The sequence below is a fragment of the Pseudomonas putida group bacterium ESBL64 genome (assembly GCF_045277175.1).
In the GTDB taxonomy this organism is placed as follows: Bacteria; Pseudomonadota; Gammaproteobacteria; order Pseudomonadales; family Pseudomonadaceae; genus Aquipseudomonas; species Aquipseudomonas alloputida.
In genome coordinates this window covers 5,634,597-5,749,939 of record NZ_CP145799.1, presented here as the reverse complement: position 1 = coordinate 5,749,939, position 115,343 = coordinate 5,634,597, and the positions used below count along the sequence as shown (strand labels likewise).

Annotated in this window: 94 protein-coding genes, 1 tRNA gene and 1 pseudogene (1 of these 96 only partly in view); 53 read left to right on the top strand and 43 right to left on the bottom strand. The window is 63.3% G+C overall.

The window, feature by feature from the left end:
- The 3 genes from fadA to V6093_RS26005 form a co-directional block, all read right to left on the bottom strand.
- Nucleotides 1-772 carry the 5' portion of an acetyl-CoA C-acyltransferase FadA gene (gene fadA / locus V6093_RS26015; RefSeq protein ID WP_003248768.1) on the bottom strand. 404 nt of this gene lie to the left of the window's left edge, so the window shows 772 of its 1,176 coding nt (coding positions 1-772); the start codon lies at nucleotides 770-772; its stop codon lies off the left edge, out of view.
- Between the two features lie 31 nt (nucleotides 773-803).
- The gene (fadB, locus tag V6093_RS26010) at nucleotides 804-2,951 is read right to left on the bottom strand and encodes a fatty acid oxidation complex subunit alpha FadB (RefSeq protein ID WP_014753932.1); all 2,148 of its coding nucleotides are present in this window, start codon (nucleotides 2,949-2,951) and stop codon (nucleotides 804-806) included.
- A 610-nt stretch (nucleotides 2,952-3,561) separates the two neighbouring features.
- Nucleotides 3,562-3,999, bottom strand: coding sequence for a hypothetical protein (locus tag V6093_RS26005; protein WP_003248762.1), 438 nt, complete (start codon nucleotides 3,997-3,999; stop codon nucleotides 3,562-3,564).
- Between the two features lie 110 nt (nucleotides 4,000-4,109).
- Here V6093_RS26005 and V6093_RS26000 point away from each other — a divergent pair, with 110 nt between their 5' ends.
- Nucleotides 4,110-4,550 carry a universal stress protein gene (locus V6093_RS26000; protein WP_047604588.1) on the top strand — a complete coding sequence of 147 codons (441 nt, stop codon included), beginning with the start codon at nucleotides 4,110-4,112 and terminating at the stop codon, nucleotides 4,548-4,550.
- Nucleotides 4,551-4,657: 107 nt separating this feature from the next.
- On the opposite strand, the gene V6093_RS25995 is transcribed toward V6093_RS26000, so the two are convergent.
- Nucleotides 4,658-6,586, bottom strand: coding sequence for an ATP-binding cassette domain-containing protein (locus V6093_RS25995; RefSeq protein ID WP_003248759.1), 1,929 nt, complete (start codon nucleotides 6,584-6,586; stop codon nucleotides 4,658-4,660).
- A 220-nt stretch (nucleotides 6,587-6,806) separates the two neighbouring features.
- On the opposite strand from V6093_RS25995, the gene V6093_RS25990 reads away from it, so the two are divergent.
- Entirely contained in the window at nucleotides 6,807-8,732 is a 1,926-nt protein-coding gene (locus V6093_RS25990) for a transglycosylase SLT domain-containing protein (protein ID WP_047604587.1), read from the top strand.
- 111 nt (nucleotides 8,733-8,843) lie between these two features.
- Here the strand turns inward: V6093_RS25990 and V6093_RS25985 are convergent, their stop codons facing one another.
- Both V6093_RS25985 and V6093_RS25980 read right to left on the bottom strand, forming a co-directional pair.
- Entirely contained in the window at nucleotides 8,844-9,647 is an 804-nt protein-coding gene (locus V6093_RS25985) for an MOSC domain-containing protein (RefSeq protein ID WP_265979718.1), read from the bottom strand.
- 55 nt (nucleotides 9,648-9,702) lie between these two features.
- The gene (locus tag V6093_RS25980) at nucleotides 9,703-10,638 is read right to left on the bottom strand and encodes a chemotaxis protein CheV (RefSeq protein ID WP_003248753.1); all 936 of its coding nucleotides are present in this window, start codon (nucleotides 10,636-10,638) and stop codon (nucleotides 9,703-9,705) included.
- 351 nt (nucleotides 10,639-10,989) lie between these two features.
- Between V6093_RS25980 and V6093_RS25975 the strand changes: the two genes are divergently transcribed.
- From V6093_RS25975 to V6093_RS25965, 3 genes are all read left to right on the top strand, one after another.
- Nucleotides 10,990-11,499 carry a hypothetical protein gene (locus tag V6093_RS25975; RefSeq protein ID WP_003248752.1) on the top strand — a complete coding sequence of 170 codons (510 nt, stop codon included), beginning with the start codon at nucleotides 10,990-10,992 and terminating at the stop codon, nucleotides 11,497-11,499.
- A gap of 366 nt (nucleotides 11,500-11,865) precedes the next feature.
- The gene (locus tag V6093_RS25970) at nucleotides 11,866-12,762 is read left to right on the top strand and encodes a sensor histidine kinase (RefSeq protein ID WP_014859338.1); all 897 of its coding nucleotides are present in this window, start codon (nucleotides 11,866-11,868) and stop codon (nucleotides 12,760-12,762) included.
- Nucleotides 12,752-13,411 (top strand): response regulator transcription factor, encoded by a 660-nt coding sequence (locus V6093_RS25965; protein WP_014859337.1) that lies wholly within the window; start codon nucleotides 12,752-12,754, stop codon nucleotides 13,409-13,411. Before V6093_RS25970 ends, V6093_RS25965 begins: the two co-directional genes overlap by 11 nt.
- On the opposite strand, the gene yegS is transcribed toward V6093_RS25965, so the two are convergent.
- A complete protein-coding gene (gene yegS, locus V6093_RS25960) occupies nucleotides 13,395-14,282 on the bottom strand; it encodes a lipid kinase YegS (protein WP_003248746.1) in 888 nt (295 codons plus the stop codon). The genes V6093_RS25965 and yegS overlap by 17 nt on opposite strands.
- Before the next feature lie 256 nt (nucleotides 14,283-14,538).
- On the opposite strand from yegS, the gene V6093_RS25955 reads away from it, so the two are divergent.
- Entirely contained in the window at nucleotides 14,539-15,786 is a 1,248-nt protein-coding gene (locus V6093_RS25955; protein WP_108079064.1) for a glycosyltransferase family 4 protein, read from the top strand.
- On the opposite strand, the gene glp is transcribed toward V6093_RS25955, so the two are convergent.
- Nucleotides 15,775-17,001, bottom strand: coding sequence for a gephyrin-like molybdotransferase Glp (gene glp, locus V6093_RS25950; RefSeq protein WP_003248742.1), 1,227 nt, complete (start codon nucleotides 16,999-17,001; stop codon nucleotides 15,775-15,777). The two genes, V6093_RS25955 and glp, sit on opposite strands and share 12 nt — an antisense overlap.
- Nucleotides 16,985-17,524, bottom strand: coding sequence for a molybdenum cofactor biosynthesis protein B (gene moaB, locus V6093_RS25945; protein WP_003248741.1), 540 nt, complete (start codon nucleotides 17,522-17,524; stop codon nucleotides 16,985-16,987). The genes glp and moaB overlap by 17 nt, the downstream gene beginning before the upstream one ends.
- A 187-nt stretch (nucleotides 17,525-17,711) precedes the next feature.
- Between moaB and V6093_RS25940 the strand changes: the two genes are divergently transcribed.
- Together V6093_RS25940 and V6093_RS25935 are read left to right on the top strand one after the other, a co-directional pair.
- Entirely contained in the window at nucleotides 17,712-17,933 is a 222-nt protein-coding gene (locus V6093_RS25940; protein ID WP_003248738.1) for a YgdI/YgdR family lipoprotein, read from the top strand.
- An 80-nt stretch (nucleotides 17,934-18,013) separates the two neighbouring features.
- Nucleotides 18,014-18,090 (top strand) — tRNA-Pro (locus tag V6093_RS25935).
- A gap of 107 nt (nucleotides 18,091-18,197) precedes the next feature.
- On the opposite strand, the gene V6093_RS25930 is transcribed toward V6093_RS25935, so the two are convergent.
- The 3 genes and pseudogenes from V6093_RS25930 to V6093_RS25920 all read right to left on the bottom strand — a co-directional run bounded on the left by V6093_RS25930 (nucleotide 18,198) and on the right by V6093_RS25920 (nucleotide 21,749).
- Nucleotides 18,198-18,911: a methyl-accepting chemotaxis protein gene (locus V6093_RS25930; protein ID WP_371044502.1), complete on the bottom strand. Its 714-nt coding sequence runs from the start codon at nucleotides 18,909-18,911 to the stop codon at nucleotides 18,198-18,200.
- 171 nt (nucleotides 18,912-19,082) lie between these two features.
- Nucleotides 19,083-19,241, bottom strand: a pseudogene (locus V6093_RS25925) (HAMP domain-containing protein); the annotation flags it as partial.
- Between the two features lie 744 nt (nucleotides 19,242-19,985).
- Nucleotides 19,986-21,749 (bottom strand): ABC transporter transmembrane domain-containing protein, encoded by a 1,764-nt coding sequence (locus V6093_RS25920; protein ID WP_047604622.1) that lies wholly within the window; start codon nucleotides 21,747-21,749, stop codon nucleotides 19,986-19,988.
- 210 nt (nucleotides 21,750-21,959) lie between these two features.
- On the opposite strand from V6093_RS25920, the gene V6093_RS25915 reads away from it, so the two are divergent.
- The gene (locus tag V6093_RS25915) at nucleotides 21,960-22,133 is read left to right on the top strand and encodes a PA1571 family protein (RefSeq protein ID WP_003248731.1); all 174 of its coding nucleotides are present in this window, start codon (nucleotides 21,960-21,962) and stop codon (nucleotides 22,131-22,133) included.
- A 114-nt stretch (nucleotides 22,134-22,247) separates the two neighbouring features.
- On the opposite strand, the gene pdxB is transcribed toward V6093_RS25915, so the two are convergent.
- The 3 genes from pdxB to rlmM all read right to left on the bottom strand — a co-directional run bounded on the left by pdxB (nucleotide 22,248) and on the right by rlmM (nucleotide 25,252).
- Nucleotides 22,248-23,390 (bottom strand): 4-phosphoerythronate dehydrogenase PdxB, encoded by a 1,143-nt coding sequence (pdxB, locus tag V6093_RS25910; protein ID WP_004577094.1) that lies wholly within the window; start codon nucleotides 23,388-23,390, stop codon nucleotides 22,248-22,250.
- Between the two features lie 60 nt (nucleotides 23,391-23,450).
- Nucleotides 23,451-23,693, bottom strand: a complete 243-nt coding sequence (tusA, locus tag V6093_RS25905) for a sulfurtransferase TusA (RefSeq protein WP_003248727.1) — start codon at nucleotides 23,691-23,693, stop codon at nucleotides 23,451-23,453.
- Between the two features lie 494 nt (nucleotides 23,694-24,187).
- Nucleotides 24,188-25,252: a 23S rRNA (cytidine(2498)-2'-O)-methyltransferase RlmM gene (gene rlmM / locus V6093_RS25900; RefSeq protein WP_047604582.1), complete on the bottom strand. Its 1,065-nt coding sequence runs from the start codon at nucleotides 25,250-25,252 to the stop codon at nucleotides 24,188-24,190.
- Between the two features lie 224 nt (nucleotides 25,253-25,476).
- On the opposite strand from rlmM, the gene acnA reads away from it, so the two are divergent.
- Nucleotides 25,477-28,218 (top strand): aconitate hydratase AcnA, encoded by a 2,742-nt coding sequence (gene acnA / locus V6093_RS25895; RefSeq protein WP_265979721.1) that lies wholly within the window; start codon nucleotides 25,477-25,479, stop codon nucleotides 28,216-28,218.
- A gap of 250 nt (nucleotides 28,219-28,468) precedes the next feature.
- A complete protein-coding gene (locus tag V6093_RS25890; RefSeq protein ID WP_003248720.1) occupies nucleotides 28,469-30,034 on the top strand; it encodes a PAS domain-containing methyl-accepting chemotaxis protein in 1,566 nt (521 codons plus the stop codon).
- 479 nt (nucleotides 30,035-30,513) lie between these two features.
- Here V6093_RS25890 and V6093_RS25885 read toward each other — a convergent pair whose 3' ends face one another.
- The 5 genes from V6093_RS25885 to V6093_RS25865 form a co-directional block, all read right to left on the bottom strand.
- A complete protein-coding gene (locus V6093_RS25885) occupies nucleotides 30,514-31,398 on the bottom strand; it encodes a pseudouridine synthase (RefSeq protein WP_003248719.1) in 885 nt (294 codons plus the stop codon).
- 51 nt (nucleotides 31,399-31,449) lie between these two features.
- Nucleotides 31,450-31,758: a hypothetical protein gene (locus V6093_RS25880; RefSeq protein ID WP_003248718.1), complete on the bottom strand. Its 309-nt coding sequence runs from the start codon at nucleotides 31,756-31,758 to the stop codon at nucleotides 31,450-31,452.
- A 65-nt stretch (nucleotides 31,759-31,823) separates the two neighbouring features.
- The gene (locus tag V6093_RS25875) at nucleotides 31,824-32,255 is read right to left on the bottom strand and encodes a D-Ala-D-Ala carboxypeptidase family metallohydrolase (RefSeq protein ID WP_047604580.1); all 432 of its coding nucleotides are present in this window, start codon (nucleotides 32,253-32,255) and stop codon (nucleotides 31,824-31,826) included.
- 108 nt (nucleotides 32,256-32,363) lie between these two features.
- A complete protein-coding gene (locus V6093_RS25870; RefSeq protein ID WP_003248714.1) occupies nucleotides 32,364-32,603 on the bottom strand; it encodes a glutaredoxin family protein in 240 nt (79 codons plus the stop codon).
- Between the two features lie 73 nt (nucleotides 32,604-32,676).
- Nucleotides 32,677-33,885: an ammonium transporter gene (locus tag V6093_RS25865; protein ID WP_012053177.1), complete on the bottom strand. Its 1,209-nt coding sequence runs from the start codon at nucleotides 33,883-33,885 to the stop codon at nucleotides 32,677-32,679.
- A 312-nt stretch (nucleotides 33,886-34,197) separates the two neighbouring features.
- On the opposite strand from V6093_RS25865, the gene V6093_RS25860 reads away from it, so the two are divergent.
- The 8 genes from V6093_RS25860 (at nucleotide 34,198) to dacB (ending at nucleotide 43,275) form a co-directional block, all read left to right on the top strand.
- Nucleotides 34,198-34,512: a YqjD family protein gene (locus tag V6093_RS25860; protein WP_003248709.1), complete on the top strand. Its 315-nt coding sequence runs from the start codon at nucleotides 34,198-34,200 to the stop codon at nucleotides 34,510-34,512.
- A gap of 9 nt (nucleotides 34,513-34,521) precedes the next feature.
- A complete protein-coding gene (locus V6093_RS25855) occupies nucleotides 34,522-34,896 on the top strand; it encodes a phage holin family protein (protein WP_003248706.1) in 375 nt (124 codons plus the stop codon).
- Nucleotides 34,893-35,222 carry a hypothetical protein gene (locus V6093_RS25850; RefSeq protein WP_003248704.1) on the top strand — a complete coding sequence of 110 codons (330 nt, stop codon included), beginning with the start codon at nucleotides 34,893-34,895 and terminating at the stop codon, nucleotides 35,220-35,222. The genes V6093_RS25855 and V6093_RS25850 overlap by 4 nt, the downstream gene beginning before the upstream one ends.
- Before the next feature lie 144 nt (nucleotides 35,223-35,366).
- Nucleotides 35,367-36,698: a deoxyguanosinetriphosphate triphosphohydrolase gene (locus tag V6093_RS25845; RefSeq protein WP_003248702.1), complete on the top strand. Its 1,332-nt coding sequence runs from the start codon at nucleotides 35,367-35,369 to the stop codon at nucleotides 36,696-36,698.
- Between the two features lie 280 nt (nucleotides 36,699-36,978).
- Nucleotides 36,979-37,596: a response regulator transcription factor gene (locus V6093_RS25840; protein ID WP_003248700.1), complete on the top strand. Its 618-nt coding sequence runs from the start codon at nucleotides 36,979-36,981 to the stop codon at nucleotides 37,594-37,596.
- Nucleotides 37,597-37,604: 8 nt separating this feature from the next.
- On the top strand, nucleotides 37,605-41,234 hold the full coding sequence (locus V6093_RS25835) for an ATP-binding protein (protein ID WP_108078210.1): 3,630 nt from the start codon (nucleotides 37,605-37,607) through the stop codon (nucleotides 41,232-41,234).
- Between the two features lie 41 nt (nucleotides 41,235-41,275).
- Nucleotides 41,276-41,620: a YggL family protein gene (locus V6093_RS25830; RefSeq protein WP_003248695.1), complete on the top strand. Its 345-nt coding sequence runs from the start codon at nucleotides 41,276-41,278 to the stop codon at nucleotides 41,618-41,620.
- Between the two features lie 200 nt (nucleotides 41,621-41,820).
- Nucleotides 41,821-43,275, top strand: a complete 1,455-nt coding sequence (gene dacB, locus V6093_RS25825) for a D-alanyl-D-alanine carboxypeptidase/D-alanyl-D-alanine-endopeptidase (protein WP_102885170.1) — start codon at nucleotides 41,821-41,823, stop codon at nucleotides 43,273-43,275.
- A 130-nt stretch (nucleotides 43,276-43,405) separates the two neighbouring features.
- On the opposite strand, the gene V6093_RS25820 is transcribed toward dacB, so the two are convergent.
- Together V6093_RS25820 and rlmKL are read right to left on the bottom strand one after the other, a co-directional pair.
- Entirely contained in the window at nucleotides 43,406-45,796 is a 2,391-nt protein-coding gene (locus V6093_RS25820; RefSeq protein ID WP_256819428.1) for a GGDEF domain-containing protein, read from the bottom strand.
- A gap of 94 nt (nucleotides 45,797-45,890) precedes the next feature.
- Nucleotides 45,891-48,083: a bifunctional 23S rRNA (guanine(2069)-N(7))-methyltransferase RlmK/23S rRNA (guanine(2445)-N(2))-methyltransferase RlmL gene (gene rlmKL, locus V6093_RS25815; protein WP_004576445.1), complete on the bottom strand. Its 2,193-nt coding sequence runs from the start codon at nucleotides 48,081-48,083 to the stop codon at nucleotides 45,891-45,893.
- 562 nt (nucleotides 48,084-48,645) lie between these two features.
- On the opposite strand from rlmKL, the gene rmf reads away from it, so the two are divergent.
- Nucleotides 48,646-48,861 (top strand): ribosome modulation factor, encoded by a 216-nt coding sequence (gene rmf / locus V6093_RS25810; RefSeq protein WP_003248687.1) that lies wholly within the window; start codon nucleotides 48,646-48,648, stop codon nucleotides 48,859-48,861.
- 163 nt (nucleotides 48,862-49,024) lie between these two features.
- Here the strand turns inward: rmf and V6093_RS25805 are convergent, their stop codons facing one another.
- Nucleotides 49,025-50,047, bottom strand: coding sequence for a quinone-dependent dihydroorotate dehydrogenase (locus V6093_RS25805; protein WP_003248679.1), 1,023 nt, complete (start codon nucleotides 50,045-50,047; stop codon nucleotides 49,025-49,027).
- Between the two features lie 137 nt (nucleotides 50,048-50,184).
- Between V6093_RS25805 and V6093_RS25800 the strand changes: the two genes are divergently transcribed.
- The 5 genes from V6093_RS25800 to cobA all read left to right on the top strand — a co-directional run bounded on the left by V6093_RS25800 (nucleotide 50,185) and on the right by cobA (nucleotide 55,830).
- A complete protein-coding gene (locus V6093_RS25800) occupies nucleotides 50,185-51,399 on the top strand; it encodes a CmpA/NrtA family ABC transporter substrate-binding protein (protein ID WP_265979722.1) in 1,215 nt (404 codons plus the stop codon).
- Nucleotides 51,400-51,410: 11 nt separating this feature from the next.
- Nucleotides 51,411-51,986: an ANTAR domain-containing response regulator gene (locus V6093_RS25795; protein WP_003248677.1), complete on the top strand. Its 576-nt coding sequence runs from the start codon at nucleotides 51,411-51,413 to the stop codon at nucleotides 51,984-51,986.
- A gap of 184 nt (nucleotides 51,987-52,170) precedes the next feature.
- The gene (locus V6093_RS25790; RefSeq protein ID WP_019752136.1) at nucleotides 52,171-53,382 is read left to right on the top strand and encodes a NarK/NasA family nitrate transporter; all 1,212 of its coding nucleotides are present in this window, start codon (nucleotides 52,171-52,173) and stop codon (nucleotides 53,380-53,382) included.
- Between the two features lie 9 nt (nucleotides 53,383-53,391).
- Complete coding sequence (locus tag V6093_RS25785; RefSeq protein WP_003248671.1) at nucleotides 53,392-55,062, top strand: bifunctional protein-serine/threonine kinase/phosphatase; 1,671 nt, start codon at nucleotides 53,392-53,394, stop codon at nucleotides 55,060-55,062.
- A 27-nt stretch (nucleotides 55,063-55,089) separates the two neighbouring features.
- The gene (gene cobA, locus V6093_RS25780) at nucleotides 55,090-55,830 is read left to right on the top strand and encodes a uroporphyrinogen-III C-methyltransferase (RefSeq protein ID WP_108078209.1); all 741 of its coding nucleotides are present in this window, start codon (nucleotides 55,090-55,092) and stop codon (nucleotides 55,828-55,830) included.
- A gap of 86 nt (nucleotides 55,831-55,916) precedes the next feature.
- Here the strand turns inward: cobA and V6093_RS25775 are convergent, their stop codons facing one another.
- From V6093_RS25775 to ppsA, 8 genes are all read right to left on the bottom strand, one after another.
- Entirely contained in the window at nucleotides 55,917-56,951 is a 1,035-nt protein-coding gene (locus V6093_RS25775) for an OmpA family protein (RefSeq protein ID WP_010953090.1), read from the bottom strand.
- 111 nt (nucleotides 56,952-57,062) lie between these two features.
- Complete coding sequence (gene sigX, locus V6093_RS25770) at nucleotides 57,063-57,629, bottom strand: RNA polymerase sigma factor SigX (RefSeq protein ID WP_003248665.1); 567 nt, start codon at nucleotides 57,627-57,629, stop codon at nucleotides 57,063-57,065.
- A 113-nt stretch (nucleotides 57,630-57,742) separates the two neighbouring features.
- Nucleotides 57,743-58,567 carry a mechanosensitive ion channel family protein gene (locus tag V6093_RS25765; protein WP_003248659.1) on the bottom strand — a complete coding sequence of 275 codons (825 nt, stop codon included), beginning with the start codon at nucleotides 58,565-58,567 and terminating at the stop codon, nucleotides 57,743-57,745.
- Between the two features lie 2 nt (nucleotides 58,568-58,569).
- A complete protein-coding gene (locus V6093_RS25760; protein ID WP_003248657.1) occupies nucleotides 58,570-58,842 on the bottom strand; it encodes a hypothetical protein in 273 nt (90 codons plus the stop codon).
- Between the two features lie 87 nt (nucleotides 58,843-58,929).
- Nucleotides 58,930-59,925 carry a zinc transporter ZntB gene (locus V6093_RS25755; RefSeq protein WP_003248655.1) on the bottom strand — a complete coding sequence of 332 codons (996 nt, stop codon included), beginning with the start codon at nucleotides 59,923-59,925 and terminating at the stop codon, nucleotides 58,930-58,932.
- Between the two features lie 27 nt (nucleotides 59,926-59,952).
- Complete coding sequence (rraA, locus tag V6093_RS25750; protein ID WP_003248652.1) at nucleotides 59,953-60,444, bottom strand: ribonuclease E activity regulator RraA; 492 nt, start codon at nucleotides 60,442-60,444, stop codon at nucleotides 59,953-59,955.
- 585 nt (nucleotides 60,445-61,029) lie between these two features.
- Nucleotides 61,030-62,022, bottom strand: a complete 993-nt coding sequence (locus V6093_RS25745; protein WP_223817373.1) for an alpha/beta fold hydrolase — start codon at nucleotides 62,020-62,022, stop codon at nucleotides 61,030-61,032.
- A gap of 102 nt (nucleotides 62,023-62,124) precedes the next feature.
- Nucleotides 62,125-64,500 (bottom strand): phosphoenolpyruvate synthase, encoded by a 2,376-nt coding sequence (gene ppsA, locus V6093_RS25740; RefSeq protein ID WP_064614086.1) that lies wholly within the window; start codon nucleotides 64,498-64,500, stop codon nucleotides 62,125-62,127.
- 191 nt (nucleotides 64,501-64,691) lie between these two features.
- On the opposite strand from ppsA, the gene V6093_RS25735 reads away from it, so the two are divergent.
- Nucleotides 64,692-65,510 carry a pyruvate, water dikinase regulatory protein gene (locus tag V6093_RS25735; RefSeq protein WP_003248634.1) on the top strand — a complete coding sequence of 273 codons (819 nt, stop codon included), beginning with the start codon at nucleotides 64,692-64,694 and terminating at the stop codon, nucleotides 65,508-65,510.
- A gap of 167 nt (nucleotides 65,511-65,677) precedes the next feature.
- Here V6093_RS25735 and V6093_RS25730 read toward each other — a convergent pair whose 3' ends face one another.
- A complete protein-coding gene (locus V6093_RS25730) occupies nucleotides 65,678-70,543 on the bottom strand; it encodes an NAD-glutamate dehydrogenase (RefSeq protein ID WP_004576879.1) in 4,866 nt (1,621 codons plus the stop codon).
- Between the two features lie 274 nt (nucleotides 70,544-70,817).
- Here V6093_RS25730 and V6093_RS25725 point away from each other — a divergent pair, with 274 nt between their 5' ends.
- Nucleotides 70,818-71,171: a hypothetical protein gene (locus V6093_RS25725; protein ID WP_003248629.1), complete on the top strand. Its 354-nt coding sequence runs from the start codon at nucleotides 70,818-70,820 to the stop codon at nucleotides 71,169-71,171.
- A 199-nt stretch (nucleotides 71,172-71,370) separates the two neighbouring features.
- Here the strand turns inward: V6093_RS25725 and V6093_RS25720 are convergent, their stop codons facing one another.
- The gene (locus V6093_RS25720; protein ID WP_003248628.1) at nucleotides 71,371-72,276 is read right to left on the bottom strand and encodes a LysR family transcriptional regulator; all 906 of its coding nucleotides are present in this window, start codon (nucleotides 72,274-72,276) and stop codon (nucleotides 71,371-71,373) included.
- 123 nt (nucleotides 72,277-72,399) lie between these two features.
- Between V6093_RS25720 and lysA the strand changes: the two genes are divergently transcribed.
- From lysA to V6093_RS25700, 4 genes are all read left to right on the top strand, one after another.
- Nucleotides 72,400-73,632, top strand: a complete 1,233-nt coding sequence (gene lysA / locus V6093_RS25715) for a diaminopimelate decarboxylase (RefSeq protein WP_019752142.1) — start codon at nucleotides 72,400-72,402, stop codon at nucleotides 73,630-73,632.
- Nucleotides 73,633-73,859: 227 nt separating this feature from the next.
- The gene (locus V6093_RS25710) at nucleotides 73,860-74,360 is read left to right on the top strand and encodes a sigma-70 family RNA polymerase sigma factor (protein WP_108079054.1); all 501 of its coding nucleotides are present in this window, start codon (nucleotides 73,860-73,862) and stop codon (nucleotides 74,358-74,360) included.
- 5 nt (nucleotides 74,361-74,365) lie between these two features.
- A complete protein-coding gene (locus tag V6093_RS25705; protein WP_019752143.1) occupies nucleotides 74,366-75,301 on the top strand; it encodes a FecR domain-containing protein in 936 nt (311 codons plus the stop codon).
- Nucleotides 75,302-75,411: 110 nt separating this feature from the next.
- Nucleotides 75,412-77,898, top strand: coding sequence for a TonB-dependent receptor (locus tag V6093_RS25700; RefSeq protein WP_014859057.1), 2,487 nt, complete (start codon nucleotides 75,412-75,414; stop codon nucleotides 77,896-77,898).
- Between the two features lie 189 nt (nucleotides 77,899-78,087).
- Here the strand turns inward: V6093_RS25700 and V6093_RS25695 are convergent, their stop codons facing one another.
- Complete coding sequence (locus V6093_RS25695) at nucleotides 78,088-79,011, bottom strand: LysR family transcriptional regulator (RefSeq protein ID WP_064490993.1); 924 nt, start codon at nucleotides 79,009-79,011, stop codon at nucleotides 78,088-78,090.
- Nucleotides 79,012-79,279: 268 nt separating this feature from the next.
- On the opposite strand from V6093_RS25695, the gene V6093_RS25690 reads away from it, so the two are divergent.
- The 8 genes from V6093_RS25690 (at nucleotide 79,280) to V6093_RS25655 (ending at nucleotide 87,151) form a co-directional block, all read left to right on the top strand.
- Complete coding sequence (locus V6093_RS25690) at nucleotides 79,280-79,723, top strand: acetyltransferase (protein ID WP_003247287.1); 444 nt, start codon at nucleotides 79,280-79,282, stop codon at nucleotides 79,721-79,723.
- Nucleotides 79,724-79,742: 19 nt separating this feature from the next.
- Nucleotides 79,743-80,567 carry an AraC family transcriptional regulator gene (locus V6093_RS25685; RefSeq protein WP_108079053.1) on the top strand — a complete coding sequence of 275 codons (825 nt, stop codon included), beginning with the start codon at nucleotides 79,743-79,745 and terminating at the stop codon, nucleotides 80,565-80,567.
- A 108-nt stretch (nucleotides 80,568-80,675) separates the two neighbouring features.
- A complete protein-coding gene (locus V6093_RS25680) occupies nucleotides 80,676-81,062 on the top strand; it encodes a cupin domain-containing protein (RefSeq protein ID WP_003247285.1) in 387 nt (128 codons plus the stop codon).
- 169 nt (nucleotides 81,063-81,231) lie between these two features.
- Nucleotides 81,232-81,942 (top strand): helix-turn-helix transcriptional regulator, encoded by a 711-nt coding sequence (locus tag V6093_RS25675; protein WP_265979723.1) that lies wholly within the window; start codon nucleotides 81,232-81,234, stop codon nucleotides 81,940-81,942.
- Nucleotides 81,943-82,045: 103 nt separating this feature from the next.
- Complete coding sequence (locus tag V6093_RS25670) at nucleotides 82,046-83,464, top strand: efflux transporter outer membrane subunit (RefSeq protein ID WP_265979724.1); 1,419 nt, start codon at nucleotides 82,046-82,048, stop codon at nucleotides 83,462-83,464.
- A gap of 206 nt (nucleotides 83,465-83,670) precedes the next feature.
- Nucleotides 83,671-84,816 (top strand): HlyD family secretion protein, encoded by a 1,146-nt coding sequence (locus tag V6093_RS25665; protein WP_265979725.1) that lies wholly within the window; start codon nucleotides 83,671-83,673, stop codon nucleotides 84,814-84,816.
- The gene (locus V6093_RS25660; RefSeq protein ID WP_265979726.1) at nucleotides 84,806-86,320 is read left to right on the top strand and encodes a DHA2 family efflux MFS transporter permease subunit; all 1,515 of its coding nucleotides are present in this window, start codon (nucleotides 84,806-84,808) and stop codon (nucleotides 86,318-86,320) included. Before V6093_RS25665 ends, V6093_RS25660 begins: the two co-directional genes overlap by 11 nt.
- A gap of 93 nt (nucleotides 86,321-86,413) precedes the next feature.
- Nucleotides 86,414-87,151 (top strand): GntR family transcriptional regulator, encoded by a 738-nt coding sequence (locus V6093_RS25655; RefSeq protein WP_060545402.1) that lies wholly within the window; start codon nucleotides 86,414-86,416, stop codon nucleotides 87,149-87,151.
- A gap of 53 nt (nucleotides 87,152-87,204) precedes the next feature.
- On the opposite strand, the gene V6093_RS25650 is transcribed toward V6093_RS25655, so the two are convergent.
- Nucleotides 87,205-90,288 (bottom strand): MexW/MexI family multidrug efflux RND transporter permease subunit, encoded by a 3,084-nt coding sequence (locus V6093_RS25650; RefSeq protein ID WP_179052276.1) that lies wholly within the window; start codon nucleotides 90,286-90,288, stop codon nucleotides 87,205-87,207.
- A complete protein-coding gene (locus V6093_RS25645) occupies nucleotides 90,285-91,382 on the bottom strand; it encodes an efflux RND transporter periplasmic adaptor subunit (RefSeq protein ID WP_047604554.1) in 1,098 nt (365 codons plus the stop codon). The genes V6093_RS25650 and V6093_RS25645 overlap by 4 nt, the downstream gene beginning before the upstream one ends.
- Nucleotides 91,383-91,466: 84 nt before the next feature.
- Between V6093_RS25645 and soxR the strand changes: the two genes are divergently transcribed.
- Together soxR and V6093_RS25635 are read left to right on the top strand one after the other, a co-directional pair.
- Nucleotides 91,467-91,922, top strand: a complete 456-nt coding sequence (soxR, locus tag V6093_RS25640) for a redox-sensitive transcriptional activator SoxR (protein ID WP_003247276.1) — start codon at nucleotides 91,467-91,469, stop codon at nucleotides 91,920-91,922.
- 146 nt (nucleotides 91,923-92,068) lie between these two features.
- Nucleotides 92,069-92,317 (top strand): CsbD family protein, encoded by a 249-nt coding sequence (locus tag V6093_RS25635; RefSeq protein WP_047604553.1) that lies wholly within the window; start codon nucleotides 92,069-92,071, stop codon nucleotides 92,315-92,317.
- A 52-nt stretch (nucleotides 92,318-92,369) separates the two neighbouring features.
- Here the strand turns inward: V6093_RS25635 and V6093_RS25630 are convergent, their stop codons facing one another.
- The 4 genes from V6093_RS25630 to V6093_RS25615 all read right to left on the bottom strand — a co-directional run bounded on the left by V6093_RS25630 (nucleotide 92,370) and on the right by V6093_RS25615 (nucleotide 97,563).
- Nucleotides 92,370-93,623, bottom strand: a complete 1,254-nt coding sequence (locus tag V6093_RS25630) for an OprD family porin (protein ID WP_047604552.1) — start codon at nucleotides 93,621-93,623, stop codon at nucleotides 92,370-92,372.
- Nucleotides 93,624-93,686: 63 nt separating this feature from the next.
- Entirely contained in the window at nucleotides 93,687-94,991 is a 1,305-nt protein-coding gene (locus V6093_RS25625; RefSeq protein ID WP_064614064.1) for a CitMHS family transporter, read from the bottom strand.
- 113 nt (nucleotides 94,992-95,104) lie between these two features.
- The gene (locus V6093_RS25620) at nucleotides 95,105-96,412 is read right to left on the bottom strand and encodes a dicarboxylate/amino acid:cation symporter (RefSeq protein WP_026031899.1); all 1,308 of its coding nucleotides are present in this window, start codon (nucleotides 96,410-96,412) and stop codon (nucleotides 95,105-95,107) included.
- Between the two features lie 71 nt (nucleotides 96,413-96,483).
- Nucleotides 96,484-97,563 carry a 4-oxalomesaconate tautomerase gene (locus V6093_RS25615; protein WP_080756776.1) on the bottom strand — a complete coding sequence of 360 codons (1,080 nt, stop codon included), beginning with the start codon at nucleotides 97,561-97,563 and terminating at the stop codon, nucleotides 96,484-96,486.
- Between the two features lie 147 nt (nucleotides 97,564-97,710).
- Here V6093_RS25615 and V6093_RS25610 point away from each other — a divergent pair, with 147 nt between their 5' ends.
- Nucleotides 97,711-98,604: a LysR family transcriptional regulator gene (locus V6093_RS25610; RefSeq protein WP_003247268.1), complete on the top strand. Its 894-nt coding sequence runs from the start codon at nucleotides 97,711-97,713 to the stop codon at nucleotides 98,602-98,604.
- Between the two features lie 18 nt (nucleotides 98,605-98,622).
- On the opposite strand, the gene V6093_RS25605 is transcribed toward V6093_RS25610, so the two are convergent.
- The gene (locus V6093_RS25605; protein ID WP_004577437.1) at nucleotides 98,623-98,919 is read right to left on the bottom strand and encodes a DUF3144 domain-containing protein; all 297 of its coding nucleotides are present in this window, start codon (nucleotides 98,917-98,919) and stop codon (nucleotides 98,623-98,625) included.
- 396 nt (nucleotides 98,920-99,315) lie between these two features.
- Here V6093_RS25605 and mtlD point away from each other — a divergent pair, with 396 nt between their 5' ends.
- The 5 genes from mtlD (at nucleotide 99,316) to V6093_RS25580 (ending at nucleotide 106,329) form a co-directional block, all read left to right on the top strand.
- On the top strand, nucleotides 99,316-101,460 hold the full coding sequence (gene mtlD, locus V6093_RS25600) for a bifunctional mannitol-1-phosphate dehydrogenase/phosphatase (RefSeq protein ID WP_265979728.1): 2,145 nt from the start codon (nucleotides 99,316-99,318) through the stop codon (nucleotides 101,458-101,460).
- Between the two features lie 513 nt (nucleotides 101,461-101,973).
- Nucleotides 101,974-102,756 carry an aldolase gene (locus tag V6093_RS25595; protein ID WP_004577435.1) on the top strand — a complete coding sequence of 261 codons (783 nt, stop codon included), beginning with the start codon at nucleotides 101,974-101,976 and terminating at the stop codon, nucleotides 102,754-102,756.
- Nucleotides 102,757-102,800: 44 nt separating this feature from the next.
- Nucleotides 102,801-103,688, top strand: coding sequence for a dihydrodipicolinate synthase family protein (locus V6093_RS25590; RefSeq protein ID WP_014860956.1), 888 nt, complete (start codon nucleotides 102,801-102,803; stop codon nucleotides 103,686-103,688).
- Nucleotides 103,689-103,837: 149 nt separating this feature from the next.
- Nucleotides 103,838-105,052: a benzoate/H(+) symporter BenE family transporter gene (locus V6093_RS25585; protein ID WP_014860955.1), complete on the top strand. Its 1,215-nt coding sequence runs from the start codon at nucleotides 103,838-103,840 to the stop codon at nucleotides 105,050-105,052.
- Between the two features lie 59 nt (nucleotides 105,053-105,111).
- On the top strand, nucleotides 105,112-106,329 hold the full coding sequence (locus V6093_RS25580) for an MFS transporter (protein ID WP_406669659.1): 1,218 nt from the start codon (nucleotides 105,112-105,114) through the stop codon (nucleotides 106,327-106,329).
- Between the two features lie 35 nt (nucleotides 106,330-106,364).
- On the opposite strand, the gene V6093_RS25575 is transcribed toward V6093_RS25580, so the two are convergent.
- Nucleotides 106,365-107,675, bottom strand: a complete 1,311-nt coding sequence (locus tag V6093_RS25575; protein WP_265979730.1) for a DUF2235 domain-containing protein — start codon at nucleotides 107,673-107,675, stop codon at nucleotides 106,365-106,367.
- 227 nt (nucleotides 107,676-107,902) lie between these two features.
- Here V6093_RS25575 and V6093_RS25570 point away from each other — a divergent pair, with 227 nt between their 5' ends.
- The 6 genes from V6093_RS25570 to V6093_RS25545 are packed head-to-tail and all read left to right on the top strand — an operon-like array spanning nucleotide 107,903 to nucleotide 114,711.
- Complete coding sequence (locus V6093_RS25570) at nucleotides 107,903-108,862, top strand: MoxR family ATPase (RefSeq protein WP_003247242.1); 960 nt, start codon at nucleotides 107,903-107,905, stop codon at nucleotides 108,860-108,862.
- Between the two features lie 4 nt (nucleotides 108,863-108,866).
- Nucleotides 108,867-109,811 (top strand): DUF58 domain-containing protein, encoded by a 945-nt coding sequence (locus tag V6093_RS25565; RefSeq protein WP_004577431.1) that lies wholly within the window; start codon nucleotides 108,867-108,869, stop codon nucleotides 109,809-109,811.
- A complete protein-coding gene (locus tag V6093_RS25560) occupies nucleotides 109,808-110,302 on the top strand; it encodes a DUF4381 domain-containing protein (protein ID WP_003247240.1) in 495 nt (164 codons plus the stop codon). Before V6093_RS25565 ends, V6093_RS25560 begins: the two co-directional genes overlap by 4 nt.
- Nucleotides 110,295-111,371, top strand: coding sequence for a VWA domain-containing protein (locus tag V6093_RS25555; RefSeq protein ID WP_014860951.1), 1,077 nt, complete (start codon nucleotides 110,295-110,297; stop codon nucleotides 111,369-111,371). Before V6093_RS25560 ends, V6093_RS25555 begins: the two co-directional genes overlap by 8 nt.
- Nucleotides 111,368-113,083 (top strand): tetratricopeptide repeat protein, encoded by a 1,716-nt coding sequence (locus tag V6093_RS25550; protein ID WP_047604546.1) that lies wholly within the window; start codon nucleotides 111,368-111,370, stop codon nucleotides 113,081-113,083. Before V6093_RS25555 ends, V6093_RS25550 begins: the two co-directional genes overlap by 4 nt.
- Nucleotides 113,080-114,711, top strand: coding sequence for a BatD family protein (locus V6093_RS25545; protein WP_014860949.1), 1,632 nt, complete (start codon nucleotides 113,080-113,082; stop codon nucleotides 114,709-114,711). Before V6093_RS25550 ends, V6093_RS25545 begins: the two co-directional genes overlap by 4 nt.
- Before the next feature lie 72 nt (nucleotides 114,712-114,783).
- On the opposite strand, the gene V6093_RS25540 is transcribed toward V6093_RS25545, so the two are convergent.
- Nucleotides 114,784-115,215 carry a DUF2628 domain-containing protein gene (locus V6093_RS25540; protein WP_003247236.1) on the bottom strand — a complete coding sequence of 144 codons (432 nt, stop codon included), beginning with the start codon at nucleotides 115,213-115,215 and terminating at the stop codon, nucleotides 114,784-114,786.
- Nucleotides 115,216-115,343 lie beyond the last annotated feature (128 nt).

Here is a 115,343-nt window from a genome sequence, read left to right as displayed (position 1 = left end):
GACCGGACATGACGATCATGCACGAGGCGCCGTCGGTGATCTGCGACGAGGTACCGGCCGTGACCGTACCGCCTTTCGGGTTGAACGCAGGCTTCAGCGATGCCAGGCCTTCGAGGGTGGTTTCCGGGCGAATGGTTTCGTCGAAATCGAACACCTTCAGGAAGCCGTTCTCGTCGTAGCCCTGCATCGGGATGATCTCGTCCTTGAACTTGCCTTCGACCGTGGCCTTGTGGGCCAGCTGGTGCGAACGCAAGCCGAACAGGTCCTGCTGCTCACGGGTGATGCCGTGCATCTTGCCGAGCATTTCTGCAGTCAGGCCCATCATCCCGGAAGCCTTGGCGGCATGCAAGGACAGGTGCGGGTTGGGGTCTACGCCATGCATCATGCTGACGTGGCCCATGTGCTCCACGCCACCGACCACGAACACATCACCGTTACCGGTCATGATCGCCTGGGCGGCCGTGTGCAGCGCGCTCATGGACGAGCCGCACAGGCGGCTGACGGTCTGCGCCGCGGAAGTGTGCGGGATCTGGGTCATCAGCGAGGCCATGCGGGCGATGTTCCAGCCCTGCTCCAGGGTCTGGTTGACGCAGCCCCAGATCACGTCCTCGACTTCTTTCGGGTCAACCTTGCCGTTGCGTTCCAGCAGCTTGCTGATCAGGTGCGCCGACATGTCTTCGGCGCGGGTGTTGCGGTGCATGCCACCCTTGGAGCGGCCCATTGGCGTGCGACCGAAGTCGACAATCACCACGTCTCTTGGATTCAGGCTCATATCAAATCTCTCGCTCTAGCTCGTTGACCGCTCAGTTGAAGAAGCGCTGGCCGTTCTTGGCCATTTCACGCAGCTTGGCGGTCGGGTGGTACAGCGGCCCCAGGTCGGCATACTGATCGGCCAGGGCGACGAATTCGGCCACACCGATCGAGTCGATGTAACGCAGCGCACCACCGCGGAAGGGAGGGAAACCAATGCCGTAGACCAGGCCCATGTCGGCTTCGGCAGCGGTTTCGACGATGCCGTCTTCCAGGCAACGCACGGTCTCCAGGCACAGCGGGACCATCATCCAGTTGATGATGTCTTCGTCAGTGACTTCGCGCTGCTCGAACACGATCGGTTTGAGCACGTCGAGCACGGTGGCATCGAAAACCTTCTTCGGCTTGCCGCGCTTGTCGGTTTCGTAGGCGTAGAAGCCCTTACCGTTCTTCTGGCCCAGGCGGTTGGCCTCGTACAACGCGTCGACTGCCGAGCGGCGCTCGTCCTTCATGCGATCCGGGAAGCCTTCGGCCATGACGTCACGGCCGTGGTGGCCGGTGTCGATGCCGACCACGTCCATCAAGTAGGCTGGGCCCATCGGCCAGCCGAACTTCTCCATGACCTTGTCGATGCGCACGAAGTCGACACCGGCGCTGACCAGCTTGGCAAAACCGCCAAAGTACGGGAACAGCACGCGGTTGACCAAAAAGCCCGGGCAGTCGTTGACCACGATCGGGTTCTTGCCCATTTTCTTGGCGTAGGCCACGGTGGTGGCGACCGCCACGTCACTGGACTTCTCACCACGGATCACTTCCACCAGCGGCATCATGTGCACCGGGTTGAAGAAGTGCATGCCGACGAAGTTTTCCGGGCGCTTGAGCGCCTTGGCCAGCAGGTTGATAGAGATGGTAGAGGTGTTGGAAGCGAGGATCGCATCGTCCTTCACCTGGCCTTCCACTTCCGCCAGTACCGCTTGCTTGACCTTCGGGTTCTCGACCACTGCCTCGACGACGATGTCGACATTGGCAAAATCGCCATAGGACAGGGTCGGTCGAATGGCGTTGAGGGCCTCGGCCATCTTGGCTGGGGTCAGGCGGCCCTTCTCGACGCGGTTGCCAAGCAACTTGGAGGCCTCGTTCAGACCCAGCTGAATGGCTTCTTCGCGGATGTCTTTCATCAGGATCGGCGTACCTTTGACCGCCGACTGGTAGGCGATACCGCCGCCCATGATGCCGGCGCCGAGCACGGCGGCCTGCTTCACGTCGTGGGCGATCTCGTCATGCGCCTTGGCCTTGCGCTTGAGTTCCTGATCGTTGAGGAACAAGCCGATCAGGCTCTCGGCGACCGAGGTCTTGGCCAGCTTGGCAAAGCCTGCGGCTTCAACTTCCAGGGCCTTGTCGCGACCGAAGTTGGCGGCTTTCTGGATGCTCTTGATTGCTTCGACCGGGGCTGGGTAGTTCGGGCCGGCCTGGCCAGCGACGAAGCCCTTGGCCGTCTCGAAGGCCATCATCTGCTCGATGGCATTGAGCTTGAGCTTTTCCAGCTTCGGCTGGCGCTTGGCCTTGTAGTCCAGCTCGCCACTGATGGCACGCTTGATCAGGTCGAGGGCACCGGCCAGCAGCAGCTCAGGGGCGACCACCGCGTCGACGGCCCCCACTTTCAGGGCGTCTTCGGCACGGTTTTCCTTGCCGGCGGCGATCCACTCGATGGCGTTGTCCGAGCCGATCAGGCGCGGCAGGCGCACGGTACCGCCAAAGCCCGGGTAGATACCCAGCTTGACTTCCGGCAGGCCGATCCTGGCGCTGGTGGACATGACCCGGTAGTCGGCCGCCAGGCACATTTCCAGGCCGCCGCCCAGCGCGATGCCGTTGATGGCGGCAACGGTCGGCACTTCGAGGTCTTCGAAGGCGTTGAAGATACGATTGGCTTCCAGGTTGCCGGCGACCAGTTCGGCCTCAGGCAGCTTGAAGTTGTCGACGAACTCGGTGATGTCGGCGCCGACGATGAACACGTCCTTGCCACTGCTGACGATCACGCCTTTGACCGAGGCATCGGCCTGGATGGCATCGACGGCCTGGCGCAGCTCGTTCAGGGTAAGGCGGTTGAACTTGTTGACGGACTCACCCTTGAGGTCGAACTTGAGCTCGACGATGCCACTTTCAAGAGCCTTAACCGTGATGGCTTTACCTTCGTAAATCATCAACTGATCTCCACGATATGGAAGCTGAACTGTACACGCCGATCACTGCAGCAGAAGCAGGCCTAAGCTGCCTTGCCCCAGGCACACCCGTCAGCGCGCTAGTCGGAAGTATGGCTTGGCGTCATGACATACAAACGCTCAATTCATACGCCCGTTTGATTTGGGTGTGCACACATTCTCCGAAAAGATGGGCGTTGTCAAATGCTCACGAGCACGGCGAAAACGCGACTTTCCAGTCATTTTCTATCGTCCGGGTACAAAACATGATGACAGTGATCGCCGGTCATTCATGTCAGCGATTGACCACAAGCATTGGCTGACGGCTTTGCGCTTGCGCGGCGAGCCAGTGCGACTACACTGGCACTTGCTTGAATGAATAACCCGGCCTGCCTGGCCTTTTCTGCGCAGCAGAACGCAAAGCGGCGACTTGGCACCCCACCCCTTCAGGGTTATGCCAAGCCGCCGCTTTGTCGTTGCAGAACAGATTGACCAGCCTGGATGCCCCGTAGGAGCGGGTTTACCCGCGAAGCAGGCACCGCGCAGTTTGGCACCGGCTCTGCCGGTGTTCGCAGATGAATCCGCGCCTACAGGAGTCGCGCATGGGCGGCGCTCAAGCCAAGGTTTCGAGGGCGTAGGCAACATCCTGCAACACAGCAGTATCGCCACGTTCGGTCCAGTACAGGGCAATCATCCGCGCATCGGCCTCGACCTTGTACACACTCGCCGGCAAGCGCGACAACGCGCCCATGAAACGTGGGTCTTCGCAGGGCTCGCGCCACTGGTTCCACCACACCCCGGGGCTGACCTGCCAGAAACTGAAGCTGTCCTCATGCCCACGGCGCCGGGCTCTGTGATACTGCGGGCAGGGGCTTGGCGGCTCCTTTTCCAGCCAGTGCGGCCACTGCTGCGGCGCCAGTTGCATGGCCAAACCCATGCGCCGCGCCTCCAGGCGCAACTTCATCTGCTCGCTCTGCTTGCGCGAGCTGCGCAGCCAGGAAAGCGGACTGAGAATCAGCGCAAGGATTGACACCACCAGCAATACCGTCATATCAGTAGTTCCCATAAAGCGTTGCAAATGAGCTGGTTAGCCATTTTTCACGGTAGACCCGCCCTAAAGCGACCATACTTCTTCTATCGCGATTGTCAGGAGTACCGCTCATGCAATACGAACATTTGTTGGTCGCCGTCGACCTGACCGAAGAATGCGACCCGGTGATCAAGCGCGCCATGGCGCTGGCAGAGCCTTCGAAAGCCAAGGTATCCCTGGTGCACATCGTTGAGCCGATGGCCATGGCTTTCGGCGGTGACGTACCGATGGATCTGTCGCAGCTGCAACAGCAGCAGTTCGACCAGGCCAAGGAGCGCATGGACCGGCTGTTCAACAAATACCCGGGAATCAACCGCGGCGACTCGCACCTGACCTACGGCCAGCCTCGCCAGGAAATTCACCAGTTGGCCAAGGACCAGAAGTGCGACCTGATTGTGGTCGGCAGCCATGGCCGTCACGGCCTGGCATTGCTGCTGGGCTCCACGGCCAACGATGTGCTGCACGGTGCGCCGTGTGACGTGCTGGCGGTACGCTTGCTGAAGAAGGATTGACTGGACCTGAACCCGCCTCTTCGCGGGCCAGTCCGCGCCTGCAAGGGTATGGCAATCCCTGCAGGTGCGGCTTTACCCGCGAAGCGGCCGGAACAGGCTAACGCCCATCAGCCTTCCAGCTCAGCCCAGCGCTCCACCAATACATCCAGCTCGCCCTGCAGCTTCTCGATCCGTGCCAGCACCGCCGAAGTTTCTGCAATCGGCCGCTGATAGAAGCCCGCCGCATTCACTTCTTCCTGGGCTTCAGCCATACGCTGCTCCAGCTCATCAATCTGCCCCGGCAGCATCTCCAGCTCACGCTGCAGCTTGTAGCTCAGCTTCTTCTTCGAAGCGTCTTCCACCACCGGCGCCGCAACAGGCTCAGGCTTGGCCTCGACCTTCTCCACTACCGCGCTGTTGAGCGCAGACTTACCGCCCTTGCTCTCGGTCACACCCAGCAGCTTCGGCGAGCCGCCCTGGCGAATCCAGTCCTCGTAACCGCCCACATACTCACGCACCTTGCCCTCGCCTTCGAACACCAGGGTGCTGGTCACGACGTTGTCGAGGAAGGCCCGGTCGTGGCTGACCATCAGCACGGTGCCCTTGTAGTTGGACAGCACCTCTTCCAGCAGCTCGAGGGTTTCCACGTCCAGGTCGTTGGTCGGTTCGTCGAGTACCAGCAGGTTGGCCGGCTTGCTGAACAGCTTGGCCAGCAGCAACCGTGCACGCTCACCACCCGACAACGCCTTGACCGGCGTACGCGCGCGCTGGGGGCTGAACAGGAAGTCGCCCAGGTAGCTCAGCACGTGGCGGTTCTGGCCATCGATCTCGATGAAATCACGGCCTTCGGCCAGGTTGTCGATTACGGTCTTTTCCAGGTCGAGCTGGTGGCGCATCTGGTCGAAATAGGCCACCTCAAGCTTGGTGCCGCGCTCCACTTTGCCCGCAGTGGGCTCAAGGTCGCCCAGCATCATCTTGAGCAACGTGGTCTTGCCAGTGCCGTTTGCGCCCAGCAGACCGATGCGATCCTGCCGCTGCAGGACCATGGAAAAGTCCTTGACCAGCAGGGGGCCGTCCGCGTGATGGAAGCTGACATTTTCCAGCACCATCACCTGCTTGCCGGATTTGTCCGCGGCTTCGATCTGGATGTTGGCCTTGCCCTGTCGTTCACGGCGCTCGCCACGCTCCACACGCAGGGCCTTCAGTGCACGCACGCGGCCTTCGTTGCGGGTACGGCGGGCCTTGATACCCTGGCGGATCCACACTTCTTCCTGGGCCAGGCGCTTGTCGAACAGCGCGTTGGCGGTTTCTTCGGCGGCCAGTGCGGCCTCCTTGTGCACCAGGAAGCTGGCGTAGTCACCGTTCCAGTCGATCAGGCCGCCGCGGTCCAGTTCGAGGATACGGGTGGCCAGGTTCTGCAGGAACGAACGGTCGTGGGTGATGAACAATACCGCGCCGTTGAAGCCACGCAGGGCCTCTTCGAGCCAGGCGATGGCACCGATGTCCAGGTGGTTGGTCGGTTCGTCGAGCAGCAGCAGGTCGGGCTCGGACACCAGCGCCTGGGCCAGCAGTACGCGGCGGCGCCAGCCACCGGACAGCTCGGCCAGGGTCTTGTCGGCCGGCAGCTGCAGGCGGCTGAGTGTGCTTTCCACCACCTGTTGCAGGCGCCAGCCGTCGCGGGCCTCCAGCTCGTGCTGGACGTGCATGAGTTTTTCCAGGTCTTCATCGCCCTGGATGTTCATGCTCAGGTGGTGGAACTGCGCCAGCAATTCGCCCACGCCGTCCAGACCAGCGGCTACCACGTCGAACACCGTGCGCTCGTCGGCCACCGGCAGCTCCTGTGGCAACTCACCGATCTTCAGGCCAGGCGCACGCCAGATTTCACCGTCGTCGCCCTTCTGCTCGCCCTTGACCAGGCGCAGCATGCTCGACTTGCCGGTGCCGTTGCGGCCGATGATGCACACCCGCTCGCCACGAGCGATCTGCCAGGACACTTTGTCCAGCAGCGGCATGGCGCCGAATGCGAGGGACACATCGCTGAATTTGAGCAGGGTCATGTTCGTCTCCATAAATCGGGCGCGCATTCTACCTGACTTGGCCTTCGACGGCATCCGCCAGGCCAACCGGTGAGCACCTGGCGACATCTGGTCGAACTTAATATCCCGATACAAGCACAGTGCTTTCACCCACCGCCGGCAAACAGCTAAGCTAAGGCAATAGCTTTCAATAGTGCTGGCTCCGCCGACACTTCCCATGGTTCAACTGCCCGGACGTATCATGCGCAGCCGCCTGTTACATATCGCATCCTGCCTGCTGCTTACCGCTGCCACCTGCGCAGCGCAGGCCACCGACCTGACCCTGCAACGCCAGTACTATGACGAGGCCAAGCGAGCACTGGCCAAAGGCGACAAAGGCCCGTACCTGCGCTATGCCCAGGCCTTGAGCGACTACCCGCTGACGCCCTACCTGGTCTACGACGAACTCACCGCCCGCCTGAAGAGTGCCAGCAACCAGGAAATCGAAGGCTTCCTTGCCAAGCATGGCGACCTGCCCCAGGCCAACTGGATGAAACTGCGCTGGTTGCGCTGGCTGGCAGAACGCGGCGAGTGGGATACCTTCGTCAAGTACTACGACCCCAAGCTCAACTTCACCGAACTGGACTGCCTCAACGGCCAATACCAGCTCAGCCACGGCCTGCGCGCCGAAGGTTACGCCACCGCCGACAAGCTGTGGAGCGTCGGCAAATCGCAACCTGCCGCCTGCGACACGCTGTTCGGCATGTGGGCAGCCGAAGGCCAACTGACCGAGGCCAAGCGCTGGGAACGCACCAAGCTGGCCGCCCAGGCGCGCAACTACGGCCTGGCCAACACCCTGGTCAAGACCCTGACCACCCTCGGCCCGCAGGGGCGCCTGCTGATCGACGTCGCGCAGAAGCCCGAGCTGCTCAACCAGCCGTCGCGCTTTACCCCGGTCAACGAGGCCATGTCCGACGTGGTCAGCCTCGGCCTTCGTCGCCTGGCCCGGCAGGACCCGGAGCGGGCCATGGCGCTGCTCGACGATTACGCCCAGCGCATGCACTTCTCGCGTGACGAAAAGGTGGCCATCGCCCGCGAAATCGGCCTGACCCTCGCACGCCGCTACGACCCACGCGCGCTCGACCTGATGACCCGCTATGACCCCGAGCTGCGTGACAACACTGTCAGCGAATGGCGCCTTCGCCTGCTGCTGCGCCTGGGCCGCTGGGAGGACGCCTACGAGCTGACCAAACGCCTTCCCCAGGACCTGGCCAGCACCAGCCGCTGGAAGTACTGGCAGGCTCGCAGCCTGGAGCTGGCACAGCCAAGCAACCCGCAGATCCCGCTGCTTTACAAGACCGCAGCGCGTGAGCGTGACTTCTATGGCTTCCTCGCCGCCGATCGGGCACAGACACCCTACCAGCTGAACAACAAGCCGCTGCTGCTGAGCCCACAACTGGTCAAGAAGGTCCGCAACACGCCCGGCATCCAGCGCGCACTGGAATTCCACGCCCGCGGTCAGATCGTCGACGGCCGCCGTGAGTGGTACCACGTCAGCCGCCACTTCACCCGTGACGAAATGGTTGCGCAGGCACGCCTGGGTTATGAGCTGCGCTGGTACTTCCCAGCCATCCGCACCATCAGCCAGGCCCAGTACTGGGACGACCTGGACATCCGCTTTCCCATGGCCCACCGCGACACGCTGGTGCGTGAAGCCAAGGTTCGCGGCCTGCATTCGAGCTGGGTATTCGCCATCACTCGCCAGGAAAGCGCCTTTATGGAGGACGCACGCTCACCCGTGGGCGCCAGCGGCTTGATGCAACTGATGCCGGCCACGGCCAAAGAAACCGCACGCAAGTTCAGCATCCCGCTGGCCTCACCGGCGCAAGTGCTGAACCCGGACAAGAACATCCAGCTGGGTGCGGCCTACCTGAGCCAGGTACACAGCCAGTTCAACGGCAACCGGGTGCTGGCTTCGGCAGCCTACAACGCCGGCCCCGGGCGCGTGCGACAGTGGCTCAAAGGGGCCAAGCACCTGAGCTTCGATGTGTGGGTGGAGTCGATCCCGTTCGACGAAACACGCCAGTATGTTCAGAACGTGCTGTCGTATTCGGTGATCTACGGGCAGAAGCTGAATTCACCGCAGCCACTGGTGGATTGGCATGAACGGTATTTCGATGACATGTGATTGCTGTTGAGCCTGTACCGGCCTCTTCGCGGGTGAACCCGCGCCTACAAAGGTTACGCGGTCGTTGTAGGAGCGGGTTCACCCGCGAAGAGGCCGGCACAGGCAACACACCTATTCCAGGATTTCTACTTCCATCCCCACCTCCAGCCACCCACTGCCATCCACAGCCAGGTTCTGGCCGAACAGGACGTCGCCTTCTTTTTCGCGGAAAGTCTTCAGCGTAGCCATCGGCTCACGGTCAGCGCTGCGCTCCCCGGTAGCCGGATCGATGGTCGTGAAGATGCACCGCACACTGGGCTTGAGCACGCGAAACACCAAGCTGCCGATGCGAATCCGCTTCCAGGCATCCTCGGCAAACGGCTCCGCGCCCTGCACCACCAGGTTGGGCCGAAAGCGCCGCATCGACATGGGCCGGCCAATACGCCGGTTAAGCTCGTCCAGCGAGCCCTGCCCAATCAGCAGCAAGGGGAAGCCATCCGGAAACGCCGCACGGTCACTGTTGAAGCCGTAACCATTGGGCAGGTAACGCGCACGCTGCTCCGGGCAATGCACCAGGCGTACGGCTTTGCCCAGCAACTTACTCAACCAGGCCGCTGCGGCATCGCCAGCGTCCGGCACACGCAGGGTATCGCGCCAGATCGTCACGCCGCGCAGAGCGTCATCGGCAGGCGGTACAGGCACCCGCAACGGCGCCTGTCCAGGGGCTTTCAGCAGCAACTGGCCGCTGTCGTCATCGCTCGCGTCGATCTGGCCAAGTTGTGGCCAGGCACGCTGGGTCAGGAAGCGTCCGTTTTCTTCCTCGACCACCATCCAGCGCCGGTCGCCTTGCAACCCCAGCAACCCCACCGGTGATGCCTTCAGGCTTTGCGCCTGCCCCGACTTCACCGGGTATCGATACAACTCACTGAGAAACATCCCTGCTGCCTCGCTTCATGCCAAAAGCCAAGCTTATACCTGGCCGGCACAACGTTCACGCGGCGGTGGTATCCAGCAGCAGGCGCTGCTTGACCACATCGACCAGGCGATCAGGCTGGAACTTGGAAAGGAAGTTGTCACAGCCCACCTTCTTCACCATGGACTCGTTGAAACTGCCCGACAGCGAAGTGTGCAGCACCACATAGAGCTGGCGCAGACGGGCATCGCTGCGGATCTCGGTGGTCAGCCGATAGCCGTCCATTTCCGGCATTTCTGCATCGGTGAACACCATCAGCAGCTTTTCGCACACGTCCTCGCCGGCGTCGGCCCAGCCCTTGAGCATGCGCAGCGCCTTCAGGCCATCACTGGCCACGTGCAGCTTCATGCCCAACTGAGACAGGGTATCGCGCAATTGCGCCAAGGCCACACTGGAGTCGTCCACCAGCAGCACTTCGCGGCCGCGGGCCCGGGCCAGCACTGGGTCGGCGAGTTTGTCGCCAGAAACCCGGGCGTTGTAGGGCACGATTTCGGCCAGCACCTTTTCCACGTCGATCACTTCCACCAGCTTCTCATCAACCTTGGTGATGGCAGTCAGGTAGTGCTGGCGACCGGCACTGGAAGGCGGCGGCATGATCGACTCCCAGTTCATGTTGACGATGCGGTCGACACCGCCCACCAGGAAGGCCTGCACCGAGCGGTTGTATTCGGTGACGATGATGGTGCTGTCCGGCCCCGGCTGTAGCGGGCGCATACCGATCGCCTGAGACAGGTCGATCACCGGCAGGGTCTGCCCACGCAGGTTGACCACACCACAGACATAGGCGTGGCGCTGGGGCATCAGGGTCAGCTTGGGCAGTTGCAGTACTTCCTGCACCTTGAACACGTTGATCGCGAACAGCTGGCGACCGGCCAGACGAAACATCAGAATTTCCAGGCGGTTCTCACCCACCAGTTGCGTGCGTTGGTCTACCGTGTCGAGAATGCCAGCCATTGGAAAGCCCCCAGGCTTGAGTCTTAAAAGGTGAAATCATCTACCCTGTATCGGCGGCTTCACGCACACCTTGACCCCTGCGGGAAAATGCCGCGCAGATAATTGATATCACTTTACCATCATGCTTTACTGCCGACACGCCAGGGCAAATCAGGGGCACGACAAAAGTTCCCTACCCTAGCCCTTGATCAGGGAAACCCTTAGCAGCAATCGGGTGCAACCTGATGTTCGCGATATCCTTTAGCCATTAATGTGACGCCATTCTCATTGCATGAATGGAGTCAGGCTTTTGCTAGCTATCGTTTCGGCGTGCCCGCCCCCTGCGCCTACCCCACGCGCGGGGACTTGATGATGGACACTGCCTTATCGTTCGATGACGCCCTGCAGGGCTTCCTGCTGGATGCCCAGGTACTGCTGACCCAGGCCCAGGAATGCCTGCAGCATCTGGAGCTTATAGACAATGACCCGGATGCCTGCAGTTGCCTGAACAACACCCTCGACACTATCGCCCGTCAAGCTACGCGCCTGGGCCTGCGTGAAGTTGCCCACTACACCACCGCCCTGCAACAGTTGCTCGCCCCGGCCTGTCACGGTGGTTGCCTGCAGCGTGAAGCCCTACCCGCCATAGGGGCATGCCTGACCTTGCTGGCCTGGCAGTTGGAGCTGGTCGATAGCCGTACAGGGCGGCTGAACCTGGACATCGGCGAGCAACTGGTGCTGCTGGGTGAATTGGCCAAAGTCGTACAAGCACCCTTTGCGCCAGCCTGCGCGTCCTGCGATGAAGAAGGCAGCGCGTGCATTCACCCGCACAGTGACGTGGCAACCGGCAACCGCCCCAGCCGCTCTAATCGCATGCATTAACCTGACGCAAAGTGCAACTAAGCAACTTGATTGAAACCCGACCATGGTCGAACTTGGAAAGTTCACCAGGCTTTCGGTGCATGCCGTTGAATCATTGCCGCGCTAGTTACAGCACAAGTGGGTACAGCGCGATTAAAGGGTGGCACTTTGCTACCCGAAAAGGCCCGACCAGTAGGCGTTTCAACGCGTTACACGGCCGCGACCAATGCAATGCAAAGTGATAATATGCGCCCCCACAAACGCTTGCTGCCGGAACAACGGTAGCAAGAATGCGTGTTCGAAAAAACATCGAAAGTACTGCGCCAAAGCCTCTGACCAGCATTGTGCAAGGCCTCCATCAGCAATACTTCAGTGGCCTCCCTACCTATGTTTCCACGCTTGAAGACTTCTTTGCATTGCTGCTCCCGCGCCGCCGTGCTGCGTTGGGCAACGGTCGGGCTTTGCGTGGCCTCACTGGTTGCCAACATGGCGCTGTACCTGGCCAACCAGACAATCCCGGCCACCCTGCTGGTGCTGCAGTTGGTCGCCACGCTGGGTGCTGTTGTACAACTGGGCCTGAGCGCCAGGTCGATCCACCTGCGCCCGGCCGAGCTGGCCGAGCGCATGCTCAAGGTGCAAGAAGACGAGCGTCAGCATCTGAGCCGGGAACTGCACGACGACATCGGCCAACTGCTCACCGCTGCCAAGCTGCAACTGCAGTGGCTGCAACGGCGCATGCCCGAAGACTTGCAGGGGCACTGCGAGGCCCTGCGCAGCACGCTGGATGACACCCTCGGTAACGTGCGCGATGTTTCCGCGCTGCTCAACCCCCGGCAGTTGGCCAGCCTTGGCCTGGAGGCCAGCCTGCGCGCGCACCTGGTACGCACCCTGGCCAGCAGCGGCGTGCACTGGAGCCTGGCGTGCAACCAGCGCCTGGGCGGCATCGACGAAGCCGTGGCCATGGCGGTGTTCCGTATTACCCAGGAGGCAGTGACCAACATGCTGCGCCACGCCCAGGCACACAACCTGGTCATCCGCCTGCAACGCACCCCTGAGGGGCTGGCGTTGTCGATCCACGACGATGGTCGTGGTTTCGCCCCTGCCCGGCACCCGGCCGAGGCCGGTCAGCGCGGCTTGGCCGGCATGCAGGAGCGGGTAATCGCGCTGCAGGGCAGCCTCGACATCACCAGTCAGCCTGGCCGAGGCACACAGATCGAAGCGATGTTCCCGTGGTCCCCGCGCACTCAGCAACGCGCCAGGAGTATTACCAACCATGACCTGTAGACTACTGCTGGTAGATGACCACTCGCTGATCCGCGCCGGGGTGCGCGCACTGGTCTGCGATATCCCCGGCTATGACGTGGTCGGCGAAGCCGACGACGGCAGCCAGCTACTCGACCAGGTACGCACACTGACACCCGACATCATCTTGCTGGACATCTCCATGCGTTCGACCAGCGGCCTGGACGCCCTCACCCAACTGCGGGCCAGCGGCAGTACCTGCAAAGTGCTGATCCTGTCCATGCACACCGACCCGGACCTGATCATGCGGGCCCTGGAAAGCGGTGCCCACGGCTACCTGCTCAAGGACACCAGCGCCACCGAGCTGGAACAGGCGCTGGGTGCCGTACGCCACGGTGAGCGCTACCTCAGCCCGGCCATCGCCCACACCGTCATCAACCAGGCGCTGCGGCACACCAAACTAGGCAAGCAAAGCGCTGGCGAACGGCATAATCTGACTTCACGGCAGCTTGAGATCCTCCGCCTGATCGTGCGCGGCAAGTCCACCCGGGAAATCGCGGCAGGCCTGGGCCTGTCGATCAAGACCGTGGAAACTCACCGCTCACAAATCATGAAGCGCCTGCAGATTCACGACGTGGCCGGCTTGGTGCTGTTCGCCGTACGCGAAAAAATCATCAGCCTGGATGACTGAGCAACGGTGACCCGGCCGGCAGGTGCAGGTGCAACGCCGCCGGCCTTGCCTGAAAGCGCAGGTTGGCAGCTTGCAACGGCTCGCCATCGAGGTTGATGTCCAACCCTTGCGAACTCTTGATCTCGACCCATGGCAGCCTGGCCCGAACGAACAGGCCGTCACCGCCCAACAGGTCCCGCAGAGCCCCCACCACTTCCTGTGGTGCAGGCAGAATAGCGACGTCAAGCAAACCGTCGTTGACCATGGCTTCGGGGCACAGCACCTGCCCGCCCCCAGCCTGTCGGCCATTGCCGATACCCAGCGCCAGCAAATCCCCTTGCCAGTGGAAGCCTGGCCCTTGTAGCTCTACCGAAGCCGCCTGTAGCTCACTGAAGCGGGATAACCCGGTGAACAGGTAGGCGGCAGCGCCCAGCACTTTCTTGAGGTCTTCGGAGGTATTGGCGGTGACCTGGCTGCCAAAGCCACCCGTGGCCATGTTGAGGAACAACTGATCGCCAGCCTGCCCCAAGTCTATTGGTTGTGGCGCGATATTCAGCAAGGCCAGCGCCGACGCTGGCTCCAGGGGGATGCCAGCGGCTTTGGCGAAATCGTTGGCCGTCCCCAATGGCAACAAGGTCAGGCTGGCGTTGGTAGCGGCCAAGCCCATGGCCTCGGCCACATCCCGCAACGTGCCGTCCCCGCCACCGGCGACGATATGGCTGTAACCCGCCGCCAGTGCCTCGGCGACCAGCCGTTGGGCGTCGCCCGCCTCCCAGGTAACCCGTACATCCAGCACCCAGCCGCTATCGCGCAGGTCGCGCACGGCGCTGCGCACGTCTTCGTTCATCGCCTGCTTGCCGTGCAGCACCAACATTGCCTTGCGCCCTTGCATGTGCGCGTCTCCGTAAAGTGGACCACCCCCTATCTCGACCACTGGCCCACCCGGATCGTTGCATGCCCTGGAAAAAACAGTGTGCCGGCGCCAGGCCTGCAACTGGTCACGTCGCCGGTCATTTTTTCCACACCTGACAATCCCGGCTATGCTCAGCAAATACCCCTATTGCCATGGACGCGCCCGGCAGTGGCTCCCCCACTGCTGCCAACGGGCGCGTTTTGCTATCTGCAGCCTTTCGCGAGGACTTCGGGTCATGCGCATTCTCTGGACACTGCCCTACCTGCCTTGGCCGACCACCAGCGGCCACAAGACCCGGCAATACCATCTGCTGCGCGCACTGGCCCAGCGCGGTCATCGGATTACCCTGCTGGTGCAGTCGAAGATCCCTCTCTGCGACGCAGCACGTGAGGCCCTTGAGCCCCTACTCGAACGCCTGATCGTGCTACCCCGCAGGCCGCTGCACAGCCCACTCAACCTGCTGGCTTCACCCATCATCGACTACCCCATGCGGGCAATCATCAATGGCCTGGCGCCTTGCCTGCGGCACCGGTTCGAGCAACTGCTGGACGAACCCTGGGACGTGATCCAGATTGAGCACAGTTACAGCTTCCAGCCGTTCGAAAAAGCCCTGCAGGCTCGCAGGCTGCCCTACATGCTTAGTGAGCACACCCTGGAGTCGGTAATGGGCAGCGCCTGCCACGATCGCCTGCCGCTGTGGCTGCGCCCGCTCAACGCCTTCGACCGCTGGCGCTACCGGCGCTGGGAGCACCGTGTGCTGCGCCAGCCCACCGAACTGGTGGCTGTCAGCGCCCATGATGCCGAGCTGATCGCGCAGATCAGTGGGCGCCCGGTGAATGTGGTGGTTAACGGCGTGGACTGTGATTTCTACCAGCAGGTGCAACCTGCGCTGCACAGCCAGCGTCTGTTGTTCGTCGGCAATTTCGAATATGGCGCCAATCTGGAGGCCATCGAATGGGCTCTGGACGACATCATGCCGAAGGTGTGGATGAGCAACCCGGCGGTGCGCCTGGCGATTGCCGGGCACGCCATGCCGGCCAACTGGAAGCTTCACTGGAACGACCCACGCATTGAATGGTTTGGCTACCGCCCCGACCTGCGTGAACTGCAACGACGTTCAGCCCTGTTCTTTGCCCCCCTGCGCTATGCCGGTGGCTCGAAGGTGAAAATCCTCGAAGCGATGGCCGCCGGCTTACCCGTGATCACCACCGACAAGGGCGTTTCAGGCCTGACCGTGAACAACGGCGAACACTACTTGGGCAGTGACGACGGTGATCAACTGGCATTGCTGATCACCCAGCTGCTCAATCAGCCCTGGCGCATGAGCCAGTTGAGCGCCGCCGGGCGCCAGTTTGCCCGCCAGCGCCACGACTGGAGCGTGGCTGCCCAACAACTGGAGAATGTGCACATACGCCTGACCCAGGCGGCACCGGCCGAGGCCGCGCCGCTGGCCAGTGCCTGGCTGGGCCGCTCAGCCAAGTAGCTCGCTGAAGGGGATGAATGGCACGATGTCGCCCTGCTTCGGCGTGCTGCCTTCACGCACTTCCACCAGGCCCTCCGCCCAGGCTGCGCTGCGCAGCACACCCGAGCTCTGGTTCTTGTAGATGCGCACTCGGCCCTGTTCGATGCGCGCGCGCAGGTATTCGCGACGCGTACCCGGCTTGGGCCAGTCAAACCCTGCCGGCATGTCGAACCGCAACGGCGTGACGTCAATCACACCCTGACGACGCAGCAGGTAGGGCCTGGTCAGCAGACCGAAGGTGACCAAGGTCGAGGCGGGGTTGCCCGGCAAGCCAATCACCGGCACGCCCTGGAAGTGGCCGAAGGTCAGCGGCTTGCCCGGTTTGATCGCCAGCTTCCACAACGCCAGTTCGCCGGCCTCGCGCAGGGCGGCACCGAGGTAGTCGGCCTCGCCCACCGAGACGCCTCCGGTGGACAGAATCAGGTCTACGCCACCCAGTTCAGCCAGGCAGGCGCGAGTGCGGGCCAGGTCATCCGGCAGGATGCCGGCATCGACCACTTCGCAACCCAGCCGCTGCAACCAGCTGACCAGCAGCCTGCGGTTGCTGTTGTAGATCTGCCCAGGCCCGAGCGGCAGGCCTGGCTCGACCAGTTCGTCGCCGGTGGACAGCACCGCCACTTTTACCTTGCGCACCACGTCCAGACGGCCATGCCCCAAGGTCGCCGCCAGGCCCAGTTCGATCGGCCCAAGGCGGGTGCCGGCGCTCATCACCTGCTCGCCCTTGCGGGTCTCCTGACCTTGAGGGCGTATGTTCTGCTCGGTGCGCAACGCTTCGAGAAAGCGCACCCGGCCATCTTCGAGTACTTCGGTGTTTTCCTGCATCTCGACGCAGTCGGCCCCCTCCGGCACAGGCGCGCCGGTGAAGATCCGTGCGCAGGTACCCGGTTGCAGCGGCTGGGGCGCATGGCCGGCGAAAATACGCTGGCTGACCGGCAGCGGCTGGCCCTGCCAATCAGCCAGGCGCAAGGCATAACCGTCCATGGCGCTGTTCGGCCAAGGCGGCAGGTCGAGGGAGGCCACCAGGTCAGTGGCCAGCACGCGGCCTTCGGCTTCGGCCAGCGGCAGGTTTTCGGTCTCGCGGATCGGTGCAGCTTCGGCCAGCGCCAGCAGTTGCTCCAGTGCCTGTTCCACCGGCATCAGCGGCCGGGCCTGGCTGACCTCAGCCACGGCTGTCACAGGCCGCTGCCTGCTTCAGGTGCGCCACGAAGTTGCACGGGCGATGACGGGCATCAAGCTGCTCGGCAAGGATGCCATCCCAACCGGTGCGCACAGCGTTGGTCGAGCCCGGCAGGCAGCACACCAGCGTGCCGTTGGCCAGCCCGGCCAAGGCTCGCGATTGCACGGTGGAGGTGCCAATGTCGGCCACGGAAATCTGCCGGAACAACTCACCAAAGCCGTCCACTTGCTTGTCCAGCAGGCAGGCCACCGCCTCGGGGGTGCTGTCGCGGCCAGTAAACCCGGTACCGCCGGTAATCAGCACCACTTGCACGCTGTCATCGGCGATCCAGGTGGCAACCTGGGCTCGGATCTTGTACAGGTCATCCTTGAGCAGCACGCGCTCGGCAAGGCGGTGACCGGCGGCGCTCAGGCGGTCGACGAACATCTGGCCAGAGGTGTCGGTGTCGAAGGTACGGGTGTCGCTGACCGTGAGTACGGCGATGCTTAGCGCCACGAAGGGGGTATCTGCCTTGGCTTTCATGGGTGTCCGTCACAACAGGATGAGATGGACGCAGTTATATCACAGCGCACCTTTTCCAGCGTTGCCCCCCTCAGCCTTGCCTTGGGTCAAGAGAACGAATTAATCGCTATGCTGCACTTGGAGTGAACTTGCACTAACGTCCTGCGTCATAAAAGTCATCTAGCACCATCGCACTTGGAGAAACACGATGATCAAACGGACCCTACCCGCCTTCCTGCTTGCCTTGGGTTTGGGCGCCCTTGCTGGCTGCTCGACCCCAACCGTCATTACCCTGAACGATGGCCGGGAGATCCAGGCAACCGACAAACCGTCCTACGACGAAGACTCTGGCTTCTATGAATTCGAGCAACTCGACGGCAAGCGCACGCGCCTGAACAAGGACCAGATCCGCACCGTCAAAGAGCTCTGATCAAGGCCCCGTTCAGGCCATGGCCCTTTAAACAACAAGGGCTTGCGGGCAAAAACGGGATGCAGTAGGATTTTGATCATCGGAGTGTAGCGCAGCCAGGTAGCGCGTCTCGTTCGGGACGAGAAGGCCGCAGGTTCGAATCCTGTCTCTCCGACCAAATCCTTGTCAAAAAGCCCGCCTTGCGCGGGCTTTTTGTTGTGTGCGAAAAATACGTCAGTGCGCCGCTTCAGCCTCCAGGGGCACATGCAACCCCTGCAGACCCAGTCAGGCGGTCAGCCGGGAGGTGACTTCGCCCAACTGCCCTGACAAACCATGCAGGCGCTGCCCCGCCTGCTCGGTATGCTGCACCGCTTCCTGGTTGGCTGTGGCAATCCGGGTAATTTCGATCAGGTTACGCGAGATATCTTCGGCCACGCTGGTCTGCTCCTCGGCCGCAGTGGCGATTTGCCGGTTCATGTCGCGGATCGCCTCCACCGCCTGGGTGATACGCTGCAGCATCTGCCCGGCCTGCTCGACCTGCTCAGCCCCTTCCTGGCTGCGTTGCTGGCCGCTTTCGATGGCCTTGACCGCCTCCACCGCCCCTGACTGTACCGCTTCGATGATCTGGTGAATTTCTGCAATCGACGCTGCCGTGCGCTGGGCCAGGCTGCGCACTTCATCGGCGACCACCGCAAAACCACGCCCGGCTTCGCCCGCACGGGCCGCTTCGATGGCCGCGTTAAGCGCCAGCAGGTTGGTCTGCTCAGCAATGCCGCGGATCACTTCCAGCACTTTGCCTATACGTGTGCTGTCATGCTCCAGGTCGCGAATTACCGACGCCGTGCCGGCGATTTCGCGGTTGACCAGCCCGATGATGTCGATGGTCTGCTGCATCACCTGCTCGCCGGCCTGGGCGCTGTGGTCGGCGTCATCGGCCGCGCGGGCAGCCTCGGCGGCGTGGCGAGCGACCTCTTGGGCAGTGGCGGACATTTCGTGCATGGCCGTGGCCACCTGGTCGGTACGCTGGAACTGGTCATGAGTACCGCGGGCCATGTCACCGGCAATACTGCGCAACTGCCCGCTGGCACCTTCCAGCTCCTGAGCGTTGTCCTGCAGCCGGCCGACAGTATCGGCAAGGAAGTCACGCAGGGTGTTGGCCGCCCGCGCCAGGCGCCCCAGCTCATCCTCCCGACGGCTGTCGACCCGGGCAGCAAAGCAGCCTTGGCTGAGCTGCGCGACGTACTCGATCAACTGGCGGATCGGCTCGATCAGGCTACGGTTGACCAGCCACAGGCTGAGCAGCCCCACCAGCACCGCAGAAGCCAGCATCACCAGCAGGCCCAACCATACCGTGCGCTCGGCACTGGCATTGATGCTGGCGGCACGCTGGCGGGCATCGGCGCGCAGTTGCTCGACCAGTTCGCTCATTTGCTCACTGGCGGCACGGTCCACGCCTTTGACCGCCCGGTCGCCCGCTACCGGGTCACCGCCTGCCGCCAGGAAGGCCTGACGGCCTTGCGCATAGGCCTGGCCCAACTGGCGATGGCTGTCGCGCAATTGCTGCAGCGACGCCTTGAGCCTGGCATCGCTGTTGTCGATCAATTGCCCGAGCAGTTGTTGTACTTGCTCTTCGCGGGCCTGGAACTGCTGCCAGTACTTGTCCATTTCCGCAGGCTGGCGACCGCGCAACAGCACGTTCTTCCATTCCTGCACCTGGATCTTGAACTGCAGGTTGGCTTCGTCAATCAATTGCGAGGCCCGCAGCGGCCCGTCGACCAGCTCGGCGTAGCCCCGCACGCTGGACGACAGGAACTGGAAACACACCAGGGCGATCAGCAGCATCGCCAGCACACTGCCGCCGAGCAGCGAGAGAATTTGCACTCTGAGGGATTTACGCAACATCGAGGGTCTCGGAACCAGAGGGAGTAGGCTGAGGCCGCTGTGCAGCCTCATTACTGGCAGGCCAAAAAAAAGCTGCCATCACGCAATGGCAGCCAGGTCGAGCACTTACGCAACAGTTGAAGCAAATCTTCTCAGGCAATTACTACAGAAATGTTACAAAGCCACGACACGCTAGCCCGTGGTGAACTGCAGCGCTGCCAGCCGCGCATACAGCGGGCTGTCCTCGATCAACTGACGGTGGGTGCCCACCGCCACCAGCCGGCCTTGGTCGATGACCGCGATGCGCTCGGCATGCTGTACCGTGGCCAGGCGATGGGCGATCACCAGCGTGGTACGGCCGGCCATCAGGCTGGGCAGCGCTTGCTGGATCAAGTATTCGCTTTGTGCATCCAGGGCACTGGTGGCTTCGTCCAGCAACAGGATCGGCGCATCGACCAGCAAGGCCCGGGCAATCGCCAGGCGCTGGCGTTGCCCGCCGGAAAGGCCGATGCCGCCCTCCCCCAGTTGTGTCTGGTAGCCTTGGGGCAGTTGCCGGATGAATTCGTCGGCATGGGCGCCGCGGGCTGCTGCTTCGACTTCAGCCAAGGTCGCCTCGGGCCGGCCATAACGAATGTTGGCCTCCACCGTGCCACGGAACAGCGAGGGGTTTTGTGCCACCAAAGCAAACTGCCGGCGTAGCTGGTCGGGATCACATGCGGTAACCGGCTGGCCATCGAGCAGGATGCGCCCTTGTTGGGGGTCGTAAAAGCGCAGCAACAGATCGAACAGGGTCGACTTGCCTGCCCCGGAAGGGCCAACCAGGGCGACGGTCTGCCCGGGTTCGATGGTCAGGCTCAGGCCGTCGACAGCTGCCACCGTGGGCCGTGAAGGGTAAGCGAACACGACCTGTTGCAGCTCGATATGCCCGCTGGCCCGCGGCTGCGGCAGCACCTGCGCCACGTCGGGGGGCAGGATGGCACTTCGCGCTGCCAACAGTTCGGCAATGCGCTCGGCGGCACCCGCGGCCCGTTGCAGTTCGCCGATCACCTCACTGAGGGTACCGAAGGCACTGCCGACGATCAGGCTGTAGAACACGAATGCAGCCAGCTCGCCTGCGGATATACGCCCGGCGATCACATCCATGCCGCCGACCCACAGCATCACCCCCACCGCCCCCAACACCAGCACGATCACCAGGGTTATCAGCCAGGCACGCTGTGTAATCCGCTTGCGGGCAACAGTAAATGCTGCTTCGACCGTATCGGCGAACAGTTCGCGGTCGTGCGCCTGGTGGTTGTAGGCCTGCACGGTCTTGATCTGCCCCAGCGTTTCAGCCACGTAGCTGCCCACATCGGCGACCCTGTCCTGGCTCTGCCGCGACAGGCTGCGCACCCGACGGCCGAACAACAGGATCGGTGCCAACACCAGCGGCAGCGTTACCACCACGATGCTGGTGAGCTTGGGGTTGGTGATGAACAGCAATACCACACCGCCAATGACCATCAGCGCGTTGCGCAGGAACATCGACAGCGATGAACCGATCACCGATTGCAGCAAGGTAGTGTCCGCAGTCAGCCGAGACTGGATCTCGGAGCTGCGGTTGTCCTCGAAAAAACCTGGGTGCAGGCCGATCAGGTGATCGAAGACCGCACGACGGATATCGGCCACACAACGCTCGCCAATCCACGACACCAGATAGAAACGGCTGAAGGTACCCACCGCCAGCGCCAGCACCAGCAGCAAGAACAGCCCGATGGTCTGATTGAGCTGGTGCGCGGAGCGGGTCATGAAGCCTTGATCCACCAGCAGGCGGATGCCTTGGCCCATCGACAGGGTGATGCCAGCGGTGACTACCAGCGCCAGCAATGCCAATAGCACCTGACGGCGATAAGGGCGAACAAACTGCCAAGCCAGGCGCAAGGCACGGCGTTGGCGCGGGGAAACCGATTCGGGCATGGCGACGACCACAAAGGGTGGGGAAGCGGCAGCCTACCACTCATCCCGGTAGGGAGACTGCATGAAGGTTGCTATAACGCATCGATCTAACCAGCTTATGGAGCTTTCACAGGGTTTCTGCTGGACTGTTGCTGCCGTGACCCGGAAGCTGTCACAGGCCAGTCACGGCGCAGGGCTACCCTGAGCTTGAACCTGAAGAGGAGACAGTGCATGAGCTTGCAGCATGGCAGTGATAACCAGAAGCCCCAAACCTCCCCGCAACCGCAAGTATGCGGTTCGATCATCGACGCCAAGGGGCGCGAAGTGCCGATCACCGAGCAGATGATCCAGCAGGCCTGCAAGGCCCTGGAAGAAAGCCGTGTCGAGCGCGTACGCAAAGGTTGATCGGCGAATTCTTTGCAACCCGGCGCTTGCGCCGGGTTTTTATTGGCCCAGCCAGTGGGCTTGGCCGCCCCCACAGGTAACCGCACCTACCTGCAAGATCAAGGCAAGGCGTGCTTAGACCAACACCCCACCCAGGGCACTGACCAACTGCGCCAACTGCGGCGCCTCCCCGTGCAAGCGCACGGCCAGCCCCTCGATCTCGCGCCTTGGCGGGTATTGCTTGCGCAACTGGTCGAACGCTGCTCGCTGTTGCTGCGGATCATCGCTGAGGCTACGGCGGAAATCGGCATCATCACGGCGCGGGTCATACACGGCGCGACACAGGGTGGCCAAGGCCCAGGACAGGTCGGTGCTGGCATCCAGCTCGATCTGCGCCAGCGGTGGCTTGGGCAGCAGCTCGGCCAGTCGCACCTGCTCATTCACACCGAGGAAGCGACACAGCGCCTGGTAGATCTGCGCCGTGCCACGCTGGCGGCCATCGAGGCTATAGCCGGCAATGTGCGGCGTAGCCAGGGTGCACAGGTCGGCCAACGTCAGGTCGACCTGCGGCTCCCCTTCCCACACATCCAGCACCGCGTGCACGTCTTCACGGTCCAGCAGCAGCTCGCGCAGGGCCACGTTGTCCACCACCGGGCCACGGCTGGCGTTTACCAGCCAGGCACCCGGGCGCAACTGTGCCAGCTGCGCCTGCCCCAGCAGGTGCCAGGTCGGGTGCTGGCCGCCGCGTTGCAACGGGGTATGCAAGCTGATCACATCGCACTGCTGCAGGATGGTTTCGAGGCTGACGTAGTCGCCGCCCTCCGCGGCCTGACGCAACGGGTCGCACACCAGCACCTTCCAGCCCAGGCCATGCAGCACCCGCACGAGGCGGCCACCCACTTCACCCGCGCCGACAACGCCATATACGCGCTCAGGCAATGCCACGCCATCCAGTTCGGCCAGGGTCAGCAGGCTGCCCAGCACGTAATCGACCACGCCGCGGGCATTGCAGCCAGGTGCGCTGCTCCAGCGGATGCCAGCTTCTGCAAAGTAGTCCAGGTCCAGGTGATCAGTGCCGATGGTGCACGTGCCGACAAAGCGTACACGGCTGCCTTCGAGCAACTGACGGTCGACCTTGGTCACCGAGCGCACCAGCAGGATATCGGCGTCCTTGACGCTGGCAGCATCGAGGCTTCGGCCGGGGTAGCGGCGAATTTCACCGAAACCCTGGAAGAAGGCATCGAGCAGCGGGATGTTCTCGTCGGCAACTATCAGCATGGCGCTCTCCTGTCTGGGGAGCGCAGTGTAGGCGCAACGCCGGGCGTGTTCCAGAGCGATTCAGTCGGCTTTCTTGCGGATCCAGTACAGGAAAGTGCCGGCGTCCTCTTGTTGCTGCAGCAGCTCGTGGCCGAGGAAGTTGCAGAACTTGGGGATGTCGCGGCGGGTCGACGGGTCGGTGGCGATGACCTTGAGCAGGCCGCCGGCGGCCAGGTTGCGTACGTGCTGGTGCAGCATCATCACGGGTTCCGGGCAGTTCAGGCCGGTGGCATCGAGGATGGCGTCGGGGGTGAAATCGGTCATGGGGGGCTCCGAAAATGATCGCTATTGTCGCGCATAGCGCGACGCGGTCCAAGCACGGCTTTCAAACCCAGCGCTGAGTCAGGACAGACGAATTTGCTTCTTGCTTCTTGGATGTGGGCATTCACATCGAGTAGGTATTCATTCACGCAGGTGGCGCACAGTCACCTTTCCGCCCTTACGGCGGGTCCCTTTTTGTCGTGGCAAAAAGGAACCAAAAACCGTCGGCTCCCATCATCCGGCCCCTGCGCTGCGCTCCGGGGTCCCCTCGCTCCGGGCTTGCTCCCGGGAGGACCGCGCTGCAGGCCCCATCCTGGGGCCCAGCGCTTGACGGGCATCCATGCCCGTCACCTCCCTTCGCAAGCCCTGCACTCGGCCTCCTGAAGTCGCAATCTGCGTCGCCTGAACTATCGCGCGCTTAGAAGCAACAGCAAAAGCAGACGCAGACGCAGACGCAGAAACAGAAACAGAAACAGAAACAGAACGACGCGCTGGCCTCAGCGGGGCTTCAAGTCGAGCCGCCGCAGGTGGCAGGTTACTTCTTCACGGTCGTGGTACAGCTGCTTGCAGGCAATCGACACCTTGATCTTGCGTGCCTTGAATGTTGCCTCCATACGGTCGAGCAGGCGCCGTACTTCGGCATAACGCTGCTTCATCGGCAACTTCAGGTTGACCACCGCCTCGCGGCACAGCCCCTCACCCAGCCAGGTTTCAATCAGCGAGGTGGTACGCGCCGGCTTCTCGACGATATCGCACACCATCCAGTCTACCGGCTGCTTCGGCTGCCAGGTAAACCCATCGGCCATCAAGTGCTGGACCAGGCCTGTGTCCATCAGGCTTTCGGCCATCGGCCCGTTATCGATGGCTGTCACCAGCATGCCACGGCGCACCAGCTGGTAGGTCCAGCCACCCGGTGAGGCTCCCAGGTCGACGCCGGTCATGTCATCCCCCAGGCGCTGCTCCCACTGCTCACGCGGAATGAACTGGTGCCAGGCCTCTTCCAGTTTGAGTGTCGAACGGCTAGGTGCCTCGCGAGGGAACTTCAGGCGCGGGATGCCCATGGGCCACAAGGCGCTGTTGCTGGCCGATGCCACGCCGACAAATACCCGCCGGCCGCTGATGAAGGTCAGCAGCAAGCGTGGGCGACCGGGGTCGTCGACCAGGCGGCCGGCCTTCTCCAGGGCCTTGCGCAACGGCACTTCGAACTTTCGGCAAAAAGTGGACAATTCCTTGCCTTCGTTGCTGTCCAGCACCTCCAGCCAAAGGCTGCCGAACACCGGGAAGTCAACCAACTGCGCCAGCAGTACGCTGATGCGGTCACTTTCCGGCAGTTCAACGTAACCGCCACGTGCCCACTGCCGCGGGAAAATCAACTGGTTGAAACGCAGTTCCCCCATCAAGCGCTCGGCACCGCCCTCCTCGCTACAGACAAACTCGGCACTGGCACTTTGCGGCTTGCCTTTGGCATAGCCGGCAACACCCAGGCGGGCGGCATGTTCGCTGATTTCGGCGCAAACCTCGCCCTCGAAACCGGGCCGGCAATGCATGAACAGGGTATTCATCTCTCACTCCACGACGGCTGGCGCACCACAGGCGCCGGCAGGGCGGCGATGATAAAGGAAGTTCGGAACCTGCGACACGCCCCGCCGGTCCAGAAAAGGGTCAGGTAGCGTAAACCGGTCTAACCTGACCATTCAGCCAGGTCCGTGCCGTGCGGACCGATACAGAGCGGTGCTGCCGGCAAACCGTGAATATTTGCCGGGCACCGGTGCAGAAGGAGTTGGCAATGCCCTCGCTCGATAGCCTGAACACCCTCAAGCCCCTCAAGGTCGGCGACCAGACCTACCATTACTTCAGCCTCACCGAGGCCGCCCGCCAGCTGGGTGACCTGCAGCGCCTGCCCATGTCGCTTAAAGTGCTGCTGGAAAATCTGCTGCGTTGGGAGGATGGCGCGACCGTCACCGGCGACGACTTGCGCGCCATTGCCCAATGGCTTGGCGAACGCCGCTCGGACCGCGAGATCCAGTACCGCCCGGCGCGGGTGCTGATGCAGGACTTCACCGGCGTACCCGCCGTGGTCGACCTGGCGGCCATGCGCGCCGCCATGGCCAAGGCTGGCGGCGACCCGCAACGGATCAACCCGCTGTCACCGGTCGACCTGGTGATCGATCACTCGGTAATGGTCGACCGCTACGGCACGCCGCAAGCCTTTGCCGAAAACGTCGACATCGAAATGCAGCGCAATGGCGAGCGCTATGCCTTTCTGCGTTGGGGCCAGAGCGCCTTCGACAACTTCCGCGTAGTTCCCCCGGGCACCGGCATTTGCCACCAGGTCAACCTGGAGTACCTGGGCCGCACGGTGTGGACCCGTGAGGCCGACGGCCGCACCTATGCCTTCCCCGATACCTTGGTGGGCACAGACTCGCACACCACCATGATCAACGGCCTTGGCGTACTCGGCTGGGGTGTCGGCGGCATCGAAGCGGAAGCGGCCATGCTCGGCCAGCCGGTATCGATGCTGATCCCCGAAGTGATCGGCTTCAAGCTGACCGGCAAGCTGCGGGAGGGCATCACTGCCACTGACCTGGTGCTGACCGTGACGCAGATGCTGCGCAAGAAAGGCGTGGTGGGCAAGTTCGTTGAATTCTACGGCGACGGCCTGGCCGAGCTGCCCCTGGCCGACCGCGCGACCATCGCCAACATGGCACCGGAATACGGCGCCACCTGTGGCTTCTTCCCGGTCGACCAAGTCACCTTGGACTATCTGCGGCTTTCGGGCCGCCCCGAAACGACCGTGCAGCTGGTCGAACAGTACTGCAAGGCGCAGGGCATGTGGCGCCTGCCCGGCCAGGAGCCGTTATTCAGCGACACGCTGGCGCTGGACATGGACGACGTCGAAGCCAGCCTGGCCGGGCCCAAACGGCCACAGGACCGCGTAGCGCTGGGCCAGGTCAGCCAAGCCTTCGACCACTTCATCGAGCTGCAGCCCAAGCCGCTGGCCAAAGAAGTTGGCCGCCTGGAAAGCGAAGGTGGTGGCGGTGTCGCGGTGGGCAACGCCGACCAGGCCGGTGCAGTTGACTACAGCCATCAGGGCCAGACCCACACCCTGCGCGATGGCGCCGTGGTGATTGCCGCGATCACCTCATGTACCAACACGTCCAACCCCAGCGTGATGATGGCTGCCGGGTTGGTGGCAAAAAAAGCACTGGAAAAAGGCCTGCAACGCAAACCTTGGGTCAAGAGCTCGCTGGCGCCAGGCTCCAAGGTAGTCACCGACTACTTCAAGGCAGCCGGGCTCACGCCTTACCTCGACCAACTGGGTTTTGATCTGGTCGGTTATGGCTGCACCACCTGCATCGGCAACTCCGGCCCGCTGGACGAGGCGATCGAAAAAGCCATTGGCAGCGCCGACCTGACCGTGGCCTCTGTGCTATCGGGCAACCGCAACTTCGAGGGCCGCGTGCACCCACTGGTCAAGACCAACTGGCTGGCCTCGCCCCCGCTGGTGGTGGCCTACGCCCTGGCCGGCAGCGTGCGCCTGGACCTGACGCGCGATCCGCTGGGCTCAGGCAAGGACGGCCAACCGGTCTACCTGCGTGATATCTGGCCGACCCAGCAGGAAATTGCCGAGGCCGTGGCCAAGGTCGATACGGCGATGTTCCACAAGGAATACGCCGAAGTGTTCGCCGGTGATGCGCAATGGCAGGCCATCGAGGTGCCACAGGCCGCCACTTACGTGTGGCAGGCTGACTCCACCTACATCCAGCACCCACCGTTCTTCGACGGCATCGGCGGGCCACCGCCACAGATCGCCAATATTCACGGCGCACGGGTGCTGGCGCTGCTGGGCGACTCAGTGACCACCGACCACATTTCCCCCGCGGGCAACATCAAGACCGACAGCCCGGCCGGGCGCTACCTGCGGGAACAGGGTGTGGAGCCTCGCGACTTCAACTCCTACGGTTCGCGGCGTGGCAACCACGAAGTGATGATGCGCGGCACCTTCGCCAACATCCGTATCCGCAACGAAATGCTGGCAGGTGAAGAAGGCGGCAACACCTTGCATGTGCCCACTGGCGAGAAGCTGTCGATCTACGACGCGGCCATGCGTTACCAGCAGGAAGGCACCCCACTGCTGGTGATTGCCGGCCAGGAGTACGGCACCGGCTCGAGCCGCGACTGGGCAGCCAAGGGTACCAACCTGCTGGGGGTCAAGGCCGTGCTGGCAGAAAGCTTCGAGCGTATTCACCGCTCCAACCTGGTGGGCATGGGCGTGTTGCCACTGCAATTCAAGGCCGGGCACAACCGCAAACAGCTGGGGCTGACCGGCAAGGAACAGATCGATGTACTGGGGCTGGACGGCGCACATATTCGCCCCGGCATGAGCCTGCCCTTGCGCATTACCCGCGAGGATGGCCAGCAGGAACAGATCGAGGTGCTATGCCGGATTGATACCCTGAACGAGGTGGAATACTTCAAGGCGGGGGGGATTCTGCACTATGTGTTGCGCCAGATGATCGCCGGTTGAGACGGAGCGTCTGGCCGAAGATGTGTTCCGCTCTCTAGACCGAGCGCTGCGCGGGCGGCGCTCGGTCTCCTACACGCCAATACCCCAAAGCTATATGCTTTAAAGTCCCACGCGACAGCACTGGCCCTTGGCCATCCATTCGGTCATCATCTGACTTACCCGTCATTGAGTGCAATCAATGAACCAAATATCCATTCAATAAAACCAGCGGCTTGCCGATACCTGTCGAAAGCCCTGCGGACTATCACCCATGCGTAACAACCAGCCGATTACCCAGAGAGAACGGACTTTCCCTGCCCAGCAGCGGTTGATCTCCACTACCAACGCCAAGGGTGTGGTCACCTACTGCAACGATGCCTTTATCGAAATCAGTGGATTCACCCGCGAGGAGCTGACTGGCGCACCGCACAACCTGGTGCGTCACCCCGACGTACCGCCTGCCGTGTTTGCCCATATGTGGCAAACCCTCAAGCAGGGCCAGCCGTGGATGGGCATCGTCAAGAACCGCTGCAAGTCCGGTGACCATTACTGGGTCAACGCCTATGTCACACCCATCTTCGATAACAACCAGGTTGTCGGTTTCGAATCGGTGCGGGTCAAGCCCACCGCCGAGCAGATCCGCCGCGCCGAGGCCCTGTATCAGCGCATCAACCAGGGCAAGCCACCGGTACCGCGCCGCGACAAGTGGCTGCCAGTGCTGCAGGACTGGCTACCGTTCATCCTGATCAGCCAGGTGGGCTTCCTGATCGGCAACTGGCTGGGTCATTCCTGGGGCTTTGCCTTGGCCGCAGGGCTTTCGGTACCACTGGGCCTGCTCGGCCTGAGCTGGCAGCAGCGCGGCCTCAAGCGCCTGCTGCGCCTGGCCGAGCAAACCACTTCCGACCCACTGATCGCGCAGATGTACACCGACAGCCGTGGCGTGCAGGCGCGCCTGGAAATGGCCATGCTCAGCCAGGACGCACGCATGAAAACCTGCCTGACCCGCCTACAAGACAGTGCCGAACTCCTGAGCGACCAGGCACGCCAGTCCGATGCCTTGGCGCACAAGAGCTCTACGGGGCTGGAGCGCCAGCGGGTGGAGACCGAGCAAGTCGCCGCTGCGGTAAACCAGATGGCCGCCACCACTCAGGAAGTGGCCAACCATGTGCAGCGCACCGCCGATGCCACCCAGGAAGCCAACCGCCTGACCAGCCAAGGCCGGCAAATTGCCGGAGAAACCCGCGAGGCCATCGAACGTCTGTCGGCGGCAGTGGGCGAGACCGGCCAGACGGTTACGCAACTGGCCAAAGACAGCGACGAGATTGGTGGCGTGGTCGACGTGATCAAGGGCATCGCCGACCAGACCAACCTGCTGGCACTGAACGCAGCCATTGAAGCGGCGCGCGCCGGTGAAATGGGCCGTGGTTTTGCCGTAGTGGCTGATGAAGTGCGTCAGTTGGCCCAGCGCACCGCCGAATCCACCGGGCAGATCCATGGCCTGATCGCCAAGCTGCAACAGACCGCCAGTAACGCAGTGCAGACCATGGAAACCGGCCACCGCCAGGCACAGGAAGGCGTCGACCGGGTAATGCAGGCTGACGAGGCGTTGGTAGGCATCAGCGAAGCGGTGGCCAATATCACCGACATGGCCACCCAGATTGCAGCTGCAACCGAGGAGCAGACCGCAGTGGCTGACGAGATCAGCCGCAACATCAGCACCATTGCCGAACTGGCCGACCAGACCGCCGAACAGGCGCAGCACTCGGCACTGCTGAGCGAGGAACTGACCAGCACGGCGGGCAGCCAGTATTCGCTGGTGGAGCGCTTCAACCGCTGAAGCTCGCGACTTGGCCCTCCGCCGCGGTGGAGGGCACCGGCTCTGCCGGTGTTCGCGGGCAAGCCCGCCCCTACAACGGAATGTGCCGAACCACCGATGCGTGCGTAGGAGCGGGTTTACCCGCGAATACGGTAGCGGCGGCAACGGTGAACGACGGCTGGAAATTGGCCAGCAGGGCCGGCCCTTTCGCGGGTAAACCCGCTCCTACGACGGAATGTGCCGAACCACCTACGCGTGCGTAGGAGCGGGTTTACCCGCGAATACGGTAGCGGCGGCAACGGTGAACGGCGGGTGGAGATTGGCCAGCAGGGCCGGCCCTTTCGCGGGTAAACCCGCTCCTACACGCGGCCTGTGCCGAACCACCGATGCGTGCGTAGGAGCGGGTTTACCCGCGAATACGGTAGCGGCGGCAACGGTGAACGGCGGGTGGAAATTGGCCAGCAGGCCCGGCCCTTTCGCAGGTGAACCCGCTTGCTGTGTTACCAGTCCAACCGCAACCGGCTCTCGAAGTAGCGCTCTTCGCCACTCAGCGGGTCCTCGAAACGCAGGCTCTGCGCCAACAGTTTCAGCGGCCGCTGGTAGTCATCCTCTTCATTGAGCAACTGCGGATAGAACGGGTCATTGCTGATCCCTGCCCCCAAGGCCGCCATGTGCACACGCAACTGATGGGTCTTGCCGGTCACGGGCGATAGCCCATAGCGCCATCGCTCACCGTTCTTCTCCAGCACCTCGGCCAGGGTTTCACTGTTGGCCTCACCCTCCACCTCATGCATGCGGAAAAATGGCTCGCCATGCACCAGGCGGCTTTTGTGCACCAGCGGAAATGCATGCTGCGGCATGGCAGCGGCAATGGCCTGGTAACGCTTGTCGATACGCCGCTCGGGGAACAGCCGCTGGTAGGCGCTGCGGCTGTGCGGGTTGGCGGAAAACAGCACGAGCCCAGCGGTGTGCCGGTCGATGCGGTGCAACGGCACCAGGTGCGGATTGTCCAGACGACGGATCAGGCGGCGCAACAAGGTCTGCTCGACGTATTCACCCGTCGGCGTCACCGGCAGGAAATGCGGTTTATCGGCCACCACCAGGTGCTCGTCCACATGCAGCACCACCTCCTGCACCGGAATCGGCCGTTCGTTCGGCACTTCGCGGAAGTAATGCAAACGCATGCCACGCTTGTAAGGCAGGTCGGCGGCAACTGCGTGCCCGTTGGCATCCAGCACCCGGCCACGGGCAAAGCGGTCAAGCCACTGGGCGCGGTCGATGGCCTTGAAATGGTCACACAAGCAATCGAGCACCGTCACCCAGTTACCAGGTGGCAGGCACACCGTACTGGCTTGCTGGCGGGCGGGGTCGAAAGGCGTGGTCATGGCTGGGCTCGAGACGTTCATGGCCGCGCATTATCGCCCAAGCCCGCCCCCTCAACCAGCCTGGGCCATCGCCTCGCAGCGCTCCTTCAGCCAGCGCAGTACCTGCACCGGCTCCCAGCGGCCAGGGTCGTAGAGTGCATAGAGCAACCCCTCATAACCCACCACATCCAGCCCTCGGTGGTAACCGGCCCGCTGGAACAAGGCCTCGATCTCGGCGAAGCAGGTATTGAAGTGGACTTTGCCGAACGGCGTGCAGTCGCCCGTCACCAGGCCTTCGAGGCGCAGTTCCAGAACGGCGTCAGCCACCCGATCCACGGGCATGCGGTTGACGCTGTACTTGAGTTGCTCGACATTGAGCATGGCTTCACCTCGATACTGTATTTATATACAGCATACGAACATCCCCTTGCTGCCGTCAATGCGCTTCATTGCAGCCCCGCCAGGTAGCCGCTGCCTTTACGCAGGGTCAGCACCTGCCTGCGCGGCGTGCCGCGCGTCACCGACAGGTGCACCCATTTATCGAATTCCAGGATCAGCTGATCGAAGGGCACCTTACTTTCGCTGACTCGCCGAACGGTCTCGCGCGGGCTGACCTCGATCACCGTGAAGTCCGCCGCCAGCCCTTGCACGTGCTGGCTATCGGAGGCGCCACCGATCAACCGATTGACCCTTTCACTGCGATACCCGCTGCTGATGATGATGGGCGCGTCGAACAATGCACGTACCTGTTCCAGCGCACAGCACAGCAATTGCAGGTTGGCCCTGGCTTCGAGGGGCGGTGCATTATCGAACCCTTCGCGGGCGGCGAGCTGGGAAACGGTCATTTCATCGAAGGTGAAATGTGGAGTGATGAACATGGCGAGCTATTCCGATGATGGAGAAGGTTACCGGCGACGGTGCGCCTCCACCGGATCATCAGCTCGCTTCACAGATCATGGAGCAGGGTTGCAACTCCTCTGCAGCCATCATTGCCCAAGAAAAGCCACCACTTGTTCGGTATCGAACGGCCAGTGCAGCTCGGCGCCGTTGTCACAGCGCCGCAGCACCGGAATGATCAGGCCATAACGTTCGAACAAAAGCTCGCTCTCGGCGATATCGACCAGCTCTACCAGCAGGCCATGATCGACGAGAGGCATCAACACAGCCTCGGCCACTTCGCAGAGGTGGCAGCCGAGGGTGCCGAACAGTTGACATTCAGGCAGCATGTGGCAGGTCCCGGGTTGGCATACACAGAAGCCTATTCTAGGCGCGCCACGCCCACCCTGCACCTGACCAGGCTCAATCCTGGCTGGTAGCACCGATCCGGTGCAGCGACAGGTCCGCGCCCTGGAACTCCTGCTCATGGCTCAAGCGCAGGCCATGCAACGCACGAATGGCTCCGTACACGGCAAAGCCACCGGCCAAGGCCACCAGCACGCCCATCAGGCTGCCCAGCAACTGGCTGACCAGGCTGACACCGCCCATGCCGCCCAGCGCCACCTGGCCGAACACGCCACAGGCGATGCCCCCCCACACGCCACACAGGCCATGCAACGGCCACACACCCAGGACGTCGTCGATTTTCCAGCGATTTTGCGCGGCGGTGAAGGTCCAGACAAACAGAGCGCCGGCCACCAGGCCGGTGGCGAGCGCACCCACCGGGTGCATCAGATCGGAACCTGCGCAAATCGCCACCAGCCCGGCCAGCGGGCCGTTATGCAGAAAGCCCGGGTCGTTGCGCCCGGCCAGCAACGCCGACAGGGTGCCACCCACCATCGCCATCAGCGAGTTGATCGCCACCAGGCCGCTGACGCCCTGCAAGGTCTGGGCACTCATGACGTTGAAGCCAAACCAGCCGATGATGAGGATCCACGAGCCCAACGCCAGAAAGGGAATGCTCGACGGCGCAAACGCCACCAATCGGCCCTCGCGGTAGCGCCCACGGCGCGCCCCCAGCAGCAGCACCGCCGCCAGCGCCAGCCAGCCCCCCATGGCGTGTACCACCACAGACCCGGCAAAGTCGTGGAACGGTGCGCCGAAGCGTGCCTGCAGCCAAGCCTGCACGCCCAGGTTGCCGTTCCACACCACGCCCTCGAAGAACGGATAGACGAACGCCACGATCAACGCCGTGGCGCACAACTGCGGCACGAACCGCGCCCGCTCGGCAATGCCCCCGGAGATGATCGCCGGAATCGCCGCCGCAAAGGTCAGCAGGAAGAAGCACTTGACCAGCGCATAGCCATGGTCGACAGCCAGTGTTGTCGCCGGCTGGAAGAAGTTGACTCCGTAGGCGATCCAGTAGCCTATAAAGAAGTAGACCAGCGCCGAGATGGCAAAGTCGCTGAGGATCTTCGACAAGGCGTTGACCTGGTTCTTGTGGCGCACCGTGCCCACTTCAAGGAACGCGAAGCCGGCATGCATGGCCAGCACCAGAATGGCGCCCATGAGAATGAACAGGGTGTTGGAACCGTGGACCAGAGAGTCCATAGCGCTGTGCATGTTTTCCATGAAATAGGCAGACCTGCTGAAAAAGGCACCAGGACAGTTCAAGAACCTGCATCCCTGCACCGAATCGGTGCCAGCCCCTACCCTGTTCAGGTGAGCGGGGTGAAGCCTGCGTGGTTTTTTCTTGGGTTTGTCGTGGATTGGGTTAAGGTTTATCGGTATCCGCTGCGCGGGCGCCCTGAATCGGCGCAAAACCGGTCATAGGCGCTCCGCAACGTGGCAAAAACTTAGCAAGGCCCATACCAGCAGCCGCACTTGAACCTTCCATGCGTGCTGTCACTCGAACTACCAACACTCATCGACAGGGAGAGACCCATGGCCAGCAAATCGGCAAAGAATGCACAAGAGATATTGATGGCTGACTTCCAGGCCTTGGTGCGCGACACCGAGAAGCTGCTGGCCGACACCGCCAACCTGGCCGGCGACCAGGCCGACGAGTTGCGCGAGCAGATTCACGAGCGCCTGACCCAGGCCCGCGAAACCCTGCAACTGACCCAGGACTCGGTACGTGAACGCGGTCAGGCAGCGCTTGGCAGCGCCGAGCAGTACGTGCAGGAAAACCCGTGGCGGGCAATCGGCATCGCGGCCGGCGTCGGCCTGTTGATCGGTCTGCTGGCCAACCGGCGCTAAGGGGAACCCATGGAGAATGACGCCAACGGCGCCGGCGCTTCGGGTAAGCGCCTGGGCGCGGCCATGCTGGGGCTGCTGCACAGCCACATCGAGCTGTTCGGTATCGAGTTGCAGGAGCAGAAGGGCCGTACCTTGAGCCTGCTGCTGTTCGCCGGCCTGGCGCTGGTGTTCGCCCTGCTGCTGCTGACCGCGCTGTCCGGGCTGCTGCTGGTGCTGCTGTGGGACAGCTATCGACTGGCCGGTATCATTGGCCTGTGCGTGTTCTATGGCATTGCCGCCCTGTACTGCGGCGTGCGCCTGAAGGCGGCGGTGTTCGACGAATCATCGCCCTTCGGCGCCACCCTCGACGAACTTGCCAAGGACAGGGAGCGCCTGTTGCCATGAGCCTGCCAGAACTGCCAAACACGCGTAACCCGCGCGAACTGCGCAAGGCGCTGCTGCGCCTGCGCATGGAGATGCACCGCCAGGAAATCCGTCATGAGTCCGGTCAGTTGCTTGAACCGCTGCGCCGCGTGCGCGGCATGGGCAGCTCGCTACATGAAGGCCTGGGTATCAAGCATGCGCCACTGTGGGGCATCGGCGCTGTGGTGGCGCTGGGCTTTCTCACCGGCAAGGGCGTACGCAGCGGCAACCTGACGCGCCTGGTACGGTTGGGCAGCACCCTGCTGCCGCTGGTACGCCTCTACCTGCAAGGCGGCCGCCGGCCCTGACGCTCGCCCCGGCAGAAGCAGCCTTGTGCTGCGAAGAGGCCCGTACGATCGATACAAATGCATCAAAGGGCCGGCCTTTTCTTCGCAGCACAATGCGCTCCCTGCAGGGTATGCTGCTGCCTTCGAACGACAGGAGACCGCGCCTTGGACTGGCACACCTTGCTTACCCGCGAACGGCTGGGCAAAGCCCTGTACAGCGCCGATGAACTCGGGCGCAGCCCCTTCCACAAAGACCATGACCGCATCATTTTCTCCGGTGCCTTCCGCCGCCTCGGCCGCAAGACCCAGGTGCACCCGGTGTCGAGCAACGACCATATCCATACGCGCCTGACTCATTCGCTGGAAGTCAGCTGCGTCGGCCGCTCGCTGGGGATGCGCGTCGGCGAGACCCTGCGCGACAACCTGCCGGACTGGTGCGCCCCCAGTGACCTGGGGATGATTGTGCAGTCAGCCTGCCTGGCCCACGACATCGGCAACCCGCCATTCGGCCACTCCGGCGAAGACGCCATTCGCCACTGGTTCCAGCAGGCCGCCGGGCGTGGCTGGCTGGACGACATGAGCGATGACGAACGGGCCGACTTTCTCAACTTCGAAGGCAATGCCCAGGGCTTTCGTGTGCTCACCCAACTGGAATACCACCAGTTCGATGGGGGGACCCGGCTGACCTATGCCACCCTCGGCACCTACCTCAAGTACCCGTGGAGCGCCCGCCATGCCGACGCCCTGGGCTACAAGAAGCACAAGTTCGGCAGCTATCAGAGCGAACTGCCCCTGCTCGAACAGATCGCCCGCAAGCTCGGCCTGCCGCAGCTGGAACACCAGCGCTGGGCGCGCCACCCACTGGTGTATCTGATGGAGGCTGCCGATGACATCTGCTACGCGCTGATCGACCTGGAAGACGGCCTGGAAATGGAGCTGCTGCAATACGCAGAAGTCGAAGCGCTGTTGCTTGACCTGGTCGGCGAAGACCTGCCAGAAACCTACCGCCAGCTCGGCCCACGCGATTCTCGTCGGCGCAAACTGGCCATCCTGCGCGGCAAGGCCATCGAACACCTGACCAATGCCGCCGCCCACGCCTTCGTCGAGCAGCAGCAGGCGTTGCTGGCCGGGCAACTGGCGGGCGACCTGGTGGAACACATGCATGGCCCAGCCAAACGCTGTGTACTGCAAGCCAAGGACATGGCGCGCAACAAAATCTTCCAGGACAAGCGCAAGACCCTGCACGAAATCGGCGCCTACACCACCCTGGAGATTCTGCTGAACACGTTCTGCGGTGCGGCCCTCGAGCAGCACGGTGGACGTACGCCATCGTTCAAGAGTCGCAGGGTGCTGGACCTGATCGGCAACAATGCGCCAGACCCGCATGCCTCGTTGCACAGCGCCTTCCTGCGCATGATCGACTTCATCGCCGGCATGACCGACAGCTATGCCAGCGAAATGGCCCGAGAGATGACCGGGCGCTCCAGCCCGACCTGAAACGCGTCGGTGCAGCGCGGGCTCGGCCAGGCGCTGCACCACGCTGCAGGAAACTTCCTACACCGAGGTAACCCCACTAAACGGCACGAATAAAAACTAATGAAAAGTTACCAAAATCGCTTTGACAGCGAGTTAAGCACACCTATTCCGTAGCCCATTTTGCTTTATCTTGTAAGCCGTTTCCCATATAAGCCTAACAGCCATTCCTCGCACGCCTGACGACTTCCAACTGCGATAAGGTGCCCACTGTCACCCTCAATCGACCGCAGGGAAGTTGAACATGCATTCCATATTTATCGTTGACGACCATCCGGTGATTCGCCTGGCCGTCCGTATGCTGCTGGAAAACCAGAACTACAAGATTGTCGGCGAGTCGGACAACGGCGTAGACGCCATGCAGATGATCCGCGAGAGCAACCCCGACCTGGTCATTCTCGACATCAGCATCCCCAAGCTAGACGGCCTGGAGGTGCTGGCCCGCTTTCAGAGCATGGCCCTGCCCTTGAAGGTTCTGGTACTGACTGCACAGTCCCCGGCATTGTTTGCCGTACGTTGCATGCACTCGGGCGCAGCGGGTTATGTTTGCAAGCAGGAAGACCTGAGCGAACTGCTCAGTGCAATCAAGGCCGTACTGGCCGGTTATAACTACTTCCCCAGCCAGGCAATAAAAAACAACCAGACGACCGACAGTGACCTGCAACTTTTCCGCCAGGTAAATGACCGCGAACTGATGGTGCTTCAACTTTTCGCCCAAGGCCGCAGCAACAAGGAAATTGCCAAGGGCATGTTTCTCAGCAGCAAGACTGTCAGCACCTACAAGAAGCGCCTCATGCACAAACTGCAAGTCAATACGCTGGTCGATCTGATCGAGATGGCCAAGCGCAACGCGCTGGTCTGAACATGGTCATGGCCCGAGCTATCAACTGCCTGCTGCTCGTTCTGCTGCTAAGCGGCGCAACACAGGCTGGCCATCGTGAAGCCGCGTCTTTTACGTTACTGGCGCGCTCATCGGCCCGCCCGGTCCAGCCCGTGCTCACGCCCGAACAACGGCAATGGCTCGAAGGCCAGCAGGAACTGGTACTGGGCACGTCGGCCCCCGACTATCCGCCGTTCGACATCACTGGTGGCGGCAACGACTACCAGGGCCTGACCGCCGAGTATGCAAGCCTGATCGGCAAGGCCTTGCAGTTGCCAGTGAGGGTGCTGCGTTTCTCCAGCCGGCAGGCGGCGGTGGAGGCGCTCAGGCACGGGGATATCGACCTGCTGGGCAGCGCCAATGGCTACGAAGCGGCCAGTGACGGCCTGGCACTGTCGCGCCCCTATGCCGTCGACCAACCTGTACTGGTAACGCGTGAAGACGAAAACCGGGCACTGGACATGGACCTTGCCGGCATGCGCCTGGGTATGCTCTACCACTATTTGCCCAGACAGGAAGTACTCACCGCCTACCCCAAGGCCGAGCTGCTGGCCTTTGGCTCTTCCAGCCAGGCACTGAATGCTGTCGCATTCGGCCAGGCCGACGTGTTCATCGGCGACACCATCTCCACGCACTACCAGCTCAACCGTGGTCATCTGCCCCGCCTGCGCATGGCCAACTTCGGCAAACACGAGGCCATCGGCTTCGGTTTCGCCTTGCGTCAGCAAGATACCGTGCTGCTGGACCTGGTGAACACCATCCTGGACAGGCAAAGCCCGGCCATACGCTCCAGTATCTTCAAACGCTGGAGCGCCGGCAGCGACCTGTTGCTGAGCGATCGCCAACTGCAATTGAGCGCGGCCGAGCAGCAGTGGCTGCAGAAGCATCCCGTGATGCGCGTGGCAGCCGATGACGCGGCTGCACCACTGTCCTATTTCGATGATTCGGGGCATTTCCGAGGCATCACCGCCGACCTGCTGGAACTCATTCGCCTGCGCACCGGGTTGCGTTTCGAAGTGCAGCGCGCCAGTGGCATTGCCGACATGGTCGCCCGCCTCAAGGATGGCCGGGCCGATGTCATCGCCGCACTGGCCAGCGCCGGTAAACCAGGGGACGACCTGCAAATCAGCCGCCCCTACCTCGAAAGCGCCTATGTGCTGGTCAACCACAAGGACAACAACACACTGAGTTCACTGGAGCAGTTGCAGGGGCATCGCATCGCCATTACCCGGGACAGTACCATGAACGCCATGCTGTCCCGGGACTACCCAAAGATAAGCTGGGTCGAGACCGAAAGCGCGTTCTACTCCATGGCGTTGCTCAACAGCGGGGCCGTCGATGCGGTGATCACCACCCTGATCGACGCCAACCACGCCTTGGCCAGCAACCCCGAACTGGTCATCCGCACCTCGGTCGGCAGCGAACCCGCCAACTTCGCCATGGCCACCACGGCTCCGTCACCGGCGCTGTTGTCTATCCTCGACAAGGCTTTGCTGAGTATCTCACCCGAGGAGCTGGGGGTAATCAACAACCGCTGGCGCGGCTTTGGCAGGCATGAGGATGACAACACCAAAGTCTACAGCCGCCTTGCCCTGCAGGTGGTGCTGGCCACGGTCGTGCTCTTGTTGCTGGCCCTGCTCTGGAATGCCCGCCTGCGCCTGCAGATTCGCCAGCGCCAGCGCGCCGAACGCGCGCTGAACGACCAGTTGGCATTCATGCGCGCCCTGCTCAACGGTACGCCCCACCCCATGTATGTGCGCGACCGCGAGGGTTGCCTGAAAAGTTGCAACTACAGCTACCTTGAAGCCGTGCAGGCCCGCTCCGATCAGGTGATCGGCAAAAAACTCAAGGACAGCCTGTTTGCCGATTCCGAGCAGGCTCGGCAGATCCAGGCTGATTACCAGAAAGTCATGGCGGCGGGCTCGCCGCTGATCAAGGACCGCCCACTACGGATCAAAGGCCGGGCATTGACTATCTACCACTGGATCTTGCCGTACCGCGACTCTCTGGGTGAGGTACAGGGGATCATCGGCGGCTGGATCGACATCAGCGAACGCCGGCAACTGGTCATGGAGCTGCGCCAGGCCAAGCAGCAGGCCGACGATGCCAACCGCGCCAAGAGCACGTTCCTGGCGACCATCAGCCACGAAATCCGCACCCCGATGAATGCCGTCATCGGCATGCTGGAACTGGCGGTCAAGCGCGCCGACCAGGGCCGGGTGGACCGAAGCGCGCTGGAACTGGCACACCATTCGGCCAAAGACCTGCTAGGCCTGATCGGTGACATTCTCGACATCGTGCGCATCGAGTCCGGGCACTTGTCCCTGGCCCCGGAGGTGGTCGACCTGGCGGCGCTGGTCGAATCGGTGGCGCGCATTTTCGACGGCCAGGCGCGGCAGAAAGGCCTGGCCCTGGAGGTGCAGATCGCCCCGGCCGCACGCTGCCCTGTCCTGCTTGACCCGCTGCGCTTCAAGCAGGTGCTGTCCAACCTGGTGAGCAATGCCATCAAGTTCACCGAGCATGGTCAGGTGCGCATCTGCGTCAGCCTGCTGGATGACGGTACCAGCACACCCGCCGTACTGGAGCTGGAGGTGCGCGACAGTGGCATCGGCATCCACCCCGACGACCTGCAGCGCCTGTTCAACCCGTTCATCCAGGCCAACCCGCACAGCCAGGGCGCCCGCGCAGGTACCGGGCTGGGCCTGGCCATCTGCCGTAACCTGTGCGAAATGATGGGCGGCAGCCTGTCCATGAAAAGCCTGGAGGATGTCGGTACCCAGGTGCGCCTGAAGATGCCGCTGCAACGGGTGGATGGCGCAGAGCAGCCGAAACCGCTGCCCGAGCAGCTCGACGTGCCCGACCCACGGCTGAACGTGCTGGTCATTGATGATCACCCGGCCAACCTGCAACTGATGGCGCAACAACTTGGCTACCTGGGCCTGGAGCACGCCAGCGCCCGCGATGGGCGGGAAGGCCTGGCGACCTGGCGGGAAGGCGACTTCGATGTGCTGGTACTCGACTGCAACATGCCGCACATGAACGGTTACCAGCTGGCGACTGCCGTGCGCGCCGAAGAACGCCAGGGCAAGCGCCCCCCCTGCACCATCCTCGGCTATACCGCCAACGCACAGCCGGAAGTACGCCGCAAGTGCCTGACCGCCGGCATGGACGACTGCCTGCTCAAGCCCATCAGCCTGAGCACCCTCAGCCAGCGCCTGGCTGGCATTCGCCCGCGCCGCCAGCAACGCCCCCGCCGCAAGCTGTACCAGCTGGACGGCCTGGCCGCCGTGGTCGGGCCTGACCCGGTTGACCGTCAGCGCTTCCTGGAGACCTTGCATCAGAGCCTTCAGGCCGACCTGGCCAGCCTGATGGCGCTTCACCCGCAACACGACAGCGGCGCCATTGCCGAGCAGGCCCACAAGGTGCTCAGCGCCGCACGCATGCTGGAAGCCCCTGACCTGATGGCGGCCTGTGAAGCCCTGGAGGCCAGCGACTTGCCCACTGCCCAGGTGCGCCTGCGGCGCCAGGCACTGGCACGGCATATGTGCCGAGTGGAACGTGCCCTGGCCAAGGAATTGGCCACCAGCACGGATACTCAGGCAGGCAACCAGACGTGTTAACTGGTAGACTGCGCGGCGTTATTACCTAAGAGGATTGTTTCATGGCCACAAACCGCTCCCGTCGTCTGCGCAAGAAGCTGTGTGTCGACGAGTTTCAGGAATTGGGCTTCGAGCTGAACCTGGAATTCAAGGAAGATCTGGATGACCAGGCAATCGATGCTTTCCTCGACGCGTTCCTGGAAGAAGCCATGGACGCCAACGGCCTGGATTATGTAGGCGGTGACGATTTCGGCCTGGTGTGCTCGGTCAAACGCGGCTCGGTCAGCGAAGAACAGCGCGCTGCCGTTGAAGCCTGGCTCAAAGGCCGCAGCGAACTGACCAAAATCGAAGTCAGCCCGCTGCTGGATGCCTGGTACCCGGAAAAGCCTATCAACAAGGCTGAGTGATACTTGTCAGCTTCGGGCTGAAAGGTTGATTGCTGAAAAGGCCACCCCATTCGGGTGGCCTTTTTATTGGCGATGCTTTTCCGTCGAACGTGACGCATCGTGGCTGCGCTTGGGGCATAATGCGTAGTGTTTACGTCGTGGGGCCATCATCTCTTACAGCCCCAAAGCCCTTTTCCCTCGCCGCAGGGTATTCACTCACTATGATCAAAACGCTTCGTCCCCTCATACTTGCCGGCCTGCTGTTGCCACTTGCCTTGCCCAGCCACGCCGCCGTCAATACCACCCTGCCTGCCAAAGTGCAGCAGGCGCTCAAGGCCAACAAGCTGCAGGACACAGCGCTGTCGCTGGTGATGCTGCCGCTGGATGGCCCCGGCACCCCGACCGTGTTCAATGCCGATGTGTCGGTGAACCCGGCCTCGACCATGAAATTGGTCACGACCTACGCCGCCCTCGAACTGCTTGGCCCGACCTTCCAGTGGAAAACCGAGTTCTACACCGACGGCACCCTGAGCAACGGTGTGCTTAACGGTAACCTGTACCTTAAAGGTGGCGGTGACCCCAAACTGAACATGGAAAAGCTGTGGCTGCTGATGCGTGACCTGCGCGCCAATGGCGTGCGCACCGTCACCGGTGACCTGGTGCTGGACCGCAGCCATTTCGTGCAGCCCAACCTGCCGCAGTTCAACGACGACGGCGGTGATGATAACAAGCCGTTCCTGGTCAAGCCCGACTCGCTGCTGGTCAACCTCAAGGCCCTGCGCTTCGTGGCGCGCAATGATGGTGGCAAAGTCACCGTCGCAGTCGAGCCGCCGATTGCCAGTATCCGTATCGACAACCAGGTCAAGCCGGTAGCCTCAAAGAAATGCACCGGTGATGTGCGCTACAACCCGGTGCCCCAGGCCGACGGCATCAGTGTCACGGTCAGCGGCCAACTGGGTGACGGCTGCAACTCGCAAACCTACCTGTCGCTGCTCGACCATTCCACCTACGCCGCCGGTGCCGTGCGCGCAATCTGGAACGAACTGGGTGGCAACATCCAGGGTGGCGACCGCATCGAGAATGTGCCCAAGAGTGCTCGCCTGCTGGCCCGCGCCTTCTCGCCAGACCTGGTGGAAGTGATCCGCGACATCAACAAGTACAGCAACAACACCATGGCCCAGCAGCTGTTCCTGAGCCTTGGCGCGCAGTTCCGCACCGATGCCGATGGTGACGACGCCCGTGCTGCCCAGCGCGTGGTACGCCAATGGCTGGCGAAAAAGGGTATTACTGCGCCGCATCTGGTGATGGAAAACGGCTCTGGCCTGTCGCGTGCCGAACGGGTCAGTACCCGAGAAATGGCCGAGATGCTGAAAGCCGCCTGGAAGAGCCCTTACGCTGCCGAATTCATGAGCTCGATGCCGCTGGTGGGCATGGACGGCACGATGCGCAAGCGTCTCAAGCGCACCGCGATGACCGGTGAAGGGCACATCAAGACCGGCACACTGAACACTGTGCGGGCGATTGCCGGCTTCAGTCGCGACAGCAACGGCCATACCTGGGCGGTGGCAGCGATTCTCAACGACCCTAAACCGTGGGGTGCCTCGCAGGTGCTGGATCAGGTGTTGCTTGACCTGTATCGCCAGCCGAAGCTGGCTGGCAGTACAGCAGCTAATTGATTGGTTAGCCTGTATTGGCCTTTTCGCGGGTGAACCCGCTCCTACAGGGGTGAGCACGGCTTACCAAACCTGTGCAACCTGTAGGAGCGGTTTTCGCCGCGAAAGGCTCGGTACCGGCAACCGACAGCGCTTAGGCCGACTCCCCCTCCACCCGGTCCCGCCCGGCCTGTTTGGCCGCATACACGCCGGCGTCGGCGCGCAACAGCAAGGCATCAGCGCCTTCGCCCGACCGCCAACCCGCCACCCCAAAGCTTGCAGTCACCTGGCCCACGCCTTCCACCGGCACATTGCGCACCCCTTGCCACAACTCCAGCGCCAGCAACCGCGCCTGATCGACATCGCTGCCCGGGCAAAGCACCATGAACTCTTCCCCGCCCAAGCGGCAAAACACATCGGTACGCCGTAAACGCTGACCGATGCGCTGGCACAGGCTACGCAGCACCCGGTCGCCGACGGCATGGCCGAAGCGGTCGTTGATGCGCTTGAAGTGATCGATGTCGAGCATGATCACCGCCAGCGCCAAGCCATCGCGCTGGGCCCGTTCCAGTTCGATCTTGAGCCGCTCCTGGAAGTAGCGACGATTATGGATACCGGTCAGCGAGTCTGTGACCGACAGCGCCCGCAACTCTTCCTCCACGCCCTTCAGGTCGGAGATGTCAGTCAGGTAGCCATGCCACAGCGTGCAGCCCTGCTCGCCCACTTCCGGGGTCGCCTCGCCACGCACCCAGCGCAGTCCGGCCCGGGGCAGGCAGACCCGATACTCCTCGCGCCAGGGTGACAGGTGTTCGGCCGAATAGCGCACCGAGCGGCGCACGCGCTCCAGGTCATCGGGGTGGATACGTTCGAACACCCTCGAGGCATCCTCACGTAATTGCATGAGGTCGACCTCATAAATGTCATACAGGCCCATGCTGGCATATGGAAAACACGAATGGCCGTTGGCATCCAGGCGATATTGGTAGATGCCGCCCGGCACCTCGGCACTGAGCTTTTCCAGCAACCGGTCACGCGCTGCCAACGCCTCATGCACCCGGCGCCGCTCGGTCACGTCAATGCAGATGGCCAGGTAGCCAACCCACAACCCCTGTTCGTCGAGCATGGCAGTCACTAGCATGTTGGCGACCAGCTGGCTGCCATCAGCCCGTAGCAAGGTCCACTCGCCAGGCTCGGCCCCGTGCTCCTGTACCGTTTCAGCGAACATCGCCTGGCCCCCAGCAATGGCGCGGCCAAAACGCAAGCTCAAGGCATGGGCACGCAGGTTCAGCTCCTCCGGCAGCACCAGGTCTTCAAGGCGCAAGCGGCCGATCGCTTCGCTGGCCGCGTAACCGAGCATGCGTTCGGCACCGGCGTTGAACGTGCTGACCACCCCCTTGAGGTTGGTGGCGATGATCGCCACCTGGGTCGCGGCATCCAGCACACTGCGCAGTTGGTTGTGGGTGCCACGCAACGACTGCTCGCTGACCTGCAACTCGGCCGTACGCTGAGCGACCAAGGCCAGGGCGCGCTGACGCTGGCTCAACAGGCTGTAGAGCAGCACGCTGAGCAACAGGCTCAACAGTCCGCCCAACAAACCGACCGCCAGCACTGCCGAGGAGCGGTTCGCCTGCACGAACGCCTGGCTCGGCTGAATGCTCAGCTGGAAATAATGATCGGCCAGGCGCAACAACTGATTGCTGGCCAGGGCCAAGGGCGCGACCTGATTTTGCGAATCGAACATCACGACGGGGCCTTGTAACCCAGACGGGTCCGTGATGCGCACGACAAGGTTGTCATCCGTCGCTACCGGCCGACCGTCGCTGACCAGCTCGCGCATGCTCAGCAAGGCCACCACATAACCCGCTGCAGCACCGCGGGGGTCGGCATCGGAAAATACCGGCGCGACCATCAACAGGCCGCGCTCTGCCGAGTGGGTATCGAACAGGGCCAATGGCTCGGACACCGCCATGCTGCCTGGCCCCAACGCCCGCGCCAAGGCCGCCTGAGGCTCGCTTCGGCCAGCGAGGTCCAGGCCGTAGGGCAACCCGGGCAGTTCGCCCGATTGGGTATAGAGTACCGGGAAGTAATGATCGCGCTGCGACGCCGGGCGCCACTGGCCTTGCGCGTCCTTGTCCCGGATCACATAGCCTGGGCCGGTATGGTCACTGGCCAGGCGCTCGAATTCGGCGCGTTGCGCAGCCTCGACGCGCGGCGCCCAGGCATAGGCCAGGGTGCGCTGCAGCAGTGGCCGGGCATAGCCGTCGAATTCGCGCGGGCTGATGTCGTTGGAAAAGCTGAAAAACCGCCGCAGCCCATCCAGGCGCTGCTGCTGTTCGTCAAAACGCTCGCCAATACGGCTGGCGCGCTCGCTGGCCAGCAGCTCGAAGCGCTGGCGCAGTTGCTGTTTGTAGAAGGTGTGCGCGGCAAATGCCAAGGCGGCGGTCAACAAGCCGCCCGCCACCAGTGCAATCAGCGCCATCGCCCAGGCGGACGCCCTCTCTGTGCACAAGCCAAGCAACCGCGCAAGCACGCCACACTTTGACATACACCCATCTCGTCACGTCAGCGTCCTGCGGATTATCTTGCCCTGCCCTCAGTTATAGCTATTGGCCATTAGCCGTGCAATGTACCTCGTCGCCTCAACGAAGCTGCAAACGCCAGGCGCGATGGATACGGTTATTACGGGCGAAGTCCGGGTCCAGGGTCTGCGCGCTGATTTCTTCCACCACGTAACGCGCCATCAGGTGCTCGTCCAGCTGGAACTTGCGGAAGTTGTTGGAGAAATACAGCACACCACCCGGCGCCAGACGGGCCATGGCCAGGTCCAACAGCTGAACATGGTCACGCTGCACGTCGAATACACCTTCCATGCGCTTGGAGTTGGAGAAGGTTGGCGGGTCGATGAAGATCAGGTCGTAGCTGTCACGGTTGCCTTCCAGCCAAGCCATTACATCGCTTTGCTCCAGGCGGTTGCGCTCGGAATAGCCATTGAGTGCCAGGTTACGCCGCGCCCAGTCCAGGTAGGTTTTCGACAGGTCGACGCTGGTGGTGCTGCGCGCACCGCCCTTGGCCGCGTGCACGGTGGCCGTGGCGGTGTAGCAGAACAGGTTGAGGAAGCGCTTGCCGGCAGCCTCACGCTGGATGCGCATACGCATCGGGCGGTGGTCGAGGAACAGCCCGGTATCCAGGTAGTCGGTGAGGTTGACCAGCAGCTTGACGCCACCTTCGTTCACTTCCTGGAAGCGGCCCTCGGTAGCCTGACGTTCGTACTGGCGCGTGCCGCTTTGCCGCTCGCGACGTTTGAGCACTACACGCTGCGGCGAAATGCCCAACGCCTGCGGGATGGCCGCCAGTGCATCGAGCAGACGCGCCTGAGCCTTGTCCGGGTCGACCGAACGTGGCGCGGCGTATTCCTGCACGTGTACCCAGTCCTGGTACAGGTCGACCGCCAGGGCATATTCAGGCATGTCGGCATCGTACAGGCGATAGCAGTCGACCTGCTCGCGACGGGCCCACTTGCCCAGTTGCTTGAGGTTCTTCTGCAGGCGGTTGGCAAACATCTGCGCCCCTTCCGACAGCCGCGCGGGCTCGCTGGCCTGCGGCACCTGCTGGCGGGCTTCGGTGCCTTCAGGCTGCGCTTCGCGGCGTTCACCGGTGACGAACTGGTCAGGCTGCACCTTGAACAGCAGCAGCTTGCATGGCAATGCGCCGTTCCAGAACGCGTACTGCTTGTGGCTACGAATGCCCATGCGCTTGCCCAGTTGCGGCGCACCAGTGAATACCGCTGCTTCCCAGCCCATGCAGGCCTGGCGCAGGCGCTCGCCCAGATTCTGGTAGAGGTACAGCAGGCTGGCTTCGTCACCCAGACGCTCACCGTAGGGCGGGTTGCTGATGACCAGGCCTTTCTGGTTCTGGTCCGGGCGTGGCTCGAAGGTACTGACTTCGCCTTGGTAGATCTTCACCCAGTCGCCCAAGCCGGCACGCTCGACGTTGTTGCGGCCCGGCTGGATCAGCCGCGGGTCAGCCTCGTAGCCACGGATCCACAGCGGTGGCTTGGCCAGGCCGGCCTGCGCGCGCGCCTGCGCTTCGTCATGCACCTTGCGCCACAGCGCCGGCACATGGCCGAGCCAGGCACTGAAGCCCCAGCGTTCGCGCTTGAGGTTGGGGGCGATATCGGCGGCGATCATCGCTGCCTCGACCAGGAAGGTACCCACACCGCACATCGGGTCGGCCAGCGCACCACCTTCGGCAGCAATACGCGGCCAGCCAGCACGGATCAGCACCGCTGCCGCCAGGTTTTCCTTCAGCGGCGCGGCGCCTTGCTGCAGGCGGTAGCCACGCTGGTGCAGGCTGTGCCCGGACAGGTCGAGGGACAATATGGCCTCGCCGCGGTCCAGGCGCAGGTGCACACGCACGTCAGGGTCGATCTTTTCGACTGACGGGCGCAGGCCTTCGCGGTTACGCAGCTTGTCGACGATCGCATCCTTGACCTTCAGCGCACCGAAGTGAGTATTGTCGATGCCTGAGCCATGGCCGCTGAACTCCACAGCCAGGGTGCCGTCGGCTGCCAGGTGGTCAGCCCAGTCGACCGCATGCACGCCGTCGTAAAGGTCGTCGGCGTTCTTCATCGAGAAGCGCTTGAGCACCAGTAATACGCGGTTGGCCAGACGTGACCAGACACACAGGCGGTAAGCAGTTTCCATGTCGGCGGCGCCGCGAATGGCCGAGGTGTGCTCGCGCACCTCGTCAAGGCCGAGGCCCTTGGCCTCTTCGGCGAGCAGGCTTTCAAGGCCTTTGGGACAGGTGAGGTAAAGTTCGAAACGGTCCGACATGAGTATTCCAGCGCCTTGGGCTATTTGACTGACGGGGCGACGCATCGCCCCGCGATGTTTGCCCGTACACCTTTCCAGCAGGCGTGCGGGTGGCCCTCTGCGGCACACAACGTGCTGCAGAAAAGCCGGGCCGCCTGACCGATCCGTGCTTGGCCCAGTGGCAAAGACAGCTTAGATCATCAGGCAGTACGCGTAATTCTGGCGATCTGCGGGCCAAAGTGACCCTTCGTCGCATTTCAAATTATTTCTGTCATCCGCAAACAACGCTGGCGAAATGACGTCAAAGAACGGCAAACCCCGATCATTGCAGGGCTAAACACCAAACAAGGTTGAGTCGCATTTATTTACTTATCCCCTCACCCTTGGAAAGGTTACGTGCTTATGACAAATCGATCATTCACACCGTGACTCGCATTCGATAGAACTGGTCTCAGGCCGCTTCGCAACGAGGCGGCACTTTCAGCTCGCCACGCCGGCAGCGAGCGCAAACCGGCAGAACGACTCTGCCCGGCCTCGGAGAGGCCGACGGGACATTACAGTCAACAAGTGAGGGCAACACCCTATGAGAAGACTTAAGCGTGATCCGTTGGAAAGAGCATATTCACGTGGCTACCAATACGGGGTTACCGGCAAATCCCGCGAACTTTGCCCCTTCAATCTTCCTTCTGTTCGCCAAGCCTGGATCAACGGCTGGCGTGAAGGTCGCGGTGATAACTGGGACGGAATGACTGGCACCGCTGGCATCCATAGACTCAACGAAAATCACGCCGTTGGCTGAACGAGGACACTGAATTCGATTTACCATGCACGCCCCATCCGGGCGGCGGGCGAAGGCCCAGGGGCCCCTTGAAGGGGCCCTTTTTTATGCCTTGGCAAACCTCATAAGCTGTACCCACACTATCCCTGCAAGAGCGGGCTTGCCCGCGAATCGGCCCGTCAGGTCACCGCGGCATTGCCGCGATAGCATCCACCGCTTCGCGAATCAGCGCCGGCCCTTTGTAAATGAAGCCCGAGTAGATCTGCACCAGGCTCGCCCCGGCTGCGATCTTCTCGGCAGCATGGCGGCCTTCGGTAATGCCACCGGCGGCAATGATCGGCAACTTGCCGCCCAGCTCACCTGCCAGCACCTTGACGATATGAGTGCTCTTCTCCCGCACCGGTGCGCCCGACAGACCGCCCGCCTCACCACCGTACGGCAGTGCTTCGACGCCTTCACGCCCCAGCGTGGTGTTGGTGGCGATCACCGCATCCATGCCCGACGCCATCAGCGCGGCGGCCACCAGCGCCGTTTCTTCGTCGCTCATGTCCGGTGCGATCTTGATTGCCAGGGGCACGCGCTTGCCATGTGTACCGGCCAGTTGCTCGCGTCGCTCGGCCAGGGCATCGAGCAACTGCTTGAGCGAGTCGCCGAACTGCAGGCTGCGCAGGCCCGGGGTGTTGGGCGAGCTGACATTGACCGTGATGTAGCTGGCGGCGGTGTAGACCTTGTCCAGGCAGATCAGATAGTCATCGACGGCACGTTCGACCGGGGTATCGAAGTTCTTGCCGATGTTGATGCCCAGCACCCCCTTGTAGCGCGAGGCGCGTACGCGGTCGAGCAGGTGATCAACGCCCAGGTTGTTGAAGCCCATGCGGTTGATGATGGCCGTGGCTTCCGGCAGGCGGAACAACCGTGGCTTGGGGTTGCCTGGCTGCGGACGCGGGGTGACAGTGCCGATTTCGACAAAGCCGAAGCCCAGCTGGGCGAAGCCGTCGATGGCCGCGCCGTTCTTGTCCAGGCCAGCTGCCAGCCCCACCGGGTTGGCGAAGTTCAAGCCCATGACCGAAACCGGCAATGACGCCGGTTGCTTGCACAGCATGCCGTTGAGGCCCATACGGCCACCGGCGCCGATCAGGTCCAGGGACAGGTCGTGGGAAGTTTCCGGGGAAAGCTTGAACAGCAGCTGGCGGGCCAGGGTATACATGGGCGGGCAAGGCTCAGGGTGAGTGAGGGGGCGATTATAGCCAGCGCGGGGCTGGCAGGACAGCAAATCGTGGAGCGCTTGGCACATCGGTTGCACCTGTTCAGCCCACAGCCTTATCAGTAAGGGCGAGGACTCTTGTGAACACTGTACCCCGAGCAACGCCCCTGGCCTGGGTCAACGGCAGCGACGCGCCGGAAAAAACCAGCCTGAACATCGGCTACATGGCCCTGACCGACTGCGCCTCGGTCGTGGTCGCCGCCACCCAGGGCTTCGCCCAGCAGCACGGCCTTACCCTCAACCTCAAGCGCCAGGGCTCGTGGGCCGGGCTGCGCGACAAGCTGGTCAGCGGCGAACTGGACGCCGCGCATTGCCTGTATGGCCTGGTCTACGCCGTGCACCTGGGCATTGGCGGCGTACCTGCCAGCGACATGGCCGTGCTCATGGGGCTGAACCAGAACGCCCAGGCGATCAACCTGTCCCCTGCCTTGCAGCGCAAAGGCGTGACCAACCCTGAGGCACTGGCGCGCCTGGTGCACCAGCATGGCGCACGCCTGACGTTCGCCCAGACCTTCCCCACCGGCACCCACGCCATGTGGTTGTATTACTGGCTGGCCAGCCAGGGCATCCACCCGCTGCGCGACGTCGATAGCGTCGTGGTGCCACCGGCGCAGATGGCTGCACACCTCCAGGCCGGGCGCATCGACGGCTTCTGCGTTGGTGAGCCCTGGGCCGCCGACGCGGTGGCCAAAGGCCAAGGCTTCACCCTGGCCACCAGCCAGTCGATCTGGCCGGATCACCCGGAAAAGGTCCTGGCCTGCGCGCGCGTCTTTGCCGAGCAATACCCCAACAGCGCCCGCGCGTTGATCAAGGCGATCCTCACCGCCAGCCGGTTCATCGAACAAAGCCCGGAAAACCGCCGCAGCACTGCGCAACTGCTCAGCGCAAGTGCCTATCTGGACACCCCGCTGGACAGCATAGCCCCCCGCCTGCTCGGCCATTATGAGGATGGCCTGGGCAACCAGTGGCAAGACCCACACGCGCTGCGCCTGTTCGACCAAGGCCGGGCCAACCTGCCCTACCTGTCCGACGGTATGTGGTTCATGACCCAGTTCCGCCGCTGGGGCCTGCTGCGCGAAGACCCCGACTACTTCGGCGTGGCCCGGCAAGTCCAGCAACTGCAGTTGTACAGTGAGGCCGCACAGACCCTGGGCATCGCTTGCCCGGGCCAACCGATGCGCAGCAGCCTGCTGATCGATGGCTCCCGATGGGACGGCAGCGACCCCTTCGGCTATGCCCGCAGTTTCAGCTTGCATGCCTTGGGCGACTTGCCCGATGCCCGCGTCGGCGCGTGAGGGGGACGAACATGTTGCGCATCCTGCTGATCGACGACACCCAGAGCAAGCTCGGTCGCCTCAGGGCGGCGTTGAGTGAGGCCGGCTTCGAGATCATCGAAGCCCCAGACCTGACCATCGACCTGCCCGCCTGCGTCGAAACGGTGCGCCCGGACGTGGTGCTGATCGACACCGACTCGCCAGACCGCGATGTAATGGAACAGGTAGTGCTGGTCAGCCGTGACCAGCCGCGGCCCATCGTGTTGTTCACCGACGAGCACGACCCCGGGATGATGCGTCAGGCGATCCAGGCAGGGGTCAGTGCCTATATCGTCGAAGGCATCCATGCTGCGCGGCTGCAGCCGATCCTGGACGTGGCCATGGCCCGCTTCGAAAGCGACCAGGCACTGAAGGCGCAGCTGCTGGCGCGCGACCAGCAATTGGCCGAACGCAAGCGCATCGAGCAGGCCAAAGGCTTGCTGATGAAAATGAAGGACTGCAACGAAGAGCAGGCCTACACCCTGATGCGTCGCCAGGCCATGAGCCGGCAGCAGAAGCTGATCCAGGTGGCCGAACAGATCATTGCCATGCATGAGATGCTCGGCTGATGCGCTGAAAATCTCAAGCCTGCCCCACCAGAAGTTGGCCCATCTCTTGCTCAACAAATTTCACCGGTAGCCAACGGCGGTTACCCCACTTGAATCCCGACAAAGACGTCGCTCTCCCCTCCACGCCCGTGGAGCGGGTAGCGGCGTTTTTTTCGTTCCGTTGTACTACCGAGTGAGGTGTTCGATGAGTACCAGCTTCTGGAAATCCGGGCATGTGCCCACGCTGTTCGCCGCATTTCTGTATTTCGACCTCAGCTTCATGGTCTGGTATCTGCTGGGCCCGCTGGCGGTGCAGATTGCTGCCGACCTGCAACTGAGCGCACAACAGCGGGGCCTGATGGTGGCCACGCCGATCCTGGCCGGGGCAATCCTGCGCTTTGCCATGGGCATTCTGGTCGACCGCCTGTCGCCCAAGACGGCTGGCCTGATCGGCCAGGTCGTGGTCATCGTCGCCCTCGCCGCAGCCTGGTACCTTGGCGTACACAGCTATGAACAGGCCCTGCTGCTCGGCGTGTTCCTGGGCTTTGCCGGTGCGTCCTTCGCCGTCTCGCTGCCGCTGGCCTCACAGTGGTACCCGCCACAGCACCAGGGCAAGGCCATGGGCATCGCCGGCGCCGGCAACTCCGGCACGGTGTTCGCGGCCCTGCTGGCACCGGCACTGGCAGCGGGCTTTGGCTGGAACAATGTGTTCGGCTTTGCGCTGATCCCGCTGTCACTGGCGCTGGTGGTGTTCGCCCTGTTGGCGCGCAATGCCCCGCAACGGCCCAAGCCAAAAGCCATGGCCGACTACCTCAAGGCACTGGGCGACCGTGACAGCTGGTGGTTCATGTTTTTCTACAGCGTTACCTTCGGCGGTTTCATCGGCCTGGCCAGTGCCCTGCCCGGCTACTTCAGTGACCAATACGGCCTGAGCCCGGTCACCGCCGGCTACTACACCGCCGCTTGCGTGTTCGCCGGCAGCCTGATGCGCCCGCTTGGCGGCGCCCTGGCTGACCGTTTTGGCGGCATCCGCACCCTGCTGGGCATGTACGGCGTGGCCGCCATCTGCATTGCCGCCGTCGGCTTCAACCTGCCCTCTGCCGCGGCCGCACTGGCGCTGTTCGTCAGCGCCATGCTCGGCCTGGGTGCCGGCAATGGCGCCGTGTTCCAACTGGTGCCCCAACGCTTCCGCCAAGAAATCGGGGTCATGACCGGTCTGATCGGCATGGCCGGTGGCATCGGCGGCTTCCTGCTGGCGGCCGGGCTTGGCACCATCAAGCAGCACACTGGCGACTACCAACTGGGGCTGTGGCTGTTCGCCAGCCTGGGCCTGCTGGCCTGGTTCGGCCTGCACGGGGTGAAACAGCGCTGGCGCACCACCTGGGGCTCGACTGCAGTCACTGCAGCGCGGGTCTGAGGCACGCCGATGAGCCTGCAACTGAGCTTTGCCCAGGCCAGCGCCACCGGGCCGCGCGCGGAAAACCAGGACGCCCTGCGCCTGGTGACGCCGGCACCAGAACTGGCCGCCAGCAAAGGCTACCTGTTCGCGCTGGCCGACGGCGTCAGCCAATGTGCCGACGGCGGCCTGGCGGCACGCGCCAGCCTGCAGGCACTGGCCCTGGATTACTACGCCACGCCGGCCACCTGGAGCGTGGCCCAGGCCCTCGACCGTCTGCTGCTGGCGCAAAACCGCTGGTTGCGCGCCCAGGGCAGCGGCCAGCCGTTGTTGACCACGCTTAGCGCGTTGGTGTTGCGCGGCCGACGCTTTACCCTGGCCCATGTAGGCGACTGCCGGGTGTACCGCTGGCACGGGGGGACGCTGCAATGCCTGAGCGAAGACCATGTCTGGGACCAACCGGGCATGCAGCATGTACTGAAACGGGCACTGGGCCTGGACCAGCACCTGCTGGTGGATTACCTGGAAGGCGAGCTGCAACCGGGTGAATGCTTCCTGCTGCTCAGCGACGGGGTCTGGGCCAGCCTGGGCGAACAGCACATCCAGGCCGTGCTGCGCGAGCAAACTGACCTGCAACTGGCCGCCGACACCCTGGTGGCCAGTGCGCACCTCAACGGCAGCAAGGACAACGCCAGCGCCTTGCTGGTGCAAGTCGATCAACTGGGCACGGCCAACCTGGGCGATACCCTGGCGCAACTGCAACAATGGCCAGTGCCCGGCCCGCTGCGCGAAGGCCAGGTGATCGACGGCTGGCAGGTCGAAACACTGCATGCGCACAGCCGCCAGTCCTTGCTGTACAAAGTGCGCGATAGCCAGAACCAGCCTTGGCTGCTCAAGACCCTGCCCCCGGCACGCGAACAGGAACCGGGGGCGGCACAAGGGCTGTTGCTGGAAGAGTGGTTTCTGCGCCGCATCGCCGGCCGGCACTTCCCCGAGCTACACACCGCCAGTCAGCGTCAGCACCTGTACTACGTGATGCGCGAATATCCGGGCCAAAACCTGGCGGCGTTGCTGGCCGAACAAGGCCCGCTGCCCTTGCCGCAATGGCTGGAAGTCGCCCGGCAACTGCTGCAGGCAGTCGGTGTGCTGCATCGGCGCAACTTGCTGCACCGCGATATCAAGCCAGACAACCTGCACCTGGGCCGTGATGGCCAGCTGCGCCTGCTGGACTTCGGCCTGGCTTATTGCCCGGGCCTGTCCGAAGACCCGCTGCACGAGCTGCCCGGCACACCCTCGTACATCGCCCCGGAAGCATTCGAAGGCCACCCGCCCAGCCCGCGTCAGGACTTGTATGCAGTGGGCGTGACCCTGTACCACCTGCTGACCGGACACTACCCGTACGGCGAGGTAGAGGCCTTTCAGCGCCCGCGCTTCGGCCAGCCGGTCAACGCCGCGCGCTACCGACCCGACCTGCCGGAATGGCTGCAGCACAACCTGCTGCAGGCCGTGGCGAGCGACCCGGCGCAGCGCTTCGAAACCGCCGAACACTGGTTGCTGCTGCTCGAGCGCGGCGACCGCCAGGAACTGCCCAGCCGACCCCGGCCGCTGCTGGAACGCGAGCCGCTGAAGGTGTGGCGCACCCTGGCCCTGTTGTCGTTGCTGATCAATCTGATACTGCTGTTCACCCTGCTCAAGGGCTGAACGCGCCTTGCCGATGAGGAAACCCTGATGAATGCAAAAGTATGGCTGGTCGGTGCCGGCCCTGGTGACCCTGAACTGCTCACCCTCAAGGCAGTGCGTGCGTTGCAGCAAGCCGCCGTGGTCATGGTCGACGACCTCGTCAACCCGGCAGTGCTCGAGCATTGCCCGCAGGCCCGGGTAATGACCGTGGGCAAGCGCGGCGGCTGCCGCTCTACACCGCAAGCGTTCATTCAGCGCCTGATGCTGCGCCACGCGCGACAGGGCCGTTGCGTGGTGCGGCTCAAGGGCGGCGACCCTTGCATCTTCGGCCGTGGCGGTGAAGAGGCGCTGTGGTTGCAAGGGCATGGCATCGAAGTGGAGGTGATCAATGGCATCACCGCCGGCCTGGCCGGGGCCACCCAATGCGGGATTCCCCTGACTTCACGGGGCGTGAGCCGAGGGGTGACGCTGGTGACGGCGCACACCCAGGACGATAGCGAGCTGAACTGGGCGGCCTTGGCTCAGGGCGGGACAACGCTGGTGGTCTACATGGGGGTGGCGCGGCTGGAACAAGTGCGCCAAGGATTGCTGGCGGGGGGCATGGCGCCGGAAATGCCGGTGGCGATGATCGAAAATGCCTCGTTGCCGCAGCAGCGGGAGTGCAGAAGCGATGTGCAGGGAATGGTGGAAGCTGCGCGGGCGTTTGGTTTGCGTAGCCCGGCAATCCTGGTGATTGGGGAGGTGGTCGGGGAGCAGCAGGCTGTGGGGCGGATCGCAATCGCAGGCTGACCGCAGGAGCGGCCTTCAGGGCCGGTTAAAACCCAGGCAAAGAAAAACCCGGCCGAGGCCGGGTTTTTCATGAAGCTTCAAACCAATTACTTGGCCTGGGCTTCTACCTGAGCTTCAACGCGACGGTTGACAGCACGGCCTTCTTCGGTGGCGTTGTCAGCAACCGGACGGGTTTCGCCGTAGCCAACCGAGTCAACACGGCTGGATTCTACGCCGTACTGCTGGGTCAGCACTTGCTTGACAGCGTTGGCACGACGCTCGGACAGCTTCTGGTTGTAAGCATCTGGACCCACGGAGTCAGTGTGACCTTCAACCACGGTGGTGGTTTGTGGGTACTGCTTCATGAAGTCAGCCAGGTTTTTGATGTCGCCGTAGCTGTTAGGCTTGACGACCGACTTGTCGAAGTCGAACTTGACGTCCAGCTCAACGCGAACGACTTCGGCAACAGCCGGGCAGCCGTCGGCGTCAACGGTAACGTTGGCCGGGGTGTCTGGGCACTTGTCGACGTTGTCGCACACGCCGTCGTTGTCGGAGTCGGAGCAGACTTCAGCAACTGGAGCAGGAGCAGCTTCAGCTTGCTTCGGGCTACCGCCGAAGTTCAGGCCAACACCAACGCTCGGGGCCCACTCGGTGTCGCCCTGGTCGATGTTGTACTGAGCTTCTACGCCGGCACGGGCATAGAACATGTCGGTGATGTACCACTTGGCGCCAGCGCCAACGTTGGCGAAGGTGGAGTGGTCACGACCGCCACGGCCGGTCTGGCCCAGCGACTGGTGCGAGAAACCAGCGGAAACGTACGGACGGATGGCGTCGTACGGGTTGTTGAAGTGGTAAACGGCGTCCAGGGCGGTGTTCGAGCCCTTGATGTTCTTGCCGTCTTCGCCACGAGCGTTGTGCACTTCGTCGTAGCCCAGACGCAGCTCAACGTCGTCGGTCAGGAAGTAACCGATCGAGCCGCCGAACAGGTTGCCGTCGTTCTTGAAGTCGCGCTGGCTGTCGAAGAATTCTTTCTTGTAGAAGATTTCAGTCTCGACGGCGCCTTGACCTTGTGCCATAGCGCCAATCGAAGTGGCGGCTACAAGCGAACCAATGGCCAAGCCCAAGGTGTTTTTCAATTTCATCCGTTAAATCCCCATCTGGTGATAGTTAAGCAGTCCCACCACAAACAAGAGGGACAACTCGACGGCGAGTCTAGCAGAACTCGCCGGTTCGTTAGAGATATTTGCACGCCACTAAGTTTCATCAAGGCCGGCAAATTTCTCCCGAAGCTTGTCTAGCGCGCGCTTGTAACGCATTTTCGTCGCGCTCAGGCCCATGTGCATGATGTCGGCAATTTCCTGAAACTCCAGCTCTGCGACAAAACGCAGCACCAGAATTTCCCGGTCAATCGGGTTCACATGCACCAGCCACTTGTCCAGCCCGCCTTTTTCTTCCGGCTTTGGAGCCTTGTCCTCGGACGCCTCTTCAACAGGGTCCAGACTCAAGGCATCCATCAACCGACGTTTGCGGCGCTCCTTGCGGTACTGGGTAATGCACTCGTTGTAGGTGATGCTGTAGAGCCAGGTCTTGAACTTCGACTTACCCTCGAAGTTTTTCAGCCCGTACAGCACTTTCAGCATCACTTCCTGACAGACATCGTCCGCGTCACGGTCGTTCCCCAGATAACGCGCACAGACGTTGAACAGGGTCCGTTGGTAGCGCCGCATGAGCTCTTCATAGGCGCGGGTAACGTGGTACAGCTCCTCATGCGAACGCGCCACCAACTCTTCGTCTGTGAGCTCGCGGGGGTCATAGCGCATGGGCGGCGAATGAACTTTATTCAAAACGGATCTGGCCGACAGTCAGGTCAATGTCGCCGCGCGACCCCGTGGGTCGAATTTCGCGGCGGCATACATTAACAGCTTTTGTGCGGTTAGCGGCTATTGACGCGCTGTTCAAGCAGCTCGCGGTTAGACAGCGACACCAGTTCGCCATCATCGGTCAGCAGCGTCGTCTTCACCGTACCGATCTCCTCGATATGCCCTTCGACCTCTCCAATCCGCACCTGCTGGCCCACTTGGTACAGCTCGCGCACGTAGATGCCGGCCAGGATCTGCCCGGCAATTTCGCGACTGCCAAGGCCCATGGCCAAGGCAACGGCCAGACCAACGGTAATCAGCCCGATAACGATGACGTGGTTCAGCAGGTCGGTTTTCACTTCCAGCTGGCTGATGGCCACCGAGATGCTGATGATGATCACAAGGCCTTGGGTGATACGCCCCAGGCCTGCCGAGTATTCCAGGCCGATACCTTCGGCAGCGCCACGCACCAGACCATTGGCCACCTGCGCCAGCAGCACGCCGGCCAGCAGCACCAGGGCCGCGCCGAACACTTTGGGCAAGTACAGGGCGAGCATGTCGAGGGTTGCCGAAACCCGCTCAAGGCCCAGCGATTCGGCGGCCGAGACCAGGAAGATGAGCAGCACGAACCAGTAGACGATCTTGCCGATCAGGGTCGAGATTGGCACCTGGATGCCGCCCCGACCGAGCATTTTGGTGAGGCCCGTACCGGCCATCAGGCGGTCCAGGCCAAATTTGGCCAACAGTTTGGACAGCAGCGTGTCGAGCAGCTTGGCCACCACGAAACCGAGCAGCACCACGACCAGCGCGCCGAACAGGTTGGGGATGAAGTTCGCTACCTTGGTCCAAAGGGCAGTCATCGCGGTGACCAGGCTCTGGGTCCAGAGATCGAGTTCCATATTCAATCGGCCTTATCTGCTTTGCTGCCGGGGGCAGCGTTGCGGGAAGAGTGTCGACGCACCGGCGCAACATGCGCCGAGCCATTGTTCACGGCAATCAGCAGCGCCTGGCTCCAACGGCCAAGCAGGCTGAACAGATCACCCGCGCCAACCTGGCGGTTGGCGGTTTTCAGCACGCGACCCAGGCAAGCGGCGTCGTCCCGGTCGTCCCGGTCATTGCCGGAGGGTGACGCCTTGAGCAGGTCGCGCAGGGATTCTTCAAACGGATCGTGCATGGGCACCTCGCGCAGTGTCAGCAAGAGACGAGACGGCCGGGCGACGGGTCACACATCCTGTTGGCACGAAGGTTTCAAATTGCACCGCTATACCCATCGCAACCGCCGGAACAGCCACCACTGCCCCACGGCCAACCCCAGCACGACGATGCAGGCGAACAGGAAGCCCAAAGGGTTTTCCGCCCCGGGGATGCCGCCGACATTGATGCCCAGCAGCCCGGTGACAAAGCTCATGGGCAGGAAGATGCAGGTGATGATGCCAAAGCGGTACATGGTGCGGTTCATCCGCTCGCTGCGCCGCCGGTCCTCGCTTTCCAGCACCAGCGCAGCGCGTTCGCGGGCCAGTTCCAGCTCTTCGAGGTAGCGGATCAGGCTGTTGTTGAGTTCATTCCAGTAATCGGCGTCGGCATTGGCGAACCAGCTCCATTTGCTGCGCGACAACTGCGCGTAGATTTCCCGTTGCGGGGCGAGAAAGCGGCGCAGGCCAGCGGCACGGCGGCGGATCTGCTGCAGGCTGCCCTGCTCCGGGGCATACCGCTCGTCGGATTCGACCTTTTCTTCCTCCAGGTCGACGAGCTCGGCCAGGTCGCTGACCAGGCCCTGGACCTTTTCGGTCAGCAACTCGCCCATCAACAGCAACAGTTCCGAGGCCGATTTCGGTCCCCTGCCCTGTTCCAGCAGCTGGAGAATTTCATCGCTGGCGCGCAACGGCCGCAGGCGCAGCGAGATGACCCGCTGCGCCTCGGCGAAGATGCGTACCGAAACCATGTCTTCGGGCTCGGCACCCGGGTTGAGGTTGACCCCCCGCAGGAACAGCAACAGCTGTTCGTCCGCCATGGGCAGCAGGCGCGGCCGGGTGTTTTCTTCCAGCAGCAGCTCGCAGGCGAACTCGCTAAGGCCGCTGTCGTGCAGCAGCCAGGAACGGGTTTGCGGGTGGCTGCGGTCCCAGTGCAGCCACAGGCTCTGCTCCGGTTGCAACTGCAGGTCGTCCAGCTCGGTACGGGCAATAGAACGCGCGCCGCCTTTGCCATCGAGCACCAGGGCATGCACCAGCCCCCACTGCGCGTTGTCTTCCTCGAACATCAAAGCTCCATCAGCGCGTGCTGCGCATTACTCCGGCATTTTCAGCGGGCTCGGCGAGACCAGCACGCCATTGTTGTCGGCATACACATATTCGCCCGGGCGGAAGGTGACCCCGGCGAAGGTCACCACCACGTTGAGATCGCCAATACCCCGTTTGTCAGTCTTCATTGGGTGGCTGGCCAGGGCCTGCACGCCAACGTCGGTCTGGATCAGCACGTCGACATCACGCACACAGCCGTAGATCACCAAGCCTTCCCAACCGTTTTTTGCGGCTTTTTCGGCGAGCATGTCGCCCAGCAGCGCACGGCGCAGCGACCCCCCGCCATCGACCACCAGCACTTTGCCCTTGCCGTCGAGTTCGACCTGCTCCTTGACCAGCGAATTGTCCTCGAAACACTTGATGGTAACGATCTGGCCACCGAACGAATCGCGGCCACCGAAATTGCTGAACATCGGTTCCAGCACTTGTACCAGGTCCGGGTAGGCGTCACACAGGTCGGGCGTTACGTAATGCTGCATGGGAAGCTCCTGTCAGTCACAACGAAAGCGGGTATCGGCCAAGGCTACACCTTGGAGGCTGTCGCAGTCATCCGGGACCGGGCAGTCATTTGTATTCATCCTGTCTCGGCCCTTCCACGCGTGACCCGTTCCTGCACAGGAACGCGCCGTTATCCAGGTGTAGGAGCGGGTTTACCCGCGAATACGGTGGCGGCGTCAAACGGTGAACGGCCGGTGGAGATTGGCCAGCAGGCCCGGCCCTTTCGCGGGTAAACCCGCTCCTACGACGGCCTGTGTCCAACCCCCGATGTGTGTCCACCACCAATCCGGTGTAGGAGCGGGTTTACCCGCGAATACGGTGGCGGCGTCAAAGGTGAACGGCCGGTGGAAATTGGCCAGAAGGCCCGGCCTTTTCGCGGGTAAACCCGCCCCTACGACGGCCTGTGTCCAACCCCCGATGTGGGTCCACCACCGATCCGGTGTAGGAGCGGGTTTACCCGCGAATACGGTGGCGGCGGCAACGGTGAACGGCCGGTGGAGATTGGCCAGCAGGCCCGGCCCTTTCGCGGGTGAACCCGCGAAGAGGCCATGACAGGTACAGCAAACTCAACTGGCAGGCACAGCTTCCGCAACGACAGTGGACGCATGCACCGGCAGCAGCGGGTTGCGCAGCCAGCGCTCCACCAGCGGCCACACCTGCACCTGCGCGGCCTTGCTCACCAGCATGTCGACATGCCCAAAGGCCTCGAAACCCTCTTCACGACCCAGCCGCAGGAACTGCTTGCGCTCGCCGCCCAACTGCTCGAACAGCTTGCGACAGGCCCACACCGGGTCCTGGAAGTCCCCTGCACCGGCCACCGCCAGCAGCGGTACATCCACTTCAGCCAGCCCTGCCCACCAATCGTTCTGCTTGTCGCCAAAGCGCCCGAACAGGCCGTGCCAGCGCATGCTCTCCAAGGCGAGGCCTATCGGCTCGTCTTCAGGCCCACGCTTGAAACGTGGCCCGGATATCTGCCCCCAACGCTTGAGCACCAGCTTCGCGCCCCAAGCCAGCGGCGGCACTTTCAATGGCCAATAGACACGGCTGACCTGGGTACCGAACAACGCCACACTGGCGACTTGCCCAGGCTCCAGGAAGCCGCCACCCAGTGCTGCCGCCAATGTCGTCCCCCCCAGCGAATGGCCCACCCAGTGCGGCGCCTGGCCCGATTGCTCGCGCACGAAGGCGTTGATCAGCGGCAGGTCATCACGGGCGTAGGCAGCAACACTGTTGTGCTTCCAGGCAAGGTTGCGCGGCGACAAGCCATGGCCTCGCATTTCCGGGATCCAGACATCGAAACCGGCGCGCGCAAGGTAGGCGCCCAGGCCAACCCCTTTGGGTGAATACCAGAAACGCCGATTGGAAAAACTGCCGTGCAGGAGAATGACCGGCACGCCTTGGGTCTGAACCTGGTCGGCCAGCCCCAGACGGGTGATGGCGAGCTCGACGCTGGGGTCCGGGCCGTTACCGGCCTTGATCCGATACACGTCTTCGCTGAGATCGCCGCGGCGCTCGGCACTGAGCAGGGCCACGGGGAATAGAGTGCTGCTGCTTTGCATAAGGTTGCTTGGTGCACAAAAAAGGGCGGGGTCCATTGCTGGAGCTCGCCCTGGAAAAAACCAGGCAGGAGGACGCCAGACGTCCCCCCGCGTTTTACTGCATCAGGCCGCGCCTTGGCCTTCGGCCAGGAAGAACCAGGTTTCGAGTACTGAGTCCGGGTTCAGCGACACGCTTTCGATGCCCTGCTCCATCAGCCACTTGGCCAGGTCCGGGTGGTCCGATGGGCCTTGGCCGCAGATGCCGATGTACTTGCCAGCCTTGTTGCACGCGGCAATGGCGTTGGCCAGCAGCTTCTTCACCGCAGGGTTACGCTCGTCGAACAGGTGAGCAATGATACCCGAGTCACGGTCCAGGCCCAGGGTCAACTGGGTCAGGTCGTTGGAGCCGATCGAGAAGCCGTCGAAGTATTCCAGGAACTCTTCGGCGAGGATGGCGTTGGACGGCAGTTCGCACATCATGATCACGCGCAGGCCGTTGTCGCCGCGGGCCAGGCCGTTTTCGGCGAGCAGGTCGACGACCTGGCTGGCTTCGCCCAAGGTGCGCACGAACGGCACCATGATCTCGACGTTGGTCAGGCCCATCTCGTTGCGCACGCGCTTCAGCGCACGGCATTCCAGCTCGAAGCAGTCACGGAACGATTCGCTGATGTAGCGCGACGCACCGCGGAAGCCCAGCATCGGGTTTTCTTCTTCCGGCTCGTACAGCTTGCCGCCGATCAGGTTGGCGTACTCGTTGGACTTGAAGTCCGACAGGCGCACGATGACCTTTTTCGGGTAGAAGGCCGCCGCCAGGGTGCTGATACCCTCGACCAGCTTCTCGACATAGAAGCCGACCGGGTCGTTGTAGCCGGCAATGCGCTTGTCGACGCTGTCTTTCAGGTCGGCAGGCAGGCCCGCGTAGTTCAGCAGTGCCTTGGGGTGCACGCCGATCATGCGGTTGATGATGAACTCCAGGCGTGCCAGACCGACACCGGCGTTGGGCAGCTGGGCGAAGTCGAAGGCGCGGTCCGGGTTGCCGACGTTCATCATGATCTTGAACGGCAGTTCCGGCATGGCATCGACCGAGTTCTGCTTGATGTCGAAGCCCAGCTCACCTTCGAAGATGAAGCCGGTGTCGCCTTCGGCACAGGAAACGGTCACGCCCTGGCCGTCTTTCAGCACCTGGGTAGCGTTGCCGCAACCGACAACCGCCGGGATGCCCAGCTCACGGGCGATGATCGCCGCGTGGCAGGTACGGCCACCGCGGTTGGTGACGATGGCACTGGCGCGCTTCATCACCGGTTCCCAGTCAGGGTCAGTCATGTCGGAGACCAGTACGTCGCCCGGCTGGACCTTGTCCATTTCCGAGACGTCGTTGATGACGCGAACCTTGCCGGCGCCGATACGCTGGCCAATGGCACGGCCTTCGACCAGCACGGTGCCTTTCTCTTTGAGCAGGTAGCGTTCCATGACGTTGGCGCTGGAACGGCTCTTCACCGTCTCAGGGCGGGCCTGGACGATGTACAGCTTGCCGTCGTCACCGTCCTTGGCCCACTCGATGTCCATCGGGCGCTGGTAGTGCTGCTCGATGATCATGGCCTGCTTGGCCAGCTCGCTGACCTCGGCATCGGTCAGGCAGAAGCGTGCGCGCTCGGCGCGGTCGACTTCGACGGTCTTGACCGAACGACCGGCCTTAGCCTCGTCGCCGTAGATCATCTTGATCGCCTTGCTGCCCAGGTTACGGCGCAGGATGGCCGGGCGGCCGGCCTGCAGGGTGTTCTTGTGCACGTAGAATTCGTCAGGGTTGACCGCACCCTGCACCACGGTTTCGCCCAGGCCGTAGGCGCCGGTGATGAACACCACGTCGCGGAAGCCCGACTCGGTGTCGAGGGTGAACATCACCCCGGCAGTGCCGGTTTCCGAGCGGACCATGCGCTGCACGCCGGCAGACAGGGCCACCAGCTTGTGGTCGAAGCCCTGGTGCACGCGGTAGGCGATGGCACGGTCGTTGAACAGCGAGGCGAACACTTCCTTGGCCGCGCGGATCACGTTGTCGACGCCACGGATGTTGAGGAAGGTTTCCTGCTGGCCGGCGAAGGAGGCGTCCGGCAAGTCTTCGGCAGTGGCGGAAGAACGCACGGCAACGGCCATGTTGTCGTTGCCGGCGGCCATTTCGGCGAAGGCCGTACGGATTTCCGAATCCAGACGCGCAGGGAATTCGGCTTCCATGACCCACTGGCGAATCTGCGCGCCGGTCTTGGTCAGGGCATTGATGTCGTCAACGTCCAGCGCGTCGAGCGCGGCGTGAATGCGGTCGTTCAGCCCACTCTGCTCGAGAAAGTCACGGTACGCCTGAGCCGTAGTGGCAAAGCCGCCCGGCACCGACACGCCGGCACCGGCGAGGTTACTGATCATCTCGCCCAGGGATGCGTTCTTGCCCCCCACATGCTCCACATCATGGACGCCGAGCTTATCGAGGGAAACTACGTACTCTACCAAGGTGATCTCTCCACTAACTGTGTTGGAAAAGCTCAAAAGGCGCCCGCCTGTCTTCTATGACTTGGCCGGGCGTTTGTGGCCTGTACCTGGAAAATAGGCGCTGCAAATGTGGCAGAATGTCGACAGCCGCATTCGGCAAACCGAACTTATCATATCCAAGAATCGTCATCAGCTTAAGGCCCAGATCGCAAATGAAACGAACCGCGTTCTTCATCTCCGACGGCACCGGTATCACTGCCGAAACCCTGGGCCAGAGTTTGCTCGCGCAATTTGAGAGCATTCCCTTCAACAAATTCACCCGCCCTTACATCGATTCGCCGGACAAAGCGCGGGCCATGGTCCAGCAAATCAACGCTGCGGCCGAGCGGGATGGGGTCCGCCCGATCATCTTCGACACCATTGTCAACCAGGACATCCGCGAGATCCTGGCGACGTCGAATGGCTTCATGATCGACATCTTTTCTTCGTTTTTATCCCCACTTGAGCAGGAATTGATCGCCCATTCGTCGTATTCCGTGGGCAAATCCCACTCGATTGGTGGCAATTCCAACTACATGGAACGCATCGAGGCGGTGAATTTCGCCCTGGATAACGACGATGGTGCACGCACCCACTACTACGACAAAGCCGACCTGATTCTGGTTGGCGTGTCGCGTTGCGGCAAAACCCCAACCTGCCTGTACATGGCCATGCAGTTCGGTATCCGTGCCGCCAATTACCCGCTGACCGAGGACGACATGGAGCGCCTGCAGCTGCCGGCGGTGCTGAAAAAGCACCACAGCAAGCTGTTCGGCCTGACCATCGACCCCGACCGCCTCACCGCCATCCGCCACGAACGCAAGCCCAACAGCCGTTATTCCAGCTTTGCCCAGTGCGAATTCGAAGTGCGTGAAGTGGAAAGCCTGTTCCGCAGGGAGAACATTCCCAATATCAATTCCACGCATTTTTCGGTGGAAGAGATTTCCGCCAAGATCCTGGTCGAAAAAGGCGTGGAGAGACGGTTCAAGTAACAGCCCCGCTCCTACACGGAGGAGAAAACGCATCAGGGGTTGGACCCAGCTCGGTGGTTTGGCACAGGTCGCTGTAGGAGCGGGTTCACCCGCGAAAGGGCCAGCCCAGGCATACAAAAAAAGCCCCGGCATCACTGCCGGGGCTTTGTTTTACCTCACCAGAAGGCTCAGGACGGCACCACCGCTGCCTGCCCGCTCATGGCCAGGTCGACCAGCTCGCGGTTGGCCACCGCGTACATCGCATAGTCAGTGCCCGTGGCATTGCGCAGGTCGTCGAGCATGGCGCGCCAACGCTCCACCATTCCCCGATGCTGCTCTGACCACAGCGCCACGCGGGCATCCATGTCTTGCGGTGCATCGGCCATCTGCAGGACCGAAATGGTGATCGCCCGCTGCTGCAAGTCGATATCGTCGCGGAATGCCTCGCGCGCCAGCGCCTGCCAGTTGTTTTCCACCGGCAGGTTGCTGATTTCCTGCAGGTACCAGGTCAGGTCCAGCGCGCTGCCCACGGCGAAGAATGCCTTGGCCACCTGCGCAGGCTCATGGCCGGTAACGTCGGCCGCTTCAATGATCGGCAGCAGGGTGTACAGGTGGCTGGTACCCGCCACCATACGCGCCAGCAACTCCGGCACACCGGCGTCGACAAAGCCTTGGTAGCGCACCATCCAGCGTTCGCGGGTGGGGCCTTCTAGCAGCTCATCCAGCTTCAGACCCAACTGCGCAATCTTCGGCCCGAAGTGCGCGGTATCGCGCCCGGCGTCCTGTTCGTTGCGGCGGCTACGCAGGAACCAACGGGTGGCACGACGACCCAGTCGCATCAGCTCGTCCATCAGAGTGAGCTGGATTTCTGCCGGCACCTGATAGTCCAGCGCCTCGATCTGGCGGAACCAGTGCGGCAGGTGGAAGATGTCGCGCACGATCACGTAAGCACCGGCCACGTTGGCCGGGCTCATGCCGGTCGACTCCTTCAGGCGCTGGACGAAGGTGATACCCATGTTGTTGACCAGGTCGTTGGCGATCTGGGTGCTGACAATTTCGCGCTTCAGGCGGTGGCGGCGCATGGCCTCGGCGAACTTGCTGACCAGGGACGGCGGGAAAGCGGTTTCCATGTCACGGGTCAGGTAGTCGTCGTCCGGCACCAGCGACTTGAGCAGTTGCTCCTTGAGGTCGATCTTGCTGTACGAGATCAGCACCGACAGCTCGGCGCGGGTCAGGCCGTGGCCGGCAGCCAGGCGTTCGGCCAACTGCTCTTCGGACGGCAGGAATTCGATGGCACGGTCCAGCTTGCCCCGCGCCTCAAGGTCGGCCATCAGGCGCTTGTACTCGGCAATCCGCTCGCGGGCGCGGCGGGCAGCCAGCGACAATGCCTGGGTCTGCTTGTAGTTGTTGCCCAGTACCAGCCCGGCGACTTCGTCGGTCATGCTGCCCAGCAGCTGGTTGCGCTGCTTCTCGGTCATGTCGCCACCCTGCACCACTTCGTTGAGCAGGATCTTGATGTTGACCTCGTGGTCGGAGCAGTCCACGCCGCCGGCGTTGTCGATGAAGTCGGTGTTGGTGGCGCCGCCGTTCAGGCCGAACTCGACGCGGCCAAGCTGGGTCATGCCCAGGTTGCCGCCCTCGCCCACCACCTTGCAGCGCAGTTCGTTACCGTTGACCCGCAGCGCATCGTTGGCCTTGTCGCCGACATCGGCGTGGCTCTCCGTACTGGCCTTGACATAGGTCCCGATGCCACCGTTCCACAGCAGGTCTACCGGGGCCTTGAGCAGCGCATTGAGCAACTCGGTCGGGGTCAGGCGGTCGGCTTCGATGGCGAAGCGCTCTTTCATCTGCGGGCTGATGGCGATGCTCTTGGCACTGCGCGGGAAGATCCCGCCGCCTTCGGACATGATGCTGGTGTCGTAGTCGCTCCAGGCCGAGCGCGGCAGGTCGAACAGGCGCTTACGTTCAGCGAAGCTGGAAGCGGGCTCCGGGTTGGGATCGATGAAGATATGCAGGTGGTTGAACGCGGCCACCAGTTGCAGCTTGTCGGACATCAGCAGGCCATTGCCGAACACGTCGCCGGCCATATCGCCCACACCAATGACGGTGATCGGGTCTTCCTGCACGTTGATGCCGCGCTCGCGGAAGTGGCGCTGCACGCCCACCCAGGCACCGCGCGCGGTAATGCCCATCTTCTTGTGGTCATAACCGGCCGAGCCGCCGGAAGCAAAAGCATCGCCCAGCCAGAAGCCGTAGTCGATGGCAATGCCGTTGGCGATGTCGGAGAAGGTCGCGGTGCCTTTGTCGGCCGCTACCACCAGGTACGGGTCGTCATCGTCATGGCGCACCACGTTGGCCGGCGGCACCACGCCACCGTCCTTGAGGTTGTCGGTGATGTCGAGCAGGCCGGAAATGAAGATGCGGTAGCACGCCACGCCTTCGGCGGCAATCTCGTCACGGCTGCCGCCCAGCGGCAGGCGACGCGGCAGGAAACCACCCTTGGCGCCGACCGGCACGATGACCGAGTTCTTCACCTGCTGGGCTTTCACCAGCCCCAGCACTTCGGTACGGAAGTCCTCTTCGCGGTCGGACCAGCGCAGGCCACCACGGGCAACGTTGCCAAAGCGCAGGTGCACGCCCTCGACGCGTGGCGAATAGACGAATATCTCGAACTTTGGCACCGGTTTGGGCAGTTCGGGGATCAGCTTGGGGTTGAACTTGAAGCTGAAGTACGACTTGTTCTGGCCGTTTGCGTCGGGCTGGTAGAAGTTGGTACGCAGGGTGGCCTTGATCAAGTCCAGGTAGCGCCGCAGGATGCGGTCTTCGTTGAGCACCTGCACGTCGTCCAGGGCGCTCAGGATGGCCTGTTCCAGGCGCTGCTGCTTGTCGTCAAGGTCGTCCTGGGTAAGCTTGCGCGCCAGGTAGAAGCGGGTCTTGAACAACCGGGTCAGCTCACGGGCGATGTCGGTGTGGTTGTTCAGGGTGCTGGCGATGTAGCCCAGATCGAAGCCCAGACGGATCTGTTTCAGGTAACGGGCGTAGGCACGCAGCAAGGCCACGTCGCGCCACGGCAAGCCGGCGGTGAGCACCAGGCGGTTGAAAGCGTCGTTCTCGGCATCACCACGGACGATGTGGATGAAGGCGTCCTGCAGGGTGTCGTTGAGCTGCTGGATGTCCAGGCTCAGGCCTTCGCTGTAGGTGAAGGCAAAGTCGTGGATCCAGTATTCGCGGCCATTGGCATGGCGCAGGCGGTACGGGAACTCGCCGAGCACGCGCAGGCCGAGGTTTTCCAGAATCGGCAGCACGTCGGACAGCGCCAGCGGGGTGTCGGCGTGGTACAGCTTGCAGTGCAGGATGCGCTCGCCCACCTGGGTCAACGGCTGGTAGAAGCTCATTGCCAGCGGCTTGCTTTCCGACAGGTTCAGCACATGCTGCAGGTCGACCACCGCCGAGTGCGCGGCGAAGCGCTCGCGGTATCCGGCCGGGAAGCCTTTGGGGAAATCGGCGAGGATGTTGGTGCCTTGGGCTTCGCCGAAGTTCTCCACCACCAGTGCCGAGTAGTCGTCATGCCACGAGCGGCAGGCCTGGATGACTTCGCGTTCCAGCTGCTGCGGGTCGATGTCGATACGGTTCTTGGGGTCGACCCGCAGAATCAGTTGCACACGGGCCAGTACCGATTCGGAGAAGAAGGTCCAGAACTCGCAGTCGCTGGCCTTCAGGCGCTCCATCAGCACCTGCTGGATCTTCTGCCGCACTTCGGTGGAGTAGATTTCCCGCGGGACGTAGGCCAGGCAGTAGCAGAAGCGGCCATACGGGTCTTTACGCAGGAACACGCGGATCTTGTTGCGCTCCTGGATCTGCACGATTGCCATGACCGTGCTGAACAGCTCGTCGATCGGCGTCTGGAACAGGTCGTCGCGCGGCAGCACTTCCAGCACCTGGGCAAGTTCCTTGCCCAGGTGGGCCTTGGGATCGAAGCCCGAACGGCGCTCGACTTCGGCCACCTTCACGCGGATGTACGGAATGGCATGCACGCTTTCGCCATACACCGACGAGGTGTACAGCCCCATGAAGCGGTGCTCCTTGATGACCTTGCCGTCGGCGTCCAGCTGGCGGATCGACACATAGTCCGGGTAGGCCGGGCGATGCACGCGGCTGGGCAGCGCAGCCTTGGCGAACGACAGCAGCAGCGGCTCGTTGAGGTAGGCCACAGCGTAGTCTTCGATGCGCAGCTCTTCTGCGGTCAGGCCCACGCGCAGACGGCGCGGCAAGCCGAGGAACGACTGCTCGTCGTAGACCATCTGGCCGCCATCGGCGTCGCCCTTGACGGTGAATTCTTCATAGCCCAGGAAGGTGAAGTGGTTATCCAGCAGCCACTCGAGGAAGGCCTTGACTTCGCCCTTCTCGTTTTGGGCAGGACCAAAGCCGGTCTGTTCCACCTGCGCCACCACTTCACGCAGCTTGGCCTTCATCGGCTCGAAGTCGGCCACCACCACCCGTACCTCGGCCAGCACCTGCTCGATCTCGCGGGTCAGCACTGTCAGCTCGGCGGCATTGGCGCAGCGGTCGATCTCCAGGTACATCAGTGACTCGTAGCGCACGCCCTCGCCCTGGGTGCCCTTGGGCAGCAGTTCCAACAGCTCGCCCTTGGCGCCACGGCGCACGCTGAGCACGGTGGTTTGCAGGGTGTGGATGCTGTAGCCACGGCGGTTGAGCTCGGTACGCACCGAGTCGACCAGGAACGGCAAGTCATGGTGCAACACTTCGACCACGGTATGGGTCGACTGCCAGCCATTGCGTTCGTAATCAGGGTTGTACACCCGCACTTGCGGGTATTCGGGGTCGAAACGCTCGATGATGCGCCAGGCTGACAGGGTGCAGCCGGCCAGGTCGGAAAGCCTGCGCTGGGTGAGTTCGTCCAGAGAGATGATGCCGAAGAACTGCTCGGCGAACAGCGCCACTTGTGGCAGGGACTGCTCGCTGATGTGCTGCGCCAGGGCCGCTTGCAGTTGATGCTGGAAGTCGGCTTTGCTGGCTGCGGTGAAGAACGCCATCTGTGGTACTCCGCTTGGGCTTTGTAATAATTGAAGCGTCGCTGCGTGCGCCGTGTACGGATCAACGATAGCCAACCCGTGGCATGACGGACGGTAAAAACCAGACGTTGAACGTGCGCAGGCACGCCCAGGGCTCGCCGAAGCTTAACGACTGATCGGTCATCTACGCTTGCAGCGCTGCGACAATTTCGGTCAAGGGGCGGTAACTTTACGTTTATGCCTGTACGCAAGACTGTCAGAATTCCCTTCCGTTTCCTTTGACCCGAGCCTGCTCATGCAAATCAACACCGCCCTGCTGTTCGCCACCCCTTGCGATGACGAGGAAGACAACATGGCGACCCTGTGCTGCCACAGCGACAAGGGTCAGATGTTCCTGCTTACCCGTTACCCGGACGAGGACACCGTCGACCTGACGCTGGATGACGAGCCGTCGACGCTGGATGGCCTTAAAGTGACCCTGAGCGCCAAGCGCCTGCTGATCGAAGTGGCGGCCGGCGACCGGGACGCGCTGAAGGGGGATGAAGCACTGGAAATCAACCTGACCAGCGAGCTGAGTGACATGGATGAAGTGAAGGAAACCCTGGAGAACATCCTGGCCGGTACTGGAACCTTGGTCTGCGAGCTTTGAACCCTGCCCCTGCCTAGTGGGAGCGCGGTCCCTGTGGGAGCAACTGTCTTGCTCAATTTCTAAAAGCTGGCGCGATCCCTGTGGAAGCGGCCTTGCGTCGCGATAGGGCCGCGCAGCGGCCCCAGGATCTCGACATCATGCATAGATTGCTGGGGCCGCTTTGCGGCCCTATCGCGACGCAAGGCCGCCCCCACAATGATCAGGCCAGCGCCTGCTGCATCTCTTCGGCCTGCACCCGCAACGCCTCGCAAAACGGCTCCACCGCTGCCGATGCCGGCCGATGGTCCGGGCGTATGAGCATCACCTGATAGGGCACCGATACCCGTAACCTGCGGATCGGCAACCCGCCTTGCGCCGCCTCCAGCCCGCTCAGTGGGTTGATGATCGCCACCCCCAGGCCTTGCCTGACCATGGCGCACACCGAAGCGGCACTGGTGGTCTCGATGACCGTGCGGCGGTTAACCCCGGCCGCACGAAAGTGCTGATCCAGACGCTGGCGGTAGGTATCCAGGCTGGCCAGGTTGATGAAATCGACCTCATGGAAATCACTCAGCTCCAGTTCAGCCTTCACCTGCAGCGGGTGATGCTCGGGCAACACGCACACCATGTTGGCACTGAACAGCAATTCACCATACGCGCCGCGCGGTATCTGTTCGACTTCAGTCAGGCCAAGGTCATGCTGCTGGGCAACCAGTGACTCCTCCAGCAAAGGCGACTCCTGCGCCAGAATGCTCACACTCACGCCGCTGTGCTGCTGGTGAAAGCGCTGGCAGGCCTTGGGCAACAAGGTTTGCGAGAACAGCGGCAGGCAGGTGATGGCCAGCCGGCCCTGCTCGAAGTTGCGGATGGCCTGGGCAAAGCGATCGATCCGCTCCAGCCCGACGTAGGCGCGCTCGACCTCTTCGATCAACAGCAGCGCCTGGGCCGTCGCCACCAGGCGCCCGCCCTCGCGCTCGAACAGGTTCAGGCCAGTCACCTGCTCCAGCCGCGCCAGTTCGCGGCTGACGGTCGGCTGCGAGGTGAACAGCAGGCGCGCCGCACCGGTGACACTACCAGCGGCCATGATGGCGCGGAACACTTCGATGTGGCGGACGGACAGTTTCACGGCAGCACCCGGTGAGTCGACAATGGGTATATCAGATATGAATGACTGGCAGAAAAATAGCTATTTTTCTGAATCCCCGCTTTGATTCATCCTCGTGGCCTTCCTTATCCGAGTAGCGCCACCATGACCGCACCCTTCACCCTTCTGGCCGAGGCGGTTCGCCAGCACGGCTCGCCGCTTTGGGCGTACGACGCCAGCACCATCGCCGAGCGTGTCGAGCAGTTGAACGTATTCGACACCGTGCGCTTCGCCCAGAAAGCCAACCCCAACCTGCATGTGTTGCGCCTGATGCGCGCCCATGGCCTGGTGCTGGACGCCGTGTCGCTGGGTGAGATGGAGCGGGCCTTCGCCGCCGGCGCGAGCGTTGACGGTGACCCTGCCGGCGTGGTGCTGACCTGCGACGCGCTGGACCGCCCCACCCTGGAGCGCGTGGTGGCGTCAAAGATCGAAGTCAATGCCGGCTCCATTGACATGCTGCGCCAACTGGGTGAACGCTCGCCCGGCCACCGCGTGTGGATCCGCATCAACCCGGGCTTCGGCCATGGTCACAGCCGCAAGACCAATACCGGCGGCGAAAACAGCAAGCATGGCATCTGGCACGAAGAGCTGGACGAGGCGCTGGCGTGCATCAAGGCCCATGGCCTGCACCTGGTGGGCGTGCACATGCACATTGGTTCCGGGGTGGACTACCAGCACCTGGAACAGGTGGCCCGCTCGATGATCGAGCTGATCGGCCGCCTGGGCGTGGACATCGAGGCGTTCTCCATCGGCGGCGGGCTTTCCACGCCTTACCGCAGCACCGACAAACCGGTCGACCTGCAGCGTTATGCGCAGACCTGGGCGGTGGCGCGCAAGGAGATCGAAGCGATGCTCGGCCACCCGGTGCGCATGGAGATCGAACCCGGGCGCTTCCTGGTGGCGGAGTCGGGCTACCTGGTGGCCGAAGTCCGTGCCGTGAAACAGGTGGGGCGCAATACCTTCGTCATGATCGACGCTGGCTTCAACGACCTGATGCGCCCGGCGATGTACGGCGCCTACCACGGCATGACCCTGCTCGATGCCGATGGCCAGGCAGTAGATCGCCCGCGCCAGCCGACCGTGGTGGCCGGGCCGTTGTGTGAATCGGGTGACGTGTTCACTCAGGATGACCAGGCGCTGACCCCGCAGGACCTGCCTCAGGCACAGGTGGGCGACCTGCTGGTGATCCACGATGCCGGGGCCTATGGCGCGTCGATGTCGTCGAACTACAACAGCCGGCCGCTGCTGCCGGAGTTCCTGATCGAGAACGGTGCCCTGCGGATGATCCGCCGGCGCCAGACGGTGCAGGACCTGCTGAGCCTGGAGGCCGGGTTCTAACCACTGCCCTGCAAGCCTGCACGACTCTTTGTGGGAGCGGCCTTGCGTCGCGATAGGGCTGCACAGCAGCCCCACAAATGTAGCCGTGATGCCGAAACCCGGGCCGCTTTGCGGCCCAATCGCGACGCAAGGCCGCTCCCACAGGGTGTGTGCTCGCGGTCCTTGCAATAAGCCCCGCCTCTCGCGAAAATGCGATCAATTCCCATTAATATTGCGGTCTTGACGCCATGGCAACGCTCGATCTCCAGGCCCTGCACGAGCTGTACAGCGAAAACAACAGCTGGCTGAAGGGCTGGCTGCGCGCCCGCCTGGGCAACGCCGCCGACGCTTCCGACCTGGCGCACGACACGTTCTTGCGGGTAATGACCGCGCGTAACCCGTTGCCGATCCGTGAGCCGCGCAGCTACCTCAGCGCTATCGCCCGCGCCCTTCTGATAGACAAAGCTCGCCGTCGCATCATCGAAAAAGCTTACCTGCAGGCGCTGGCCCTGCGTCCGGAACCGGTAGAGGTGTCGCCGGAGGTGCGCTTGTCCATCATAGAGATGCTGGTGGCCGTGGACAGCCTGCTCGACGAACTCGGCGCCAAGACCCGCGCCATCTTCCTTGCCGTTCAACTCGAAGGCCTGACCTACGGCGCTGCGGCCGAGCGCTTCGGCGTGTCGATCACCACCGTGAAGAATCACCTGATCAAGGCCATGACTCGCTGCCTGCTGGCAGTCGAAGGCTGACGCCCATGGATCTCAAGACACTCGAAGCCGCTGCCACCTGGTATGTTCAGCTCAACGACGGCGCCAATAGCGAGGCCCGCACCCAGGCCTGGCGACAGTGGCTGCAGGCCAGCCCCCTGCACGCAGCCGCCTGGGCGCGGGTAGAAAAGCTGCAGCAGCAATGGGCCATGGTGCCGCCGCAGGCGGCGCTGTCCGGCCTTGGCGCGGCCCAGGCGCAGCGGCGTGACGTGCTGAAAGTGCTGGGCCTGCTGATGGCCATGGGGGGCGGCAGCTGGCTGGCGGCCGAGCAGGTGCCCTATCGTGCCTTGCTGGCCCAGCACAGTACCCGCAGCGGCGAACGCCGCGCCCTGCACCTGGAGGATGGTTCACAGCTGGAACTGAACGTGGATACCGCGCTGGATGTGCGCTACGCCACAAAGGTGAGGGCGATTCAGCTGTATCAGGGGGAAATTCTGGTGCGTCCGGTCAGCGATCGTCAGCAGCGCCCGTTTATCGTGCACACTGATGACGGCAGCGTACTGGCCCGCAGTACCGCGTTCAGCGTCCGCAAACTGGCGCAGCAGACCCGCGTGGGTGTGCTTGAGGCCAGCGTCGAAGTTCGCCCCCTGCGCCACCCTGATCGAGTGCTGCAACTGCACGCTGGCCAGCAAGTGAGTTTTGATCAGGATGTCGTCCTCGACGCCCATGCCCTCCCCGCCGATTCCACGGCCTGGTTGCAAGGCATGCTCAGCGTGAACGACTGGCGCCTTGGCGATTTCCTCGAAGAACTGGGGCGCTATCGTCCAGGTGTGCTGCGCTGTGCCTCGTCGATCCAGGCCATGAGCATTTCCGGTGCGTTCCGCATTGACGACACCGATATCGCCCTGGCCAACCTGCCGAAAACCTTGCCCGTGAAAGTGCGCTACTTAAGCCGCTACTGGGTGAGTGTGGAGCCCGCCTGAGCAACTGCGGAAAAACTTTCGCCGCAATCTTGCTGATTTCTATTCTCGTCCGTCCCTGACACAAGCCGCGACGACAGCGACTTTCTGCCATGACTCGGAAGGACCACGAAATGCCACACCTGCACCCTACCCCAGCAACCAAGCTCAGCCAGGCCGTCCGCCTGGTGCTGTTCGGCATGTCCCTGGCCAGCGCGCCCGGCCTGTTGCTGATGCCTGCCCAGGCAATGGCCCAAAGCCAGGCCACCTACCATGTCCCCGCTGGCTCACTGGGCAACGCCATCACCCAGTTTGGCGTACAGGCGGGTGTGACCATTTCGTTCGACACCGCACAGACGCGCAACCTCGACAGCGCGGGCCTGGAAGGCAGCTTCAGTGTCGAGGAAGGTCTGGCGCGGCTGCTGGGCAACAGTGGCCTGCAGGCGCAGCGTCAGGGTAATGGTGGCTATGTGCTGGTCGCTGCGCAAAACGGCTCGGCCATGGAACTGGCGCCGATGAACATCGACGCCAACCGCCTGGATGCGACCAGCGAAGGCACCCAGTCCTACGCCGCCCGTGCCATCACCATCGGCAAGGGCGTACACACGCTGAAAGAAACCCCGCAGTCGGTCACCGTGATGACCCGCAAGATGCTCGACGACCAGAACCTCAACACACTGGAGCAGGTACTGGACAAGACCCCGGGCATCACCGTGTATGACTCGCCCATGGGCGGCAAGTATTTCTATTCCCGTGGTTTCAACCTGGATGGCCAGTACCAGTACGACGGCGTGCCCTTGGACGTGGGCGGCAACTACGTGCAGGCCAACAGCTTTTCCAGCGACATGGCGTTCTATGACCGCGTCGAGGTGCTTAAAGGTGCGGCCGGCATGATGAAAGGCTCTGGCTCCTCCGCCGGGGGCGTCAACTTCGTGCGCAAACGGGGGCAGGAAAAAGCCGCCACCACCGTCACCCTGTCAGCCGGCAGCTGGGACAACTACCGCGGGCAAGTGGACGTGGGCGGCCCGCTAAACGCGTCGGGCACCGTGCGGGGGCGCGCCGTGGCGACGCTGCAGGACCGCCAGTACTTCTATGACACGGCCAAGCGCCAGGACCAGATACTGTACGGCGCCATCGACTGGGACGTCACGGCCGACACCACCGTGGGCGCTGGCCTGGCTTACGAGGATGTCGATGCCACCCCTTGCTACGCCGGCCTGCCACGCTACGCCGATGGCAGTGACCTGAAGCTGTCGCGCTCCACCTGCCTGGGGGCCAGCTGGAACGACATGCAAAGCCAGCGTATTACCGGCTTTGCCGACCTCAAGCACCGCTTCAACGATGACTGGACCCTGAACTTCGCCTCGATCTACACCCACAACACCCAGGACATCGAATACGCTTATTCCGAAGGCACGGTACCCGTCGGCGCCAGCACCGCCAGCATGAACGTCCGGGCCGGCCGTTTCGACTACGACCAGGACGACTACGGCTTCGATAGCTATGTCGATGGCAAGTTCGAGGCGTTCGGCCTGCAGCATGAGCTGATCATGGGTGTCAACGCCAGCCGACAGAAAACCCATGATTACTTCGCGCTGATGCTGCTGGACGGCAAGCAGGACCCGTTCAACCCATCCGCGAACTTCACACACCCGTCCAAGGCCGATTACCTGGTCAACCCGAGCCGCGGTGGCAGTGTGCCAACCGATACCACTACCACCCAGTACGGCACTTACGCCAACCTGCGCCTGAAACTGGCAGAGCCACTGACCTTGGTGCTGGGCGCGCGGGTCAGCTGGTACCGTAACAAGAGCGACTCCTATACCCAGTTCTACGATTACTGGGTGCATAATCGCAGCCAGGAAAACGGTCAGGTCACGCCGTTTGCCGCCGTGCTGTACGACCTGAACGAGCAGTGGACCGCCTATGCCAGCTACGCCGACATCTTCCAGCCACAAAGCGACAAGGTGAATGCCGAGCGGCAGGCATTACAGCCAAAGACCGGCGCCAACTATGAAGTCGGCATCAAGGGCGAGCTGCTCGACGGCGCGTTGAACACCTCCTTCAACCTGTTCCGCACTGTCGAGAATCACCGCGCAGAAACGGACTACGTCGATACCTGCCCCTCAGGCGACGGGTATTGCTACAACGACAGCGGCAAGGTACGCGCACAGGGGTTCGAAGCCGAGATCAGCGGCTCGCCGATCGAGCGGTTGCAGCTGTTGGCGGGCTACACCTACACCCAGACGAAGTACCTGAGTACCATCGAAGACACTGACCCGACCGAACTGACCTTCACCTCCAGCTTCATCCCACGGCACATGCTCAAGGTATGGGGTGACTACCAGCTGGGCGGTGCTCTGGAGCGCTGGACCCTCGGCGCAGGCCTGAACAGCCAGAGCGAGAACTTCCGTACCACCGGCACTACCCGTGTCGAGCAGGCGGGCTACACCGTGTGGAACGGCCGTGTGCAGTACCGCCTCGACCCGAACTGGACTGTCGCGCTCAACGGCAACAACCTGTTCGACAAGAAGTACTACGCCACCATCGGCGCGCCGGCGTGGGGCAACTTCTATGGTGAACCGCGCAATTTCATGGTGACATTGCAAGGGGCGTTCTGAAGTACTTCCCTGGGTGCGATCGGGCCGCTTTGCGGCCCTGTCAAGCTGCTGGTCGCACAGTCGTTCCTGCAAATCGAAAAGCTCTACCCGCAGATGGTGGCCGAGCAGATCTTCAAGCGCGAAGTCATGGCCGAAAACGTTCGCAACCAGCCCTACCTGCATCCCAGAAATACGCAATATGTACAGCCATCATCCCATGACCGCTTCCCGTAGTCCGCCCATGTAGTGCTCCAGGCGACTACGCAGCCAACGCTCGGCCGGGTCGCTGTCGGTGGTGCTCAACCAGACCATGGCCAGCTCCAGTGCAGCAGTCTCGAACGGCAGCGTCTCGGCCTGCAGGTTGCCCCAGCGTTCCATACCCTGTGCGGCATAGTCCGGGCAACAGGCCAGCAGGTCGGTACCGGCCAGAATCGCCGGCAGCGAACTGAACTGCGGCACCGACAACACCACCTTGCGTTCACGGCCGATGTCTTTCAACCAGTCATCGACCACACCCTGGGTGTTGGCGGTTGGCGAAACCTGGACATGCGGGCGTTGGCAAAACTCATCCAGTGAAAGCGGCGTGCTGGACTTGTCGGCCCGCACTACCCTGGCTTGCAGGGTGCGTAGCACCTTGCGTTTGGCATTGGCGGGCAGGCCCTTGGTCTGGCTGATACCCACCGTCACATCGCCCGCCGCCAGCAGGTCCGGAATGCGCCAATAGTCCACATGCTGCACGACCACCACCACGTTCGGCGCCTCCACCCGCAGCGCCCGCAACAGCGGCGGCAGCAGGCCCGACTCGACATCATCGGACAAGCCGATGCGGAAGGTCATCTTGCTGGTCAGCGGGTCGAAATCATGGGTCATGCTGAGGGCGACAGACATCGCATCCAAGGCTGGCGTGAGGTACTTGATCACCTCTTCGGCCCTGGCCGAGGGCTCCATGCGGTTGCCCACTCGAACCAGCAACGGGTCGTTGAACATCGCACGCAACCTGGCCAGCGCGGCGCTGACCGTGGGCTGGGCGACGAACAGCTTCTCCGCGGCACGGGTGAGGTTGCGTTCCTGCATCAGCGCTTCGAACACCACCATCAGGTTGATATCGGCTTTGCGCAGTTCGTTGCGGTTCATGGGTGCTCCCGGGCCGTGCTTGTTGTTCGGGTTCAATTCCGGCATCGACATGCATCCTAGCCGAGTCGAAACCTGCACTGCACCTATGCGATCGCCATTGCCCCCTACTGCGCGACCGGGGTAATCTTCCGCGCTCTTCCCTTCCGGCCTCCCCTGCCGTGCACCGCCCAGGCGTTGACTCGCGAAGCGGTCATTCATGATGCCGACACTTGCATGGCCGCCGCTCACTGGCGCGCCCATCCGCCATCAATACACTCAGGATGACACCATGATCATTCGCCAAGGCATCGCTGCAGACTACCCGCAGCTGCTCGACATCTGGCTGCGTGCTGTTCGCGCGACGCACCACTTCCTGCAACCCTCCGACATCGACGCACTGTTGCCACAGCTGCGCGACGTGTACTTCCCGGCCGTCGAGCTGTGGGTTGCGGTAGACACCGATGACCAGCCACTGGGCTTTATCGGCTTCAATGAAAACCATGTGGAAATGCTCTTCGTCGACCCAGCGCACCACCGCCAGGGCATTGGCCGTGCACTGCTGGATTTCGGCCGCCAGTCACGCAGTGCGATGAGTGTCGATGTCAACGAGCAGAACCCACAGGCAACAGCGTTCTACCAGCGCTATGGCTTCGTCCAGACCGGCCGTTCACCGCTGGATGGCGAAGGTCGCCCGTTCCCTTTGCTGCACATGAGCTTGCCCACCCGGGCGTGAGCAGGAGGCACTCACCGCGATGGCCCGTAAAGCGAAGCCCCTACCGCCGTCCGACTGGGTCATCCGTAGTGCCCAACCGGGCGGTATCGAGCGTATCGAAGCCTGGTTCGGTAGCCACGGCTACGACCCGCATCGCCACGATACCTATTCGATCGGCCGCACGCTGGCCGGCGTGCAAAGCTTCCACTACAAGGGTTCGCTGCGCCACGGCATACCGGGCAACACGCTGGTGTTGCACCCGGACGAACTGCATGACGGCATGGCCGGCACCGACGCAGGCTTTCGCTACCGCATGGCCTACGTCGACCCGGCACTGATCCAGAACGTGCTGGGTGGTCAGCCTTTGCCCTTCATCGCTGGCGGGCTGTCCAGCGACCCTCGCCTGTACCACGCCAGCGAAGCGTTCGTGCAGGCAGTGGACCACGCGCTGGAGCCATTGGAAGAACAGGACGCCCTGTATGACCTGGCGATCGCCTTGCGGGCCGTCGGCGGCAAGCCGCGCGGGCGCAAGCGCCTGGATTACCAGGCAGCCGAACGCGCCCGGGCCTTCATCATGGAACACCTGCATGTGGGCATAACACTGGGCATGCTGGAACAGGCCAGCGGCCGCGAACGCTGGAGCCTGTCGCGTGACTTTCGCACGCTGTACGGCACCAGCCCCTATCGCTTTGTCACCCTGCGCCGCCTCGACAGCTTTCGCCGAATGATCCTGGACGGCTTCACCTTGGTCGAGGCAGCCCTTGCCGCAGGCTTTCATGACCAGAGCCACATGACCCGGCACTTCACCCGTTGCTACGGCGTACCGCCCTTACGCTGGCTGGAGCGTTTGCGAGCGTCACGCTGAGAAACCGCAGTCGCCCGCGTATCCCGTGGGAGCAGGCGTGCAGGATCGTACAAGAACCGGACTCGCCCGGCGCGATAGGCTGACCACTCCACTTTCCGAGGAACTGTCATGCCTGAGTCCCGTCACCCACACCCCTCCCTGCCAGTGAACCTGGTCCACAAGGCAGCGCTTATCGAACAGCAATGGAGCCCCAGGGTCGTTGCCGAGATGAACGATTACCAGTTCAAGGTCGTGCGCATCGAAGGCGAATTCATCTGGCACGCGCACCCGGAGACCGACGAAGCATTCCTGGTGCTGGAAGGCACGCTGCGTATCGACCTGCCGGATGGCTGCGTGCATGTGAACCCTGGGGAACTCTATGTGGTGCCACGCGGCGTCGAGCACCGGACCGCCGCGCAAGGCGAAGCGAAACTGATGATGATCGAACCGCGGGGCATTCTGAATACCGGTCATGAAGGGGGGGATCGCACAGCACAGAGCGATGTCTGGATTTAACAACATTCACCACTTTCAAGCTGATGTCTCTAACTTCACAGCAATAATTAACCATAAACAATCGCCTTATTGCGATTTGTAACCATGGCAATTCGCTCGCCGCCCACACTTCGCAACCCGGCACAGGTTCGCCTCGATATAATTGGATCCAATAACGAGGGTGGCCTGCATGCAAGCACTGGAAAGGGACTACGGACACGGCGATGAAGTGGCCAGCCACTGCCACGCCGAAGACCAGCTGATTTACGCCGCCAGCGGCGTGATGCGGGTCAGCAGCGAGGGCGGCAGCTGGGTGATCCCCGGCGGGCATGCCTTGTGGATGCCTGCGGGGGTCAGCCATGCCATCCGCATGGAGGGCGTGGTCTACCTGCGCACCTTGCTGCTCGATGCCCACATCGAACGCTGCCAGGTCATCGTCGTGTCCGGCCTGCTGCGCGAACTGATCCTGGCGGCGTCACGGGTGCTGAACCTGCGCGACGGCGCGCATGCTCGTGCGCTGATCCTGTACGAACTCGCCGCCGCCCGGCGCATCGATGCCTTCGTCCCTACGCCGCAGCACGCACGCCTGCGTGCCTGGTGCGAGCGCTTCCTGCAGGACCCGGCCCAGGACCTGACCCTGGAGCAATGCGGCGCACAACTGAACATGAGTGCCCGCAGTGTGGCCAGGCTGTTCCAGCGCGAGGTGGGCATGTCGTATGGCCAATGGCGCGCCCGTGCCCGGGTGATGCTCAGCCAGCAGTGCCTGGCCGATGGCAAGCCGATCCTGAACGTTGCGCTGGAGCACGGCTACCAGAGCGCCAGCGCATTTACTGCCATGTTCAAGCGCATCCTCGGCCATGCACCGAGTGATTGGCAAAACGCTACCGCGCGCGAGCACTGAGCCTCAGGTTGTCCCGCTTGCGCGCAGGGTTGTCCCGCTTGCGACAGCGACGCCCATGCAACCCTCGTTAACCTCGCATCACGACCTTTGAGCGACAATCGTGATGCCCTTACTGCACTCATTTCCCGGCCCTGCCCGGCTTGCCACAGCCCTCGGCATGCTCGCTGCACTCGCGGCGTGCGGCCACCAACCCACGCCTGCCGAACCACCTCCAGCGCTGCAGGCAGACCCGCTGGCGAACATGCCGGCCAGCGTCAGCAAACAGCCCCTGCCCGAACGCTGGTGGGCACTGTATCAAGACCCCCAACTCAACCGCTGGGTACAGCAAGCCCTGGCGCACAACCAAGGCCTGGCACAGGCCGAGGCCAACGTGCAGGCCATGCTGGCCGGCATCGGCGAGTTCGACGCCAGGCGCGGGCCGTCTACCGCGATGGGCGTTGCCGCTACCTATGGAAGAAGCGCCGATGACCAGACGCTGGCCGAGGCGACCGACAGCAACGCGCCGTCACAATGGCAATTCAACCCGGGCATCGAGCTGGCCTATCAGGTGGATATCTGGGGCCAGGTACGCGCCGCCATCCAACGTGCCCGGGTGCAAGCCGAAGCCAGCGCTGCGGCACTAGACCTGGTACGCCTGCAGGTAGTCGCCCAGACCACCCGCGCCTACATCGACCAGTGCACCTACGCGGCCCGCCTGGAGGCAGCGAAGCAGGCCTTGCAAACCCTCGACCACAGCGTGCAACTCAGCCAGCGTCAGCGCCAGGCCGGTGTGGCCACTGCCCTCGACAGCGAGCGCCTGTTGGGCTTGCGGGAGCAGGTGCGTGCGCAACTGCCGATGCTCTCAGCCCGGCGGCAGATGGCGCTTTACGAACTGAGCATGCTCAGTGGCCAGGCCTCGGTGGCCGAAGCCACGACCTGCGTAGCCATCCCCACGCTGTCGGCGCCGCTGCCGGCTGGCGATGGCTGGCATTTGCTCGAACGCCGGCCAGATGTGCGCCAGGCCGAACGGGAACTGCAAGCGGCCACCCTGGAGACCGACATCGTGCGGGCTGACCTTTACCCAAAGGTCAGCTTCGGCGCTTCGTTGACGTCTTCGGACCATCACCTTGCCAACCTCGGCGCCAGCCGCGCGGTGATGTTCGGGATTGGCCCGCTGATCCGCTGGGAATTTCCCAACCTGCAGGCCAACCGCGCACGGGTGAGCAAGGCCGAGGCATTGCAGCGGGCGCAGGTCGCCCGTTACCACGGCGTGGCGCTGAGCGCGCTGAAAGACGTGCGCCAGGCACTGGCCCGCTACGACGGTGAGCGACAACGGTTGCAGGCGCTGGACGCAGCCCTGGCGCACAGCCAGCACAGCTTTGCCCTGGCCCAGGGTAACTACCGTGCCGGCACCGTGGACGGGCTGGCCCTGCTCGACAGCGAGCGCGAAATGATCAGCCTGCGGGCCAGCCACACAGAAGCCCGAGGGCGCCTGGCGCAAGCGCAGGTAAACCTGTTCCGCGCGCTGGGCGGGCGGTGGTAGCGAGAAGCAAGACCAACAGCGAGCACCGCCCACTGTAGGAGCGGGTTTACCCGCGAAGAATACACCGCGGTGGATGGCACGGGCTTCGCCCGTGTTCGCGGGCAAGCCCGCTCCCACACGGATCGCGCCAGCTTTTAGAAATTGAGCAAGACAGTGGCTCCCACAACCGACAGCCAGCAGGCCCAATTCGAGAATGGAAACCAACCATGAATGTTGCCGTAGACAAACCCTCACCCGCCGAAACTGAACAGCGGCCGAGCGCTAAAACCCGTCGCCGCCTGGCAGTCATCGCCAGCGGCAGCCTGGCCGCAATCACCCTGCTGGCCTTCGCCAGCTACTGGTTCAGCACCGGCCGCTATCTGGAAACCACCGACGATGCCTATGTCCGCGCCGACTGGGTGGCCCTGAGCCCACGCGTGCCGGGCTACGTAGCCGAGGTCGAGGTGGCTGACGACCAGCCGGTGAAAGCCGGTGATGTGCTGGTGCGCCTGCAAAACCGCGACTACCGCGCCCGCCTCGACCAGGCCCGGGCTGGCGTGACCGAGGCACAGGCGGCACTGGCCGCCGCCCAGGCCAGCCAACAGGTAGCGACCGAGCGCATCGACCTGCAACAGCAAGCCATCCTGCAGGCCGAGGCCGTCGTGCGCAGCGCCACCGCCGAACAGCGCCGCAGTGAACTGGATGTCCAACGCTACCGTGGCCTGGTGCGTGACGATGCAGCGACCATGCAGCGCCTGGAAACCGCCAGTGCCCAGGCCAGCCAGGCACAAGCCGCGCGGCAAGGTGCCCAGGCCGCGCTGCGCCAGCAACGCGCTCAACTGGCCATGGCCAAGGCCAGGTCAGCCCAGGCCGAGGCCGAGCTGCAACAACGGGCAGCGGCCCTGGCACGCGCCCTGGCCCACCAACAGCTTGCCGAGCAAGACGAACAGGACACGGTGATCCGCGCGCCGATCACCGGCGTGGTCGGCCAGCGCCGCGTGCGCACCGGCCAGTACGTGGTGCCGGGCCAGCCGCTGCTGGCTGTGGTGCCCCTACAGCAGGCCTATGTAGTGGCCAACTACAAGGAAACCCAACTGGCCCGCATGCGCCCTGGGCAACCGGTAGAAATACATGTAGACAGCTTCGCCAGCCAGCCACTGCATGGCCATGTGGCCAGTTTTTCGCCAGCCTCGGGCAATGTCTTCGCCTTGCTGCCGTCGGACAACGCCACCGGCAACTTCACCAAGATCGTCCAGCGTTTCCCGGTGCGCATTTTGCTCGACAAACCGTTGGATGGCCCGCAGGTACTGCCCGGCATGTCAGTGGTCAGTACAGTCGACACACGCCCCGCAGAGGTTGCCGATGCGCACTGAGCAAACGGTCTCGCTGCGTGCCTGGGTAGCGGTGCTTGGCGGCCTGTTCGGCTGCTTCATGGCGGGTATGAACGTGCATGTCACCAGCGCCGCCCTGCCGGAAATCCGCGGCTCGCTGGGTGCCAGCTTCGAGGAAGGCTCATGGATTTCCACCGCCTACCTGGTGGCGGAAATCGTGATGATTCCACTGACGGCCTGGCTCGTGGACGTGTTCTCGCTGCGCCGGGTGATGTGGACCGGCTCGCTCATCTTTCTGATCGCCTCGGTGGCCTGTTCCTGGGCGCCCAACCTGGAGGCGATGATCGTAATCCGGGTGATCCAGGGGGCTGCGGGCGCGGTGCTGATTCCCCTGTCGTTCCAGTTGATCATCACCGAACTGCCGGCCAGCAAGATGGCCATGGGCATGGCGCTGTTCAGCCTGGCCAACAGCGTGGCGCAGGCCGCCGGGCCGTCGATTGGCGGCTGGCTGACTGATGCCTATTCGTGGCGCTGGATCTTCTATCTGCAACTTTTCCCCGGCATTGCGCTGCTGCTGGCCATCGCCTGGTCGATCGAAGCCAAGCCGATGAAGCTCGAACTGTTACGCAAAGGTGATTGGCTGGGTATCGCGGCCATGGTGATCGGCCTGGGCGGCTTGCAGATCGTGCTGGAAGAAGGCGGTCGGCTGGACTGGTTCGGCTCGCCGCTCATTGTCGGCACGAGCGTGGTCGCTGCCATTGCGTTGGTGGTGTTCGTGGTGACCCAGCTGTTCGGCCAGCGCGCGTTCATCAACCTGCGCTTGCTCGGGCACTACAACTTCGGCGTTGCCAGCGTGGCGATGTTCATCTTTGGCGCTGCCACGTTCGGCCTGGTGTTCCTGGTGCCCAACTACCTGTCGCAGTTGCAGGGGTTCAGCGCGCACGACGTGGGCGTGGCGCTGATCGCCTATGGCGTGGTGCAGTTGCTGCTGGCGCCGTTGATGCCCCGGCTGATGGGCTGGACCAGTGCCAAGTTCATGGTCGCCAGCGGCTTTTTGATCATGGCGCTGGGCTGCTGGCTGGGGGCTAGCCTGAGCGCCGACAGTGCCGACAACGTGATCATCCCGTCCACGGTGGTGCGCGGTATTGGCCAGCCTTTCATCATGGTTGCGTTATCGGTGCTGGCGGTGGCCGGGCTGGACAAGCGTGAAGCCGGCTCAGCCTCGGCGGTGTTCTCGATGTTGCGCAACCTGGGTGGCGCCATCGGTACGGCCGGGTTGACGCAACTGGTGGCGACCCGTGAACGCTTTCACAGTGAGCGCATTCACGAGCAGGTGACGCTGTTCGAGCCAAGCGTGCAGGCGCGTATCAACCAGACGGTGCAAAGCTGGCTGCCGCCTCAGCAGCAAATGCTGGAAGCGTTGGCGGCAACCATTCGACGAGAGGCTTACCTGATGGCCTACAGTGATGCGTTCTACCTGGCGTGCCTGGCATTGGTCGGGTGTGCCCTTGCAGCGTTGCTGCTGCGGGCCAGACAGCAGCATTGAAGGCAGTATCGACCTCTGTGGGCGACCGAAGCGTTCGGCATTCGGCCGCTGTTACACTGTCAACCGATGAAATTGGCGAACCCGAGCAAAGGTATGAACCCGACGCGCTACTCCACCGTGGCAAAGGACTTGATGCAAGCGATTGCCAGCGGCCGCTACCCAGTAGGCAGCCTGCTGCCGACCGAGTTCGAGCTGTGCGACCTTTACAATGTGAGCCGGCACACGGTGCGTGCCGCTATCGACCAGTTGCTCACCCAAGGGCTGGTGTCGCGCCGCAAGCGCGTGGGCACACGCGTGGAGGCCAGCAGCCCGCGCGGCGGCTATTCGCAGTCGTTGGCCAGTGTGGCTGACCTGGCGCACCTGGCAGACACCCAGCAGCGGGAAATCCAGAACGTGCGCCACTTTGTCGCCGACCTGAGCGAGGCGGCGAGGCTGGGGCTGGTGCCGGGGGAGCATTACTTCTGCGTATCGAGCCTCCGCGTCGACAGGCAGCACCCTGCCGCGCCGCTGTGCTGGACCGACGTGTATGCGCCGCGCGACTACACCGCGGTCATCGAACTGGCACGCGAGCACCCCGACCAACTCATTGTCGGGTTGATCGAACAGCACTATGGCCGGGCAATCGCAGTGGTCGACCAGCGGGTGCGCGCGGTGTTGCTGACAGCGGAAATGGCCAGGGCGCTGAAGGCAGAGGCGGGCTCACCGGGGCTGAAGATCATCCGCCAATACCGCGAGGAAAATGGTGATTTGATGGCGGTCTCAGAGACCGTGCACCCGGATGACCGCTTTACCTTGGTCACCCAGATGCGCCGCGACCGCTCCCCCGCCTGAACCCGCTCGTACAGGGATGGTTCAACTTTCAGCTGATGAACAGGCCGTTGCGCCTAAAGCGCCCCCAGTTGCCTTTCAGCTTCGACCAACTGCCTCGCCCGCGCCGTGCTCACCCGGTGATCGCGTGCCAGCCAGGCGTAGATCGTCGGTAGCACGAACAAGGTGAACAAGGTCCCCACCAGCATCCCGCACACAATCACCACCCCCAACCCGAAACGGCTGTTGGCGCCGGCGCCGCTGGCGAACAGCAGTGGCAGCACGCCAAAAGTCATCGCCGCCGTGGTCATCAGCACTGGCCGCAAGCGTATTTGCGCCGCACGAACAATGGCGGCGGCACGATCGAGGTTGTCGCGCACCTGAATCTCGTTGGCGAACGCCACCATCAGGATGCCGTGCTTGCTGATCAGGCCGATCAGCGTCACCAGGCCAATCTGTGTGTAGATGTTCAGCGTGGCCCAGCCCAGCGCCAGCGGCAGCAGCGCACCGCAGATCGACAGCGGCACGGTCACCAGAATGATCAGGGGGTCGACCAGGCTTTCGTACTGCGCCGCCAGCACCAGATAGATCACCACCAGGGCGGCGAGAAATGCCCACATCAAGGCAAAGCCCTCCTGCACATACTGGCGCGATTCCGATTGCCAGTCGTGGCTGAAGCCCGGTGGCAGCTCGGCGGTGAGCTGTTCCAGAAATGCCACGGCGTTGCCCATCGATACACCCGGGGCCGGGATCGCCTGCAGGGTACTGGCGTTCTGCTGATCGAACTGCAACAGGCGGTTGGGTGCCACTTCGATATCCAGGCGCACCAACGTGGCTAGCGGCACCAGGCTGCCATCTTCGGCGCGCACATACTGCCGGCTCAACGCCGCAGGCGTCAGGCGTTGGTCCTGGATACTCTGCGGGATGACGTCATAAGAGCGCCCGAACAGGGCGAAGCGGTTGAGGTACTGCTCGCCCACCAGCACCCCCAGCGACTCACCAATGGCCTGCATGCTGATGCCCAGGCTCGCCGCCTTGGCCCGGTCCACGCGTACCTTGACCACCGGGTTGTTGTAGTCGAGGTCGCTGTCCACCACGGCGAACAGGCCGCTGTCGCGGGCGCGTTGCTTGAGCACTTCCATGGTCTGGAACAGCTCGGGGTAATCCCGGGCGCTGCGCAGCACCATCTGCACCGGCAGGCCACCGCTGGAGCCCGGCAGCGACGCGACCTGGAAGGCGAAGATGCTGCTGCCCTCGATATCCGCAACGGCCTGCTGCAACTGCGCCTGCACCTGTGCGGCGGAACGCTCGCGCGCCTGCCAGGCGCTGAGGTTGATGCCACCGAAACTGGCGGCCGGGCCGTCGGTGCCGTTGATGATCCAGGTGTCGGTGGTTTCGGCAATGGACTTCATCACCTGGTCGAGCTTCAGCGCAAAGCGTTCTGCGTATTCGAGGCTGGCATGCTGCGGCGACTTGATGGCGGTCAGCACCGCCGCCTGGTCCTCGGGTGGCGCCAGCTCGCGCTGTGGCAGCAGGTACAGCCAGGGCAGGCTCAGGCACACCAGCAACGCCACGCCGCCACTGATCCAGCGGTGTGCCAGTGTGTAGGCCAGCACCCGTCCATAGGCCCCGCTCAGCGTGCCAAACAACCGATCGGCGATAGTGGCCATGGCGCCATGCTGCTGACCGGGCTGCAGCAACAGCGAGCTCATCACCGGCGACAAGGTCAGCGCCACAATGCCGGACACGATCACCGCCCCCGCCAGGGTCAAGGCAAACTCACGGAACAGCGTGCCGGTCAGCCCGCCCATCAAGCCAATGGGCGCATACACCGCCGCCAGGGTCAGGGTCATGGCGATCACCGGCCCGGCGATTTCCCGCGCCCCGGCCAATGCTGCCGCGACCGGCGACTTGCCCTCCTCGATATGCCGATGCACGTTTTCCACCACCACAATGGCATCGTCCACCACCAGGCCGATGGCCAGCACCATCGCCAGCAAGGTCAGCAGGTTGAGGCTGAAACCGAACATCAACATCAGGCCCGCGGCCCCCAGCATCGACAGCGGAATGGCCACCACCGCGATCAGCACGCTGCGCAGCGAACCCAGGCACAGCCAGATCACCAACACCACGATCAGCATCGCCTCCACCAAGGTGCGCAGCACTTCATGGATCGACGCATCGATGAAGCGTGCGGTTTCATAGGCCAGCGCCACGTTCACGCCAGGCGGCAAGGTCTGCTGGATCTGTGGCAGCAGTTGGCGAATTCCCTCGACGATCACCAGAGGGTTGCCGCTGGGCGTGGGGAACAGCCCCAGGTGCACGGCAGGTTTGCCGTCCATGGTGGCGCTGGTCTGCGTGACCGCCGCACTCAGCTCGACGGTGCCGATATCGCGCAGGCGCACCAGGTCGGTGCCATCGTTGCGGATGATCAGCTCACGGAAGTCTTCGACCCGGGTCAGGTCGGTGTCCACCTGGATATCGGCCAGCACGTACTGCCCGCGCACCTGGCCCGGCGTTGCCTGGTAGTTGTTGGCACGTACCGCCTGCGCCACGTCCGCCGCCGTCACCCCGCGCCCGGCCATCTGCTCACTGTCCAGCCACAGGCGCATGGCCAGGCGCTGCCCGCCGAACGACTGCACCTTGGCCACGCCGTCGATACCGGAGAACTGCGGTTCCACCACCCGTGACAGGTAATCGCTCAGTTCCGGTATCGACAGGCTGTCGCTGGCAAACCCCACATAGGCCACGGCAGTGGAGTCGCCTGCTGACAGTTCCACCACCGGGTCGTAGGCTTTTTCCGGCAGGCGATAGCGCACCTGGTTGACCTTGGCCATGGTTTCGGCCAGCGCCTGGGTCGAATCGCGGTTGAGCACCATGCGCAAGGTGATCAGGCTGCGCCCCTGCTGCGACGACGAGGACAGGTAGTCGATGCCTTCGACCGACGACACTGCCTGGGTGATCGGCTGCGTCACGAAACCCTGCATCAACTCGGCGGAGGCACCGGGGTACTCGGTGCTGATGGTAATGGTCGAGCTTTCCAGCAACGGGTACTGGCGGATCGGCAACTTGCCCATGGCAAACAGCCCCATCAGGATGATCAGGCTGCTGACCACCAGCGCCAGCACCGGGCGGCGCACGAAGACGTCGGTAAACCTCACGACTGCCGCCCTCCCTGGCTGGCCTGCAGGCTGTCCTGCGCCACTGGCTCGACCGGCATGCCATCACTCAGTTTCAGCTGGCCGGAAACCACCACACGGTCACCGGGCGTCAGGCCGGAGGTGATTTCCACCCGCCCCTGCCAGCGCTCACCGGTGGTTACCTGCACCCGGCTCACCCGGGTGCCATGCTGCGGGTCCTGGGTCGCGACAAACACCGTCTGCCCATAGGCGGTGTAGGTGATCGCGGTTTCCGGCACGGCCAGCACGGTCGACGGCTGCGCAGCATCCAGCCGCACGCCGGCATACATACCCGGCTGCAACTGTCCTTGCGGGTTCGACAAGGCCGCCTGTACCTGCACAAGGCGTGCTGTGCTGACCACCGGGTCGACCGCCACCACCCGCGCCTGGAAGTCTTGCCCACGCACCGCATCCACCGTCAGTGCCAGCACTTGTCCGGCGTGCACTTCGGGGGCGGCCTGCTCGCCCAAGGCGAAGTTCACATGCAACTGGCTGATGTCGGCCAGGCTGACGATGGTCTCGCCAGCGCCCAGGTACTGGCCCTGATGCACACGGCGGATGCCGAGCTTGCCGGCAAACGGTGCACGAATGGCCTTCTGCGCGATCAGCGCCTCGACATGCTGCAGCTCACCACGGGCCACGTCCACGGCCGTGGCGGCGTTGTCCAGCAGCTCTTGCGACACGGCATTCATCGCGCGCAGTTTGCGGCTGCGCTGCAGCACCACGTCAGCGTTACGCAACCTGGCCTGCAACTGCACGCGAAGGGCCTGCTCGGGCGCGTCGTTGAGCTGCACCAGCAACTGCCCGGCCGCGACTGTCTGCCCCGACTCGAAGGCGATGCGGGTAATACGCCCTGGCATCTCGGCCGCCACCTGCACCTGGTTGAACGCCTCCAACTCCCCCGAAGCAAAGCGCTGCCGCGCCAGTTGCACCTGCTCGGCCGTGGCCAGCGCCACCTTGGTCGCCGGCCACACCGCCGCAGCGGGTGGCGCCGAGCCGCTTCCCACCAGCGCATAGGCAGCGGCCAGCGCACCGGCAACAGCGCCGGCCCAGGCCAGTAACGTACGTTTGTTCATGCACAGCTCCGATCACAGGGAAAGCGGTTGCAGGGAAGATCGGGCAGGACTATAAAAGCTCAACTTTACTTGAGGTCAACAGGCATGGCAGCGGACAACACACGGATGCTCACAGTGGGTGAAGTGGCCAAGCGCAGCGGTGTGGCGGTATCTGCGCTGCACTTCTACGAAACCAAGGGGCTGATCGCCAGCGTCCGCACGGCAGGCAACCAGCGCCGCTATCCCTCGCTGGTGCTGCGTACCCTGGCGATCATCAAGGTAGCCCAGCGCACGGGAATTCCGCTGGAGGAAATCAAACAGGCCTTCAGCCGTTATGCCCCCAACAGCAAGCTCACGGCAGCACAATGGAGCGAGATGTCCACGGCCTGGCGCGAAGACCTGAATGCCCGCATTCGCACACTGGAAGCACTGCGCGACAGCCTCGACAACTGCATTGGCTGCGGTTGCCTGTCGCTGGAAGACTGCCCGCTGCGCAACCCCGAGGATGTGCTGGGCAAGGAAGGGACCGGGGCGCGAATCCTCGAAAAGAAGGCCCGCTAGCCTCGCGCGCTCATGCCAGGTGCGCCGCTTTGCCGGCGCGCATGACCTGCAGGTGACAAACAGTCGCTTTGAACCATTGCGGCGATTCACCGCCCTAACCCTGTGCTGTTAACCCAAAGCCGCTCACAGGAAGGAACTAAGCCATCATGAAACGCGAACAGATCGAAGGTGTAGCAGAGGACCTGGCTGGCAAGGCGCAAAGCGCCGTAGGTCGCCTGATCGAAGACCCGGCACTGGAAGCCGAAGGCGATGCGCGTCAGGCCGCAGGCCAGTTGACCAAGACCTACGGCGATACCCTGGACACGGTGTCCTCGTTCGTCAAGGAAAAGCCCTTCGCCGCACTGGCCATCACCGCCGCCGTCACACTGGTGGTCTCTCGCCTGCTGCGCCGCTGAACCACGGCGCCTCAGGCGGTTCAGGGCCGGATATCTTGTCCGGCCTGCGCCATCACCAGATGGCGATATCGTAGGTCAGGTAAAGGCGATTGCTGTCTCGGCCGCGGGCGAAATCTGATCGATACACATAGTTTCGCAGCTTTACGCCCAGCCCTTTCAGCGGCCCACCCTGCACCACGTAGGCAATCTCGGCGTCACGCTCCCATTCTTTGATGCCCTCGCCACCTGAGCGGCCATTGTCGCCACTCAGGTAGCGCGTCATGAAGGTCAGCCCCGGCACCCCGGCGGCAGCGAAGTTGTAGGCGTAGCTGGCCATCCAGGTCTTCTCTTCCTCTTCGATGAACTTGCCGATGCCGACGTTGCTGAACGAATAGACCGTTGCCCCACTGATATACGGCAGCCCCGCTTCACCATCGAGCACCTGGTAACCTGCGCCGACGGTATGCCCGGAGTGGGCGTACGACAGTTGGCCGCTGAACATGTCGTTGTCGATGCCACCGCCATACGCCGTACCGCTGTCGCGGCTTTTGAAGTAACGCAGGTCGGTGGTCAGCACGCCGCCGCCCAGCGGCAGGTCGTGCACCAGCCCGGCGAAGTCCTGGCGGTAGAAATGCTCGAGCTCGCCATGGAAATAACTCAGGCGCAGTTGCTTGCTGACGGCATAGTCAGCACCGGCGAAGCTGAAGTCGCCAGACGCTGGGCCGCCATACCCGTCCAGGTACAACCCGGTACTATTGGATGAGTCGCGCTGTTTGAAGCGGTCCAGGTGGCCAGCGGTAAGGGTGAGGTTATCGATGTCGGTGCTGGTCAGCTGGGTTCCCTGGTAAGTCTGCGGCAGCAGGCGTGCATCGTTGTACACCAGTACCGGCGTCTTGGGCAGCAAGGTGCCATGCTTGACCACGGTGCTGCCCAGGCGGGCTTTGGCCGTGATACCGGCGCTGGCGAATTCGTCGGCCGCGCGGCCATCGTCATGCACTGGCAGCAACCCGGTGCCGCTGCGCCCACGGCCGGAGTCGAGCTTGACGCCGACCAGGCCCAAGGCGTCGAGACCCAGGCCGAGGGTGCCTTGGGTGAAGCCGGACTGGTAATCGAGCAGAAAGCCTTGAGCCCACTCCACCCGTTCGCTTTTGGCAGTGGCGGCGGCGCGGGCGCTCATACCCTGCTCGTCACGGAAATTCTCGTTGAAATACACGTTGCGCAACTGCAGCTTGAGCTTGCTGTCATCGACAAAACCGGAAGCGCCGGCAACAGGCAGCCAGCCGCACAGCAGGCCACAGGTGGCCCCACGGAACACAGCTCGGGACATGATCGGTACTCTATTGTTGTTTTAGGGATGAGCAGGCGTTGCGCCTGGCAGCACCAGAAGCGTTCAGACGAAGAAGGACAAGGCGCCCGTCAGCAGTGCCAGCGCCGTGATCACCAGCGAGGTGAGCACCGCCCATTTCACAGTGGCTTTCTGGAAGTCGCCGATGTCGCGATCGACCATGCCCACCAGCAGCAGGGTCGAGGCTACCAATGGGCTCATCAGGTGCACCGGCTGGCCCAGCACCGAAGCGCGGGCGATCTCTACAGGGTCGATGCCATAGGCCGCCGCCGCATTGGCCAGGATCGGCACAACGCCAAAGTAGTACGCGTCGTTGGACAGCACGAAGGTCAGCGGCATGCTGGTCAGCGCCACCACCAGCGGGAACCAGTGGCTCCACGCATCCGGAATCCAGTCCACCAGCGTCTGGGCCAATGCATCGACCATCTTGGTACCCGAGAAAATACCGGCAAAGATGCCTGCGGCGAACACCAGCAGCACCACGGTCATGGCGTTGCCCGAATGGGCGAGGATGCGCTCTTTCTGCAGGTCCAGCTGCGGGTAGTTGATCATCAGTGCGGCGACGAAACCGATCATGAACAGGATGGCCGCGTGCATCAGCCCCAGCACCAGCGCGGTCATCACGGCGATCACCAGCACCAGGTTCACATAGGCAAGGCGCGGGCGCTTGTGCGGGTTGTCGCCAAGGATTTCCTTGATGTAGCAGTTGCCGCCACCGGACTCCAGGGCAATATTGCCGATACGCCGGCGCTCGGCACGGCCCAGCAGGTAGGCGGTGAACACGACCCACGCCGCCCCACCGATGACGGTGGGCAACATCGGAATGAAGTAGTCAGTCGCATCCAGACCGAGCGCGGCAATGGCACGGGTGGCGGGACCACCCCACGGGCTCATGCCGCTCATGATGCTCAATGACAGCATCGATACGGTCGCCAGGATCATCGGGTTCATGCCGATGCGCTTGTACAGCGGCAGCATGGCAGCGCAGGTAATCATGTAAGTCGTGGTGCCATCACCGTCCAGCGCCACCAGCAGCGACAGCAGAGCGGTGCCGATAGCGATCTTGATCGGGTCGCCATTCACCCGCTTGAGGATCTTGCGGATCAGCGGGTCGAACAGGCCGGCGTCGATCATCAGGCCGAAGAACAGGATGGCGAACAGCAGCAGCGCGGCAGACGGTGCGACCATTTTCAGCCCATCGAGCATCATCTTGCCCAGGTCTGGCGCGAAACCGCCAATAAGGGCGAAAACAATCGGCACGATGGTCAGCGCGACGATCGGGGACAGACGTTTACTCATGATCAGGTAGGTGAAGGTCACCACCATGATCAGGCCCAGAAGTGCGAGCATGGTTTGTTCTCTTGTTTTTATTGTCTATGTGGCCACCTGCAGCGCAGACGGCCCCCTGACCCCCACCCGGCAACGCCTGGTGGGGGCCTGTGAAAAGCTTGAGGTGTCGGGGCTCAGCCGTGGCGGTGTGGTTCGGCGACCCAGTCGGCTGTTTCAGCAACGGGGCTGACCACCGGCTCGCCGTTCAGGCGGCTGTGCAGCGTCTGGCGGTCACAGGCGTTTTCCGACAACGAAACCACCACCGTCGCCACTGCGTTGCTGGCAAGACTCGTCAGCGCACGGGCTTCCGACATGAAGCGGTCGACCCCGATCAACAGGGCCAGGCCGGCCAGGGGTATGTCGTGGATCACGGTAAGGGTCGAAGCCAAGGCCACGAAACCGCTGCCGGTGACACCTGCCGCGCCCTTGGAGGACAGCAGCATGATCGCCAGCATGGTGACCACCTGGCCCAGGCTCAGGTCGATGTTGCAGGCCTGTGCGATGAAGACGGCTGCCAACGACAGATAGATCGCAGTACCGTCCAGGTTGAACGAGTAGCCAGTGGGCAGCACCAGGCCAACCACGCCTTTCTTGCACCCAAGCTTCTCGAGTTTCTCGAGCATGCGCGGCAGCACCGGCTCGGTGGAGGAAGTACCCAGCACCACGAGGAACTCTTCGCGGAAATAGCGCAGCAACTTCCACAGGCTGAAGCCATGGGCGCGGCAGATGCCACCGAGCACCACCAGCACGAAGAAGGCGCAGGCGATGTACAACGTCCCCACCAGCTTGGCCAGCGCACCAAGGGACGTAATCCCGTACTGGCCCACGGTGAATGCCAGTGCGCCGAAAGCGCCGACCGGGGCAAAGCGCATCAGGTAGCCGAAGATGCGGAACACCATGGTCGAGGCCGACTCCAGCACGTCCAGTACCGGCTTGCCCTTTTCGCCCATCGACGAGAGGGCGAAACCGCTGAGTACGGCGATGAACAGCACCGGCAAGACCTCACCCTTGTTGAAGGCACCGATGAAGGTGTCCGGGATGATGTGCATGAAAAAGTCCACCACACTCAGCTTGGCGGCCGACGCGGTGTACTGGCTCAGGCCCGCTGTGCTCAGGGTGGCAGGATCGATGTTCATGCCGGCACCTGGCTTGAACAGGTAAACCGCCGCCAGTCCGATCACCAGGCTGACCACCGTCAGCCCCAGGAACAGCAGCAGGGTCTTGCTCATCAAGCGCCCCAGGGAACGCTTGTCGGTCATGCCGGCGATGCCGGTGACGATGGTGCAGAACACCACCGGCGCGATCATCATCTTGATCAGCTTGATGAACGCATCACCCAGCGGCTTGAGGGCCACGGCCTGTTGCGCCCAGAAGTGTCCGACCACCACGCCCAGCAGGACGGCGCAGAGAATCTGGAAATACAGCGATTTGGCGAGTCTCATGGCATCACCCATTGTTGAAATTGTGCGGATGCGCTTGTTACGAATGTGCAGGTCTGGATTGGTGCCTGGAGCTACCCGGCCAACCTGCGGAATGTAGGGGCGTAGACGAACCCTGAGAAGAGCCGCCGGGCGGTTCGCACCACCGAAGCCTGGATCGTCTGGCCCTCGGCACCGCTGCGCGTCAGCGCAACATCGATGCCGCCACTTGGGTGCTCCAGGCGGACCTCGGCCAGTTGCTGCGCGCCTTCGCCCAACAGGTCGACAATCACGGTGCCAGGGCTGACGCAGGCAGTCGCCAGCCCCACCGCTCCCGTGATCGCCAAGGCACGATGGCAATTGTGCGGCATGAAATAGCGAACCTGCAGCGTGCCGTCGTAGCGCGGCTTGGACACCAGCACTGGCTTGGGGATGACCATGCCACTGACATCGCCCAGGCCCATGGCCTTTCCGGCCTTCAGCCGCAACGCTTCCAGGCGTTCGAGCAGCGCGCTGTTGGCGTCCAGCTGAGCCGGGGTTTCCGAGCCGCTGACACCCAACTGGCTGGCCTCCACCACCATCATCGGCATGGCCATGTCGATGCAGGTCACCGGCACGCCATCAATCACGTCCTGGGCCTTGCCCGTGGGGAACAGCTTGCCGGTCTTGCTGCCGACCGCGTCGAGGAAGGTCAGGTGCACCGGGGCCGCAGTGCCCGGCACCCCATCGATCGCCGTACGGCCTTCGTAGCGCACGATACCGCCGGGCGTTTCGACCAACGAATTGACGAAGGTGCCAGTGTTGAGGTTACGGATGCGCACCAAGGTCTTGCCTTCCTGGCCTTTTACCAATCCCTGTTCGATGGCGAATGGCCCAACCGCACACAGCATGTTGCCGCAGTTGGGGGCCGTATCGACCCGGCGCTGTGCGACCATCACCTGCACGAACAGGTAGTCGACGTCGGCGTCGGCGTGCAATGACGGGCTGATGATCGCCACCTTGCTGGTCTGCGGGCTGCCGCCACCGATGCCGTCGATTTCCAGTTCATGGCCAGAGCCCATGAGGTTGATCAGCAACTCGTCGCGCTCGACCACATTGGCAGGCAGGTCCCAGGCGTGGAAGAAAGGCCCTTTGGAGGTACCGCCGCGCATGAGTACGCAAGGAATTCGTTGCATGATTTCGCACTCTTGTTGATCAATGGACATCATTGATGCTGTGAGCAAAAGAGTGACAGGGATGGATAAATCAATCCAATGCAAATATCGTAGCTATTATTGCGATTCAAACATAAATAAAGCGCCAGGCCAGTCGAAGGTTTTCTTATGGAATATGAGCTGCAAGACATCAGATCTTTCGTGAAAATCGCCGAACTGGGCAGTTTTCATGAGGCCGCCGAAGCGCTTCACCTGTCGCAGCCGGCCCTGAGCCGGCGGATCAAGAAGCTGGAGGAAGGCCTGGGCACCTCCCTACTGGAACGCACCACTCGCCGGGTCAGCCTGACCAGCGTGGGCCGCGACTTCCTGCCCAAGGCCAGGCGCCTGCTGGATGATTTTGAAGACTCGATCCTCAGCATCCGCGAGCTGGCCGAGCGCCAGACCGGTCAGGTTACCCTCGCCTGCATCCCTACCGCGGCGTTCTACTTCCTGCCGTCGGTGATCCGCGATTACAACGAGCAATACCCGAAAATCCGTATTCGCCTGCTGGACCTTAGCGCCAACGACGGGCTCGAAGCCGTGCTGCGCGGCGAAGCCGACTTCGGCATCAACATGATGAGCGGCCAGCACCCGGACATCGAGTTTGTCTCGCTGGTGCAGGAGCACTTTGTACTGGCCTGCCGGCGTGACCACCCACTGGCGAACCGCGCCTCCGTTACCTGGACAGAGCTGGCTGATTACCGCCTGATCGGCGTCGGCCGCCTGAGTGGCAACCGCATGCTGCTGGACCATGCGTTGTCCGGGCTCAACCTGCGGCCCAAGTGGTTCTACGAAGTGCAACACCTGTCCACGTCGCTGGGCATGGTCGAGGCCGGGCTGGGCGTGTCCGCCATGCCCAGCCTGGCCATGCCCAATGCCGACCACCCCACGCTGGTGAGCGTGCCGTTGATCGAGCCGCAAGTCACCCGCACGCTAGGGCTGGTGTACCGGCGCGGCGCATCGCTGTCGCCGGCTGCGGAGAAATTCGTTTCGATCCTGCTGCAGAAATGGCCAAATCGCTGAAGGAAGCCGCGCGCGGCCTTAGTCGTTCTTACCCAGCATGTACCGGTCAAAATGCTCGATATGCTCATCGAGGTTGTCCTCGAGCATCATCCGGTACTGATCGCAGAAGTACTTCAGAATCTCTTCCCGTGCCGCACCCAGCTCCGCGCCGCTCTTGAAGCTGCGGGCGCTCATCCAGGCGCTGAAGCGCGCGGCACCGAAGGTCAGCGAGGCGCTTACCTTGCCCAGGTCTTCGAACTTTTCGATCTGCTGGTTCGCCAGTTCGATGTGCGCATCGGCGCGATCGTAAAAGGCCTGGTCGGTAGCTTGAGTCATTGGGGTTCACCTTGTTGCGCAATGCGAGCGGGAGGCCAAGCCTTGCATGTCGCGGCGCATACGTGCAAGGCTGAAAAAGGATCACCCATGACGAAAAGGAAGCAAAGCACCTCATGCTTGGAATCACACGTATCCATCGCTATTTGCGCCCACTGCCTGCAAAACCGACTGCAGCCAGTGGGCGTGACCTCAAGGCCAAACGCGCCACCCACCTCGCCTCAACGGTTGCCAACCTCCTCTGCACGCCCCGCTCCGCCCCGCCTTACCTCTGCGTCACTCCTGAGCGTCCCCCTGTCGAACGTGTGCCCCCGACCTGACTGCCTGCACTGCAGCTCACACACCGTTCTCGCCTGTTGCAGGCGGGATGCCTGACGCAACGACAAGGGGCAACAACCAATGCTTTTCTTTCACGGTAAACACATCTTCAGCGCCATCTTCGATATGGATGGCACCCTCTTCGACACCGAGCGCCTGCGCTTCAAGACACTCAAGCAAGCGTCTCTGGAAATCTTCGGCAAAGCGCTGAGCGAGCAGACCCTGATTGGCTCGCTGGGCCTGAGCGCAAAAAAGGCCGAAGCCCTCGCCAAGGCGCATAACGGCGAAGACTTCCCGTACGCACAAATCCGCCAACGCGCCGATGAACTTGAGCTGGAGTACGTGCGCAATCACGGCGTACCAATCAAGGCCGGCCTGCTGGAGGTGCTGGAGCGCTTGCGCAAATCAGGCCTGACCATGGCGGTGGCCACCTCCAGCCGCCGTGCCATCGCCGAGGAATACCTGATCAACGCCAACGTGCTGAAGTACTTCGACATCACCGTTTGTGGCGATGAAGTCAGCCAAGGCAAACCCCACCCCGAGATTTTTCTGAAAGCCGCCCGCGCGCTCAATTGCGAGCCAGGCCAGTGCTTCATGGTCGAGGACTCGGAAAACGGCATGCTGTCAGCGATGCGCGCCGAAGGGCAGGCGATCCTGATCGAGGACATCAAGCCGCCTGCGCCGGAAATCAAGGCGGGCGCGCTCAAAGCCTACCGCAGCATGCATGAGTTTCTCGCCGACCTGAGCGCGTGCGTACCCGACCTGGGCATGCCTGCATTGAGTGAGCCGTTCCCGGCCTCGATGAACCAGTTCAGCGTGGGCATTCATGGTTTCGGCGCCATCGGCGGCGGTTACCTGACGCAGGTATTTTCCCATTGGGACGGCTACACCCGACCGCGTGAAATCATTGCCGCAACCCGCTCGCGCATGCTGCGCGAAAGCGTCAGCGCCTTCGGCCGCTACAGCGTGCGCTACGGTGCCACATCGTTCGACCAGACCATCGACAACGTGCGCATGATCGACATGGACGATGACGACGCCGTGATCGGCATGTACACCACTGCCGAAATCATCGGCCTGAGCCTGCCCGAGCAGGCCATCAGAAGCCAGGCCAGGGTGATCGCCCAAGGCCTGCTGCAACGCTTCGAGCGCCGAGGCCGGGAGCTGACCCTGCTGATCGTGCTGAACAAGGTTGGCGGTGCGGCGTTCGTGCGGCGTCATGTGCAAGCCGAGTTGTCGCTACTGTGCCCGCCTGCGATCAGCGAGCAGGTTATGCAAAAGACCCATTTCGCCGAAACGGTGGTAAGCCGCATCGTGTCCAAACTGGGCAATGACGCGCTGGTACGGCAACTGCGCATCAAGTCACAGATGTTCCAGAACAGCCTGGAAGACGAGCCCGCAAGCACCCGCAAACCTTCAGCGCCGCTACCAGAGTACGAACGGCTGATCGGCCACTTCAGGCCCTTTGCACAGCCCAGCAGCGCCATGAGCCAGCTGCATCTGGTGCTGTTCAACAGCGAAGCTGACATGCCGCTTTACGCCGAACGCGGCAGCGATCTGCTCGAACGCCTGCGCCAGGTGAAGACAGTGCCAGACATCGCCCAGATCCAGATCATCAAGAACCGCCTGTGGAACGGCCCGCACGCCATCGTGGCCTGGTACGCCAGCCTGCTGGGCCATGCCTGGGTCGGCCAGGGCATGGGCGATGCGCGGGTGAGTGAACTGGCCGAGCGCCTGATTCGCCAGGAGGTCGCGCCCGCACTGGTGGCCGAATACCCACAGATGGCCGAGGTGGTCAGCCGCTTTGCCGAGGCATTCCTCGAGCGCTGCAAAACCTCGTTCAAAGACCCCTGCGCCCGGGTAGGCCGCGACCCCTTGCGCAAGCTGCAACGCAACGAACGCATCCTCAGCAGCATCGACCTTGCCCGCAAGCACGGTATTGCAACCCCGGCCCTGGCGTTTGGCGCGGCCCTGGCCATTCACCATGCCCTGCAATGCGAGGACGACAAGGATCAGGAAGCCCGGGCGATCAGGCAAGTTTATCGGGATAACCACACCAGCGTCGAGGCCGTGCTTACGCATGACAGTGACTGTAATGGCAAGCGTTTTCCAGGGCTGGACCCGATCACGGATGCGCAGCTGATCACCGCCATTTCAGATGCTTTCCGGCAGTACCCGCAAAGGGATATGGCCACCCGACGGGATGACCTTTGCATAGGCGCATGAGGTACTGCATATGCCTGAAACCATCGCGGTGAATGGCACCGGCTCCGTCGATGTTCGCGGGGCAAGCCCGCGCCCAACTTGATCGCGCTAGCTTTCAGGTGTTGTGCAAGACCGTTGTCCCCACAGGTATTGCATCAGCCTCAAGCCTGCGCGATACCTGTAGGAACGGGCTTGCCCGCGAAGAATCCAGCGCGGTGAATGGCATCGGCTTCGCCGGTGTTCGCGGGGCAAGCCCGCGCCCAACTTGATCGCGCCAGGTTTCAGCATCTCGTGGTTTTGCTAACAGAACGTACCACGCATGCCTGCATGCCCGAATCCTGCATTCAACCTCTGCCGCAGCCGCTGCGGCATGGACAGCCTGAACACTCCATTCCCCATGACGCCTGCCGACCTTCACTTGATATGACACAAGGCTTGCTAATGACACAAGGTGTCATTAAGATCGCTGTGTGTCCTGGCAGCGCCATCACGACGATCAGCCAGCGCCCGCCCTTTTCCCTGCAGGTACCGCCCATGACGACCACCATGCACACCCCCAAGGACCAGCTTGTCAAACTCGCCCAGCAACAGATGCTGACAGCGCTGACCGACAACACCTACACCGTGCGACAAAAGCTCGCCCTCACCTGCCGTATCCTGTTCGACGGCGGCCACGACTCTGGCCTGGCCGGGCAGATCACTGCGCGTGCGCAGGAACCTGGCACCTACTACACCCAACAACTGGGGCTTGGCTTCGACGAAATCGCTGCCTCCAACCTGCTGGTGGTGGACGAAGACCTGACGGTGCTGCAAGGCCGTGGCATGGCCAACCCGGCCAACCGCTTCCACAGCTGGCTGTACCGCGCCCGCCCCGACGTCAACTGCATCATCCACACCCACCCGTTGCACAGCGCCGCCTTGTCGATGCTGGAAGTTCCGCTGGCCATCTCGCACATGGACCTGTGCCCCCTGTTCGACGACTGTGCATTCCTCAAGGAATGGCCCGGTGTGCCGGTGGGCAACGAAGAAGGCGAAATCATCGCGAACGCGATTGGCGACAAGCGCGCAATCCTGCTTTCCCATCATGGCCTGCTGATCGCTGGGCGTTCGATCGAGGAAGCCTGCGTGCTCGCCCTGCTGTTCGAGCGCGCAGCAAAGATGCAACTGCTGGCCATGGGCGCCGGTGACATCCGCCCCATCCCCGAAGCACTGGGCAAAGAGGCCCACGACTGGATTTCCACCCCCAAACGTCACGGTGCCGCCTTCAGCTACTACGCGCGCCGAGCCTTGCGTGCCCATGGCGACTGCCTGGGCTGATCGAAGCTGTACTCTTTCCTCAACAACGGCAAAGGTGCCTGGTCATGTCTACACCTGTAATTCGCGGCGTTATCGGCTACACCATCACTCCCTTCACGGCAGACGGCACACTCGACCTGGACGCCTTGGGCACGTCCATCGATAGCCTGATTGCAGACGGCGTGCACGCCATCGCGCCGCTGGGCAGCACCGGCGAAGGGGCTTACCTGTCCGACAGCGAATGGGAAACCGTGGTGCGTTTCAGCCAGGTACGCATTGCCGGGCGCGTACCCAGCGTGGTCAGCGTCTCCGACCTGACCACCGCCCGCACCGTGCAGCGTGCCCGCCTGGCACAGGCCTGCGGTGCTACGGCGGTGATGGTGCTGCCCATCTCTTACTGGAAGCTCACCGAAGCCGAAGTGGTCGCCCACTACAAGGCGGTCGGCGCCGCCATCGACATTCCGATCATGCTCTACAACAACCCGGGCACCAGCGGCACCGACCTGTCGGTGGAGCTGATCCTGCGTATCCTCGGCGAAGTGCCCACTGTGACCATGGTCAAGGAAAGCACCGGTGACATCCAGCGCATGCACCGCCTGTTCACGGCTACAGATGGTCAGGTGGCGTTCTACAACGGTTGCAACCCGCTGACCCTGGAAGCCTTGGTGGCCGGCGCCACGGGCTGGTGTACCGCCGCGCCCAACCTGATCCCGGCACTCAACCTGGCGCTGTGGGACGCCGTACAACAAGGCGATCTGGCCGAAGCCCGTGCGTTGTTCTACCGCCAGTACGAGCTGCTGGAGTACATCACCCGCCGTGGCCTGCCGACCACCATCAAGGCCGGCCTGAAAATGCTCGGCCAGGAGGTCGGCGCCCCACGCCTGCCCCTGCAGCCGCTGGATGCGCAAGGCAGTAATCACCTGAAAAGCTTGCTGGTGGCGCTGGCCAACTGACGCCCAAACCTGCCCGGCAGCCTGTCGCTGTCGGGCAGTCTTTTTCTTCAGGAGCAGCCTTGGGCTGCGAAAGGGCCAATGACGCTGCAGTCGGATTACCCCTTCGCCGCACAAAACTGCTCCTCATCTGACCATTACCAGAGGCAACCATGGACGCGCCTGCTCAAAGCTCTACAACCCCGCTCAGGCTGACAGACATCCTTCACCCGGTGATTGCCGGAATCGTTTCGGTGATCGTCAACTACGGCGGCACGTTCATCCTGGTGTTCCAGGCGGCCAAAGTGGCCGGGCTGAGCCCGGAGCTGACGTCATCGTGGGTCTGGGCGGTGTCGATCGGCGTCGGCCTCAGCGGCCTGGCATTGTCCTGGTACAGCCGCGAGCCGGTCATCACAGCCTGGTCCACGCCAGCCGCCGCGTTCCTGGTCACCGCCCTGGCCAGCGTGCCCTACAGCGAGGCCATAGGTGCCTACCTGCTGTCGGCCGCCGGCTTCGTGGTGCTGGGGCTGAGCGGGTGCTTCGAGCGGCTGGTGCGCGTCGTGCCCGGCGGCATTGCCGCCGGCCTGCTGGCCGGCATCCTGCTGCAGTTCGGCATCGGTGCCTTTGCCAGCCTGTCGGTCGACCCCACCCTCGCCGGGCTGCTGATTGCAGCGTATGTGGCCTTCAAACGCTTCACCGCCCGTTACGCCGTGGTCGCCATACTGCTGCTGGGCCTGGGCTACCTGTTGCTGCAGGGGCAAGTGGGCCTGACCACGTTGCGGCTGGAATTCGCCTCACCGGTTTTCACCGCGCCCACCTTCTCCCTCAACGCGGCCCTCAGCGTGGCCCTGCCGTTGTTCCTGATCACCCTCACCGGCCAGTACATGCCCGGCATGCTGGTGCTGCGCAACGATGGTTTCAAGACCAGCGCCAACCCGATTGTCGCCGTCACCGGCATCGGCTCGTTGCTGATGGCGCCCTTCGGTTCACACGCGTTCAACATCGCGGCCATCACCGCGGCCATCTGCACCGGCAAGGAAGCCCATGAAAACCCGGACAAGCGCTGGGTGGCGGGTATCGCCGCCGGTGTCTGCTACATCCTCGTCGGGGTGTTCGGGGTCACGCTGGCGAGTGTCTTCATGGCCCTGCCGGGCACCTTTATCACCACCCTGGCGGGCCTTGCCCTGCTGGGCACCATCGGCGCCAGCCTGGCCAGCGCCCTGGCCGATGCCCGTTCACGCGAGGCAGCACTGATCACCTTCCTGGCGGCGGCGGCCAACATCAGCCTGTTGGGCATTGGCGGGGCTTTCTGGGGCCTGGTCATTGGTCTGCTGGCCCACGTTGTCCTGAACGGTCGCCTGCCCGGTTTGCGGGGCGCCTCCCGCTAAGCGGGCTTTCCACCACCTTGCCGTGCGCCAGGGGCGCACGCTGTTCAACAGGTATCGACATGCCCCACGCTGGCCCCAAGCTGCTGACCCAAATTGCTGCCGTGCACTTCGTCAGCCATGTGCACATCATGCTGATCCCGGCGCTACTGCCCGTGCTGCCCGGCCTGCTGGGCGTAGGCTTCGTAGAGCTGGGCGTAGCCCTGGCGGTGTTCAACATCGTCTCCGCGCTGGTACAGGCCCCGCTGGGTTATGCCGTCGACCACTATGGTGCACGTAAAGTGCTCAAGGCCGGGCTGTTGCTGGGCAGCCTCAGCTTCGTGCTGCTGGCGGCCAGCCCCGGGTATGCGGTATTGCTGGTGGCGATGGCCATGGCTGGCCTGGCCAACGGTGTGTACCACCCGGCCGACTATGCGCTGCTGGCCAACGGCATCGAGCCCGCGCGCCTGGGGCGGTCGTTCTCTATTCATACCTTTGCCGGTTTCCTCGGTTCGGCCGTTACACCTGCAGTATTTCTTGGCATCGCCGCAGCGTTCGGCACGCGGGCAGCCCTGGCGGCGGGCGCGGCATTCGGGGTAGCCGCGCTGCTGCTGATTTCGATACCAGGCAGTGGCGTGTACCGGGTCGCCAGGCCTGCCAACCCACAAGGCGCAGGCCCGGCCGCAACAACAGGCCGGGTACGCTTGTTCACCCCCATGATCGGCGTGCTGACGGTGCTGTTCATCCTGCTCAACCTGAGCACCAGCGCCATCGAGAAGTTCTCCGTAGCCGCTTTGGTCCAGGGCCAAGGCCTGACACTGGCCTGGGCCAACGCCGCGCTCACCGCTTTCCTGCTGAGCAGCGCAGCCGGCGTGCTGTGCGGGGGCGCTTTGGCCGACCGTACCCGGCGCCATGGCCTGGTGGCGGCACTGGCCTTCGCGCTGGCGGCTGCGCTGACCGCGCTGGTGGCGCTGGGGCTGCTGCAGGGCTGGGCATTGGTGGTCGTACTGGGTGCCATCGGCTTGCTCACCGGGGTCATCGCCCCATCACGGGACATGCTGGTCAAGGCGGCGGCGCCACCCGGGGCCGAGGGCAAAACCTTCGGCCTGGTGTCGACCGGGTTCAACGTCGGCGGTGCCATCGGGCCGGTGGCGTTCGGCTGGATGCTCGATCAGCGCCTGCCCAACGGGATTTTCGTCGCATCGGTGGTGTTCATGCTGCTGACGGTGCTGCTGACCCTGGCACAGGAGACGTATTCAGCCAGAAGGCGCGCGACTGAACAGCTGGCGCGCGCCCTGTAGGCCCGGTGCAGCATTGCCAGGCCAGGATCAGTCATTCATTGCGCCGGGTTGGCATGCACCACGCGCCCGCCTGCCCCCGGCCGATTGACGAACAGCACATCCAGCACACTGTTGCGCAAGCCCTTCAGTGCATTCCAGTTCGCTGACGTATGCATGTATCTGTCGCGCAACATCCGCTGTTCTTCCTCGCTCAACCCCACTTGGCCAGTTTCCCCCAAGGCGAAGGCATGCAGTTTTCGGCTGATGCCCGACAACTCTTCCGGCAGCCGATGCTCAGCCTGCGCCCCCAACGGCGCAAACGGCACGCCAGCGCGCACCGCCAACGCCCGCATCACGCTCAAGTACACCCGGGACAAGTGCCCCGCCACGTACCGCTCCCGGTACACCGCCGCATAGACCTGCTTTTGCGCCTCGTCCCGACGCCCGCCGGCAATCGGCTCCTCCCAGGTCATCACTTGCGGCCTGGGTTCGCCAATATCAGCAAACGTCGAAGCCAGCAAGGCGCTCACCTTGGCATGTACGCGGCACTGCTCGACACGCGTGCCTGCAGGCACACACTGGGACTGCGGCTTGCACAGCAGCACCTGCTCCAGAAGGGTCTCCGGGTAACCACCCCCAATATTCGAGTGCACGCCCGGCAGCACGATGTCGTGGCCACTGCGCACCAGCGGGAAGTTATGCCGCCGCTCATCCTCGGCCACCAGTTGCACCACGTGCCGGGCAATACCCGCACCCAGGCCCAGGCGCAGGCCACCGTGGCGGCCGTCTGCAGGGTCGAAGTCACCCTGTAAGGGCGCGATGATCGCCGCCACGGTGTCGAACAGGCCGATAAAGTTGATCGAGGTTTCGCACGCCACCGACAACAGCCCGCCCGCGCCCTCGTGCAGCAGGTTGGCCAGATGCCGCACCGCCGCCGCACCGCGGCTGAAACCGAAAAGATCGAACTCGACCCCCTCCAGCGTTGCCTGCGGATGCGCCTGGCGCCACGCCTGCAGTTGCTCGGCCATTCCCTGCAACGCCTCGGCAACCCGCGCCTCGGCCCCTGTGCGCCCATGCCCGGTGGCCGAGGCGTAGACATGGTCGGCTTCACCCGCCAGCGTGCCCACGCCTTCCACATAGCGCTTCAAGAACGCCTGCGGCCCGTCGGCATAGGCCGCATCAGCCGGATACAACGCATGCAACAGGGCCACATTGCTCAAGGCGTTGCCATAGCTGCCGCCCTTGTCCCCCTGCTCACCCTCCGTCGTGGCATTGTGCAGGTTGTTACCGGTGCCATCGAAGAACACGCCAAATCGCAGGGTGACCGGCGTAAGGTTTGCCGTGCTGGCGCTGCTCATTTTCATCATCGTGCCTCCTGCTTGTCCGAAAAGCACAAGCAGGCGCCAGCACGCCGTCACGGACCATCAGGCAATGGCCAGCCATACGTGGGACATTTCTTTGCCCGCATGCCCGGCTGCAACGATAAATTTACCCGCCGCCATTGGTGGTCGCCCCCCCGGATAGATTAAAGTATCCCCCCTTGCCAAGGCTGCTGCCTCACGCCGCCTCAGGCCCCTACCAGGAACCGTCGCCGATGGAACACCGTGAAGCGCTGATCGCGCTGCGCACTTTTCTTTCTACCCAGATCCTAGGCCAGGAGAAACTGGTCGAACGGCTGTTGATCGTGCTGCTGGCCGACGGCCACATGCTGGTCGAAGGGGCACCGGGCCTGGCCAAGACCAAAGCCATCAAAGAACTCGCAGAAGGCATCGAAGCGCAGTTCCATCGCATCCAGTTCACCCCCGACCTGCTCCCGGCCGACATCACCGGCACGGAGATTTACCGCCCGGAAACCGGCAGCTTCGTGTTCCAGCAGGGGCCTATCTTCCATAACCTGGTGCTGGCCGACGAAATCAACCGCGCACCGGCCAAGGTGCAGTCGGCGCTGCTCGAAGCCATGGCCGAGCGCCAGGTCAGCGTGGGCCGCAGCACCTATGACCTGTCGCCGCTGTTTCTGGTCATGGCCACGCAGAACCCGATCGAGCAGGAAGGCACCTACCCGCTGCCCGAAGCCCAGCTCGACCGCTTCCTGATGCATGTAAAAATCGGCTTCCCCGACGCCGCCGTAGAGCGGCGTATCCTGGCGCAGGCCCGGGGTGAAGCCCTGGGCGGCGAGACCAAGCCTGAGCGCCGGGTCAGCCAGCAGGCCATCTTCGCTGCGCGCAAGGAAATCCTTGGCCTGTACATGGCCGACGCAGTGGAGGAATACCTGGTGCAGCTGGTCATGGCCACCCGCACCCCGGCCAAGTTCGACACCGAGCTGGCCGACTGGATCGCCTACGGCGCCAGCCCGCGTGGCTCCATCTCGCTGGATCGCTGCGCGCGTGCCCATGCCTGGCTGGCCGGGCGCGACTTCGTCAGCCCCGAAGACATCCAGGCCGTGCTGTTCGACGTCCTGCGCCACCGCATCATCCTCTCGTTCGAGGCCGAGGCGGCAGGGATCGACCAGGACCGCGTGGTCCAGCGCATCCTCGACGTCGTCGCCGTTGCCTGACCCCATGCCCACTGCGCAGCTGGCCGAACACGGCATCCGCATTGGCCTTGCCGAGCTGATCGACATGCGCCACCGCGTGCGCGAAATCCAGCTGTTTTCCAAGCCCGGCCAGCGCAGCCCGCTGGTCGGTCTGCACCATTCCAGGCTGCGCGGGCGCGGCGTGGACTTCGACCAGGTGCGCGTTTACCAGGCCGGCGACGATGTGCGCAACATCGACTGGCGTGTCACTGCGCGTACCCAGGAGCCGCACACCAAGCTGTTCCACGAAGAACGCGAGCGGCCGATCTTCATCCTCGTCGAACAAAGCCAACGGCTTTTCTTCGGTTCAGGGCTGATGTTCAAGTCCGTGCTGGCGGCCCAGGCGGCGGCACTGTTCGGCTGGGCAGCGCTGGGCCACAACGACCGCATCGGCGGCTTGGTGTTCGGCGACAACGAACACCACGAGATCAAGCCCCGACGCAGCAAACAGAGCCTGCTGCAACTGCTCAACCGCTTGGCAAAGGTCAACCAGTCACTGCACACCGAAGCCATACCCGGGGCCGACAGCCTCGGCCTGGCCCTGCGCCGCGCCCGCGAAGTGCTACGCCCCGGCAGCCTGGCCATCGTGATCTGCGATGAGCGCTCGCTCAGCGCCCAGGTGGAACAGCACCTGGCCATGCTCTCACGGCATTGCGACCTGCTGTTGCTGCCGGTATCCGACCCGCTCGACCACGCGTTGCCCGCCGCCGGCCTGCTGCGCTTCGCCCAGCGCAGCGCCCAGCTGGAGCTCGACACCCTCGACGCCAACCTGCGCCAGGCCTACCGCCAGCAGGCCGAGGCCCGCATCGAGCGCTGGGAGCTGATGGCGCAAAAGCTGAGGGTGGTCCTGATGCCACTGAGCACGCAAAGCGAAATGATCGAGCAACTGCGCGAGTACCTGAACGCCCAGCGTCCACGGAGCGCGTCATGAACCCGCTCGACCAGTTGCACCCACTGATCGCCCCGGCACCGGTCAGCCTGTGGCCACCCGCACCAGGCTGGTGGCTGCTGCTGGCCGTCCTGCCACTCCTGGGCTGGGGCCTGTGGCGGCTGCGCCGCTGGCGCCCAGGCAAACGCCGCATCGTGCGCGCCGAACAACCCCTGGACCCGGTACGCCTGGAGGCCTTGGCCGAGCTGGCCCGCCTGCCACGCCCGTATGACGGCGCCCCGGCCGGCGCCTGGCTGCAACAGATCAACGCCTTGCTCAAACGCCTGTGCCGCAACCACTACCCAGGCGCCAACAGTCACACCCTCAACGGCCGCCAGTGGCTGGCCTTTCTCGACAACCGCTGCCCGGCCGCCGGCCTGACCCGCTGGATGGTACTGGTCGAAGGCGCCTATAAACCCGAGTGCAAGCTCGATGACAAGGCCATCGCCGGGCTCAGCCAAGCCGTCGAAACCTGGATCCGCAAGCATGTTTGAACTGGCCTGGCCGTGGGTCTTCGCCCTGTTGCCGCTGCCATGGCTGGTGCGCCTGCTGCTGCCCGCCGCCGACAGCGGTGAACCGGTGCTCAAGGTGGGCTTCCTCAACGAGCTGGAAGGCCTGGCCGGGCGCCGCGCACGGCTCAACCTGCCCACCTGGCGCCAGCAGGCACCGTTCGTCGTCATCTGGCTGTTGCTGCTGTGCGCCGCCGCTCGCCCGCAATGGCTGGGCGAACCGGTGCCGATCGCCGCCAGCGGCCGCGACCTGCTGGTGGCGGTGGACGTGTCCGGGTCGATGGACTTCCCCGACATGCAGTGGAAGAACGAGGACATCAGCCGCCTCGACCTGGTCAAGGCGCTGATGGGCGACTTCCTGCAAGACCGTGAAGGCGACCGTGTGGGCCTGATCCTGTTCGGCAGCCAGGCCTACCTGCAGGCGCCGCTCACCTTTGACCGGCGCACCGTGCGCACCTTCCTCATCGAGGCGCAGATCGGCATCGCCGGCAAGAACACCGCCATCGGCGACGCCATTGGCCTGGCGGTCAAACGGCTGCGCGAACGCCCGGCACAAAGCCGGGTGCTGGTGCTGATCACGGACGGTGCCAACAACGGCGGGCAGATTCACCCGCTGACAGCCGCCCGCCTGGCGGCCCAGGAAGGCGTGCGCATCTACACCATCGGTATCGGCGCCAACCCCGAAGCCAGTGGCACCCCAGGCCTGCTCGGCCTCAACCCGAGCCTGGACCTGGACGAAGCCGCGCTCAAGGAAATTGCCGACATCACCCACGGCGCCTACTTCCGTGCCCATGACGGCGCCGAACTGGACGCTATCGGCGATACCCTCGACCAACTGGAGCCAGTAGCCCAGCAACCGACCCAGGCGCGCACAGCCCAGGCCCTGTACGCCTGGCCCCTGGCGCTGGCGCTGCTGCTCAGCGTGTTGCTGGTGGTAGCCGTGCAGTGGCCCGACAACCTGTTGCAGCGCCTGCTGCGCAAGCCGCGCTTCCTGCAGCCGCACCCGGAATGGCGCCAGCGCTTGAAGCGCCTGCGTTTAAGGAGGCGGCGATGATCGACTTGTGGCCCCAATGGCTGCGCCCGCTCTGGCTGCTGGCGGTTCCCGTGCTCGGCTGGCTGCTGTACAAGCTGTGGCACCGGCGCAAGCGTGCCGGGCGCTGGCAGATGATTCTGCCACCCGCCTTCCATGGTGTACTGCTGGGTGGCGGCAGCGGCAGCACCAGCAAACTGCCGTGGGTGGCGCTGGGCCTCGCCTGGTTACTGGTGATCCTGGCGCTGCTCGGGCCCAGTTGGCAGCGGCTGGAAGAAAGCCGTCAGCGCCCGGCCGACCCCCTGGTGATCCTGCTCGAACTGACCCCGCAAATGCTCGCCGAGGACAGCCCGCCCAACCGCCTGGAACAGGCCCGGCGCAAGATCCTCGACCTGCTTGAACACCGCCGCGACAGCCAGACGGCGCTGGTGGTGTATGCCGGCTCCGCGCACACCCTGGTGCCGCTGTCCGACGACCTGGCCACCACCCGCAATTTGCTCGAGGCCATCGACCCGTCGATCATGCCAAAACCCGGCCAGCGTGCCGACCTGGCTGTGCAAAAAGGCCTGGCGCTGCTGGCCCAGAGCGGCCTCGGCCAAGGCCGCCTGCTGCTGGTAGGCTCGGCACTCAGCGCCGCCGAGCGCCAGGGCATCACCCAGGCCCTAGGTCGCCAAGGCCCAAGCCTGCTGATGCTGGGCATCGGCAGCCGCGAAGGCGCCCCGGTGCGCCAGGCCAATGGCGAATACCTTAAAGACGACCAGGGCGGCATCCTCTTGCCTCGCCTGGACAGCGCCAGCCTGAAGGGTTTTATCAGCGGCACGGGCGGGCGCTACCGGCACGCCCGCATCGACGACCTTGACCTGCGTGGCCTGGGCCTGTTCGACAACCCGCGGAGCGGGCGCAATGACGGCCAGACCCTGCAACTGGACAGCTGGGCCGACCAAGGTTACTGGCTGCTGATTCCGTTGTTGCTGCTGGCCGCCTGCGCCGGCCGGCGCGGCTGGCTGTTCTGCCTGCCGCTGCTGCTGGCCTTGCCGCAGCCTGGCCAGGCTTTCGAGCTCAACGATCTGTGGCTGCGCCCCGACCAGCAAGGTCAGAAGCTGCTGGAACAAAACCGCCCGGCCAGCGCTGCGCGTCACTTCCAGAATCCGCAATGGCGCGGCATGGCCCTGTACCAGGCCGGCGACTATGCCGGTGCCGCCGAGGCATTTTCCCAAGGCGACACTGCAGCAGCCCACTACAATCGAGGCAATGCCCTGGCCCACAGTGGCGAGCTGGACGCCGCCCTGGATGCCTACGAGCAAGCCCTGGAGCGTCAGCCCGACCTGCAGGCCGCGCTGGACAACCAGGCGCTGGTGCAGCAACTGCTGCAGCAACGTGAAGCCAAGACCGAGGAACAACCGCCCGGCAGCGATGCCCAAGACACGCCCGGCAGCGAAACCGAAGGCAACAGCAGCTCGGCCAGCAGCCCGGCCCAAGGCACACCCGGCGACGACCAACAGGCCAGCCCCGAACAACCCGGCGAAAGCAGCAGCAACAGCCAGGCCGCACCCGGCAACCAGGCCGGCGACGACAGTGTCATCCAGCCGCCACAGCGCCCGGTGTCGACCAGCCTCGACGGCGAACAGCGCCAAGCCCTGGAGCAATGGCTGCGGGAAATTCCCGACAACCCGGCAGAGCTGCTGCGACGCAAATTCTGGTATGAACAGCAATTGCATCAGGAAAAATCACGATGAGTCGCTTCGGCGTCTTTCTCCTCACCCTGCTATGGGCCGTACTGGCCCACGCCGAACCGCTGCTGCAGGCCAGCGTCGACCGCACCCGCCTGGAAGCGGGCGAAAGCCTGGAACTGACCCTGGAAAGCCAGGACGTCACCCAGTTCGGCAAGCCTGACCTGCGCGCCCTGGAAGGTGACTTCGAAGTGCGCGGCACGCGCCAGCTGAACAGCCTGCACACCCTGGACGGCGAAACCCGCGCCAGCACCCGCTGGATCATCACCCTGCTGCCACGGCGCAGCGGTAGCCTGCGCATCCCCGAGCTGCAGCTGGGCCAGTCGCACAGCCAGGCCATCGAATTGCAAGTGCTGCAGGCCGATGCCAGCCGCCAGGACAACGCTCAGGTCTTCATCGAAGCGACCCTCGACAGCCATGACGTCTATGTCCAAGCCCAAGCCGTGCTGACCCTGCGCATCTACCACTCGGTAGCGCTGTACGACGACAGCAGCCTCAGCCCCCTGCAACTGGAGAACGCCAAGGTCGAGCCGTTGGGCGAGTCGCGCACGTATGAAAAGGAAATCAACGGCGTGCGTCACGGCGTGATCGAAACCCGCTATGCGGTGTATGCCCAGCAAAGCGGCACCCTCGATATCCCGTCGCTGACGTTCACCGCCACGGCAGCTGCCAGCAGCGACGAAGCAGCGCAGGCCAATGGCACGGCCCGCGCCGGCCACCAGGTGCAGGTCAGCTCGCTGCCCTTGCGCCTCACGGTACGGCCGATTCCGGCAGCCTGGCCGGCTGGCTTGCCGTGGTTGCCAGCCAGCAGCCTGACCCTGGAAGAGCACTGGAGCCCCGACCCGGGCAGCCAGCAAGTACAGATTGGCGACTCGCTGACGCGCAACATCACCTTGCGTGCCGAAGGCTTGTCCAGCACCCAACTGCCGCCGCTGCCGGCCACAGAAATCATCGGCCTGCGCCGCTACCCTGACCAGCCGCTGCTGCGCAACGAAATCAGCGAACGGGGCATGACCGCCAACCGCGAGGAGCGCGAGGCCCTGGTGCCGACCCACAGCGGCACGCTGGCCTTGCCGGCGCTGGAAGTGGCCTGGTGGAACACCCGCGAAGACCACCTGGAGCACAGCAGCCTGCCAGCGCGCACGCTGAACGTGCTGGACAACCCGGCACTGAGCGCCGACACCCCGGTGGGCGACAACAGCAGCGCCAGCACCCTGCTGTGGCCCTGGCAGCTGTCCACACTGGTACTCGCCCTGACCACCGTGCTGGGCTTTGCCCTGTGGTGGCGCGCCCGTTCGCGGCCAGCGGTGCTGCGCACCGCGCAGAACGGGCCAAGCCCACGCACCTTGCTGGACGACCTCAAGCGCGCATGCCAGGCCAACGACCCCCAGGCTACGCGCCAGGCGCTGGATGCCTGGGCCCGGCAGCAACCGGAAACCCTGGCCGAGATGGCGGCGCGCTTCGTGCCGTTGTCGGATGCGCTGGATGGGTTGAACGGGGCGTTGTACAGCGAGAGCGGGCAGTATTGGCAGGGGGAGGATTTGTGGCGGGCGATTGGTACCATTCCGCCAGCTGAGCAGGTGTTGCTGCCGGCGGGCGAGAGCGGCAGCTTGCCGCCGCTCTATCCCAAGTGATGCGCAGTGGCTGGTTGCGAATTTTCAGCTCATGGCCGCCCCTGACAATGCTTGCCGAATGTACCAGCCGAGTCAGATGAACCGCTGCCCCTCGAACGGGTTCCAGCTCTGCTGCCCTTTGGCCTGCTTCAGGTAATAGGCCCGGTTGGTCAGGAAACTGTACAGAAACGCAAACCCCATGCTGATACCGTTATCCAGAGGACGCGGGATTTCGCTGCCCGTCGCCACCTCATAGACGCTCAGCAGCAGCCCGATGCCGATGATGATGGCCAGCATGACCAGGTTCTTCTTCCACAGCCCCAGCACGAACCAATAGATCGGGCCGAAGAAAAAGGCTATGAAATTGTTGTTGATCAGCAACTTCTTCCCGAATGGCAAGGCGCGGAATGCGGCTTTGTAGGACTCGGAGGTGGGGGCGCCGTACTGATCGAAGAAGGCGAAACGCTCCCGCCATTTTGGCTTGAGGTTATCCGGGGATGATTGGGTCTGAGGGATGCCTTCCATTGGTGACTCCTGTGATTGTCGTCCGTGGGTTTCGAATAGCCGTGATCATGGCCGTTTTGGAGGGTAAATCAGCCTACTTTTGAGGGCAAGCTTGATCCCTGGTGCAAAGCGAGAGCCAGCTCACAGAA

Coding starts and splice junctions, on each gene's coding strand:
- fadB (WP_014753932.1), bottom strand. CDS start 2,951: ATGATTTACGAAGGTAAAGCCATCACGGTTAAGGCTCTTGAAAGTGGC.
- V6093_RS26005 (WP_003248762.1), bottom strand. CDS start 3,999: ATGACGGTATTGCTGGTGGTGTCAATCCTTGCGCTGATTCTCAGTCCG.
- V6093_RS26000 (WP_047604588.1), top strand. CDS start 4,110: ATGCAATACGAACATTTGTTGGTCGCCGTCGACCTGACCGAAGAATGC.
- V6093_RS25995 (WP_003248759.1), bottom strand. CDS start 6,586: ATGACCCTGCTCAAATTCAGCGATGTGTCCCTCGCATTCGGCGCCATG.
- V6093_RS25990 (WP_047604587.1), top strand. CDS start 6,807: ATGCGCAGCCGCCTGTTACATATCGCATCCTGCCTGCTGCTTACCGCT.
- V6093_RS25985 (WP_265979718.1), bottom strand. CDS start 9,647: ATGTTTCTCAGTGAGTTGTATCGATACCCGGTGAAGTCGGGGCAGGCG.
- V6093_RS25980 (WP_003248753.1), bottom strand. CDS start 10,638: ATGGCTGGCATTCTCGACACGGTAGACCAACGCACGCAACTGGTGGGT.
- V6093_RS25975 (WP_003248752.1), top strand. CDS start 10,990: ATGGACACTGCCTTATCGTTCGATGACGCCCTGCAGGGCTTCCTGCTG.
- V6093_RS25970 (WP_014859338.1), top strand. CDS start 11,866: ATGTTTCCACGCTTGAAGACTTCTTTGCATTGCTGCTCCCGCGCCGCC.
- V6093_RS25965 (WP_014859337.1), top strand. CDS start 12,752: ATGACCTGTAGACTACTGCTGGTAGATGACCACTCGCTGATCCGCGCC.
- yegS (WP_003248746.1), bottom strand. CDS start 14,282: ATGCAAGGGCGCAAGGCAATGTTGGTGCTGCACGGCAAGCAGGCGATG.
- V6093_RS25955 (WP_108079064.1), top strand. CDS start 14,539: ATGCGCATTCTCTGGACACTGCCCTACCTGCCTTGGCCGACCACCAGC.
- moaB (WP_003248741.1), bottom strand. CDS start 17,524: ATGAAAGCCAAGGCAGATACCCCCTTCGTGGCGCTAAGCATCGCCGTA.
- V6093_RS25940 (WP_003248738.1), top strand. CDS start 17,712: ATGATCAAACGGACCCTACCCGCCTTCCTGCTTGCCTTGGGTTTGGGC.
- V6093_RS25930 (WP_371044502.1), bottom strand. CDS start 18,911: ATGCACGAAATGTCCGCCACTGCCCAAGAGGTCGCTCGCCACGCCGCC.
- V6093_RS25920 (WP_047604622.1), bottom strand. CDS start 21,749: ATGCCCGAATCGGTTTCCCCGCGCCAACGCCGTGCCTTGCGCCTGGCT.
- V6093_RS25915 (WP_003248731.1), top strand. CDS start 21,960: ATGAGCTTGCAGCATGGCAGTGATAACCAGAAGCCCCAAACCTCCCCG.
- pdxB (WP_004577094.1), bottom strand. CDS start 23,390: ATGCTGATAGTTGCCGACGAGAACATCCCGCTGCTCGATGCCTTCTTC.
- tusA (WP_003248727.1), bottom strand. CDS start 23,693: ATGACCGATTTCACCCCCGACGCCATCCTCGATGCCACCGGCCTGAAC.
- rlmM (WP_047604582.1), bottom strand. CDS start 25,252: ATGAATACCCTGTTCATGCATTGCCGGCCCGGTTTCGAGGGCGAGGTT.
- acnA (WP_265979721.1), top strand. CDS start 25,477: ATGCCCTCGCTCGATAGCCTGAACACCCTCAAGCCCCTCAAGGTCGGC.
- V6093_RS25890 (WP_003248720.1), top strand. CDS start 28,469: ATGCGTAACAACCAGCCGATTACCCAGAGAGAACGGACTTTCCCTGCC.
- V6093_RS25885 (WP_003248719.1), bottom strand. CDS start 31,398: ATGACCACGCCTTTCGACCCCGCCCGCCAGCAAGCCAGTACGGTGTGC.
- V6093_RS25880 (WP_003248718.1), bottom strand. CDS start 31,758: ATGCTCAATGTCGAGCAACTCAAGTACAGCGTCAACCGCATGCCCGTG.
- V6093_RS25875 (WP_047604580.1), bottom strand. CDS start 32,255: ATGTTCATCACTCCACATTTCACCTTCGATGAAATGACCGTTTCCCAG.
- V6093_RS25870 (WP_003248714.1), bottom strand. CDS start 32,603: ATGCTGCCTGAATGTCAACTGTTCGGCACCCTCGGCTGCCACCTCTGC.
- V6093_RS25865 (WP_012053177.1), bottom strand. CDS start 33,885: ATGGAAAACATGCACAGCGCTATGGACTCTCTGGTCCACGGTTCCAAC.
- V6093_RS25860 (WP_003248709.1), top strand. CDS start 34,198: ATGGCCAGCAAATCGGCAAAGAATGCACAAGAGATATTGATGGCTGAC.
- V6093_RS25855 (WP_003248706.1), top strand. CDS start 34,522: ATGGAGAATGACGCCAACGGCGCCGGCGCTTCGGGTAAGCGCCTGGGC.
- V6093_RS25850 (WP_003248704.1), top strand. CDS start 34,893: ATGAGCCTGCCAGAACTGCCAAACACGCGTAACCCGCGCGAACTGCGC.
- V6093_RS25840 (WP_003248700.1), top strand. CDS start 36,979: ATGCATTCCATATTTATCGTTGACGACCATCCGGTGATTCGCCTGGCC.
- V6093_RS25835 (WP_108078210.1), top strand. CDS start 37,605: ATGGCCCGAGCTATCAACTGCCTGCTGCTCGTTCTGCTGCTAAGCGGC.
- V6093_RS25830 (WP_003248695.1), top strand. CDS start 41,276: ATGGCCACAAACCGCTCCCGTCGTCTGCGCAAGAAGCTGTGTGTCGAC.
- dacB (WP_102885170.1), top strand. CDS start 41,821: ATGATCAAAACGCTTCGTCCCCTCATACTTGCCGGCCTGCTGTTGCCA.
- V6093_RS25820 (WP_256819428.1), bottom strand. CDS start 45,796: ATGTCAAAGTGTGGCGTGCTTGCGCGGTTGCTTGGCTTGTGCACAGAG.
- rlmKL (WP_004576445.1), bottom strand. CDS start 48,083: ATGTCGGACCGTTTCGAACTTTACCTCACCTGTCCCAAAGGCCTTGAA.
- rmf (WP_003248687.1), top strand. CDS start 48,646: ATGAGAAGACTTAAGCGTGATCCGTTGGAAAGAGCATATTCACGTGGC.
- V6093_RS25805 (WP_003248679.1), bottom strand. CDS start 50,047: ATGTATACCCTGGCCCGCCAGCTGCTGTTCAAGCTTTCCCCGGAAACT.
- V6093_RS25795 (WP_003248677.1), top strand. CDS start 51,411: ATGTTGCGCATCCTGCTGATCGACGACACCCAGAGCAAGCTCGGTCGC.
- V6093_RS25790 (WP_019752136.1), top strand. CDS start 52,171: ATGAGTACCAGCTTCTGGAAATCCGGGCATGTGCCCACGCTGTTCGCC.
- V6093_RS25785 (WP_003248671.1), top strand. CDS start 53,392: ATGAGCCTGCAACTGAGCTTTGCCCAGGCCAGCGCCACCGGGCCGCGC.
- cobA (WP_108078209.1), top strand. CDS start 55,090: ATGAATGCAAAAGTATGGCTGGTCGGTGCCGGCCCTGGTGACCCTGAA.
- V6093_RS25775 (WP_010953090.1), bottom strand. CDS start 56,951: ATGAAATTGAAAAACACCTTGGGCTTGGCCATTGGTTCGCTTGTAGCC.
- sigX (WP_003248665.1), bottom strand. CDS start 57,629: ATGCGCTATGACCCCCGCGAGCTCACAGACGAAGAGTTGGTGGCGCGT.
- V6093_RS25765 (WP_003248659.1), bottom strand. CDS start 58,567: ATGGAACTCGATCTCTGGACCCAGAGCCTGGTCACCGCGATGACTGCC.
- V6093_RS25760 (WP_003248657.1), bottom strand. CDS start 58,842: ATGCACGATCCGTTTGAAGAATCCCTGCGCGACCTGCTCAAGGCGTCA.
- V6093_RS25755 (WP_003248655.1), bottom strand. CDS start 59,925: ATGTTCGAGGAAGACAACGCGCAGTGGGGGCTGGTGCATGCCCTGGTG.
- rraA (WP_003248652.1), bottom strand. CDS start 60,444: ATGCAGCATTACGTAACGCCCGACCTGTGTGACGCCTACCCGGACCTG.
- V6093_RS25745 (WP_223817373.1), bottom strand. CDS start 62,022: ATGCAAAGCAGCAGCACTCTATTCCCCGTGGCCCTGCTCAGTGCCGAG.
- V6093_RS25735 (WP_003248634.1), top strand. CDS start 64,692: ATGAAACGAACCGCGTTCTTCATCTCCGACGGCACCGGTATCACTGCC.
- V6093_RS25730 (WP_004576879.1), bottom strand. CDS start 70,543: ATGGCGTTCTTCACCGCAGCCAGCAAAGCCGACTTCCAGCATCAACTG.
- V6093_RS25725 (WP_003248629.1), top strand. CDS start 70,818: ATGCAAATCAACACCGCCCTGCTGTTCGCCACCCCTTGCGATGACGAG.
- lysA (WP_019752142.1), top strand. CDS start 72,400: ATGACCGCACCCTTCACCCTTCTGGCCGAGGCGGTTCGCCAGCACGGC.
- V6093_RS25710 (WP_108079054.1), top strand. CDS start 73,860: ATGGCAACGCTCGATCTCCAGGCCCTGCACGAGCTGTACAGCGAAAAC.
- V6093_RS25705 (WP_019752143.1), top strand. CDS start 74,366: ATGGATCTCAAGACACTCGAAGCCGCTGCCACCTGGTATGTTCAGCTC.
- V6093_RS25700 (WP_014859057.1), top strand. CDS start 75,412: ATGCCACACCTGCACCCTACCCCAGCAACCAAGCTCAGCCAGGCCGTC.
- V6093_RS25695 (WP_064490993.1), bottom strand. CDS start 79,011: ATGAACCGCAACGAACTGCGCAAAGCCGATATCAACCTGATGGTGGTG.
- V6093_RS25690 (WP_003247287.1), top strand. CDS start 79,280: ATGATCATTCGCCAAGGCATCGCTGCAGACTACCCGCAGCTGCTCGAC.
- V6093_RS25685 (WP_108079053.1), top strand. CDS start 79,743: ATGGCCCGTAAAGCGAAGCCCCTACCGCCGTCCGACTGGGTCATCCGT.
- V6093_RS25680 (WP_003247285.1), top strand. CDS start 80,676: ATGCCTGAGTCCCGTCACCCACACCCCTCCCTGCCAGTGAACCTGGTC.
- V6093_RS25675 (WP_265979723.1), top strand. CDS start 81,232: ATGCAAGCACTGGAAAGGGACTACGGACACGGCGATGAAGTGGCCAGC.
- V6093_RS25670 (WP_265979724.1), top strand. CDS start 82,046: ATGCCCTTACTGCACTCATTTCCCGGCCCTGCCCGGCTTGCCACAGCC.
- V6093_RS25665 (WP_265979725.1), top strand. CDS start 83,671: ATGAATGTTGCCGTAGACAAACCCTCACCCGCCGAAACTGAACAGCGG.
- V6093_RS25660 (WP_265979726.1), top strand. CDS start 84,806: ATGCGCACTGAGCAAACGGTCTCGCTGCGTGCCTGGGTAGCGGTGCTT.
- V6093_RS25655 (WP_060545402.1), top strand. CDS start 86,414: ATGAACCCGACGCGCTACTCCACCGTGGCAAAGGACTTGATGCAAGCG.
- V6093_RS25645 (WP_047604554.1), bottom strand. CDS start 91,382: ATGAACAAACGTACGTTACTGGCCTGGGCCGGCGCTGTTGCCGGTGCG.
- soxR (WP_003247276.1), top strand. CDS start 91,467: ATGGCAGCGGACAACACACGGATGCTCACAGTGGGTGAAGTGGCCAAG.
- V6093_RS25635 (WP_047604553.1), top strand. CDS start 92,069: ATGAAACGCGAACAGATCGAAGGTGTAGCAGAGGACCTGGCTGGCAAG.
- V6093_RS25630 (WP_047604552.1), bottom strand. CDS start 93,623: ATGTCCCGAGCTGTGTTCCGTGGGGCCACCTGTGGCCTGCTGTGCGGC.
- V6093_RS25625 (WP_064614064.1), bottom strand. CDS start 94,991: ATGCTCGCACTTCTGGGCCTGATCATGGTGGTGACCTTCACCTACCTG.
- V6093_RS25620 (WP_026031899.1), bottom strand. CDS start 96,412: ATGAGACTCGCCAAATCGCTGTATTTCCAGATTCTCTGCGCCGTCCTG.
- V6093_RS25615 (WP_080756776.1), bottom strand. CDS start 97,563: ATGCAACGAATTCCTTGCGTACTCATGCGCGGCGGTACCTCCAAAGGG.
- V6093_RS25610 (WP_003247268.1), top strand. CDS start 97,711: ATGGAATATGAGCTGCAAGACATCAGATCTTTCGTGAAAATCGCCGAA.
- V6093_RS25605 (WP_004577437.1), bottom strand. CDS start 98,919: ATGACTCAAGCTACCGACCAGGCCTTTTACGATCGCGCCGATGCGCAC.
- mtlD (WP_265979728.1), top strand. CDS start 99,316: ATGCTTTTCTTTCACGGTAAACACATCTTCAGCGCCATCTTCGATATG.
- V6093_RS25595 (WP_004577435.1), top strand. CDS start 101,974: ATGACGACCACCATGCACACCCCCAAGGACCAGCTTGTCAAACTCGCC.
- V6093_RS25590 (WP_014860956.1), top strand. CDS start 102,801: ATGTCTACACCTGTAATTCGCGGCGTTATCGGCTACACCATCACTCCC.
- V6093_RS25585 (WP_014860955.1), top strand. CDS start 103,838: ATGGACGCGCCTGCTCAAAGCTCTACAACCCCGCTCAGGCTGACAGAC.
- V6093_RS25580 (WP_406669659.1), top strand. CDS start 105,112: ATGCCCCACGCTGGCCCCAAGCTGCTGACCCAAATTGCTGCCGTGCAC.
- V6093_RS25575 (WP_265979730.1), bottom strand. CDS start 107,675: ATGATGAAAATGAGCAGCGCCAGCACGGCAAACCTTACGCCGGTCACC.
- V6093_RS25570 (WP_003247242.1), top strand. CDS start 107,903: ATGGAACACCGTGAAGCGCTGATCGCGCTGCGCACTTTTCTTTCTACC.
- V6093_RS25565 (WP_004577431.1), top strand. CDS start 108,867: ATGCCCACTGCGCAGCTGGCCGAACACGGCATCCGCATTGGCCTTGCC.
- V6093_RS25560 (WP_003247240.1), top strand. CDS start 109,808: ATGAACCCGCTCGACCAGTTGCACCCACTGATCGCCCCGGCACCGGTC.
- V6093_RS25555 (WP_014860951.1), top strand. CDS start 110,295: ATGTTTGAACTGGCCTGGCCGTGGGTCTTCGCCCTGTTGCCGCTGCCA.
- V6093_RS25550 (WP_047604546.1), top strand. CDS start 111,368: ATGATCGACTTGTGGCCCCAATGGCTGCGCCCGCTCTGGCTGCTGGCG.
- V6093_RS25545 (WP_014860949.1), top strand. CDS start 113,080: ATGAGTCGCTTCGGCGTCTTTCTCCTCACCCTGCTATGGGCCGTACTG.
- V6093_RS25540 (WP_003247236.1), bottom strand. CDS start 115,215: ATGGAAGGCATCCCTCAGACCCAATCATCCCCGGATAACCTCAAGCCA.